Here is a 115,343-nt window from a genome sequence, read left to right as displayed (position 1 = left end):
CGGTGAACGCTGTGCACCTGCTGGACGAGCAATCTCAGTACGTCGCGCACATCATCGCGCAGACCGACGCCAAGAATGCACGCGCCGTCGAGGCCGAACCCCAAGACGTCGAACAATGGGTAAGGATCATCGCCGAATCCCCGAAGAATCACGCGATGTTCCGATTCTTCGCGCAATGCACACCGGGTTACTACAACGCCGAAGGCAAAGCCGAGAGTAGCGCCGACCTGTTCATCGGCGGGCGCTACGGAGACGGTCCACTTGCCTACTACAACGTCCTGCACAACTGGGCGGCCGACGGGCAACTACAGGGGTACACGCTCAAGCAGGAGTGAAGTTCGAGAGCGAAATTCGAACGCGGCCGGCGTGCGAACACCGGTAAGTTCCATCCTCACCAGTGTCCGCACGCCGGCCGCACGTGTTCTCCGAATTCACCAGCTACTCGACCCCGACAGCACATCTCGGATGGATCGATCGTGAACCGGTATCTCAGCGACCAGAACGGTCAGTGGTGTCCACTGGATGAGCCGAACCTGGGACAGACGACACTTTCGGGATCGACGGTGTTCGAACATCTTGCAGCGCCGTAGCCTTGACGATTGGAAGAAAGCGCGGCGCATGGGTGGACGGACCGTCGCGTCACGGGCTCTTGTGCGTCCATCGACAGGTGGAAGCGAGCAGGGGTTCGATGAAATAGCTGCAGATATGTGAGATTCCACTCAAGCCAAGGGGGTCATACCGTCCACGGCAAGGATGTGTCCCGTGACGTAGGAAGAGTTCGGCGACGCCAAGAAGGCAATTGTTCGCGCGACATCTTCGGGCTCACCCAGCCTCCCGAGGGCGCTGTGCGAAGCCTTGTCCGCGAAGCCTCAGCGTCCGCACAAGATCACCTTCGGGATTCGCCAGTCGTGCTGTTATCGAAGCCGCCCCTCGCTGTCTCCCGGCGCGGCATATTTCGTCCGTTCCTGCACGAAATCCTCGGTCGAGGTGTGCGGAGCGCACTCTGCAGAGCCAAAGTGGACCCACCTGGTGTTTAGTCCAGATGCTGCGTAAATGTTTTCTACAGCAGTCACCCCACAGACGGGCAGCGACCTACGCGCTCGTCGCCGTCGGAGGTGGGCAGATCCTCCGGTGCGGACTCTGACGGTGAGACGCTCACTCCACTCCCCCGCCGGCTCTGTGCCCAATAAAAGATCTGGAGCGATCACCACCGTTCGCCGGTAGTGCGCGGACGTGCCCGCAGCACGCGGAATCAGGTGTGATTTGAGGCCCCACTTACGCGTGATTACCGCCCAGTCTGTTCGTGGTGTTGTCCGTCGCTGAACGTGCCGACGATGGCGTCACTGTCGATGCCGTTGATGTCGATATGAGAAGGGCCCTTCCCGCGGTCGCGGGGAGGGCCTTCGTCGGAGTGGTGAGGGAATCGTCGGCGTGGTGACGTCGCGCGATCAGTGACTCAGTCGTGGCCACTTTCGGTGACGGCGACCCGTGCGGACTTCTCGTCGACGATGGACACTTTCGTTGCGAACGCCGCCGTCAACGCCTGCACCGCCAGGTTGTTTACCGCCCGCGGATATCCGCGGGCCGCATTGTGAATCAGGGTGACCGCGTCGTCGGTGAACAACGGATCCGTCCGGCCGGCGATCTTGCAGTGATGGGTGATGTAGTCCGCCGAATCTGTCGGGCTCATCCCGGCCAAGGCGTAGCGCACCGCGATCCGCTGGTCCAACGCGGCGAGTACTCCGAGTCGCAGCCGGTGCCGCAACGTCGGCTGCCCGACCAGCAGTGCCGCGAACGGTGACCCCGAATCCATGTCGTGGTTGGTCAGCATCCGGATGGCTTCCATCTGCGCGTTGTCGAGTAGATGCGCCTCGTCGATCACCACGACCGGGGTGCGGCCTCGCTCGGCGTATTCGGCGGCCAATGCCTCGGCGGCTTGCGGCGCCAAGGTCGCGGTGTAGAAACTCGGCACCCGGCCCAGTGCGGTGACGATGTGATGCAGCATTCCCCGCACTCCCACCGACGGGTTCGGTAGGTAGATGATCACATGCCGGGCTGGGTCCAAGGCCGCTGTCGCGGCGCGGATGGCGACGGTTTTCCCGGCGCCGACCTCGCCGGTGATCACTCCTAACGCGTGTTGGTCCACGCACCAGGAGATCCGGGCGACGGCTTCGGCGTGGCCGGGGTGCCGGTGCAGCATCGACGGTGCCAACCCTCGGCCGAACGGCATTCGGGTGAAGCCGTAGTAGGACTGCAGGCGTTCGATACTCATGCGGGCCGCCCGTCGCGGTGGGTGAATTCATCGGTGAGGTCGTCGATGCTCAACTGCCCGGGAAGCTGCTCACCACCGTTATCGTCGTCGGTGGGTCCGTAGAGGGCGTGATACCCGATCCGCCGATCGCTGCGAACCTGCTCATGATGGGTCTGGGCCGTCAACGCCAGATAGTCGATACCCGTCGCAGCGGGCGTGGGTCGTTCCGGAATCTCGGGCCGGGGCTTTCGGGTGCACGTGCCGGGTGATGTTGTGCGGCACCGCCCGTCCGTGCGGGGCGTCGCGGTAGCGGACCTCGATGGTCTCCATGTCGAATGGGGAGAACACCAACTCGACCTTCCGTCCCACCAGGCGTGATCGACCTGGTAGGTGTTGCCGTGCAACGACACCGTCGCCGTCTTGGTCACCGTCCGATACTCCGACCATAGGAACGCCTCGGTCAGATCGGCGGCCGTCGGCATCGCCGGTGTCCGTCCCAGCCGCGACCACCCGGACTCCCACCGATCGAGTGGGCTCTGCCCGGTTTCCGAATGCACCCGCCGGTGGTATTCGACTTCGATCCATCCCGTCAGCAGCCGGTTGAGCTCCAACAACGCGGTTCGGTGATCGAGACTCGCGGCGGTGAGATCCTCGGCGGTGGTGTCGGCGACCTCGACGAGGAACTGCTCCCGGACGGTGCGGAAGAACCGCTCGATCTTCCCGCGCCCTTGCGGGTGGTGCGGGGTCGAATGCACCAACCGGATACCGAGCTTCGCGCAGGCCCGCAGCAGCCACGCATCGACAAACGCCGAGCCGTTGTCGACGTAGACCGAGCCCGGGACGCCGCGCGCCGCGAGCGCCGGCTCCAACGCGACCCCGAGACGGACGGTGTCCTCAGAGAACCCGAACCGGTAGCCGGTGATCAACCGGGAATGATCATCCAAGAATGCGAACAGATACGTCTTGCGGCCACCGATCCTCGGCCCGTGCAGCGCGTCCCCGGTCCACCGATCGTTCGGGTTCTCCGCTTCGAACCGCCCGAACACAGTCGGGGCGTCCCCGGCGGCGGGGCCGATCAACTCCAGCCGGTGGAAATGGCGCAGCAGCGTCGATTCCGACGGCGCCCATCCCGCCGAGGCCCGCAGAATCCGTTGCACCTGCGCGACGGTGCGGGCCGGGTTCTCCCGTTTCAGCGACGCCGCCAACTCCAAGGTCGCAGTGTCCGTCCGCGGAGTCCCCGCCCGCGTGGGGGGAATCAACTCCTCGAACCCACCGGCCCTGTAGCGGCGGATCCACCGATCGAGCGTGTCCCGCGAATACCTCACCCGGGTTCCGAACGGGTCGGTGTGCTGTCGGCTCGCGATCTCCCGCACCAGCCGGCCCCGGGCCTTCGTCGACAACCCGGCATCGAGCGCCGGGCAGATCAATTGGTAGCGGAACAACCCGACCGCATGGCTTCTCTCACGTCGTTTCTCATCATCGGTAGGCAACACGATCCCCATTCATCGAAGAATGCGCTGCCCGAACCTGTTGCCGGGCAGTCACACCCGCGACGATGACGGATCATCTTTTGTCGGCGGCAGGGTCAACTGGTGTTGCAGGATCCGATGCCGGGACCGGTGGCCAGCCGGGCGAGAGCAGCCGACCAGCACTGGCCGCGACGGCGACCTGCGCGGCCGTCACCGCGCCGAGGACCGCGGACCTTCCGAAGCGAGCGGTGATCGCACCGTGTGCCGCGTGCACCGCGGCGAGGACGTCGCCCCACACCGACTCCGTTGTCCTCGGCACCGCCACATCCACACCCGTCGTGACCGCGACCGCGAGGAACCAACTACGCACCGCATCCGCTCGGGCCGCCGCCACCCGCAACCAGCCGCGGACCGTGGACCTCGGGATGCCCAATCGCTGCGCGATCGGGCGGTGCCCGTGACCGCGGGCCTTCGCCGCCAACGCCGCCCAGATCAACTCCGCGAGATACGCCCTGCGCAGCAACAACGTCACCGGCAGCAGGACGTGCGTCACCGCACACCCCCGGCACCGTGCCCGTCGCGGACGCACCGGCGCAGCCATTCCGGCCACCGGGCGGGGTCGGGCGAAACCCCAGCCCGCCAGCACTCCACCGGTGCAGGACGGGCAGGACATGTCCCCGCGCGACAGGCGGGACTCGACGCGGACAGGATCGACCTCTACCGTGACCATCAGTGCGCCTTTCGCACGACGCACGGTGCCCCCGTGAGCTCCGCCAAGAATTCAGCGGGGGCGCCGTGCACCCATCAGTTCCTCGTCACACTGATGGTGCAGACCACCAAGATCAACCCCACGCCGATCATTCCAATCAGATCGGCAACGTCATTGACGACCGCGGACCCGATCCTCGTCATCGCCATAGACGCTCAACACCACCGCGTCCCGACCGTCTCCCGCGACGCGGCCGGGAACTTGTTCAGCAACCGTACGGTGACCTGCGAAAGCTGGTTCCTGCGCCGGCAGCACCGAAACCACTGGTGAAACACCATTTTCGGCGCATCAGGTTGGTCCCACGGGAAGGACGCTCGGGGCGGGGCGACACTTGCCGCCCCGTCCAGGCCGGTGCAGCACCGCAGCGGGACCGCGGTCGACGCCGTGCTGATTATTCGACGGGCCGGGCGGGCAGTCTGGATCCATGAGCACGGCGCAGCACGAGCGGGAAGACAAATACGACGTCGGTGCCGACTTCGCGGTACCGGACCTGGACGATCTGGTCCCGCCGGGCGGCCGGCTCGACGAAGACACCGTCACCCTCGACAACGAATACTTCGACACCACGGACCGGGACCTACTCCGCCAGCACGTCACGTTGCGACGCCGATCCGGCGACACCGACGCCGGGTGGCAGCTGAAGGTGCCCGACCGCAAGGCGCGCACCGAAATCCGGGTGCCGTTCACCGCGGACGATTCGGTGCCGGGCAGCTGGCCACCCTGATCTCGGGGGTGGCCCTGGGCAAACCGGTGCACCCGGTGGCATCGATCTCGACCGTTCGGCGCCGGCGCCGGCTGCTCGACCCGGAGGGACACCTTCTCACCGAGGTCGCCGACGACACGGTGCACGCCACCGGTGCCGCCGCAGTGTCCGCCGGGGACGGCGCGGTCGCCAGCGACTGGCGCGAGGTGGAGGTCGAACTGGGCGAGAGAGGCGACGGGACACTACTCGAGGCGATCGGCACACGGCTGACCCGGGACGACGCCCGACCGGTCCGGGCCCCGCCCGCGACGGTTCCGGCACAGAGGCGGTCAAACTAAACGACACAGCCGCACTTGTCCGTGCCACCGGCCGACGGGCCCCGCCCGTGGCTACCGACATCGCTGATCCGGATCAGTGCGCCGCTCTGGTCGACGCGGCAATGACCGAGTTCGGCCGCGTCGACGTTCTCGTCAACAACGCCGGCGTCGCCAGCGCCCACCCCGCCACCCGCGAAACCCCCGACCAGTTTCGCTCGGTCACCGTTGATAGGAAGCGAAGCCCGGTCGTGCGAAGGCATCGATTACTGGGCGTTTGCGTCGTCGAGCGGGCTGGGTGACAAATATTTGATCTTTCTTCTGTCGCGTTCGTGAATTAGCCGATAAAGGACCGTTGCCTGTAACCGAGTTACGAACTGAATCAACAACGATGCCGCTTTATTTCAACACCTGCCACACGAATTCGCGCCATTTTTTCTTGTCTGCGGGCGAAAGGCTTTCTTGACCGAAGCTAAACTGCAGAACATTGGGCATCGAGTAGGGAACTCCGCCCGCTACAACCAGTAGCGCTGTTGCCAACTCCGCCGGGACGTCGTCGCGAATCTCCTTGTTTACCTGCTTGCGCCGCACCCACTCGATGGCCGCTCGGTAGTTTTCGGCGCGTTTGATGGCGAGCCTGGTTCCCGACACCTGGCCAGCAATTGCCTCCCACACAATCAACCGGGACATAGAGTAGGTGATGCGTTCCAGTTCTTCATCATCCTCGTCGACCGGTCCACGGCTGTTCCTGTCCTTTGCGTCGTGGACACCCATGTAATCAACGACTGCACCGCCGTCGATCACGCCTTCCGGAGATGCGCCGCGAACTTTGAGTACGAGTTGTTCGAAAGCCTCCTCGTACAGACCCCTTTTGTTACCGAAATGGCGGTAGATAAGCTGCTTGTTAAAACCGGACGCCTTGGCGATCCGGTCGATCCGAGCGCCCGCGAAGCCTGCGGCGACGAACTCGTCGATAGCTGCCTCAAGGATGATTTGTCGCGTCTCGACGGGTGGCGCAATTTTTCCCTCGTCCGAGCGAGGCAGGCGAGTCAAATCAGCACCTCCCGGGTCACAGCTTGACGTTGTGCATCGACCATTAGGTGAGGATATGCCAACGACTTCTACGGACTACACGTACCCACACTTCTGTTCGAGTGCGCAATGCGGCGAATTTGAGCCAGATGCCCAGTCGGGTAAGGATGGCCAACCTCAAGATACCGGGCGCGTCGAGGTCCGATTCGGTTGTAGTCGGCGCAGGGACGCCGAACGAGGGCTTCTCTTCGGCTCGGAGTCTCGCCCTCGACAGAGCTACACGCGTGCAGCGACCTGCCGGACCTCCAACCACCTCTGTAACTGAATGGTTGCAAACCGATCAACCATTCGGTTACCCTCAGGTTGGAAGTGACTGCGGTCACTTGAGGCGCTCGCAAGTGCTGGTGACACAGCGACAGAAAGGATCCCATGTCCTATCCGAAGATCGAACTGAACGAAGAGGGCATGCGGGAGGGCATGCAGATCGAGTCCGTGACGATAGGGCTGGATGACAAGGTTCGACTTCTGAACGCCTTGTCGTTGACCGGACTGAAGAACATCATGGTCGGCTCGTTCGTCAGCCCCCGCTACACCCCGCAGATGAGTGAGATCGACCAGCTGGTGCGCCGGTTCACACCGGTAGAGGGCGTCCACTATCGGGCACTGGCGCTGAATCAGAAGGGACGCGACCGCGCAGCCGAGCACATGCCGCCGCTGACAGGTTCGCGCTTTCCCCCGATGACGATGGTCCACCTCTGCGACACCTTCATCCGTCGGAACGCCAACATCTCGCAGCAGTTCGAGATCGACAGATGGACAGACGTTGTCGAAGGCGCGAAGCGTGACGGTGCTTCCGAGGGCGGGCTCGGTCTGGGAGCGGCGTGGGGGTCGAACTTCACCGGCCATCGGAGCCTGGCTGACCGGATTGAAATGCTCGAGCTACAGAGCGCACTCTGGGAATCCGCGGGAATTCCCGTGACGACTCTGAGCTTGGCCGATCCGATGAGTTGGTGCATGCCGGATCAAGTCGAGGAGACTCTGGCCGCCATGCTGGAACGCTGGCCGGGCATCAATACGTTCCACCTGCACTTACACGACGCTCGCGGAATGGCCCTACCGTCGATATACGCCGCGCTGCGGGTGCTCGATCACCGCCATACGCTCGTCTTGGATACCACCTTCGGTGGTATTGGCGGGTGCCCGTACTGCGGGAACGGCCGCGCTACGGGTATGGCGGCGACGGAGGACGTCGTGCACATGCTCGAGCATATGGGAATCCCTACCGACGTGGATCTCAGTCGCCTGATCGATGCGGTGTGGCTCCTCGAGGAAGTTCTCGGTCGTTCTACACCAGGAAAAGTGTCCACAGCCGGTCCGTTTCCCTCCTCACCGGATGAGCTGTACAGCCCGAACCTACCGCTCGTCGAGACCCACGACGAGGCGAAGCACTTCAAACGCGGAGAAGTGAGCGTCGACCACCAGTCTCGGCCATGGCGTGAGCCCATTCCTGACCCCGAACCCACAGCGATCAAGTTCCGTACAGCCGAAAGGCCGCTCGTATGACACTCTTACTGTCCGACAATGTCAAAGCAATGGAAGGCGTCAAAGGCGACGTCGTCACCTCGCCACAGGCATTGGACGAGAACACTCTTCGCCGTTTCGTGCACGCGACCATGGACACGAACCCGCTTCACCTCGATCCCGCCGCGGCGCGAGCTGCGGGTTTCGACAATCCGGTGGCTCCGCCATTGTGGCCGATGCATTCGATGGTTCGCGGATTGAATTTCCCTGACCCGCTCGACGCACTCGGCTCCGACCCTGATTGGGATGGTGCGGCAGGGATGCTCTTCCCCGGGCTGCCACCGTTGGACCTGCCCGGCACCAGGATGCTCAATGCCGGTACCGAGGCCGAGTTCTATCGTCTCGCGGAAGTCGGCGACGTCGTCAGCGCGCAATCCGAGTATCACCAAGTTTACGAGCGAGAAGGTCGGAGCGGCCCGATGGTCGTAGTCCGAGTCCGCACGACCTACTCCAATCACCGCGGCGCCCGCCTCGCTGTTATCACGATGTCGCTCATCTACCGAAACGAAATGGACTCACCCTCATGATCTCCACGGATTCGCGACGGCTGTTTCGGCAGCTCCGTGTCGGCGAGGAGCTACCACACCACACGGCCGGACCTATCACCGGCGTACACCTCATGCGCTGGTCGTCAGCGATCGAGAACTGGCATCGAATTCATTACGACCTGCCATTCGCTACCGACCACGAAGGTCTGCCCGGCCTCCTCATCAACGGTAGCTGGAAGCAGCATTTTCTCTTGCAGATGCTCAGACGCTGGGCCGGACCAGGGGCGTGGGTGTCCAAGGTCGGTTTCCAGTTTCGTTCCATGGATGTCGCAGGAGCAACGCTCACGGCATGGGGTCGAGTTACAGCCCTGGTGGAGAGAGACGGCCTCGGCTACGCAGATCTCGAGATCGGAATCCGCGATCAGTCCGGTCGCGAAGGAACACTCGGGTCCGCCACCGTCGTCTTTCCCGCCGAACGCGACGTCCCCTACCCGTATGCGGAGGTTGGAGTATGACCGACCAAGCTCTGTCATCCGTGCGGGTACTGGAATTGGCCGGCGGGATCTCCTCGGCTTTCGGGGGACGTTTGTTGAGTGATCTGGGCGCCTCGGTGACCACCGTCGACCGGGCGGATCAATCACTGCGGGTGCCGGCTGACAACTCTGCTGAAAGCTCGTTGCTTCGCGAGTATCTGAACTGGGACAAGACGGTGGTCGAGGTGGACACGTCCATTAAGGGCGGCGCCCTGGACGTCCTTCTCGCTGCGACGGACATTGTCCTGCTCGGTGACGATTTGGCTACCCTCAACACGTGGGGCGTCGATCCGCTGAGTCTGTCGCAACAGCGCCCGGAACTCACCGTCACAGTGGTTACGCCCTTCGGACTCACCGGTCCGATGGCCGAATGGCCGGCGACCGAACTGATTGTTCAAGCACTGAGTGGGCTGCTGACGATCAGCGGTGTTCAGGGACGTGAGCCGCTCATGCGCGGGCTACAACAGTCCGCGTATGCCGCAGGAATCAACGCTGCCTACACGAGCCTTGCGTCGTACTACGCAACGCTCAACGGCCACGAAGGCGCCCTGATCGACATCTCTCGACGCGAGGTCCTCAGCTCGGAACTGGTGCTGAACACGCCCTATTACACATCGATGGGCGCCCTGCAGAGTCGACTTCCGGTCACCAAGGACATCTTCTTCACCGGGGCCCCGATGCCGGTCAGTGACGGCTTGGTCACTATGCAGATCAACAACAGGATCGGCATCGAATCGTTTGCAGAAGTGTTCGACGACCCCCGCTTCGCCGATCCCCGATACGGCAGCGCGGACGGACGACTGCGCCACGCCGACGAACTCGCAGCCATGGTGAACGAACATCTGTCCCGATGGCAGGCTCGACCCTTCTTCGAGCACGTGGCCGAATTGGGAATGCTGGCAGGCTTCGTGCAAACCGCTGAACAGTTACTGGCCTGCCCACAACTCGAGGCACGGGAGGCATGGAGGGAAGTGACCGTCGAGGGAACCACCTACCGTCTCCCAGCCAATCTCATCAGGGCGACCCCCAATTCGACGTTCGCACCGAAGCAAGAGGAGGTCGCATGAGTACCACCGACCGCCCCTCGGCCAATTCGAAGCCGGGCCCGCTGGACGGGCTACGTGTCATCGACCTGTCCACCGTCTTCGCTGTTCCTTATATTGCCGGTCTTCTCGGGGATTTCGGCGCGGACGTGATCAAGGTCGAGTCCCCTGATCGACTGGAACAGACTCGCGGTGTGGTTTTCGGTCCGCTGCTCGACAACGAGGCCGACGACTCGCCGTGGGACCGGTCTGGTTCCTTCGGAGTGCTGAACCGCAACAAGCGGTCCACCGCAGTCGACATGAAGACTCCCGAAGGGCGAGAACTTCTTTGGCGACTTGTCGGTGACGCCGATGTCCTCCTGGATAATTTCACACCACGCGTTCTGCCCAGTTGGGGCTTCACCCACGAGGCTCTCGTGGCCGCCAATCCGTCCCTGATTCATCTGTCCAACACTGGATTTGGATCCACAGGACCATGGTCGTCCTTCAAAGCCCAAGGCACCACGCTCGAGTCCACGATGGGAGTGGGCGCTTACTCCGGCTACGCGGGAGAACCCCCCTCTAAAGTCGGGCAGTCCTACCCCGATTTCTTGGCGGCGTGGACCGGACTCACAGCCTTGATGGCGGCTCTGGTCGAAAGGCGGCGCACGGGCGAAGGCCAATGGATCGATCTGGGTATGTATCAGCTCGGGCCCGCAGTGATTCCAGAGGCACTCGCCCGCGCACAGACTCAAGGCGGCGACTACGGGCGCCGAGGAAACCACGAGATACACGCCGAGTTCAGCCAAGTGTTCGCCAGCGCCCAATCGGAACGCTGGATAGCCGTAAGTATCCGTCCCGGACAATGGGACGCAGTCGCTGCAGCCCTTCCTGGAATCTCCCACGACGCAGAACGCGAAAACGCCCTCGCACTCGTACTCGCGACCTTTGATGCAGAAGATGCCGCCGCGTCACTGCGCCACTGCGGGGTCTCCGCCGCGGTGGTCAGTGATGCCCATGATCTGATGCTCGATCCACAGCTGAGGCATCGCCGGTTCTTCGAGCCGCTGCCTGCGGCCGACGACCGTTCGATGCGGCCCGTGATCGGACGTCCCTACCGGTGGACTGCCGACACTGCTGTCACGACTCGGTACCGAGCCCCCCACTTCGGCGAGCACAACTCCGAAGTGTTGTCCGAGATCGGCGTGGACCAGGCAGCACAAACAGACCTTCGAGACCGGGGAGCGGTCGCCGATACACCGCGCAACCCACCGCCCGTGGTGCCGGTCAACATCGAGCTGAACCTCGCGCGCGGCATCTTCAGCTCTATAGACCCTGACTTCATGTCTGTTCTCGCCACGATGACGTCAGATGACAACACTCAGAAAGCGTGATCCCATGACTAGCGTCAACTACAGCGCTCCGGCAACGATGTTTCAGCTCCCCTCGGAACTGCAGGAACTGCGTGACCACACCCGCAATGTCGTCGAGAAGGAATGCTTTCCCCTCGAAGCGAAGTTTCTCAGCAACCAATGGGCCAGCCCCGACACCGAGTTCTTGGGCTGGGGCGAAGGCCAGGTTGACGGCTCCCTCCCGGCCGAGGACTGGAAGCGACTGCGTGAGGTCTCCGAGCAGGCAGGGCTGTATGCCATCGGGCTGCCAGAAGAGCTCGGCGGCGGAGGTCTGGGCATCCTGGGAGACTTCGTCGTGGCCTGCGAGACGCAGCGCAGCGTGGTCCCACTTCCACGGGCCCATGTGCCCCTACCCCTACTCAAAGGCACAGACGCCCAAAAGGAGCAGTTCCTCGCCCCGGCCCTCGAGGACAAGGTCCTCATGGCGTTCGCCCAGTCGGAGCCGAACGCCGGCTCCGATCCCGCGGCCATGACCACCACCGCGCGTAAAACGGACGACGGATGGCGCATCGACGGCACCAAGATGTGGATCTCCGGCGCCCAACAAGCGACACATCTGCTCGTCCTGGCCGTCACCGACGCGAACAAGCGCGCCCGAGGTGGAATTACCGCCTTCATCGTGGACGCGCAGGCCGAGGGCGTGTCCACAGCGCCCATCGAAACCTGGCTCACCCGGCACGGACATCAATACACGGTGTATCTGGACGGTGTGCATGTCCCTGACGACAGGGTGCTCGGCGAGGTGGGTGGCGGCTTCGGAGTGGGACAGGAATTTCTTCAAATCCAGGATCGGCTCGCCCGCGCCTCACTGGCAGCTGGAATCCTGTCCCGCGGCCTGGACCTAGCGATCGACTGGGCCAAGAACCGCATCACCTTCGGTAAGCCGATCGCGGAGCGCCAGGCGATCCAGTGGATGCTTGTCGACGCGTTCTTGGACCTGAAATCGATCCGGGCCATGGGGTACGAGACGGCCGCCCGCGCCGATACCGGGGAAGACGTACGCTATCTGGCCAGTGCGTCGAAATTCATGGGCGGCAACTACGGCCATCGCTCCATCGACAAACTCATGCAAGTGCTCGGCGGCATGGGCGAAACCCGTGAACAACCGTTCACTACGTGGTACCGGCAGCTACGACACGGTCGCATCGGCGGCGGTACCGATGAAATTCAGCGGATGCTCATCGCCCGAGCGCTACTCGAGGACGGGTCCACCATTTGGCACGCCTGAACGCCGTGGCAAATGGTGGAGCCGTCCCCAACCCACCACCCCACTCTTGGGTCGACACCGCACGAACGTCCCGCACCCACCAACTCGAACACACATAAGTACAGCAATCTGACAAATTTTGGTACTGGAATCTTCCCCGTACCGATCGCGCTGGCTCTCCAGTCCGGCGGCTCGATCGATTCGTAGCTGGCCCCGGGCCTGGTCACAGGCCATCACCTGGAGTTTGCCTCTAACGTCTACCTAGTACAGGAGACCCTCGATGTTCATCCAAGTTCTTGCCCTGGCGATCCTGGGGCTGGTGTTCCTGATCGCCACGTGGAAGCCCGTACATCTAGGGCTCCTGGCCCTCGTGGCGGCCTTCGGCGTTGGCCTCTTCATTGCTGAAGAACCTCTAGCCGATATTCTCGACGCTTTTCCGGTCGGTCTGCTCGTACTGCTGGTGGGCGTTACTTACCTGTTCTCCATTGCCCGCGAGTCCGGGGTTGTGGACTGGGTAATACACCGAGCGATTCGATTGATCGGCGGTAACCTCGCCCTACTTCCCTGGGTATTTTTCGTTTTGTGCGTGGTGATCGCGTCGATGGGTTCCCCATTGGCCTGCGTGGCGGTCGCACCTATCGCGATGTTTTTTGTCACCAAGCACCAGATCAACCCGACGCTCATGGCCCTGCCGGTCGTGGTCGGCGGAGTTGCTGGCGGTTTTGCTCCCATCAGCTTGTTCGGCGTCATCACCAACGGGATCTCGGCGAACTCTGGCCTCGAGGCCAACCCGATTTATCTGTTCGTCGCCGCTATTGTCTTCAACACCGTAGCCATGGCAGTCGCTTTTCTCATCTTCGGAGGTCCGGCGCTGGTTCGACGGGGCCGGGAGAGTCTCGACATCGCACAGGCCTCCCAAATCTCCACTCGCGGTCCGGGGGCAATTTCCCGCGGCCAACAAGCCACAAGGGAGATGTTGCGACCCGGTGGTGGCGCCGCTCGCATCTCCACCGCCGTAGAACCCGACGATCTTGGCGACACGGGTAACGCTCATCTCGAGGCTTCCGACAAGCTCACGGTCTTTCAGGCAATCTCCCTGGCCTCAATCAGTGTGCTGCTCGTCCTGGTCGTCGTGCTCTCTGCTCTGAAAATTCAGACCGACGTCGGTGTCATCGCGCTAACGCTCGCCGTCCTTATCTCCCTGCTGTATCCGGAACGGACGAAGCCGGCAATGAAGGGGATCGATTGGTCTACCGTTCTGCTGGTAGGCGGAGTCATCACATATGCCGGAGTTCTGCAGCGTATCGGAGCAATCGACATGCTGGGCGATGCAGCCGCAGGCGTGCCACACCCGATTCTGGCAGCACTACTGATCTGCGTCATCGGAGCCTTCGTTTCCGCATTCGCCTCCACCACGGGAATCCTCGGCGCGCTTATCCCACTGTCCATTCCACTGATGGCTACCGGCAACTTCACGGGTTACGGCCTCATCGTGGCACTGGCCATCTCCTCGTCATTGGTGGACGCCACCCCGTTCTCCACAGCAGGCGCTGCCTGCGTGGGCGGTGCACCAGAAGATGTGCGTCCCGGACTGACCAGAAACCTCATGCGCTGGGGGCTGTCGATGATCATCATCGGTCCTCTCGCCACCACAGCAGTGCTCGTCCTTCCTGGAATGCTTCTCTGAGCGAGCATGTCTCTCGCGATCCAGAACCTACGGCAACGCACCCACAGATACTGCTCCGCAGATCCGATAGCAAACCGTACCGCTCACGACACCTTGCGACTCGAGATCGACGCCCACCATCAGCCCTACATTTAAGGAACCGCGATGTCGACCGAAATCGACCGCTCCGCGACGACCACAGATACGAGGCACCCGATTACCGGCCCACGTACGCTCGCCGAGAAGGTCTGGCAGGACCATGTGGTCGCCGCCGGCGATGGCCTCGGTGAATCGCAGACACCGGATCTGCTTTACATCGACTTGCATCTCGTCCACGATGGAACCAGCCCGCAGGCCTTCGAGGGTCTACGCCTTCAAGGACGATCCGTGCGTCGACCGGACCTGACGATTGCCACCGAGGACCACAACACTCCCACTGTGAAGATCGACGAACCGATCCCCGATCCAATATCTGCCAGACAGATACAGACACTCCGCGACAATGCGAGTGAGTTCGGAGTTCGGCTGCATTCTCTGGGCGACATCGAGCAAGGCATCGTGCATGTCGTGGGACCACAACTGGGTCTGACTCAACCTGGCATGACCATTGTGTGCGGTGACTCGCACACCTCCACGCACGGGGCTTTCGGCGCACTGGCCTTCGGTATCGGCACCTCCGAGGTCGAGCATGTACTGGCCACCCAAACTCTGCCGTTGAAGCCGTTCAAAACCATGGCAGTGACAGTCGAGGGCACTCTTCGTCAAGGGGTGACGGCGAAGGACATCGTCCTCGCGGTCATAGCCAAGATCGGCACTGGTGGTCAGGGCTACGTGCTCGAGTTCCGCGGGTCAGCTATCAGGTCCCTGTCGATGGAAGCGCGCATGACCGTATGCAACATGGCGATCGAGGCTGGATCTCGGGCTGGAATGATTGCCCCGGACGAGATTACATTCGAATACCTCAAGGGCCGCCCGCATGCCCCGCGGGGGCAGGACTGGGATGCAGCGATCCGGTACTGGAAAAGCCTGCCTTCCGACGAAGACGCCACGTTCGACGCCGAAATCTCACTGGACGCCGGCACTCTCGATCCATTCGTTACCTGGGGAACCAATCCCAGCCAAGGAGTGCCGCTCGATGGATCCGTGCCTTATCCCGATCAGATCCACGACCCCAACGCCAAGCTCACCGCCCAGCGAGCGCTCGAATACATGGACTTGGTGCCTGGGACCCCGATGAAAGACATCCGGGTAGACACCGTGTTCCTGGGTTCCTGTACCAACGGACGAATCGAAGACCTCCGGCTCGCCGCCTCGATCATCCACGGTCACAACAAAGATCGAAACGTTCGCATGATCGTCGTCCCCGGCTCTGCTCGGGTCCGACTGGAGGCCGAGGCCGAAGGCTTGGACCGAATCTTCAGAGACTTCGGTGCCGAATGGCGCTTCGCTGGATGTTCGATGTGTCTGGGAATGAACCCGGACCAGCTGTCATTTGGGGAGCGGTGTGCCTCGACCTCGAACCGTAATTTCGAGGGTCGCCAAGGCAGAGGTGGCCGAACACATCTCGTGTCCCCGGCGGTCGCGGCCGCCACCGCAGTGCGCGGCACCCTCTCATCTCCGTCCGACCTGCCCCTCGGGCGGTTCCACAGTCGAAAGGCATGATCGATGGATTCGTTCGTCCAGCACACCGGAATCGGCGTTCCGCTACAGCATTCCAATGTCGATACCGACCAGATCATCCCGTCCGCATACCTCAAGAGTGTCTCCCGGCACGGCTTCGAGGACGCGCTGTTCGCGGAGTGGCGCAAAGATCCGGACTTCATCCTCAACCGCGAGCCGTACTCGACCGGATCGGTTCTGGTAGCCGGACCGGACTTCGGCACCGGATCCTCCCGTGAGCATGCCGTATGGGCTTTGAAAGACTTCGGCTTCAGGGCAGTGCTGTCCTCACGGTTTGCGGACATCTTCCGCGGCAACGCTGGGAAACAAGGCCTGGTTGCCGCCGAAGTCGATCAGTCGGACATCGAGAAACTCTGGGACCGGCTCGAGAATCATCCGCACACAGAAGTCACCGTAGATCTGAAGGAGCGGACCGTCGTATGTGGAGAGATGACGGTCCTATTTCAATTAGACGACTACACCCGCTGGCGACTCACGGAGGGATTGGACGACATCGATCTGACCCTGCGCACCGAAAAGCAGATCACCGCTTTCGAACACGCGCGTCCGACGCATAAACCCACCACGCTGCCCATCGGCATCTGACCCGGTCCGGCCTGAGCATTCTTCAAACCGTACTGATTCGACAGGGCTACGCACATCGGGTTAGTTCCGATGCAGAACGGGGCCACTCCATGCAATGGAGTGGTCCCCGACCCTGCCTTGCCCATTTTGCGATCCTGTCACGGCTTGCCGGGAGATGCCCCGTTCAAACCGCCATGGTCTTCATCGAAGATGAGCCAGGTGCGCGTCGACCGGACACCGTCGAGGCTCTGTAAACCTTCGAGCACGACGCGTCGAAGCGTCTCGTTGTCCGGGGCGCGTACGAGGACCAGGACGTCGAAATCGCCTCCGAGCAAGCTGAAGTGATCGACGAACTCCATTGTCTTCAGGTCACTGGCTACCGTACGCCACGAATCCTGCCTAATGGACAGTGCAACGAAAGCGGAGGTATCCAATCCGGCCGCCGAGTGACGGACTCGCACGGTGAAGCGCTCGATCACCCCCGTGGCCTTGAGCCGTTCGACACGTGTGTACGCGTGAGCACGCGAAATATGCACTCGGTCGGCCAGTACGCGCATAGACATCCTGCCGTCGAGATTCAACTCCTCGAGAATCCGTCGATCTACGTCATCCAGTTCGGTCTCGACTCGCCTTGCAGCCATTCGTCCACCACACCTTTCGGCACCGCCATTGAATTAGACAATAAAGGTCAATTACGAGTGTTTGTCATCCAATCGTCCACCAAAGCCCATGCATGTTCGGAATGTTGCCGATGTGCGTGCAGAATCACTCTACAAGTCTTTGATCAGGAGAGTTCAGTCATGACCACAATCGAGACCACGGCCAATGCAACTGCGTACCAACGTTTCATGCCCGCCGACGAGCCGGTTCAGTACTTGGATGTCGGCGGCAGGGCCGTCGACAGCGCGGCGCGCTATGCCCGCCCAACGGACGAACGACTGCTCGAGATGTACCGCACCATGGTCAGCGGTCGCCGATTCGACCAGCAAGCAACCGCGTTGACCAAACAGGGCCGACTGGCGGTGTACCCGTCGGCGCGGGGCCAGGAAGCCTGCCAGATCGCCGCGGCCATGTGTCTCAGTGACTCGGACTGGATGTTTCCGACGTACCGCGACTCGATGGCACTAGCAGCGCGTGGCGTCGACCAGGTCGAACTGTTGGGTATGCTCGCCGGCTACTGGCACTGCGGATACGACCCGAAGCAATACAACGTCGCACCCCAATGCACGCCGTTGGCAACACAATTGCTGCACGCAACCGGATTCGCCTACGCCGAACAGAAGCAAGGACGCAGCACCATCGCACTCGCGTTCTGCGGTGACGGCGCCACCAGCGAAGGTGACTTTCACGAAGCGCTGAACTTCGCGGCCGTGTTCAAGGCCCCGGTCATCTTCTTGGTGCAGAACAATGGCTTTGCGATCAGCGTGCCTCTCGCGCGCCAATCGGCAGCACCGTCGCTGTCTCACAAAGGCGTCGGGTACGGAATCGGCAGCGAACAGGTCGACGGCAACGACCCCATCGCTATGATGAGCGTCATGGACGAGGCCGTCACCTACGTACGCGCAGGCAAAGGACCGGTCGTCGTCGAGGCGCACACCTACCGCATAGACGCGCACACCAACGCCGACGATGCCACTCGCTACCGCAAGGCCGACGAAGTCGAGGGCTGGCTCGCCCGCGACCCGTTGGTTCGCCTGGACACCTACCTCGAATCACGCGGAATCCTGAACGACGAATTGCGCACCCAGTTCACCGGCGCTGCTGACACCGATGCGGCTGCTCTCCGCGCCGGCATGAACGTCGAACAGGAGGTCGACCCGGAGGATCTTTTCCGCTTCGTCTACTCCGAACCCACACCCAACTTGATCGAACAGCGCAACCAGGTTGCTGCCGAGCTCGCAGCCGAGGAGAACTGACATGACCACGATTACCATGGCCGGTGCACTGAATGCTGCGCTGCGCGACTCACTCACCGACGACGAGAAGGTCGTCGTCCTCGGCGAAGACGTCGGCACCCTCGGTGGCGTGTTCCGCGTGACCGACGGCCTGACACGCGATTTCGGCGAGGACCGGTGTTTCGACACCCCGCTCGCCGAATCCGGAATCATCGGATTCGCGATCGGTATGGCGATGTCGGGCTACAAGCCGGTCGTCGAAATGCAGTTCGACGCCTTCGCCTATCCTGCCTTCGAGCAGATCGTGTCGCATGTCGCGAAGCTGCGCAACAGAACTCGTGGGTCTTTGACCGCACCGATAGTCATTCGCATTCCGTTTGCCGGCGGCATCGGCGGCGTAGAGCACCACTGCGATTCCAGCGAGGCGTACTACGCACACACCCCGGGGCTCAAGGTCGTGTCACCGTCCACTGTCGCCGACGCCTATTCGATGATGCGCGACGCCATCGCCGACCCCGATCCTGTGGTCTTCCTCGAACCCAAGCGGCTCTACTTCTCCAAGGCCGACATCGACCTCGCCCGCACCGAGCCCATCGGCACCGCGGTCGTACGACGTGAAGGCTCCGACGTGACTCTCCTCGCGTACGGGCCCACGGTGTCGGTCGCGATGCAGGCAGCCGATTACGCCGCCGAGGACGGTCGCAGCGTCGAGGTCGTCGACTTGCGTTCGCTCAACCCGTTCGACGACGAAACCGTCGGTCGCTCGGTTCGAAAGACCGGCCGCTGCGTCGTCCTGCAGGAAGCCCAGTCTTTCGCGGGGGTCGGAGCAGAGATTGCATCGCGCGTACAGGAACGGTGCTTCCACCATCTGCACGCCCCTGTGTTACGCGTCAGTGGACTCGACATCCCCTACCCTGCACCGAAACTCGAACACTACCATCTTCCATCGGCCGACCGCGTCCTCGACGTCGTCGACCGGCTTCAGTGGAACGATTCTCCCGATTTGAGCAAGGCGGTGCCAGCATGACCGCGCAGGTTTTCAAGCTCCCCGACCTCGGTGAAGGTCTGGCCGACGCAGTCATCGTCGAGTGGAAGGTCGCGCCGGGCGACACCGTCGCAATCGATCAAGTGATAGTCGAGGTCGAAACGGCGAAAGCGTCGGTCGAGGTGCCCTGCCCGTTCGAAGGTGTCGTCGCAGAACTGCATGCCGCGGAGAACGATGTTCTCCCCGTGGGCCAACCACTGATCACCATCACCGGAGCGGCAGTGGCCGACACGGACGGTCAAGTCCCCGCAGCGCACGAGCAGTATCGCGAAGAAGAGCGCGCGGGCTCGGGCAACGTCCTGATCGGCTACGGAACGGGCCACGGACCGACAGGACGGCGCCGCCGGGCTGCTCAGACACAGGCTGCCCCCGTTGTCGCTGCCCCAGTGGCCGCAGCCCCGAGACACAAATCGAGCGGCGACGCGGTAAGAGTCCTGTCCCCGATCGTGCGCAAGCTTGCCCTGGACGGCGGACTCGAGATCGAGCGCATCGATCCATCCGGCGGGCACGGCGTCATCACCCGTGCAGACGTCGAACGAGCGCTCTCCGGATCCACCGCAACAGTGACCGCACCGGCCGAGGTTTCCGCTACCGGAGGCGTCACCCGAATTCCGCTAACTGGTATCCGAAAAGTCATCGCGGACAAACTGTCTCGCAGTCGAGCCGAAATCCCTGAGGCCACGGTCTGGGTCGACGTCGACGCCACCGCGCTCCTTCAGGCCCGCCGGGACCTCGACGCGTCGATCGACGGCGTTAAGGTGTCTCTGCTCGCCGTGCTGGCCAAGCTGACGATAATCGCTCTGCAGAAGTACCCGGATCTCAACAGCACGGTCGACACCGCGGCGGAAGAGATCCTGCGTTACGACGACGTCCACCTCGGAATCGCCGCTCAAACCGACCGCGGATTGATGGTTCCCGTTGTTTCCCAGGCAAATCGAGCCGATTTGCGCGAGCTGGCCGAGCGCCTCGCCGAGACCACCGACATGGCGCGCACCGGATCGATTCCGCCTGCCCGCCTGTCCGGCGGTACGTTCACGCTCAACAACTACGGCGTCTTCGGCGTCGACGGTTCCGCGGCGATCATTAACCACCCCGAGGCCGCAATTCTGGGTATCGGACGCATCATCGACCGCCCGTGGGTGGTCAACGGGCAGGTTGCCGTACGCAAAGTCGCTCAGTTGTCGATCGCATTCGACCACCGGGTCTGCGACGGCGGTGTGGCGGGCGGGTTCCTGCGCACCGTCGCCGATTACATCGAGAACCCGCTTCTCGCACTTGGAGGCATCCGATGAGCGATGTCGACCTCGTTGTCCTCGGCGGCGGTTCGGGCGGCTACTCGTGCGCCATCCGTGCCGAACAGCTCGGCCTGTCGGTCGTGCTGATCGAGGAGGACAAACTGGGCGGAACCTGCTTGCACCGCGGATGCATCCCCACCAAGGCACTGCTCCATACTGCCGAGGTCGCCGACACCGTCCGCGGCTCCGAGCACGTCGGCGTCACTGCCTCATTGGGCGGCGTCGACGCAGCAGCGGCCGTGAAGTACCAGCAGAGCGTGGTAGCTGCGTTGTACACCGGACTGCAGGGATTGCTGAAGCGGCACAATATCGAAATCATCAGCGGCAGAGGACGTCTGGTCGACAAGACCACGGTCGAGGTCGACGGTCGCCGGATTACCGGCACGTCCGTCGTGCTGGCCACCGGGTCGTACTCGCGCACGATTCCCGGCATCGAGCTCGGTGAGCGCGTCATGACCAGTGAGCAGGCGCTCGCCCTCGATCGGGTGCCGGAATCGGTCGTCGTTCTCGGCGGCGGGGTGATCGGTGTCGAGTTCGCCAGTATCTGGCAGTCCTTCGGCTCTAAGGTCACTGTCATCGAGGCACTGGACCGTATCCTCCCCGGCGAAGACGAATGGTCATCGAAGCAGATGCTGCGCGCACTGAAGAAGCGCGGCATGGATATTCGCGTCGGCACCAAGGTCGAAGCGGTACGCGCATCCGCGGAGTCCGTTGCGGTCGCACTGTCCACTGGTGAGACCGTGAACACCGACGTCGTCCTTGTTGCGGTCGGCCGCGGGCCACGTACCGACGACACCGGAATCGCCGAGGCAGGCATCGCTACCGATCGCGGCTTCGTCACGGTCGACGACAACCTGATGACCTCGGTCCCCGGAGTCTACGCCGTCGGGGACATCGTTCCGGGATTTCAGTTGGCACACCGAGGTTTTCAACACGGCATGTTCGTCGCCGAATATCTGGCAGGAAAGTCCCCCGCACGGGTCGACGGCGACCGAGTTCCCCGGGTCACCTACTCGCACCCCGAGGTCGCCTCGGTCGGGCTCACAGAGAAGGACGCCCAAGCCAAACACGGCAGCGTCACCTCGCTCGTGTACGACCTGGGCGGCAACGGAAAGAGCCGAATCCTGGGCACCGCAGGCGGAGTTAAAGTGATCCGCGCACAGGACGACGGACCTGTCGTCGGCGTTCACATCGTCGGCGACCGCGCCGGAGAGCTCATCGGTGAAGCGCAACTCGCCGTAGCGTGGGAAGCGCTGCCGTCCGAAGTCGGAGCATTCGTACACGCGCACCCGACGCAGAACGAAGCCCTCGGCGAAGCCATGATGGCCCTCTCGGGCCGCCCACTGCACGCGCACTCCTAAACCTATGTGAGCGGAAATCCATAACCTGCTGAGGGCTGGATTTCCGCTCACATAGGTATAGGTATCGACCGGGACCGGTGATCGCATGGGCCATGGATCGCGTTCTCACACACCCCGTTCAAGTCCCGACAGTGCCGAGAATCGCTCCATATCGGCGAATTTCGCAATTCGCTTCTGAGGCAGTCGATGGCTACCTACTGAGTCTCGGCGAACATCCACCGACAGGCACGACACCGCCCTGCTCAAACGAAGTTTCTGGAGAAACAATGGGGCGGCCCGGCCGGGAACAGTCCGAACACCTTTTGGTGGGCGAAGGCGACAGCAAAGCATTCTGGCGATGCGATTGTGTCGATGACGCGCGGGCCTGAATGCGTTGGATTCGTGTTCGAGCAGAGCCCGCGTCACTCATATCCCTCTGCTGCATCATGGGAAAATATGGCATTGACAGCAGGCATTGATGCAGACGGTGAATGTGTCACTTCGGCCTGCGATTACCTAGGGCTCCGTTCCCACGCATGTCGTCGATTGGCCGACCGGGAACAGAGGAGTAGGCGATGACGTACCCCACAGAGATCCATGACCGACACAGCACTGCCTGTGCTAGTGGTCCGTCTGCGAATTAGTCGAGCGTTTTATATAGTCGACGCATGGTTGCAGCGGCGTTGTCGGTCAGTGACGAACAGCGGGCGGAGTTGAGGCGGATGGCGGCCTCGACGACACTGCCGCACCGGAAGGTGGTCCAGGCGCGGGCCTTGCTGTGGGCAGGCGACGGGGTGGCCAATGCCGAGATAGCCAGACGTTGCCAGGTGACTCCGGAAGCGGTGTGGCGCTGACGCTCTCGCTTCACAGAAGAGGGAACTTCCGGGGTCGGGACGGTCGCGAAGGGGCGAGGCCGCAAACCGAGTTTGCCGGCGGGCACAGTCGAAGAGGTGCTGCGGTTGACCCATCAGGAGCGTCCGGCGGACGGCTCGACACACTGGAGCACCCGGACGATGGCCGCCCGCGTCGGGATCGGGAAGGACTCCGTCGCCAAGATCTGGGCTGATCAAAATCTCAAGCCCTGGCGGGTCGCGACGTTCAAGATCAGCAACGATCCGCGATTCGAGGAGAAACTCGTCGATGTCGTTGGGCTGTACCTGAACCCGCCCGCGCGGGCGGTGGTGTTCTCGTTCGACGAGAAGACGCAATGCCAGGCGTTGGACCGCATCCAGCCGTCGCTGCCCATGAAGCCAGGACGCGCCGGGACGATGACCCACGACTACAAGCGCAACGGCACCATCGATCTGTTCGCGGCGATGAACGTCGGCACCGGGGAGGTCCTCACAGACCTCCGCAAGGGCCACGCCGGAGCCGATGTGCTGCGGTTCTTCAAGCAGATCGACGCCAGCGTCCCGCGCTCGCTCGACGTTCACGTCGTGCTCGACAACCTGTCCGCGCACTCGACCCCGGAAATCAAAGCGTGGTTGGCGCACAAGAACCGTCGCCGGTGGCACCTACATTACACCCCAACGTCGAGTTCCTGGCTGAACCTGATCGAACGCTGGTTCAAAGAACTGACCGACAAGCGGCTGCGCCGCGGCGTCTTCACCAGCGTCACCGACCTTGCCGACGCGATCACCACGTGGGCACAACACTGGAACGAGGAACCCAAACCCTTCGTGTGGAAAGTGACCGCGGAAGACATCATCGCCAAAGTCCAACGCGGCCGCACCGCCCTCCACAAGATCAAATCGCAGACAGACCACTAGACCCTAGCGATCACGGACGAAGCGATCGATACCGCCGGCCCCAACCAGGCAACCCAGCACACCCTGCATCGGGGGTACTTTTCGACGCGGCCGCGCCTCGGCCTCCACCTCACGACGCGCTCCGCACCGAATCAGCTCCCAGGGCTGTCGCGGCGTCGGCGTGCCGCTATCGCCGGCCCGGGCTGGATCAGGGTCCGGGCGCGGCGTTGTGCGGTGTGAGAATCGCACCCAACAAGTAGTGCCCGTCGGCGGAGTCGAGGGCGATCACGCCCCCGACTGCGGTGACAGCGGGGTGAGTGTGTGCGGCCGGGTCATCGGCCAGCATCCAGGCGAGAGTGTTCTCGTCGTGCCGCGGCCGGTATTGCACGCCATCGACATCGGGGTTCGCGGCGAGGATCGCGGCGACCCATCGGCGGGTGTGCAGATAGCCGGAGGGGTCGCACTTGGACAACCAGGCGCCGGCGTTGATCCGGGACGCCCCGGTCCCGGTCAGATCCACGACCTTCACCGTGCGGGTGGTCCGCAGTTCGCTCAGGACCCGGCCGGCGATCGTTGCCCGCGGGATCAGCCGTGGGGACTGGTCGACAGGCAGGTTGCGGCAGAGCGTCTCGGCGACCGCCGCGGCCGGACTGTCACCGAGGTACAGGTAGGCGTAGGAGCCGTCGAGACTGTCGAACCGGCCCCCAACCCTGACGCGGGGCCTGGCGGTGGGGTTCAACTCCGCGGCGCCGCGGGTGGCGCTGTGGATGCGCCACAGCGAGGTATCGGCGGGGATGGTGGTGATCAGGGCAGCGGGTAACGGTGTGGGTGGATCCGGGTAGGTCACTCGGGGTCAGTCCTGCGTTAGGTCGTCGGCCATGTCCCGCAGATCCTGCTCGTGCCCACCGGCGGCGGCCAGCGCGGCCGGGGATCGTGGGTCGTCGGCGAAGTCGGTCGGGCTGAGCCACCAGGACGCCACACCCCACGGGTCGTCCTTCGCGCCGAGGGCCCGGTTGATCTCGGCGACGATCGGGCGGACCTGCCGGCGTTCGGCGTCGAACTGGAAGGCGGGGTAGAGCTTGTGCCCCGAAACCGGTAGGGCGATCACCGTGCCGGCCGTCGACAGGCGGCTGGCGGTGTTGCGGCTGGTGGCCGCCTTCCCCAGGACACGGCTGACGGCGGTGGAGTCGAGCATCTCGTGTTGGTCGACGATCGAGTTCAGCACGGACGCGACAATCCGCGTGCGGGCCACCGCCGCGGCGGCCGGGTTGGCGACCGCACGCTCCTGCTGACGCGCCAGCGCGGGGCTCATCGACAGCAACGCCGTCACGTCGTCACGGACGGGCCGCAGGGCCGGCCGCCGGGAGAACTCCTCAACCAGCAGCTCCACGAGGTCCGGATCCGACAAGGCATGGATCGAGTCGCGGGCCCGATCACGGTCGACGAGCATGTCCACCACCTCCGATTGTGCCAACAGTGTACCGCGTACCATCTGTGTCACGATAGACGGGCCGGACGGACTCGACGCGGATGCCCTCTCGCCGATACTGCGCCCCTCAGTCGGTCCGCAACATGCGCCCGCCCTGCCGCGCCGGCACGGATGGCATTCGCACTCACCGACATCACGGGAAGCCCCGGCTCCCCAGGCAACAACGAGCCTTCGCCTGGCCCTCGGCGAATGCCCACGTGGCGTAACGGAGTCCGGCGGTCGATGCACTTCAGCGGCCGGCATAGGGGCATGAAATTACTTAGCAAAAATAGTTAGCACTCCCACGACACGAGTGCTAAATTTCTTATGTGTCTTCGTCACAAGCGACAGATCCTCGACCGAGTCGCAACCCTCGACCAGCGAAACGGCTTCGACGAACACCATTCCCGTTGCGCCCGAAGAGTTCATGAAGACGCTTCCGGTCTCGTCAGTCCTATGTGCCCCGTCGACCCGACTCGTCAAGCGCGAGAAGGAGGATCATGACCGCCGCCGTCCCCGACAGCTCCGGTGGCGACGACCACATGTGTTCCTCGCTCGACGACACCGGGATACGGAAACAGCGTGGGTCGCGGTTGCCCGCCGTGTCGATTGCCCTCGGGGCGCTGTCGGTGGCGTCGTTCTGGGTGGTCGGGCTCGGCTTCGCCTTGGGGGTGGCCGCGGTGGTCTGCGGCGCCGTCGCCACCTCGCGGTCCGCGGTAGCCGACGATGAGGCGGCATCGTTGCGGGCCCTGCTAGGTGTCGTTGCCGGCGCCGCGGGGATCACCGTCTCTGCGATCGCCCTGTTCCCCATGCTCGCGCAGCTGTGAACCGCGAACACGAGGGCGTCATTGTTGGTCGCCATCCGGGGTCTGCATCGGTTCGGTCGCCCATGCCCCCATCCTGCCCTGACCGGTTACGATCGCGACGCTCGCCGGAATCGAGAAATGTTCCGACAGTGCAGCATTAACGACCCGAACCCACTCTGATCGCCTACGGACGGATCGGTCGGACGGCGACCGGTTGCGGAGCCGAATCCGGTTCGCCGCTGCAACCGGCACCGATGCAGATCCAAGCTGATCCCTCGAACGGTTGCGTCCGAGGCCTCGACCGCGTCAGCGGCGCACTGCGACAACGTCTTCGTCGAGAAATCCCTTCAACCCACCACTGAAGACATCGTTGTCGTCGCCCGCGACCATATGCCCGGCCCCGGTCACGTCGATCAGCTTCGCGGACGGAATCAGCTCGAGCAGCTCCTTGGCGCCTTCCTCGCTGACCACGTGGGATTCCTTGCCACGCACCAGCATGGTGGGCACCGTGACCGCGGCCGCCGCCTTCCGTGCGCGTTCGTAGCGCACGATCGAATCCGCCTGACGAGTCGGTTCGTCGCCCTGACGGAGGAACGCCGGATCCCAATGCCAGAACCAGCGGCCATCACGCAGGCGCAGGTTCTTGCGCAAACCCTGGGGGTTGGGCTTGCGCACCCGGTTCGGGGTATACGCCGCGATCGCCGCCGCAGCCTCGTCGAGGCTCGGGAAGCCCTCGAGGCCGCTACGCATGAACGCCATGATCTCCGCGGTGCCGCTGGTTTCGACCTTCGGTGCGATATCGACCAAGACCAGACCGCGAGCGAGATCCGGGTTCTCCCCCTGCCCGATCAGCGATGTCATCCCGCCCATCGAGGCACCGACGAGTACCGGCTTCTCCCCCAGCTCGGCGACGATCGAGGTCAGGTCGGCGACCAGTGCGTCTATGCCGTAGTCCCCGTCCGGTGCCCACTGACTGTCCCCGTGCCCGCGTGCGTCCACGGCGATGGTGGACCAGCCGTCCGCCGCGAGGCTGCGGCCGGTGTTGCGCCAGGAATGCCGGGTCTGCCCGCCGCCGTGCAGCAACAGAACCACGCCTTTCCTGTCGACACCCGATCCACTGGCACCCGGTGCAGGTGGGTCCCACCGGTCGGCAGCGAGCGTGACTCCGGCACCCCGGAGTTCGGACTGTGTGATTACGGGATCCATCAAGTTCCTCACCAATATTATCGAGTTGAACGTTTCCCTTCATGTTGCACTACGGGGTTGAACAACGAATTCACGCCGCACTCGTTGCATGACGCATCGAGGTAGCTCCGACTGACTTCAGCCGCCCGTCCAGCGCGACGAGCGCATCTCGAAGAACGTGTCGGCTGTGGATGTCACACCACAACTCGGTTCCCACCTACGGGGACTCGTACCTGCAGACCACCAGAGCCATCCGAAAGGGGTTCGGCGCCCGGACGTCGCGCGCTTTGTGGCCGCGGAACCGCACCCAGCGGAGAACAGTCCTGCCGCCCCGCAGATCGTGCGGCCGCGACTTCCCGTAAAAGCTGGTGATCTGTCGTGCAACGTAACGCCGGGCTCAGGGTCTGCGTATCAGTCGACTGAGCCACACCACATCAGGACTCAGCCAGCAGGCCACTCAGTGCGGTGAAAACTGTTCTCAAGTTGTGGTCGAGTCGGTCGAGGATGTCTTCGCGATCGTCGTCCGTGTTGAGCCAATTGCGGAGTTCGGAGAGGAACATGCCCCGGGCCGCGCCGGCGATTGCCATGGGGATGGCATCCTGCGGAGAAAGTCCCGTGCGAGTAGCCACGAAGGTCGCGACCGTGGAGGCCCATCGTTCCCAATGGTCGTAGGCGTCTGCACGGAGTTCGGCGCTGCTGTCGAGCAGTCTGAAACGCTCCAGCCACACGTCGCTGTTGTATATCGCCGAGCGGGTGGAGAAGACGATACTTTCGCGAACGGCATCAAGGACGCCTGGATACTCATGCTTTTCGGTGAGACTTTCGGCCAGCCATGAGATTGTGTCGTCGAACGCCGACCACACGACACCGGGCTTCGACTTGAAGTAGCGAAAGAACGTCGTCCTGCCAATTCTCGCCTCTCGTGCGATGTCATCGACGCTGACCTGTTCATAGCCATCGCGCAGCATCAGGGTGAGAGCTGCGCGCTCGACTGCATCCCGAGTGGCCGCGAACGGTCTTCCTGGGCTCCGGCGGGGCGGCGTCTGCATCCCCACACTGTAACCACCTGCACGCGAGAGGTTCCGCCGGACCATTGCATTGTGGTACTCAATCCCACTAATGTGAGCGGGCCAACAAGATCGCCTCCGAGAAAGCCGCCTCTGGCGTGCCCGGGTGGCGACGAGCTTCCGCATCAAGGAGTACGACGATCATGGGAAAATTGGACGGCAAGGTTGCCATCATCACCGGAGCAGCACAGGGCATGGGTGCTGCGCACGCCAGAAAGTTCATCGAGGAGGGCGCGATGGTCGCGCTGACCGATGTCAACGAAGTTGAAGGCAAGAAGCTTGCCGACGAGCTCGGCGCCAACGCACTGTTCCTCAAGCACGACGTCGCGTCACTCAGCGCATGGGGCGACGTCGTCCGCCAGACCGAGGAAGCCTTCGGGCCCGTCACAGTGCTGGTCAACAATGCGGGAATCCTCGGGCCGATCAAGGATGTCGTCGAGATCAGCGAGGATGACTACCTCAAAGTCATTGCTGTCAATCAGCATTCGCAGTTCTACGGCATGAAGACGGTCATCCCCTCGATGAAGAAGGCAGGAGGCGGCACCATCGTCAACATCTCGTCGACAGCAGGGATGGTGTCGATCGTCGGTGCGCCAAGCCTTGCCTACGTGGGCAGCAAGTTCGCCTCCCGCGGTATGACGAAGCAGGTGGCCGTGCAATTCGGCCCCGACAATATCCGGGTCAACTCGGTCCACCCGGGGTACATCAAGACTCCGATGATGGAGGCTGCCACCGACGAGACGGGCGGCGGCATCGCGGACTCGGTCCCGATCCGCCGCCTGGCCGAACCCGACGAGGTGTCGAAACTGGTTCTGTTCCTCGCCTGCGACGACTCGTCATACATCTCCGGTATGGAGCATGTCATTGATGGCGGCCTGATCGCCTCCTGACCGCCAACTCTCGGTCCCGTCATAGGGACGACATCACTACACCCGTCATGGCTCGCAAGAACGATGCGAAGCGTAGTGCCCGTTCTCGGCAAGTTCAGGTCGTCCAAACCGAAATCAAGGAGACGCAGTCCCATGCTCGACAAGCTTTATGCAGCAATGCTCACGCTGACTGGAATCGGCTTCGGGGGTTACGTGCTGCTCGATGAAGTCACAAACGCTGTTGCGGGTGAACAGCGGAATCACCGGCAGGTACCTCACGCGCCCCTCGGCTGACAAGGTGCGAACTGGTACCTGGAGACGATTCCGAGACGACCGGTATCGCATTCTCCATCAATGGCGAAGAACGACACGACAGACATAGTTCTTTGGACGCTGAAGGCCTCGGTCTCCGTGTCACTCACGATTTGTGCGCACTCGGGCACGATAATTTCAGTTATCGCAGCTAATGTCGGCATTATTGCATCTGATGCATGATTGTCCTTCGATCGGCCATCGCCATCAGTGACGCCATCTGTTTGCGAGATCTGGGCGTTGACCTGGCCATATACATACCAGCGCACCGGACGACCCGCAGCTAATCGCTCATAAGTGCGCCCGAGTGAGACCGTTAGACGATGGATCGGCGTGTCGATGGCCTGCATGCTTGCCACGTTCTTGCATTTGTTGCATGATTCGGGCATCAGATGCTCGCAGCATTCGGAGGTGCTCCGTGGCGGTGGACAACGTTGGTCGGGTGCTCGAGCTTCCCACGATTTCGTACCTGCATCCCGAGGATCAGGTGCTAGCGGAGATGCTGACCGGATGGCGAAATCAGCAGCTCAGCCGCAATCTCCAGCACTCGACGATCGAGCAGCGGGAGCGGCTGGTTCGACGCTTCTTCGAGTACACCAACGAGTATCCGTGGTGCTGGACTCCGGCACATGTCGACGAGTTCTTCGGGGATCTGCACTCGGAGCGGCGGGCGAAGCAGTCCACGATCCGCAACTACCAGGACGCACTGCGGGCCTTCTGTTCCTACGTGAGCACCCCAGAATATGGCTGGGATAGGTTGTGTGAGAAGTTCTTCGGCACCCACCCGGCGCAGGTGTGCTTCGAGTGGAACACCGCCCGTCATGTTCAGGACGCGGAGTCCGATCCGGGAAAGCGGGCGTTCACCCGCCGTGAGTTACAGGACTTGTTCGATCGCGCGGACGACGAGGTCACCCGCATCGCGGCGTCGACCGCAAAGGGTGGCTGCCCGCGTTCCGAGACTCGGTGATGTTCAAAGTTGCCTATGGATGGGGCCTGCGCCGCAACGAAGTCCGGCACCTGCAGACGGTGGACTTCGTGCGCAACCCTCATGCCGGTGAGTTCGGCAAGTACGGGGTACTCCACGTGCGGTTCGGCAAGGCGATGCGCGGATCGCCCCCGAAACGCCGCAGCGTGCTGACCGTCTTCGACTGGTCGGCAGAAATTGTCGCCGAGTGGCTCGAACGCGGCCACCCGCACCTGGGCGCCGGCCTGGACCTGTTCGTCAGCGAGCGGGGCACCCTCGCGTCCGAAACCGCGCTGCTACGCCGGTTTCGCCGCTACTGCGAGGACCTGAACCTCGCCCCGGGCCTCGATTTCCACTCGCTGCGACGCTCCTACGTCACCCACCTGATCGAAGCCGGCATGGACGCGCTGTTCGTGCAGCAACAGGTGGGCCACGAGCATGCCTCGACCACTGCCCTCTACACCTGCGTGTCGAGCGACTACCGCACTCGCACGCTGCGGCGCGCGCTCGATTCGACACTCAACAACGCTCTCGGGGGTAAGGAAAGTGAGAGATCATGACGCGCGACGTGGACTACACCTGGCGGCTGGCGGAGCTCATGGCCAGTCGCGGCTGGCACAACAGCACCGATCTGACCCCACACCTGCGTGAGCGCGGCATCGACCTGTCCGCCTCCCAGGTATACCGGCTGGTGACCCAACGGCCCGAGCGCGTGTCCTTGAAGATGGTGTCCGCCCTGTGTGACATCTTCGCCTGCGGCCCTGAGGATCTCATCACCACTACCGCCGCCGACGCACGCCGCAAGAAGACGGCCGCCGACCCGACCAACGTGACGGATCTGAACAAGTCGATCCGCCCCAAGAGGGCACGCGTGATCGCCGATGACAATTGACGTCAGGCCAGGTACCGCCACCCGCGGCCGGCCCCGCACCATCGGCGAGGTCCCCTGTGATCGATGCGGGCGCCGGGCCACGCGAGCCCAGACCCGCTGGCCCGAGGGCTTGATCTGCGGCATCTGTTACCACCACGCCCTGCGCACCCGAGGTACCTGCCCCCACTGCGGAATTGACCGGCTGCTCCCCGGACGATCCGGCCACAGCAGCCACCCGATTTGCGTCACCTGCGCCGGCATTCCCGCCGACTTTCATTGCGCGCGCTGCGGCACCGAGGCCGAGCACTACCGCAAAGACATCTGCGCCCGATGCGCCCTCAGGGACGACCTGACCAGCCTCCTGCTCGACGACGCATCCGACCGACAGTCGATGCACCAGCTCATCGAGGCACTCTGCACCGCGGACCGAGCCGAGAGCATCCATACGTGGTTGCGCTCGGCCCAAGTGCGGACACTCCTCGGAAGACTCGCCGCCGGCCATATCTCGCTCAGCCACGCAGGCCTGGATACCGAACCGGCGAACAACCGCACCGAACATCTACGGAGCCTGCTCGTCCACCACGGACTTCTCCCGCATCGTGACCCATCGCTCGCGCTCTTCGAACGATGGCTCGACACCAAGCTCGAACAGATCACCACAGACGACGTCCGTCGCCAATTCGCCCGATGGCACCATTTGAGCCGGATCCGCGACCGAGCGCGCTCCGGGCGCCCGACCCGAGGCTCCGTTCTTCACTCCAAACAAGGGATCACCGAAGCCATCAAGTTTCTCACCTGGCTGCACGACACCCACCACCGCGCAATCACCACCTGCAGCCAGGCCGACGTCGACAGCTGGCTCGCTAACGGCCCCACCACCCGACACATCATCCGCGGCTTCATCGTCTGGGCCGGCAAGAGCCGGCTCTGCCAGGACATCGTGGTCGAACACTATCGGGCGAGAACCGTCCCGCTCCTCACCCAGGACCAACGCCTCGACTGGCTCCGCGAACTCCTGACCGGTAACAGCACAACACTCCCCTACCGCATCGCGGGCATCCTGGTCCTTCTCTACGCTCAGCCCCTCGTCAAAGTCGCCGCGCTACGCACCACCGACGTCACCGACTCCGCGGGCGAGCTCATGCTCACGCTGGGAAAAGAACCCGCACCGGTGCCGAATCCGTTTGCCGCGCTGCTGAAAGAACACCTCGCGAACCGACCGAACCTGCGGACCGGCAACCACGGCCAAAGCCCGTGGCTCTTCCCCAGCTACCGCACCGGCCAACACCTCCACCCCACGACTCTGAGTGACCGGCTGCGATCCCACGGCATAAGCCTGATCGGGGCACGCAATGCTGCGCTCCGCGACCTCGTCAGCGACGCGCCACCCCCAGTCGTCGCCGAACTGCTCGGCTACAGCCACTCCGCCACCCACAGACACGCCACCGCAGCCGCAACTCCATACGCCCGATACACCACCACAAGACAACCCGACTAATAGTGCCGAATCGAATATGCGCGGTTACCAGCATTCCGGCAATCATCTTTCGGCGGGCAACCGCTGCAGCTCGGTGCACCCGTCGTCGAGAATGGCGAACAAGTCGGCGAGCAGCTGGTCGGCCTCGTCTTCGATCCCGTCAAGGATGTCGGTGACGTCCTCGAGCTGGCTGTGGGCGGTACGACCGCGCGGATAGCGTCTACGTAGATCTCATACTGTCTGCCACTGGTGTGGCGTGTGTCGGAGATGTACGTGTGTCACGGCTACCCGCATCACCGTGCGGTGGTGCGTGTTTGACCGTGTCCCACACCGACGCTCGAGGTGCAGGAACATGCTGTTTCGGAGTCACCCCCAACCGTCGCGTTGCACGCGGCCCGATCATCACGAAACGATGGTCTACATCGCCATGATCGCGACCACGTCGCGCCGGCTCGCCCGGGCGTCGTAACCCGTACCCGAGTTTCAGATGCACTCTGAGGGATGTTGGCGTCGAATCGAATCCATGCGGGCGAGGTCTAACTCCCCCGTATACGAGTCGAGATCTCGCTCAACTGGGGCGCGGCCCTTCACGTCCGTCCTCGATGGTTCGAGTTGGAGGCCGGCGAGCAGCCGGCGCCGACGGGTCGGGTCCGCCGTCCGGGTGGGGGCCGCAAGGGTGCGGACGCGCTGAATCCATAGCCGACAGGAGGGGGCATTCGGACAATTGTGATATCTGACGTCACCATTTCGGTGACCGAGGACGTGATCGCCGGCCTGCTGGCCTTCCATGCCCGACACGCGATGGCGACCCGGCCGCGCCGCCGGCGGCAGAATACCGCGCCGAGAGTCTGCAGATCCTGTTCGGCAAGGACGAGTCGTGACCAACGCCGACTCCCAGGTGCTGTTGACCGGAGCCACCGATACCGCGCCTGCGGCGACCGGCCCGGCGAATCCGACCGGGGCGCAACTGCTCGCGTCGTTCCCGCCCCGGCCCGTCACCGCGTCGTGGCCGGCAACCGAGGCGAGCCGAGCCGAGGTACTCGGCCGGGTCCTGTCCGCGCCGTGGGCATTGGACAACCCGAACAGTCAGCAGACCCGGCGACTGGGGATCCTGGCGGTGCTGAGCTGGCTGCAGACCCGGTCCGGGGACAGCTGGCAGCAGCGGTGGCGGGCCAGCGGCGCGGAAGACCAGCCGGACTGGCGGGAGCTGGTCACGCCCGACGTCGATCGCGCGAAGCCGCTGCCGCACCTGAGCCCCGGGCTGCTGGTGCTGATCTGCGCCGATGTGATCCGGCCCAGCCAGCAGTGGCTGCTGCGCTTCGCGCCGGCGCGCCGCAACCTCGCCGCCGAAATGGCCCGCACCCGGGACCCGGATGCCTTCGCCGCACTCGCCCAGTCGTGCACGGATGGCCGGGTCGGATTGCAGAGCGGACAGCAGGCACTGACCCGGATCGCGGTCATCCTGGCCGCCAAGGGCGGCCAGATCGACGCGGTGCGCGTCGGCGACTGCGTCGAGCTTCTCGAGGTCGCCGCCCGCATGCGCGCCACCTCCGAGGCCCACGCCCACAGCCCGCTGTTCTACCAGCTGCTGCGCACACACGGTGTCCTGAGCGAAGATGCGCCCGCCGCGATCGAGATGTTCTCCGGCCGCGGGCAGCCGAGCTGTGAGCAGCTGATCGACCGCTACCGGATCGCCTGCCAGCCGGTGCGGGACGTGCTGGTCGACTACCTGCGCGAACGTCAGCCGTCGGTGGACTTCTCCTCGCTGCAACGCCTGGCCTACCTGCTCGGCAAACTGTTCTGGGCCGATCTGCAGGCCCACCACCCGGGCATCGACTCGCTCACGCTGCCTCGCGACGTCGCCGCGGCCTGGAAGCAACGCGTGCTCACCCGCACCCGCACCAGCACCACCCCCGACGGTGACCGGGTCGCCGTCGCCTCGCCGCGACTGGACGGCCGCAGCGTGCTCACCGCCGTGCGCGCCTTCTACCTCGACATCGCCGAGTGGGCCGACGAGGACCCGGCCCGGTGGGGACCATGGGCGGTGCGCTGCCCGATCAGCGCCAGCGACGTCTCCCACAAGAAGGACCGGTCGAGGCGCAAGTCCCGCATGGACGCCCGCACCCGCGAACGGCTCCCGGTGCTGCCGGCGCTGGTCTCCTGGGTGGCGGCCGAACGCGCCGGCACCGCCGAGCTGCTCGCCGTCGCCGAACGCGCCGAGCCCGGTGAGTTGTTCACCGCCGCCGGGGTGACCCTGCGCCGGGCGCAGATGAAGACCGAAACCACCGGGCGAATCTGGGCCGAAGACCCCGACAGCGGACCACGCCGCGACCTCAGTTTCGAAGAACACCGCGGGTTCTGGACCTGGGCCGTGGTGGAAGTAATGCGCCACAACGGAATTCGAATTGAAGAACTGACCGAACTGTCCCACCACAGCCTGATCCAATACCGGCTGCCGGCCACCGGTGAGCTGATTCCGTTGCTGCAGATCACCCCGTCGAAGACCGACACCGAGAGGCTTCTGGTGATCTCACCCGACCTCGCCGACGTGCTGTCCGCGATCATCGCCAGGATCCGCCTCGACCAGCCACACGTGCCGCTGGTGGTCTCCTACGACAAGAACGAACGCGTCTACAACCCACCCATGCCGCTGCTGTTCCAATGGCGCCGACGACTCGAGAACCGTGCGGTGTCGGAGAGGGCGCTACGTCAATACCTCGACCATGCGCTGACCGCGATCGGCGTCAAAGACGCCAGTGACCGCCCGCTGCGCTACACCTTCCACGACTTCCGCCGACTGTTCATCACCGACGCGATCACACACGGGATGCCGCCGCACATCGCCCAACTCGTCGCCGGACACCGCGACATCAACACCACCATGGGATACAAGACCGTCTACCCCGAAGAGGTGATCAACGGTCATCGAGCGTTCATCGCCCGCCGCCGCGCGCTGCGCCCCAGCGAGGAATACCGCACCCCGACCGATGACGAATGGGCGCAGTTCGTCGGCCACTTCGAACGACGCAAGGTCGCCGTCGGCGACTGCGGCCGCTCCTACGACACCCCCTGCATCCACGAACACAGCTGCCTGCGCTGTCCACTCCTGCGCCCGGACCCCGCCGCCAGGCCCCGCCTCGAGCAGATCCGTGACAACCTCCTCGCCCGCATCGCCGAGGCCGAATCCCGCCGCTGGTTCGGCGAGGCCGAGGGCCTGAAGGTCAGCCTCGCCGGCGCCGTCGCCAAGCTCGCCGAGATGGACCAGATCGCCGCCCGCCGCCACAGCGCCGTCACGTTGGGCATCCCCAGCTTCACCGACGCCGCCGGCCGCACCATCACGACCCCACCCAGCCACCAGAACCATCCCTGACCTCGCCGAACCCGCCGACCCACCCTCAGATTGCAAGATCATTTGTTAGTTCGGAGAAGATCGGGCCGACGCGGTCTGGCTGGCGAAGGTGGCCGAACGTGGCATGTGCCGGCCGTCGCTGGTGCAGCCGCCCGAGATCCGCCGGCTACGCGACCTCACCCGCTACCGCCGCGCCCTGGTACTGGACCGCACCCGCGAGCAGCAACGGGTCGAGAAACTGCTCGAGGATGCCCAGTTGACTGAACTACGGAGGGTGTTTTCCGTGTTCGGCGGACTGATCCCAGGGTGTGTGGTTACGGTTCGGCCTCGTGACTGGAGAAACGGGTATGCCGCGGGATCTGGAGTCGTTGATTGTGCCGCGGCTGGGGTCGGTCGTGGCCACTGGCGAGGTGTTCGAGCCGTATCGGCTCCTTGACCCCGGTGGCGGCGTCGTCGGACCGGTCGGCGCATTCCTGCGGGAACTGCAGGCGTGCGGTCGCTCGGAGAGCACGCTGCGGTCCTACGGCCTGGACCTGTTGCGCTGGTTCCGGTTTGTGTGGGCGATCGAGATCGGGTGGGAGCGCGCGACTGCGGTCGAGGCCCGCGATTTCTTCTGCTGGATTCAATTGGTCTATAAGCCATCCGGTGTGTCGTCACGGAGTCGAGGCGACGCTGGGCTGTCGGCGTCGGCCGCGCGGGGACGGATGCCGGTCCCGAACCCGGTGACCGGCAAGCCCGCGCCTGGCGACAGGTACGCGGCGGCGACCGTGGCGCACTGCGAGACGGTGTTGCGCGGTTTCTACGAGTTCCATCTCGAGGCAAGCAGTGGGCCGATGGTCAATCCGTTCCCGCTGGCACGGCACCGCCGGGCCGGGCGGGCGAATGCGCATCACAACCCGATGGAGGTGTTCACGGCCGAACGTCGTGGCCGGTTTCGACCGAGGGTGCCCTCGCGGGTGCCGCGCCAGATCCCGGACGAGATATTTGACGAGCTGTTCGCCCGGCTGGGGTCGCATCGGGATCGGGCGCTGGTGGCGTTCTGGGTCTCGACCGGGGCTCGGGCCTCGGAGCTGTTGGGGGCCACGGTCGCCGACGTCGACCCGGGGCAACAGCTGATCACTGTGATCCGGAAGGGCAGCCGGGCGTTGCAGCAGTTGCCCGCCTCGTCGGACGCGTTCGTGTGGCTGCGGCTGTATCAGGTGCAGCTGACCGGTCTGGTGCCGGCCGGTCGGGATCAGCCGTTGTGGTGGACTTTACGGAAGCCGTTGCGCGCGTTGAACTATCATGCGGCTCGGGCGATGTTCACCCGCGCCAACGAGTCGTTGGGATCGAACTGGACGCTGCACGATCTTCGGCACACGGCAGCCTATCGGATGGCCCGCGACCCACAGATGACGCTGACCGACGTGCAGTGGGTCCTTGGACACGCACACCTGTCCACCACCCAGCTTTACACCAATGCCCCGGTCGAGGACATGATCGCCGAGGTACTGGCCCACCACGACCGGCGTGCGGCCGGGCCCACGGCGCCACCGGACGGCAGCGGCGAGCGGCTGAGCTACCGCCCCGAATCACTGCGGGTGCTGTTCGGGGGACCGGACCGGTGAGCGCCGCCGCGCAGGTGGGCGAAGTCTCGCAGGCAGGGCTGTATCAGGGAGCCCGGCCCGAAGCCCGGACCGAGGCGGGGTCGTCGAGTGTGCTGGCGGCGCTGCGCCGGTTCCCGCCCCGCCCGCTGCCGGAGAGCTGGCCGGAAACCGTGCAACCCCGGCAGCTGATCGTGGCTCGGCTGCTGACCGAGCCGTTCACCACGGTCTCGGCGGGCCTGAAGCCCGGGCGGCGTCGCGGTCTGATCCGGGTGCTCGACTGGCTCGAGCACCAGCCCGGCGACAGCTGGCAGGACCGGTGGCTCGCCTCGGGCGCCGACGCCGAGGGCAACATGGCCTGGCGGCGGCTGCCCGCCACCGACCGGTCCCGGGCGGACACCGAACACGGCCGGCTCGCGGTGGCCCGGGGCATGTCACTGCTGGTCTGCGGCGACGTGATCCGTCCGAGCCTGGGTTGGCTGATGACACCGAGCACCCCCAGGGATCTGGCCGCCGAGTTCGCCCGCAGCCGCGACGCGGCCGGGTTCGAGAAACTGGCCGTCCTGTGCCGAGGCGCGGGCGTCAACACGCACACCGCTCAGCTCGCGATGCGGCGGATCGCGGCCATCCTTGCCGCCAAGGGAGGGCGGGTCGGCGACATCACCGTCGGCGACTGTCTCGAGCTGCTGCGGGTCGCCGAGGACCAGCAGGCCGGAGCGGCGGCCGGCAGCCCGTACTTCTACCAGCTGCTGCGCGCCGCCGGTGTGCTCGGCGATGGCGCGCCGACGGCGAGGGGCCTGAGGACGCAGGGCCAGCTCAGCTGCGAGCAGCTGATCGACCGCTACGGCATCGACTGCGCGCCGGTGCGTGATCTGCTGGTGGACTACCTGCGTGAACGCCAGCCGGCCCTGGACTACGCCAGCTTGCACAAGCTCTCCTACACCCTGGGCCGTCTATTCTGGCGGGACCTGGAGATCCACCACCTCGGCATCGCGTCGCTGCGCCTGCCCGCCGAGGTCGCGACCGCCTGGAAGCAGCGCATCGCGACCAAAACGGTCCGTCGGACGATCGACGGACAGCTCACCGCGTGCACCGAGCCGCGGATCAACGCCGCCGACCATTTGATGACGGTGCGCGCCTTCTACCTCGACCTGAGAGAGTGTTTTGAAAGTGTTCGATTCGGGCGCGGCGGACCGGCCGGTGGCGGCATGATGGGTTTGTGGTTGCTCGCAGGAAACGTCGCAAGCCGACGCCGTATCCGTCCGATCTGACCGACGCCCAATGGGAGTTGATCGCACCGGTGGTGCCCACGGCGCTGCCGGGCGGTCGCCCGGCGATCCACGATCGACGGCGGATCGTGGAGGCGATCCTCTACGTCAACCGCACCGGTTGCTCGTGGCGGCAGCTCCCGCACGACTTCCCGCCCTGGCAGACCGTTTTCCGGTACTTCCAGCGATGGAACGAGTCCGGGGTGACCGACCGCATCCACGACGCACTGCGGGCGAAGCTCCGTGACCGCAGCGGGCGGGATCCGATGGTGTCGGCGGGGATGGTCGACGCGCAGGCGGTCAAGGGCGCCGACACGGTCGGCACGGACACCCGCGGATGGGACGGCGGGAAACGGGTCAACGGCAGGAAGCGACACGTGGTCACGGACTCGCTGGGCCTGTTGGTGGTCGTGCTGGTGACCGCGGCAAGCGTGCAAGACCGCGACGGCGGGCGCCTGGCGTTGTCCCGGGCGAAGACAGTGATGCCGTCGATGGTGTTGGTGTGGGCGGACGGCGGCTACGCCGGACGTCTCGTCGCGTGGGTCGCGGAGCGTTGCCGGATGACGCTCGATATCGTGCGGAAACCCAAGGGGCAGGTCGGATTCAGTGTGCTGCCACACCGTTGGCTGATCGAACGGACCCTGGCGTGGATCGTGCGTTGCCGTCGACTTGACCACGACTACGAACGTCTCCCGGCGCACTCGGAGGCGATGATCAAATGGGCAATGATCGGGTTGATGACCCGACGACTGGCCCCCGCACGCGGACGACGCCCCTGGCAGTCGACCCGCGCGGCGTGACACTTTCAAAACACTTTCTGAGAAAGTGAGACCGCGGGGAATGGGGAGCCGTGATGTACAACCTGCCGATGAGCAACCTGCCGTCTGTGCTGGCGCAGATCGACAAGGCCAACGCCCGCCTGGCCTGCAACAACATCGCCGAACGGTTCACCTATGTCCTCGACCCCCTCCACCCGCGAGGAGGCCAACGCCCTCGGCATCACCACCGCACAGCAGCGGGTGCGCCTGACCCTCTCGGACCCTCGGGCCGCGTGATCGAGACTTGCGGATTCCTATCGATCAGTCCAAAAAGGAATTCGGGTCCGGCGATCAGTGGGCCATTACGATCGCCAATCAACGGCTTCGGTGTGGAAGGTGTATCGGTCTTCGGGGTTGTCGACCGGAATCACGTCAGTTTCGCCGTCGTAATAGATCACCAGCCAGCAGTCGCGGCCTCCCGACCGAATGGTCATCACAATTTGCGCCCATTGGCCGGTCCGGAATCCGTAATTGTTGCTCCGGCGGACGAACTGTCCGATGTGGTTTTGGGCGATGGCGGCAGTCGAGGCAGTCATCGAGTCCTCCGTAGTGGTGGGGTAGACGATTTCGGTTGGTCGCTGTATTGGCAGTATGGGTTGGAAGCACCCGCCGGCGACGCTGCTGCAGTCGCCGGCGGGGCAGTTTCAGTGGGCCGAGTTGGCGGTGCGGAGTTGTTCGGCGGTGGCGTCGAGGAGTTCGTTCCAGGACACCTCGAACTTGGTGACGCCCTCGTCCTCGAGGACCGTGAACACGTCTGTGAGATCGATGCCGACGGCGGTCAACTGGTCGAACACCTTCTGCGATGTGGCGGCGGTGCCGGGGACGGTGTCGCCGGCGACCTCACCGTGATCGGCGACGGCGTCGAGAGTCTTCTCGGGCATCGTGAGTCGGCGGGAAGCGTGCGGTCCTTCAGGCGCGAGAACAGGGTGAAACGTTCCGGCTCCCGCTCAGCCCACGTGTCCATGGCCTGCTGCCACTGCTGACGGGTGTCGGTGCCGCGGTCGACGACCTGGCGGGCGTGGGCCAGGACGGCCGTATCGACGTCGAAGTGCGTGTCCGGGTCGAAACCGAGCGCGGTTTTCACGGCGGCGACCTCGTCGGCGCCCAGGGCGGAGCCGTGCACGCCGCCGGTGTTCATCTTCGTCGGTGCCGGGTAGCCGATGATGGTGCGCAGCAAAATGATCGACGGCCGGTCGGTGACCGCCTTCGCGGCCTCGGCGGCTGCCAGGATCCCGGTCACGTTCTCGCCGCCGTCAACGACTTGCACGTGCCACCCGTACGCCTGGTAGCGGGCGGCGACGTCCTCACCGAATGCGATGGCGGTGTCGTGTTCGATGGAGATCTTGTTGTCGTCGTAGAAGACGATCAGATTGCCCAGCTGCTGCACGCCTGCGATCGACGACGCCTCCGAGGTGACACCTTCCTCGATGTCGCCGTCCGAGGCGATGACGAAGATGTGGTGGTCGAACGGACTCTCACCCGCGGCGGGCTCCGGGTCGAACAGCCCGCGTTCGCGGCGGGCCGCCATCGCCATGCCGACCGCCGCCGCCAGGCCCTGACCCAACGGGCCGGTAGTGATCTCCACACCGCGGGTGTGCCCAACTTCGGGGTGACCGGGCGTCTTGGATCCCCAGGTGCGCAGCGCCTTCAGATCGTCGAGTTCGAGGCCGTACCCGAGATACAGCTGAATGTAGAGCGTGAGGCTGGAATGCCCGCACGAGGGCACGAAGCGGTCCCGTCCCCCCCAGCCCGGATCCGACGGATCGTGCCGCATGACCCGCTGGAACAGCGCGTACGCCAACGGGGCCAGGCTCATCGCCGTCCCGGGGTGGCCGTTGCCGACCTTCTCGACTGCGTCCGCGGCCAGGACACGGGCGGTATCGATGGCCTTGGTGTCCAGTTCGGTCCAGTCGGCGGGATGAGCGAGCTGCGTGAGAACGTGGATGTCGTCTGTGATCGACACGAGCGAAGTATCTCCTGGTGAGTCTGTGAAGTAACGGTCAATCCCGACTCGGCGCCGGGATGGCGTTTTGGCGGCAGTCCGGATCGGGGGGCGAGACGAAATTCAGGAGGATGTCCCCTCCTGATGCGCCAGCGGGGTTGCGAACGACATCGACGCAATCGCGGCATGTCTCTACCATCGGCATCCGAGCGGAGTCACGGGAGTCACGGGAGTCACCGGCGCCATCGGCCCGCGGCACGTGTCGTAGGCGATCACGTACCTCTTACTCGGTGTTGCGGACCGCACGGCCCGTCAGGTTCCCATACCGAGGTGCGCGCCTCCCGCGACGTCGATGGACAGCCCGGTCAAGTATCGATTCTCCACAGCCGTCAGAAAGGCAACAGTTCGTGCTACCTCGTCCGGCTCTGCGAATCGCTGCATCGGCAACTGACGTGCACGGGCATCACGGGCAGCTTGAGCCGAGCCGGATTGCTCGGCGAATTGCGACCACATTTCGGTGTTCACCGGTCCTGGGCTGACAGCGTTGACCGAGATGCCGTTCGGGCCGAGGATCTTGGCGAAGGACCACATGACGTGCAGGACAGCGATCTTGCTGGCGTTGTAAGGTAGATAGTCCACTCGCGCTTCCTTCGCCGCGACGGAGGAGAACAGCACAAGCGTTCCAGCGGTTCCAGCTGCGAGCATCGCGTTTGCAACTTCACGCGCGATGGTGAAGGTACCTGACGCGTTGATCTGCATGATTCGCTCGAACTCGGCGGTGGTCGTCGAGAGGGGATCGACTGTTTCGCCGAGTACCCCGGCGGTGTGGACCAGCGCATCCAGACGGCCGTGACGATCGATCACCGTACGCACCGCATCTCTGGTGTGGCTTTCATCGGTAATATCGAGATCTATGAACGAGGCCAGGTCCTGACCTTCTCGCCCGACTCGGTCGGCCCCGATGACCACATCGCCACGTTCGACGAGAGCATCGACGATAGCAGCGCCAATACCTCCACTCGAACCGGTTACCAGTACTATTTGCTCGGCCACCTTGTTCTCCTTCTCTGATCGGGTGCTCATTGAACTGCCTTGCTCGTCCATGTGCGTCCTGCCTGTTCTTCGGTGGGAAGCCCGGCACTGGCGAGAATGTGGTCGAGTAATTGCTGCGTCCTGACCGCCTCCCGTCCGGACGTGAGCGGCTCTCGTCGGTCCCGAACACAATCCAGGAAATGATGTACGGCAGCGGCGAAGCCGAAAGTGTCCGTCGCTGTGGCCCACCCGAATTTTTCGGGGCTCATCGTTCGGACGGTGCGCACACCATTGTCGGTGACCATGACGGAGTCAGGCGCGATCACCTCGGCGGATTTCATCTGTCCATGGGCGTCGAGCTTTTCTCCCCACGCGCCTGCGGTACGGGCGGCGACGAGGACGCCGGTGTTCCCGGTGGAGAAGCGGATGAGAGCAGCGCTGCCGTCTTCTTCCCACTTGTCTGTTCCCGCCGATGTCGCGGTCACATCGACCACGTCACCTCCGCAGAACCAACGTAGTAGATCGACCATGTGAATAGCGTTTTCGAAGGTCGCTCGATACTCGGATCCGGCCCGGTTCTTCTGGGCGAGACAAAACGTTGCACCGGTTTCGCCGAATACCTCCCGCGCGGCTACGTAGGTGGGAGCGAACCTGCGGTTGAACCCGACCATCAGGACTCGGTTGTGTCGCTGCGCGAGGTCGGCGAGCCGGATCGCGTCCGATGTCGCAGTGGCCAGTGGCTTCTCGCAGAAGACGTCGACGCCGGCGTCGAGTGCTAGTTCAACAGCCTCGACGTGTTCGCTCCGAGGGGTGAGGACGAATATCGCGTCGAGGTCTTCGTGGCTCACCATGTCCCGGACCGTTCGGTGAACACGGGTGAACCCCCACCGGCGTTGCAGCGCGCTCGGGTCCTCACGCCGCGATACGAGAGCTCGCAGTTCCACATCGTCGCGCTGGACCAGTGTCGGAAGCTGCGCAATGGAGGCAATGTTGCCGGCGCCGACCACGCCGACTCTGAGTGGCGTCACAAAGCGGCCCCGGTAGTCCGGTCCTGAAAACCGCTCTGCGCGAGCAATGCACGCAGGTGCTCGGCTCCGCGCCGGAAACCAATTTCCGGTTCGTCGAGATCCTGTGGATGCCAGCGGTATTCGTACTCGAGCGACAGGGTGGCGTCGTAGCCGCAGCTGTGCAGGTGTTCGACGATCCGTCCCCACGGAACGGTCCCATCTCCGACGACCCGTGAGCGCACCGATCGTTCGTCGGCATGCACCCTCGCAGTCTCGGACGACACGAACGGAGCATCCGGATCGACGAACACCAGATCTTTCACGTGGACGTGTCCGATCAGATCACCCTGAATCGCGAACGCTTGGTCGAGATCCTCGTCGTGCGAGAACGTCAGGTTGGCCTGGTCGTAGAGGACGCGTACGGCAGCTGAATCCACTTGCCGTACCAACGCCGCTGTGTCGCGCGCGCTCTGCGTCATCGTGCCGAAGTGGTTCTCGGCGCACAGAAGAACCCCTGCGTCGGCTGCCGGTACTGCGAGCTCACGCAAAGAACGCACCAGTTGCGCCCAATGGTGTTCGTGCCCCTCGGCGCCGGGTTGCCACGAACCCGCGTAAATACGTATCCGTGTCGCGCCGAGGAAGTGCGCTGTGTCGATCGCCGATCGAAGCTCGTCCACAGCCTCGCGGCGGGTCTTGTCGTCGACAGCATTGATGGCGGTGGTGTACGGGGTTAATCCGATGATCGGGATACCCTCGCCGTCTGCGGCCTTCGCCGCTTCTGCGGCCGCGGTTCCGTCACCGATGCCAAGCCCGCTGGTGTAGCCGTCCTGGTAGATCACTTCTGCGGCGTCGAGGCCCGCGCGTGCGAACAGCTTCAGGGCCTCCGGCACCGAGTGGTGTGGTGTACCGAGGGTGTGGCCTGCGATCCTCATGTGGGGTCCTCCGAAATCATTGGGGCTTCGGTGATTCGCCAGTCGTGTGGTCCGACCATGCGCGGGGGGTCGACGACGCGTGACCTGTCGACGAATTCGAGTACCAGTCCCCACGTGGTCTGTGCGTAGATCCAGCGGTTTCCTGCGACGGGGCTGTCACCGTTGACCTCTTTACGTGACCCGAGTATCCGAAGGTTCGAGTGCCGCTTCAGTGCGTCGACGACGTCGTCGACGTCGTCGACTACGAAGCACAGGTGATGGCCACCCGCGTCACTCATCCGCGGAAACGTCGGTGTGCGGTCCGTGCTCCACCACTGAAACAGTTCGATGTTGAGATTCGGTGGCAACCGGAGCATCCGTAGTTCCAGATGTGCGTCCTCGGGCACTCCGAAGTGTTCGGGCATGAAGGATGCGTCCGGTCCCCGGGTGGACCGGTAGAGTTCCTCGGCGCCGAAGAGGTCGATGAAGAGCCGAGTGGCATCGTCCAAGTCGGGCACCGTGAACGCAACGTGATCGACCCATTTCAGGCCGGGCACCGGGCTGCGCCGGGGTGTGCTGGATTGAGTCATCGAGAGGGCTCCTGTGTCGAAGATCGGACGAGCAGAGTTGGCCGGAGCACGACATGTGCGCTCTCCGCTCCGGAGATGAGTTTTTCTCCGAGTTCGATAGCGATCCGGCCCATATCGGCTATGGGTTGACGCACGCTGGTCAGGCGGGGGTTGAATCGGGCGCCGAAGTCGAGGCCGTCGAATCCGATGATCGATACATCTCGAGGCACGGCGACTCCGCGAGATCCCAGTTCGGAGATCAACGCGAAAGCGATGAGATCGTTGGAGGCAATGATGGCTGTAGGCCGCGAGTCGTGCTGCAACCATTGGTCGACGATGCCCGCGCTCACCTCGTGCCCCGGTTCCGGCTGAAGGATGGTGGGCGAGAGGCCGTGAGCCAGGGCAGTTCGCCGGTAGGCGTCCCACCTGTCCTGCGCGGTGTAGGTGCCTACGATTCCCGGTGCATACGCGATGGAGCGGTGGCCGAGGGTCATCAGATGTTCGAGTGCTAATTCGATACCTTCCCCGCTGTCGACGGTAACGGTGGGGATGGCGGGGTCGTCTTCGACGCGATCGAGCACGACGATGCGGTTTGCGACGCCGTATCGCGTAAGTGCACCGAGGTCGACTTTCGTCGACGGTGCAATGACCCCGAAGGGTGAGTACATTGCATGCATCGCAGAGAGATATCCCGCCGTTTGATCACTGTCTCCGTTGGTGATGCACAAAATTACGTGGTAGCCGCGGGTTTCGGCGGCTGCGGCGGTGGTCCGCGCCAGTTCGGAAAAGAACGGGTTGGTGATGTCGGGAACGATGAGCGGCACGAGACTGCTCGATTTGCTGCGTAACGCGCGAGCGACCGGGCTCATCGAGTACCCGAGATCGGCTGCAATACGCAGCACGTGCTCACGCGTTTCGGCGCGTACCGCTTCCGGTCTCGAGAACGCCCTCGAGACCGTGGAGCGGTGAACGCCTGCGGCGTCTGCGACGTCGTCGATGCTGGGGTTATTCATTTCTGCTCCGAGGTTGTGGCGTCTTTGACCAGATGATGGCCATTGACCGCACGAATTCGTCGAGAGTGGGCAAACCGTGGAATTTCGTGTCGAGCGAGTCGGCAACGTTGTCCACGAATTTTTCGTACAACGGATCGCTGTCCACGTCGAGTATCGCCTCGATTGTGTTCCCTGTTGCATCGGTGAATCGAGCTGAGCCGTTGGTGTCGATCGATGCGAAGCCGTTCGTTCCCGCTGCCGAGAAGCTGCAATAGCGCTTGAGCGGTGAACCGGGAAACGCGTACCCCACCTCGACTATCGATTCACGACCTTCATTGGACAGAACCAACGTCGCGTGGTCTTCGACGGTGTCGTGGTGCAATGTCCGCGATAACTGCACCGAGACGTCGACGTCGTTGCCGATGTGCCGAAGTGCGAGGTCCACGAAATGCGGTCCCAGATTCGTGAGGCATCCGCCTCCGGATCGCAGCGGGTCGAGCATCCAGGGATTCCCGTTCTCCCTGTATCGACCGGGCGGGCCCGCGATGAATGAGAGTCGTTCGTAGACGATGTCGCCCACTTGGCGCAGCCACGTCTCGACCGGTGCGTTCCTCTGCACGAGCGCCACGGTGGCGGGTACACCGGCGCGGCGCGCAGCATCTGCGAGCGCAGTGACCTGCGTCAGGTCGACGCCGGCGGGTTTCTCGACGACAAACGCAATGCCGCGGTCGATGAGCTTGCCGGTCACCGCCGCCATCTCGTGATGCGGGCTGAAGACGTAAGCAAGGTCTATCCCGTCGCGGTCGAGCGCTGAATCGACCGATGCGGTGGACGGGGCACCCCAAACCTGTGCCAGCTCTTCTGCCGTGGCCACATTGTCGTCTTGGACCGACAGGACGCGATGACGTCGGCCGATGGCGTCGCGGTACAGGGGCACGTGCCAGTGGGAGGCTCCCAGGACGACAGTGCCGGCTCGGCGATCGCTACCTGCCGCGATTGAACTGCCAGGGTGGGCATCGGACGAATCGCGGTCCCAGATATTCGGGTCCACAGTCATCGACTCCTTGCTGTTGTTGCGGGCCGGTTTCGAGCCACGATGAGATCGGTTGCTGAGATCGGTTGCAGCGAGCCTGCCACAGGGTTTGCCTCAGTGTCAACGATCGGGAAGGTGGGTTGCCACAGCCGAGAAAAATGTATTCACTAGGGGCCGTGCATCAGAAATTTGACTCCTTGCAAATCATCCGAAACTCCGGAAATGTGCTCATCGTCCGGCTCGACACTGCAGACGAAGCGTTTGAAGTGGCATCGGCAGCAGTACGAGGCGGAATCCGAGCCCTGGAGATCACACTGTCCATTCCAGGTGCCCTGTCGGTGATCGAGCGGCTCGCTGAGAAGTTCGCGCACGACGACGTCATCTTCGGCGCCGGAACCGTGCTCGACGGTCACGCGGCGTGGGCCAGCATTCAGGCGGGTGCGCGGTTCCTGGTCAGTCCCAACTTGAGCCCCGAGATGATCCGTGTCGCCAATCGCTATCAGATCGCAACCATCAGCGGTGCCTACACGCCGACCGAGATCCTCGACTCGGCCGAGGCCGGAGCCGACATGGTCAAACTGTTTCCGACCGAGGCAGGCGGCGTTCCCTATGCCAAGTCCGTACTGGCACCCCTCGCCCACATCCCGTTGGTACCCGCCGGCGGTGTCACCACGGCCAACGTGTCCGACTGGTTCGATGCTGGAGTGACCGCTGTCGGGGTCGGAAGCGCGATCACCAAAGCTGGACGCCCCGACGGCGACATGGCACGGGTGACGGCTGCAGCTCGAGAATTTGTCGATGCCATCGACCGTGCCCGCGCATGACCTCGCATCACGCGGAAACTCCCGTCGCCTACATCACTTTGGGAGGGGCCGGTTCGGGGAAATCTACCGTGGCGCGACGAATCAGCTCGATCACCGGGGCGGCGTACCTCGACAAGGACACCATTTCCGGACCCTTCGTCGAGCTGGCATTGGGCGTACTCGGCCACGAGGCAACCGACCGTGAATCCAATGACACCTATGTGAGTCGATTGATGCCGCTCGAATACGACACGCTCTTCGCGGTCGCCGGCCGCAATCTGGATCTGGGCCACCCGGTAGTGCTGGATGCGCCTTTCGTGGCGTACCTGTCCGATCCTGACTACCTCCAACGGGCGATCGACGCGGCCGCGTGGCCCGAAACCCACATTGTTGTCGTTCACGTGACCGCGTCGGCCGACGCGGTCAAGCAGCGTCTGATCGACCGTGGTCTCGCCCGCGATCACGTCAAGCTCGGCGAATGGGAAAACTACTGGTCTCAGTTCGGATCTCTTCGCTGCCAGTGGTCGATCGGACAGCACCATCTGTTCGTCAACGACGATGCGCAATCCCTCCTCGGTATCGAACACTTGGTTCGCCGGACCACGCGAACGCTGCCAGGTGCCGTGACCGGATGGAAAGGGCCGGCGGAAGGGGCGCGGTCCGCGCGAAACGGTGGACAGAAGGAGGGTTGACGACCCGGGCTCGGTGTGGGACTGTCTGTAACAGCGTTACTTTGTAATCCAGTTCACAAGTCGAGTCCGAGGAGTGCCGATCATGGCCATGACTGAAGACGTGTCCAATGCTCTGAAGGTGCTCGAGCTGCTGTCGTCGGACCCGGAGGGCTGCGGCGTAACGCAGGTCTCGACCGAACTTGCGGTCAACAAGGCAATTGCGCACAGGCTTCTCGGCGCGATGGTCAGCGCCGGTTACGTAGCGCAGGACCGCCGAACATCCAATTACGTTGCGACACACAAACTCGGCGCTCTCGGGCTGCGACAGCTGACGTCGTCCGGAATCGATACGTGGGCACAGCGAACACTCGATACGCTTGCAGCGGAATGCGAGGAACTGGTTCGACTCGCAGTCGCGACCGCCGACTCGCTGCAGTGGATCGCCAAGGCGCAGGGTTCCAACTCGTCTCTCAGGCTCGATCCTGTGATGGGGCAAAATGCTGTTCCCCATGCAACAGCGTCCGGAAAGGCCTGGTTGTCGACGCTCGACGATGCGTACGTCACCTCGATCGTGCACCGGCAGATTCCAGGACAACACGCGTCGAGGACTCCACTCGATCCCGACAAGCTCCGCGCCGAGCTCGACGAAACACGTCGCCGTGGTTACGCGACCACATTCGAAGAGATGGACCTCGGCATCAATGCGGTAGCGGTACCCATATTCGGTGCCGGTACAACTGCAGCGGCGACGGGCACGCTCAGCATCGCTGGTCCCTCCGTGCGCATGACTCGATCGAGACTGCTCGAGCTTACGGGGTCTTTGATCGCCGCCGCCAACGACATCGCTGCGACGTGGCCGGCGTTCGCGTATCTGTCGGCGAGCGAGAATCTGTCGGCTTGATTGCCAACGGCCTGAAACCAGCCCCGTCAGGGCCGTTAATGCTGAATCTTCCCCGATCGAACAGGTGCTGCCGGTCTTCGGCAGTCCCTACTTGACGCGCATGAACGGCGCCCCAGTCTACTTCATGAGGAATCGAAACAATGATAACTTCGGATCAGCATCACCCACCCACGGAACCAGCGACTGGTGCCATACCAGCACGCGGTCGGCCCTTCAACCTACTCGCCGGGACAGTGGGGCACTTCGTCGAATGGTACGACTGGTACGTCTACGGCCTACTCGCGGCGGTTTTCTCGAGCCAGATCTTCCCCAGCGAATCGGCTTTCGCTTCTCTGGTCGCTGCACTCCTCACCTATGCTATCGGCTTCGTCGTGCGGCCTCTCAGCGGAATAACTATCTCTCCGCTCGCGGACAGGTACGGCAGACGCCGAGTACTGACCTTGGCGATCAGCGGAATGGCTTTAGGCGCGTTGATCATTGCGCTCACACCCCCATTCTCGATGATCGGGTACGTAGCTCCGGTCTTGTTCGTTGTTGCGCGTGTCATACAAGGCATCTCGGCGGGCAGTGAGGGGCAGAGCGCGATCGCCTACTTGGTCGAGCAGGCACCTGCTAACCGCCGGGGATTGTTCGGCTCGTTCACCAACATGGCGAGTGGGTTGGCAACACTGGCCGCAACGGGTGCTGCCGCCATCGTGACCTCGAGCTTCAGCGATGACGCGCTCGCAACGTGGGGCTGGCGCATTCCGTTCTTGGTGGGAGGACTCTTGGGTGTAGTCGGACTGCTCATGCGGGCACGGGCCGATGAATCACCCGAGTTCGAAGCCAGCACTCTGGCGAAACAGAAGTCCGCACCCGCAGGACTGCGCCAACTGATCCGCGACCATCCCAGGGCTCTACTGCAAACCGCGGCACTGTCCGCCCCCGCCGTTGCCTACTACACCTGGGCGACATTCCTCCCGACCTATGCCAACCTCACCAGCGGTAGAGGTCTTTCCTCCACGCTGACAGGGAGCGTCATCGGTCTGCTCCTGCTGGTGATTGTCGTGCCGGTCTGCGGAGCACTGTCGGACAGGCTCGGGCGCCGCAAGATCTTCCCCATCGTCGGTGCACTTGGAATGATCGTTCTGTTCTATCCGTTGCTCTTGCTGCTGAACCAGCCCGGATTCGTTGTCTACGTGATCGTGGCCGCGTCCGGATGGGTTGTGTTGGGAATTTGGCAGTCGGTCTACCCCACTATCCAAGCGGAACTGTTTCCGGCGTCGGTTCGCGTGTCAGGCATCGGGTTTGCTCACCAGATCGTCATCGCCATCTTCGGGGGTACAGCACCGCTGATCGCCGCGACATTCGTCAGCGCCGGCCACCCCACTTTCGTCGCGTTCTATATGATCGTGATCGTCGCACTATGCCTGGCCGTCTACTTCACACTCCCAGAAACCGGAAGTAGTTCCAACCGAACCACAGTCGCACTGAACGACACCGACATCATCGAGGACGCACTGCCGCGCTGAACTTCACCGGCGGCCGGACAGATCAGCGCCGTCCCGGCCTCCGTGATGTCCGTCCCGGAAACCCCGATTGTGGACTGGTCGAGTCGGAACTGACTTTCCAGTCCACTCAGCCGACGGGTCAAGCAACGCCTCATCGACCGCGGCCTCGATCGTGACCGGGAAAAGCTAGACGACTGGGGACTCGGACTGGCACCGATTCGGCGCCCCCGAAAGCAGATGGCAGTCTGGACAGCACCACTTCGTGGTCAACGACGATGCGCAGGCCTCACTCGCGGTCGACAAGCAAATCACCGCGGAAGATGCACATCACGACGCCTGATGAACCCCGAGGTCACCAACCAGCATGAGCTCATCAAGCGATCGCTGCCCCAACCCGCCAGTTGGTGGCCAGAAAGAAGCAGCAGGTTGACGACATGGGTCACCCATGAGACTGCCTGTAACAGCGTTACTGTTACACAGTTCCCATACGAACCATTTGAAATCAATGAATTTCTACCATGTGAAATGTTATTACAGGAGTGTGCGCAATGAGAGCTTTGGTCAGCGGTGGAAGTAGCGGCATCGGCGCGTCTACATGCTTGAGGCTCGCAGAGGCAGCTCTCGCTCGGGGCGCCCAGCCGATGATTGCGGTGTGTGGACATAAATTGAATGCGAGCCAAGAGCAAGTTGTTCGCTCGATTCAGTCAATGGGAGGTACTGCCATTGCGTTGGTGGGTGACCTCCGAGATCCCAACGTGCCAGGTCAACTGGTAGGAACTGCGGTAGCCGAATTTGGTGGCCTGGATGGGTTGATAGCAAACGCTGGAATCGCTAGCCCTGGCGCAATATGTGACCTATCAATTGAGGACTGGGACGATATGTTCTCCGTCAACCTCCGCGGCGCGTGGCTTCTTGCCAAAGCAAGCTACTCGCATCTGAAGCATAGTCGCGGTTCGGCTTGCTTTACCTCCTCAATGTCCGGTCAGCTACCACATGCCGGATCAGGCGCCTATAGCCCGAGCAAAGCTGCATTGACGATGCTAGCCCAGACGCTCGCGTTGGAGTGGGCGCCTGACGGTATTCGTGTAAATGCGGTATCCCCAGGTATGACTCATACCCCGATGACTGAAAAAATGTACGCCGACCCCCAAATTAAGACAGCAAGGGAAGATATCATCCCGCTCTCAAGAATTGGGGACCCCATGGATATTGCGAACGTGATTGAATTTCTTGTAGGACCGTTGTCAGGTTATGTCACCGGGCAAGACATCTGTGTCGATGGCGGCTTCTCCAAGTCTATCCTCAGCCATATTCCCGGTCGGCCAAGCTCCAACTAGTCATAATTTTTTCAACAGTCACTCAACTGTGAGGATGTTTTGTTATGATTATTAATACGTTTTCGTATCTATGGTCGTCTACGGCGATTGATGCAATTACGGAATTGGTCGACAATGGATATAAAACTTTTGAAGTTCCGATCAGCTCTCCACATTGTTGGCCGGATGAAATTTCCATCTCGGAGCGCTCGGCCATTAGGGAGAGACTCAGTGAATACGGCGCGAATATCAGATCGCTCAATGCCGGTGGTTATGACATCAATCTGTCTAGCCCTGGCGCTAATATGCGTCTCAAAAGTATCGAGCACATTAAGTCGGTGATTGACTTGGCTGTAGCTTGGGATGTCCCCGAAGTTGTGATATCCCCCGGTACAAGACGCCCTATGATTTCACCTTCACTCGAGAAAACCTATGGGTGGATGTACGAGAGTCTGGATATTCTAATTCCACTGGCGAAACAGGCTGGCACACGACTCCTCTTGGAAAATACTCCTTATTGCTTCACTCCTACCATCCCGGACCTGGCGGGTATCGTAAGTACGGTCAACGATGCTGCGCTTAAGATCGTGTACGACGTCGCCAATGCTGCTTACATAGGGGAGGATCCCGTAGCGGGTTTGCTCTCGAATCACAAATCGATTGCACTTGTGCATATTTCTGATACGGGTTTGGAAACTTGGGGTCATGATCCAATCGGTACTGGGGTGGTAGATTTTGAAGGATTAGGCGATGCCGTCGAAGCTACATGCGGAGTAAGTAATGTTGTTCTTGAGGTTATTCGCGAAGAAAACCCATTGGATGAATTCAAAAAAGCGATGCTTGATCTCAGAAATGAAGGCTGGCAATTAGGAAGATAACTTCAGCGTGAGAGGTATTTGGTCCGAAAGTGTTCTGAATTTGAGGGTTTTTGCTGGTTATTGCAGTAACCACGAGATAAATACAACGATCAACCGCAGCCATGACGAGAATTCAAGCGCAGCCTCTGAGACGCATATTAGCCTCGGTTTTTCGTGCGGCTTGGCTGGTTGATGGGAAGTGTGCGCTGGCCAACTTGGTCGGGTGTGTTCGTCCCCGACCTTGTCGAGTGAGGCTCTTTTAGACCGTGCCAGAAGTCTTTTGACGCTACGTCTAATCCAGCTTCCCTCAACAGTAACCTCGTTCGCGACGTATCCGATGCCCGACTCGGACCTCGCCGAATGCATGGAAGGTTCGATAAATGCCCGAACTCATCCTCGACGCTGTGATCGCTGTCGCCAAACTGCTGACACCCCGCTGTGTCACGGCGACGAGCCAACGCATATTCACGAATATCGCGATCGCCCAGGCCACTATGAGACGGTTGGCCATGGTCGCGAGTTGATCAGCAAGGGGACTGCTTCACGGCGTCGACACGTTTGAGCGTCGACAATTTCGACAAAAGCCGGTAGGGCAGGGTCTCGGAAAAGTCATGAGAGATGAGTTTTGAGCTGCGGTTTTGGGGGATGTGACACGCTGTTGAGCCCGTTATCGAGGGCGGGCACGGTCGCTGCGGCGATGATTCAAGTTCCTACGCAAGTACCACCACCAGGAACGAGCCGTGCCCGCAGCCCTATCATCGTCCATGCCCGTCACCGTGCGCGAGAGCGGACCGTTTCTCGGCGCGTCATCGGTCGCCGACACCGGGATCCTCGACCTGCTGACGACGGTGCCCGATCCCCGTCGCCGGCGTGGTGTCCGGAATCGTTTCCCGGTGATCCTCGCGCTCGCTCTGTCCGCAACCTGTGCCGGTGCCCGCTCGTTCACCGCGATCGCCGAATGGGCCCACGACGCACCCTCCGAGGCGCTGGGCAGACTCGGGGTTTCTGCTGTCGTCCCGAGCGAATCGACGATTCGTCGCACCCTGGCAGGTGTCGACGCGACCGCCCTCGACCAGGTGCTCGGTACGTGGATGTGGGTGCGCACCACGGTGGTCGACGGGAGGAGGATCATCGCCGTCGACGGAAAGACCCTGCGCGGAGCGAAAGACACCTCGGGTCATCTCACGCACCTGCTGGCCGCGGTCGATCACGATGCGGGTGTGGTGCTCGGGCAGGTCGAGGTGGGTGCGAAGACCAACGAGATTCCCCTCCTGACCGACCTGCTCGACCCCCTCGCGCTCCCCGACACCGTCGTCACCGCAGACGCCCTGCACTGCCAACGGGGTACCGCCGAATACATCCTCGGCCGGGGCGGCCACTACGCGTTCACCGTGGAAGCGAATCAGCCGAAACTGTTGAAGCGACTGAAGGCACTGCCGTGGAAGAACATTCCGGTGTCGGCGTCGATTGCCGGACGGGGCCACGGCCGGCTCGAACGCCGCACCATCAAGGCCACCGAACACACCGACGGCCTGGGTTTCCCCGGGGCAGTGCAGGCCCTGCAAATTCGGCGGACCATCACCCGCAGTGGGCGCAGAACCGTCGAGGTGGTGTACCTGATCTGTTCGGTGCAGATGACCGAGGTCGCACCAGCGCAGGTCGCCGCTTGGATCCGGGGGCACTGGACGATCGAGAACCGAGTGCACTGGGTCCGCGACGTCAACTTCGATGAGGACCGTTGCACGATCAGAACCGGGTCCGCTCCACAGGTGATGGCACCGCTCCGCAACGTGGTCATCGGGATCCTCCGGTTGGCTGGCCACCTCAACATCGCCTCGACACTGCGCCACTACGGCAGAGACCCGAATCGTCCGATCGACCTGCTTCTGTCCGTCTGAAGTGGGTTTATGCGACTTTGCCGGGGCCCTGGCCGGTAGGGATATCGCAGCAGGGTGTGTGGATGATGACGCGATGAGTCGGCCAGGCTTCTGATCAGGCCAGCAGTCGGTGGGCCAGGTCGGTGCCGGCGACCATGACGACATATCCAAGGCAGGGCACGACCGCGCAGGTGCGGGTCGGCCAATGTGTCTTTCGGGTCAGGCATGGTCACCGACATCGACTCTGACAGACGATCACTTCTCGGTGAACGCCCCATCGCTCATGGCTCGAGCGCTGGACCTTGAGTCTCACAGTGTGTCTTGCCTACTCCCGTTGATAACCGGCGGGCCAATGAGCAGCAGGTTCGTCGCGGTTTCGAGGTAGCGGCAGGTGCCGAGTTCGGCGATCAGCTTCCGGTCGAGGCCCGCGGCGGCGTCGAAGTCGAAGTCGAAGTCCTCGAGCGTCGCCGGTGTCGGCACACCGATGCGGAGTACCGCTGGTGGTGACGGTGCCGGTGGACCGGACCCTGTGGCAGACTGCGGCCGCGGCGCCACAACCGACGGTGCGTGTCGATCCGGCCGCGGTCGACGCGGTGCCCCCGGCACGGGTCGATCCGATCATCGCGTTGCACGATGTGCTCGCCAGCCCGGGCCCGGATGCGGCGGAGGCCGGCGAGCATCTGCGTCGGGCGATCCTGGACGGAACCTGGCGTGGCTGACGTCGTGCGGATCGATGCCGCCTCCAACGCGGCGGACCTGGGTTTGCGGGCGCTGGCGGATCTCGCTGCCGCCGCCGCTGGCAAAGGATTGCCGCATCATCGGCGGTCATATGGTGCACATTCTCAGCCACGTGTATCCCACGGCGGTGGCGCGGGTGACGGCGGACGCGGATGCGGGCATGGACGCCGTCGTCGCTGGTGGCGCGGATCTGCATGCGAACCTTCTCGCGCGCGGCTATCGGAGGGTGCGGGGCAATCACTATCAGGCCCCGTCCGGCGACGACACACGCACACCACGCACAGGCTTGCCCTCGACCACTCCTGCACCCAAGTCACTCCCGCGCGCGGGAATCCTCACGTCAGATGCCGCGGGGATACCTAGACCAGAGCGGCCACGGCTGGCGCCGGACACGCACCCCAGCGCATGGCCTCGGAAGATCGGAATTGCCACAGGCTCATAGCCTTTTGCGCCAGGATGGCTATGCGGGCAGTGTCACAACTCACGCGCCCGGCATCTGTTCCTGAGCGTCGTGGAAGGCCCGCTCGAGTTCAGCCGGAATCCGCCCGCGTAAGGACACCTCCAAGCCCTCCCCGATCGCCCACTGACGAATCTCCCTGGACGTCCTCCTCGCCGACGCCGTACTCACCGACGCACTCTTCACCGAAGCCTTCTCCACAGGCGACTTCGCGGACGCCTTCGTCGCAGGGGCCTTACTCGCCACCGACCTCTTCACCGGACCCGTCGACGCGGACGTCTTGCCAGCCGCTTTCGTCGCGGAAGCCGTCCTGGCCTTCACAGTTCTTGTCCGAACCTTCGCTGCCTGAGCGTCGTGGAAGGCCCGCTCGATCTCAGCGGGAATCCGGCCGCGTGAGGACACTACGTGACCCTCCCCAATCGCCCACTCACGAATCTCCCTGGTCGTCTTCGCCGGGGCCTTACTCACCGGCGCACTCTTCGTCGGAGCCGTCTCCACAGCCTTCTTCTTCACAGCCGTCTTCGTCGCGGAATCCTTCCTTACCGGCTTCTTCTGTTCAGCCGACTTCCTCGCGCCCTTCTTCTCCGCCGGAGCGCTCGCCGCCTGCTTGGCCGGAGTCGCCGCCGTGTTCTTCGCAGCTGTCTTTTCTGCGGCCGTCTTCTTCACCGGCGCCGGTTTAGTCTGAGTCTTCTTCGCGTGAGCGTCGTGGAAGGCTCGTTCGATCTCGGCCGAAATCCGGCCACGTAAGGACACCTTGAAGCCCTCCCCAATCGCCCACTCACGAATCTCCCCCGACGACTTCTTCACCGACGCCTTACTCACGACCGTCCTCGCCACCGGCGACTTCGTCACGGCCGCCTCCTTCACCGGAGCGGTTTTCGTCTGAACCTTCTTCGCGTGAGCGTCATGGAAGGCTTGCGCGATCTCGGCCGGAACCCGGCCACGGGAGGACACTTCGCGTCCCGCTTTGATCGCCCACTGGCGAATCTCCTTGGTCGTGTTCTTCGCCGAACCGTCAGAACTCCTCGGTGATACCGCCATGTGTCTCCTTCTTCGCCCGGGCAACCGTCGAACGCACACAGTAGCGGCAGGGGGGCACTCCCGGTAATCAAAAAGCTCACCCGAACCGCCATTTCACCGTCCCCAGCCCATCGCCGATCTGGGCAGGCCGACACGATTCCTCCTGGAGTCCCGAACCCATTCCGCATCGAGCATCAACCAGAACCAGCGCGAATCAATTTGGCTGTCTGCAACATTGGTGGAACGGAGCGACTACGGGCGACTTCGTGATTCCGCTTATGAGCCGACTGTAGCCAGTGACCCGAGTCGCTCTGATCCGAGTGATGTCGAGCCGTATCGATCAGGGAGAAACGCGTATCTGTGTGCTTCTCGCGAACGGGGCTGAACGGATAGCCATCCAATTGCGAGCCAGGGAAATCGCAAAGCAGTGACCTGTGAGCGATCGTCAGTCGGCATGCACTGGTCGGACCTGGGTGGCCACAAATACGAAGCCCTCTACCGGACCAGTCGCTTCTTCCGCTCGAAGTCGACCTCTTGACCAGGGTCGAGCTTTCTGAATCCATCGATCTCGACCTCTCTGAAGTGCACCCAGCACCCACCGGTGGGCACAGTCGATGGCGCCCCAACCCTTCACTATTCCAGAAGCAGACGACGCCAAGGGAAGTCATCTCCCGATGATGCAGGAAGCTCTCTCTGGTCAGTGATCCTTCGCCGGTAACGATCGGAGCCCGATTACTGCGCTGTGGAGTCTCAGCCGAAGTTAGAGCGTGTCTGCAAAATGTGTCGCCCCGGGGAGTCTTCAGCGCGGCCCTTATGCCGCCGCGGCAGAACCACGTCCTGACGTCCCGGGGCGCGGGACAGTTCGCTGGAACGTCGCGGCGATTGATCCAAGGACCGCCAAGGGAACAGCGAAGAGAAGCAATCCCCAGTAGGAGGTAGACGCCCAATTCACCAGCCCTGCGATCGACAAACCAACGAGTGCCGCGACGGCAAACCAGGAAACCCACTTTCGCATTGCTAGGGCCGCCACCACAGGCGGTACCGCGAGCAACAGTCCCAGACCGACCAGCGGCCATATCCCCAGGACGTGGACGATACGGTCATCGCACCGAAAGAAGGATTGGCTCTCGCCGATCTTCCGACACTCCAACGACACCTCAGCCATTGACGACGAGGTCCCGGCATCCACGGTGATCGCCAACGCGGCCACAGCTAAGGCCCACCACACTGCTCTCGACACGTCCGCAGCCTAACCCCTCGCATGTCCACCGCCCCGGGGTCACAACGGTAATCGACTCTCGGTGCGAGCCAATTCATCGCGCACCAAGTGGACGCGCGCGCCGGCGGACAGATGGTTCCATAAGCGGATCGTCCACCGGGGATACACCGATCGCGTCTGCGACGTTCCGGAGATGAACCCCGGGATCGCGGAGTCAATACTCAAGTTTCGTGCAGGAATGTCCGAAGTCGTTCAAGGACCAACTCAGGTCGCTGATCGACAATCCAGTGACCGACGCCGTCGACCGTCTCGAGCTGAAAACCAGCTGCGTGCTCGGCATACCCGCGTAGCAATGTGGGAGTGATTGCCGGGTCATCCATTCCGTGGAGGAACCGCATCGGAACATCGACGGAGGTCTTCGCGAATTCGCGGGCACGGATCAGTTCTCGTGTCAGAAATGTGCGGTACCAGCGCGAGCCAGCGACCGCATGACCGGGCTCGCCCATGCGACGCACATAGAGCTCGAAGTCGACATCGTCGAGGAAGAACCCGGCGCCGACCCACCGGCCCGTCATCCTGAAGAAGCGCCCCTTCGGGTCACCAAGAAGGCGCGGCCCGATCACCGGAAGAGAAATCGGGATCTGGTACCAGAACCGCCACAAATGGCGAACCACCGCCAGGTCGAACTTGATCCACGGCCCGACGGTGTTCAGTCCGAAGAAGCCGGCCACCTTCTGCGGATGTCGCAGCATCAGAGACGCCGCGATCGGACCACCCCAGTCATGCGCGACCAGTCGAACCGACGGGACGCCGAGCCGGTCGAGCACGACCGCGAGATCATCTGCCATGTCCTTCTTGTAGTAACGATCATCGTGAGCCGAGCTCCAACCGGCACCGCGCAGATCTGGACACAGCACTCGGTAGCCGTCGGCCGCGAGTGGTCCGATCAGCGCATGCCATGCCCACCAGTTCTGCGGGAAACCGTGGACAAGCATGACCGGCGGCCCGTCGGCCGGTCCGGCGTCGGCGACGTGAATCGTGACACCGCCGCCCACGTCGACGAACCGGTGCTCCACGCCGGCGAGCACCGGCAGTGAGGGTGAGTTCATGGGTTACTCGCTCTCTGCTTACACGACGCTGCCGCACCGCGAACACCCAGTAAGCTGCGGTCTGGTTCCGACCGCACATTTACCAGTCCGACCAGGACACTCCTGCCGACTTGTTCGCCAATAGACAGATACGCTGCCACGTTGGCGCAACCTGCGGAAAACAAATGCGCCGATGAGGGATCGATGAGGGGACTGTCAGAACATCGGTGGATCCAGTTCTGGCGCATGAATCTAGATCACGGTTGGGGTGATTCGGCCTTCGAATGTGATAGCAAACGCGTTGAGGGCCGGCTTCCACCTCGTCACCCATCGTGCTCTTCCCTTACCCGTCGGGTCCAGCGACCGGGTGGCGAGGTAGAGGCACTTGAGCGCGGCCTGCTCGCTGGGGAAGTGGCCCCTCGCCCGCACCGCCCGCCGGTAGCGCGCGTTGAGGGACTCGATCGCGTTCGTCGAGCAAATGACCCGGCGGATCTCGGGGTCGTAGTCGAGGAAGGGCACGAACTCGCTCCAGGCGCTTTCCCACAGCCGGACGATCGCCGGATACCTCGGCCCCCATTTGTCGGCGAACTCGGTGAACTGCTCCTTGGCCGCGGCCTCGTTGACAGCGGTGTATATCGGCCGCAGGTCCCGTGACATCTCGTCCCAGTACTGACGCGATGCGTAACGAAAGGTGTTACGCAAGAGGTGAATCAGGCAGGTCTGCACCACCGTGAGTGGCCACACGGTAGTGATCGCGTCGGGCAGTCCCTTGAGTCCGTCGCAGACGGCGATGCACACGTCTGCGACCCCGCGGTTGCGGATTTCCGTCAGGACGGCGAGCCAGAACTTGGCCAAAGCGCACACGTTCGCGCGAACGTGTGCGAGGTGGCGCCTGAACTGTCACGGGTTCGGCAGCCGGGCGAAGTCGACGTGGTCGGAGAGGTAGGCGATGACGGCCTCGTTGGTCATGCCGTAAGCGGCGGCGACGAGTTTCGCGTCGACCGTGCCGACGAGGTCGACCAGCCGGGTGGAGCGCAGGATTCTGGGTTGGATACCGACCTCGCGCAGGGTCTGCTTGACGTAGGAGTCGGAGGCGGGCGCGCGGGTGGCCTTGGTCTGCATAGTGATCAGCACATGGGCGTTGTTGCTGCCCAGGTTCTTACGGTGCTGCAGGCAGCGTTGCAGCGCGGTCCAGGTCCACGGGTCCAACGGAGTAGGCTGCGGTCGACGCCCCAGCCTGATGCGGTGCTGTTCATGGTCGATATCGTCGTCGGTGAGGTGTTGCAGTTCCTGGGTGGTAGCGCCGTGCAGTAGGGCGGCAAGCCCGACGAACGCCTCGTGCGGGTGCACCTCGGGGTCGGTGCTCCATCGCCGGAACAACTCGCGCTGCCGGTCGATGGGAAGCGTCGGTCCCCTGAATGCCATGGTCTGCGGCGCTTGCACCCCGGCGGTGGGGTCGATGAGCAGCAACCGTCGGCGCAGCGCGTAGCGGCAGAATTGGCGCAGTCCGGTCAGGTAGGAGGCCCGTCGGCCGGGATGTGCGTGCAGGAACGCTTCGATGTCGCCGACATCGGCGGTCGCCCAGTCGGTCTTGCAGCGGCGCGCGGTCAGGAATTGCGCGAAGTCACGCACCGCGGTGAGGCGAGCCTCGAGCGTGGTGTGCCCGCGCGGGCGGGTGCCGGCGCGGCGGGCGCGATCGCGGCCGGCGACCAGGTGTTCGGCGAACCCGGTCACCGCCGGTCGCAAGGGGGCGGGCACGGCGTCGATGCGGGACTGGCGGCGGGCGGCGGCGCGGCGTTCCTCCCGGTCCGGCGGCAGTGCCAGCTTGCTCGCGGTGAGGAAGTCTTCCAGGGCCCGCGCGAGCGGCACGTCGGCGGCGACAGCTCCCAGCAGTGCCTGCGGATGCGTCGGGTGCTCGTCGCTCAGGTGCTTGCCGAGTCGGGTGAGCATGGCGCACGCGCGGCTGGGGTGATGACGGCCGACCAGGTAGGCGGCGAATCCGCCCAGCCAGCTGGGCGGATCATCCAGTGCCTCGGCGAGATTGGCGGCACGGACGGTGATCCTGTGCCGCGAGCGTTCCCAACAGGATCGACACCGCCCGGCACCGGTCAGTCGGGTGACCCGGCCGCAGTCGACGCAGGCCGCATCCGGATTCGGTGGCCGGCCCGGATGCGAACACGAACCGCACAGGCCGGTGGCCGGTCGCAGTATCCGGCGTTTGCTGCAGCGCGGGCAGTCGGCTCGATCGGCGTCTCGCCGTTGCCGTCGGAGACATTCCTTGCACAGGTCTCGGTCGACGAACAACACCGGGGCCTGGCACTGTCGGCAGGTGCGCGAGCAGCGCACGCAGCGGCCGGTGTCCGGCTGCAGGACCCGGTCGACGCCGCAGCGCGGGCAGGGGTGGGTGACCGGGGCGTGGGAGGCCGCCCAGTGGCAGCGTGCACACAGGTCACGGTCGGGTTTGCCGACCGCGCGGCCGCAGCGGCGGCAGTCCCGGATCCGGCGGGTCATGCTCAGATCGGCGGCATCGACCGGCCCCGCCGCGACGCCTGTGTGTCGTTCGCCGCGACCTTGGTCGGGTTCGACGAGATCGGTTGTGCGACTGGGGTGGTATCGATGTCGAACAGGTCGTTCGGTGTGCAGTCCAAGGCGGTGCACAGCGCGATCAGGGTGGACAGCTTGAGCTGGCTGGGCTGTTTGGTGAACAACGCCGACACCGACGCCGAGGACAGTTCCAATCCGGCCTTCTCGGCGAGCAGCCGTTGCAGCTGGGTGCCGGTCCAGACCTCGCGGTGGGCGGCGGCCATCCGGAGTTTCCACCTGATCTGCATGCTCACTCCTGTCCGGCCAACTCGGTCAGCGTCGCCGCGATCGCGCGCTGGTAGGCGTCTTCGATGAACGTTTCCGACGAAATGGTGACGTCAGATATCACAACTGTCCGAATGCCCCCTCCTGTCGGCTATGTTGGCGGCGTAGGTGGTCCAATCTCCAGCGGAAATCTGCTGCCAGCGGACGGCGGAGCTGACGCTGATGCCGAGGGTTCGGGCGAGGATGGCTGCGGGGATCTGGGTGGCGAGGCCGAACAGTGCGGTGCTGCGTGCCTGGTTAGGTCGGATGCCGAGCTGGTTCAGTCTCAGCTTCAGTCGTTGGGCGCTGATCGGACGGCCGGGCTGACCGCCGGGGAATAGCCAGCGCGACGGAGTGGTGGCGCCGATGGTGGCGTGGCCTTTGCGTGTGGCGAACACGGTCCGGGCCAGGTCATCGACCGGTTCGGGGAGCCGGATCGGTGTTCGGCCGAAGCTGATGTGGACGTTGTCGTTGGTGATCGAGATCTGATCGACGGTCAGTAGGGCGATCGTGGAAGAACCTTGGGCGTAAAGGAGAACGAGCAGGCCGGCGAGGCGGTCGACGGAGTCGATAGTGTTGTCGTGCAGCAGTGTTCGGGCCGTTGTCCAGCGGTTGTCGTCGTCGATTGGGTTGGCCGGGCCATTCCAGCGCCGGGCCGGCAGGTAGGCGGTGGTGAGTTTGCTGGCATAGGCCCATCGGAGGAAGGTTCCGGTCTCGTAGCGGTAGCCGCCGGCTGGATCGGTGATCCACTGATCGAGGTCGGTCCGGCCGCAGCTGGCCAGGGTGAGTCCGCGGGTGTCGAGCCAGGTGAGAAGCCCGGCGGCGGCGCGGGCGTGGCTGCGGATGCGCAGCATCTGCTGCCGGGTGGTGGGACGTCCGTTGTTTCGGGTGCGCAGCCGCCGCAGCAGATGCCAGACCAGGTAGCGGTGCAGCAGCTTCTTCCATTCCGGATTCTGCTGCGTGGCAAGGAACTCGGAGATTGTTCGTTCCAGCCGCACGAGTTCCTCGTCACGCTCAGGCAGGGCGCCGACGGCGACGAGGGTGTGCCGCAGATACTCGGTGGCGGGACGTCTGGGCAGGGTGTCGAACGCGGCGTGGGTCAGGGGCATGCGGCCCGCGGCGAGGTCGGACAGGACCGTGGTGACGGGTTGTTTGGTGAGCCAGCGTTGTGCGGTGATCGAGTGTTCGGCGGTGGCGATGTCGTGTCGCAGCGCCAGCAGACCGGGTGGCATATCGGCGGTGACCGGACCCATGACCTGGTAGAGGCGTTGATTGGTCAAGCATTTCCCGCAGCGGCCCGGTGTGGGGTGGTCGGGGTCGCTGCAGGTGGGGCAGTCCCGCCAGGCGGGTGGTGGTGCGCAGTTGTCACAGAGCGGCTCGGTGAGGGTGCCGGCGGCGATCGCGGTGTGGCGTCCGCAGCGAGCGCAGTCCGCGGCTCGGCGTTGGCAGGTCGGGCACCATGGTCGGCCGGTGCGCCTGGAGATGCCGCAGGGTGTGGTGTCGCCGCAGATCGAGCAGGTCCTGATCGGGAGGGTATGACAGGTCTGGCAGAGCGGTCCGTCGGTGGTCCGCCGCCCGACCGGACGTCGGCGTCCGCAGCCGAGACAGATCTCCAGATTGGCCGGGTCGGTGCAGAAGCAGTTGGCGCAGATAGGGCGCCGGTGCTCGTCCCTGCTGACCGGCTCGCGGCGGGCGCCGCAGCGAGCGCATTCTTCGATGCGGGAGTGCGCGATGCAGGTGCGGCAGACCCGCTGACCGTCCAGGGGCTTGTCGATGCGGACCTGCCGGCCGCAGCCCGGGCAGGTCGGCAGCACGATTCCGCGGACGCCGCTCGCGTGCAGGTGCTCGACGAGCCGCGGGATCACTCGCAGCGGCGCACGATGCCCCTCGCCGGTCAGCAGGGCAGGGTCGGCTTCCAACGCCCAGGCCACCCGCCGCTGGTAGCCGCGCTGACGACAGCAGCGGTCGAGAACACCAGCGATGGCATCACGCGGGACGGCCGGATCGAGTGCGGCGACGGCGGCGTGGATGACCGCGATCGGGTCACGATCGTCGGGGTCCGGGCACTGGGCGCAGCGTGGATGCCCGTCGCGGTCATGTGACCGAACCTGTTTGAGGTTCCCGCAACCGGCGCAGGCTGCGGTGTTCTGCTCGCAGACACTGCAGTACCAGTGCTGTCCACGACGCATGAGGGTGCGCAGCTGTTTTCCGCAATCGGCGCAGCAGGGCGCCGCGATCGCGGTTGCCCCGGCCTTGCGCAACGCCAACAGCAGATCCCCGATCGCGCGGGGTGCCGGGGACCGCCCGTCGGCCAACACCGCGGGCCGCGCGACCAGCGCCGCGGCGATCCGCCGCGATTTCGCCCGGCCCCCGACGGTGGAGACGACCACCGTTCGGGCCCGGCCGGGGTCCAGGCCCGGGTCGGCTTCCGCGACCAAATCGCTGATCAGCCCGACCGGATCACTGATCACCCGCCTCGGATCCACAGTGCTCACCGGTGACCGGTGTCGCGGACCCGGGCTCGTTTCGGGCGCAGGTCCCCAACTCCGGCGTCGCCGCCAACGACCTTCCTGCTTGGTGGCGGCCGAGGCCGCCGCGACGGGTTCGATGAGGTCGTCCATCCCGCAGTCGAGGATGTCCAGAAGTGCCATCAGCACCTTCAGGCTCAATCGTTCCGGGCGTTCGACGACGAGCCGGTAGACCTGGCTCGACGACAGCACGATCTCTCGTGCCGCGAGCGGCTCGATCAAGTCGGTGGTAGCGAACATCCCGCGCTCGGCCATCACCGCGCGTAGATTCCAGCGGTAGTCCAATTTCGGTGTCACGTGCGGTCCTCGTGTGCGGGGTCGGTAGAACCAAACAACGGTGAAAGGGCTTTTTGTAGAGCGGTATTCATGAAATCGTCGCTGACGTGAGTGTAGATGGCCGTGGAACCGTCGCATTCGTGGCCGACTTGCGATTGGATGAACCGGCGGTCAACCCCATCCTCCGTGAGATGGGTCACGTACGAGTGACGAATAGAGTGGGGTACAAGCGCTTTCGGCAATTTCAAGGCGTCACGATAAGCGACGAAACGGGCGTTGATCTCCACCGGCTTGATCCGGCCACCACGTTCGGTCAACCACAACGCCGGATGGTCGTCGAACCCGAATCGCGGGCGCACGTTCTCCACGTAATCGGCCACCGCCTCCACCGCCCAGTCCATCACCGACAGCACATTGCGCCGCCGCGGGGGCTGCCCCTTCTTCGCCTTGCCGTATCGGACGTTGAGCATGCCGTAACGACCGAACCGCGGTGCGTGCGGATTGCGGCCGAAATCGACCACATCCAGCTTGGACGTCTCCGTCCGGCGCAGTCCCCACCCGTAGACGGCCTTGAACAGGGTCGCATCACGGTAGGCGGCCAGCGCACCCTTGCGCTTCGCCCGCACTGCCCGCTCCACCTGGTCGTCGGCATAATCGAAGAACCGCTGCAGCTCCTCCCGCGTGAACGGGCGCGCCTCCGGCCGGCCCTCGTAGCTGTTCAGGTGCGCGATGGTGTTCCACTCGTGCACGATCGCCACCGGATGCACCTGCGGCCCGAACTCCCGCTGACACGCCGCAATCCACCCGTAGCGGCCATCGCAGAGGTACTCGCTGAACAACCGCAGATCCGTCTGATAACCCCGGATGGTCGACGGCGCCAGCTGCAACTCACCGGTCATCGACAGCGACCACTCGTCCACATGCGCCGGACCCCATCGCCACGGATACTCGTTGGTGAACGAGATGAACCGGCGCACCAACCGTTCCCGCGGCGCGATCGTCCCCTCCTGGAGCCCTCGCGCCGTCTGCTGGGCCCGCCACCCACGCAGCATCGCCTCGAACATCGCATCCTCCGGATGCAGCTGCGCCACTCCAGAAACCAACTCCAGATGTGCCGCACCTGCCAGATCACCACGCCTCAACGCCGCCTCCTGACCACGATCCACCCGCGACCCTCCAGCGCATGAATCATGCATCTAACGGAGTCGCTGGGCAAGCGTCCCAGCTCAAGCGGCGTGTCCGGCCTACCCGCGAAACTGTTACCGTCGGGCGGTCAGCAGGTGACCTGTGGAAACGCACCCATCTGATGCAATTCCCGAGGGTTGGCGCACATACCGCATGGTCGACGCGACCGTCCAGTGGCCTAGAAGTTGTTGTATAGCAACCAGATCCACGCCGCGCTCGTAGTTGTGGGTCGCGCACGCGCGCCGCATCCCGTGCGGGCTGAACCACTCCGCTTCGGGCCGACCCTCCACGCTCATCAGGTGCCGCAACCGGTTGCGGATCGTGGCCGCGGCCATCCGTCCGCCGGACTCGTCGCACAGCAGCGCCGCGCTGTCCGGGAACCGGCCGCGCACGTCATCGAGATACCAGCGCAACACCAGATCCAGCCCGTCCAACATCGGCACCCAGCGCGGCCGCGGCCCGGATCCTTTGGCGCCCTTTCCGAAGCGCACATGCAGTTTGCCGAACGTGCCTCGCCCGAAGTGGACGTCGCCGCGGTCGAGCATCACGACCTCCTCGGATCGTAGGCCGGCGTGGTACAGCGTGCGGAACAACGCGTAGTCCCGCGCGGCCGGGCCGTACTTGCGGGCGGTCGCGATCCGTTGCTTGAGGACCTCGAAGAACGCCGCCACCCGCTCCGGTGTCGGCGGTGCCTCCGCAGCCGGCGAGTCGTCGCTGACGTGGCGGGTGGCGTTGAACTCGTCCAGCGGACAGGCCAGCCGCACCCCGAATGCTGCCTCGATCTCCGCGGTCTTGCGGACCTCGAGGAACCGGTGAAACCCCTTGAACACCTGCAGGTAGTTACGCCGCGTCGATACCGCTCGACCCGAGTTGGCCAGCTCGCCCACCACCCGGTCGACGTCGGCGGCGGTCACCTCCCACACCGGCCGACCCAGCCCCGCGAGCATCCGCTCCAGGACACCGATGTCGTTGGCGATCGTCGATGCCGCGAATCCACGCGCGGTCCACGACGCGACGAACGCCTCCACGCATTCGGCCTGGAACCGCTGCGGATCTCGCATCGCCACGATCGGTGCGACGTCGCCCGAGATCACCCGCAATCGCTCGTCGCCCACCGCACGCCTTCCTCGCACCTAGCATTTCGCGGTAACACCTTAACTCGCGGGCTTCCACCTCGAAGATCAACGACACGCCAATCAGTGGGAAACCCTCAGGCAGCAGCACAAAACTCCGGAAACGAACCTGTGCGCGTTCCATATCCCTCCCCGCCGTCACCTGCCCACAGCCCGAGGATCTCGCGTTCCCCGGCGGTGGTGACGCCGATGGCGACATAGACGGGCCGGTTGGCGACCTGACCGTCGCGGATCTTGACGTGGATGGCATCGATGAACAGCACCGGATACACCGGGTCGAGGGGACGGACGGACCATTCGGCCATCTCCGTGAGGACCTTGTCGGTGATCTTGCCGATCGTCTCCCTCGACACCGAGGCGCCGTAGACGTCGTCGAAGTGTGCTGCGATTTCGCCTGTGGTCAGGCCTTTCGCCGAGAGGGACAAAATGATTTCGTCGACCCCGGTCAGGCGTCGCTGCCGTTTCTTGACGATCTGCGGATCGAACGAGGCATCGGTGTCTCGTGGCACCTGGATCTGTACCGGTCCGATTTCGGTGAGCACGGTCTTCGTCCGCCTCCCGTTCCGGGAGTTTTCTCTGTTTCGTCCCGTGACGTGGTGTTTCTCGTAGCCGAGGTGCTCGTCCATTTCGGCTTCGAGTGCGGTTTCGAGGACGTTCGCGGTGAGCTGGTTGAGTAGTCCGTTCGGTCCGACCAGCTCGACGCCCTCGGCTTTGGCCTGGGCCAACAGTTGTTGGGCCAGCTTCTGGTGGTCAATCTTCGACTGATCCATGTGATCAAGTGTTTCGGTCATCGTCTTGCCTTCTCGCCAAGAGAACTCGGCGTGTCGGCCAGATCCAGTTCAACCGTTATCCCGACAGTCCCTCGATGAGCGAGACGGGCGCATGGATGCCATCTGCGTTAGTACTACAGTCGCGTTTATTTTGATCTTGTCGGTGTGTCGGCGCAGGTTCCGAGAGTCGCAGGATGCATGGTCCGTGTGTGGGCGATGATGTGTGCGTGGCTGAGGTGCGGGTGTGGGCGGAGGGGCTGGCGGAGATCGATGCCTTGATCGGGCATCGTTTCGCCAGGTCCGAGCCCCGCAAGCATGCGGTGGAATATGTGCAGGGGTTGCTTTCGGGTGAGGAGCGGAAGAATTCGTGGACCCTGTCCGAGCGCGCGGGTGATCGGTTGCCGGACGGGATGCAGCGACTGCTCTCGACGGCGGATTGGGATCCCGACGCGGTCCGCGACGATGTCCGCGATTACGCGGTCGGGCACCTCGCGGATCGGTCCGGTGTGTTGATTCTCGACCTATGCCGAGTCGGTAACTATGCCGAGGTGCGGCTGGGGTGATGTGATCCGCCGTGCCGGGAGTGGCGGTCTGGATGATGAACGCTCGAACGGGTCGGCATAGTCTCGTCGGCGGGTTGACGCTTCTTTTGTCGGAGCACGGCGCTCCGGGAATGGAGGCGGGTCATGACCCGCACGAGCACGAGAAGGAAGCCTGGCCGGATGGGGCCCTTTATCGAGGGCTATCGGACGTGGCTGTTGGGGCTGGGATACACGCGGGGCTCGGTTGTGAACATGCTGGCCATCGCGGGCGATCTCGGCAGGTGGATGGATGTGCGAGACCTCGCTCCAGATGGCCTCGACCGGGTCGTGGTGGCACAGTTCCGCAGTGCGTGCCGCGACGCCGGAATGCATTGCGCGCCGGGGCCGCGTGGGTTGGATCCCCTACTGAATTATCTGGAACACGTGGGTGTGCTGGTCGGGGCCGCCGCGACGGCCACACCGGTCGAGGAGCTGGTGGAGCACTATCGTAGTTGGCTCGTCGCCGATCGGAGATTGGCGGATGCGACGGTTGTGCGTTACGCGAAGTTGGCGCGCTCGTTCTTGTCGCAGCGGGTGACCGAGGACAGTGGCTGGGTCGGAAGTCTCACCGGGGCAGACGTTGTGGCGTTCCTGTTGCGGGAAAGCGGCCGCCTCAGCGTCGGCTCGACCAAGGGGCGTGTGGCGGAGCTGCGGTCGCTGCTGAAGTTTCTGTATCTGGCCGGCCTGACGCCACAGCCGCTTGCCACGGCCTTGCCGCCGGTCGCCGGCTGGCACGACACGGGCGTTCCCAAGGCAATCGCTGCTGCGGATGTGCAGCGGCTACTCGACACCTGCGACCGGACCGACCCCACGGGCATCCGAGACTTCGCAATACTCACGCTGGTCGCCCGACTGGGCCTGCGGTCGGTGGAAGTGGCGCGACTGGAGCTGAGCGACATCAACTGGCGAACCGGGCAAATCATACTGAGGGGAAAGGTATCTCGCGAGGACGGCATGCCTTTGCCACGAGACGTCGGCGAGGCGTTGGCCGCGTACTTGGCGCAGGCGCGTCCGGAGGTGAGGCTCCACCAGATCTTCGTGACATGCAAGGCGCCGAGGCGTGCCATCACACCGGGCCTGGTCAGCGACGTCACCCATCGAGCCTGTGATCGCGCCGGCCTACCCCGTGTGGGCGCGCACCGGCTACGGCATTCGCTGGCAACGGAGATGTTGCGGCGGGGAGCCACACTCGTCGAGGTGAGCCAGGTGTTGCGGCATCGCGACCTTGCCACGACGGCCATCTACGCGAAGGTCGACTTCGACACCTTGCGGACGATCGCCGCACCTTGGCCCGGAGGTGCGCGATGAGCGCCCTCGCCGACGCTGCCGAAGACTACCTACGGCTGCGTAACAGTCTGGGCTGAGTTTCGTCAAGTGATCTGGCCCCAGTGATCGGCAGGCAGAATCTAGCGAACGTCGCAACAGTTGGGCCTGTCGTGGTTTGACGGTATCTCAGTGAGGAGCGAAGCCGGAGTTGCCCACTCCAGGGTCTTGCGGGGTCGACTATTCAACTGGGAGGCAACCTCGACCAGACGCTCCGGCGTATAGATGCCGAGGTCGCTGCTCTTGGGAAAGTATTGACGCAGAAGCCCGTTGAGGTTCTCATTGCTGCCGCGCTGCCACGGCGAGTGGGCGTCACAGAAGAACACGTCCAGGCCGGTCTCGGCGGAGATCTGCTGGTGCAATGCCATCTCCTTGCCCTGATCCCAGGTCAGGGTCTTCCGAAGCTGCGGCGGCAGTGCTGCCATCGCCGCCGCGATGCCGTCACGAAGTTCCTGGGCACGGTTTCGGCCGGGAAGGTGAATCAGCATGCAGTACCGGCTTCGTCGTTCGACCAGCGTGCCGATCGCCGTCTTGTTCCCCGCTCCCATGATGCAATCACCTTCCCAATGCCCGGGCACGCTGCGGTCGGCTGCCTCGTCGGGTCGTTGGTCGATCATCGTCATATTCGTCAACCGGCCGCGACGTTCCAAGCCCGACAGGCGGCGGCGACGCCGGTATCGGCCGGTCCGCAAGGATCGTTTCGCGGGCCGTGTCAGGCCGCACCGTTGGTCATAAATCGCCTGGTAGATACTCTCCGGGCACAGATGCCGGTTTCGTTGGCCGGGGAAATCGACGCGGAGCTGGTGCGCGACTTGTTCCGGGCTGAACTTCAGGTCGCTGAGCAACTGTGCGACGTGCGCGCCCAGGACGGCGTCGGTATCGAGGCGGGCGCGAGGGCGCCCGATCCGGTGCACGGCCAGCCGCTGGGCAGCGTGCGGACGGTACTCATTGTCGGTGGCGTTGTTGCGTAGCTCCCGGCTGATCGTCGACGGTGATCGGTTCAGCTCGGATGCGATCGCGCGGACACCGCAGCCGGCCCGGCGGAGATCTGCGATCATGATCCGCTCGTCCAGGGACAGGTAGCGGGGCGAGCGAGGCCGCGTGCGAACGTCAGAAGTCACTGGCGGATAGTGCACCGGCTCGCCGGCCGTATTGGTGATTGTGCGCCCGAACCGCCATCGTGTCCCGGTCCGGCGGTTGATTCCGACGCGGCGGCACGCCTCGGAGTTACCAACCCCTTGCCGGATCAGCCGAGCGAACTGTTCCCGCTTCTCCGTCAGAGCAACGCCGGGGTGTCCTCCGTCACGCTGTGTCGAGTCGTGCATCGCAACCTCCGATTAGCGTCGGGTGTTGCGACGTTCACTGGAATCCGCCTGACGATCAGTGGCCGTACTGGGGCCTACTCAGGTGACCACACCCACTGGGCCACGACCTGGCCGCATACCACCGCCAGCTGCCCCGGTTCGTCGCCTACCTCGATGCCACTGGCACCCCCACGGTCACCGTCGCAGCGGCCCTCGCCTGGGCGCAGGGGCCCGACGTCGACCCAAACACCACTGTCGGGCCAAGGCGGATGACCGTCGCCCGCAGCTTCGCCCGCTACATGGCCGGAATCGACACCCGCACCGAGGTGCCGCCACCGGGGCTCCTCCCGAATCGGCGACGGTGGCGGCCGCCGTACATTTACAGCCCGACCGACATCGACACTTTGATGGCCGGGGCGCGGCGTTTGCACTGGCCGCTGCCCGCGGCCACCCACGAAACGTTGATCGGGCTGCTGGTGGCAACCGGAATGCGGGTAGGGGAAGCGATCCGGCTCGATCGCGGCGATATCGACTGGGCCGATGCGGTATTGACGATCCGCCAGTCGAAGTTCGGAAAAACCAGACTGGTTCCCGTGCACGCGTCCACCCTCACCGCACTCGACCGATACACCCGGACCCGCGATTGGATCTGCCCGCAGACCACCGCCCAGAGCTTCTTCGTCTCGATGGCAGGCACCAGAATGATCTACCAGCACGTCCAGCAGACCTTCCGGCGGCTCTGCGACGATGCCGGAATCGGCACCGGAGCCGAACATCCACCACGAATTCACGACCTACGCCACACATTCGCGGTGCGCACCCTACTCGAGTGGTATCGAGCGGGCGTGGACGTCGAAGCCCAATTGCAGACCCTGTCGACCTACCTGGGGCATCGAGATCCGCGGTCGACCTACTGGTATTTCTCCGCACAGCCTGAACTACTCGCATTGGCCGCCGCTCGGCTCGAGCTGTCGCGGGAGGTGATGGGCCGATGAGTCCAATCGCCCCCACCCTGCAGAGCTTCTTCACCGACCGCCTGGCCAAACAACGCCGGGTCAGCCCGCGCACGATCGCCTCCTATCGGGATTCGCTCAAGCTGCTGTTCGTGTTCGTGCAAGAGACATCCGGCACGAAGCCCAGCGACCTGTGTTGGGACGACCTCGACGCCGAGACGATCGGCGCGTTTCTCGACCACCTCGAAACCGACCGTAACAACAGCCCGAGAACGCGCAACCTGCGACTGACCGCGATCCGATCGCTGTTCACCTACGCGGCACTGCGACACCCTGAGCACGCCGAGCTGATCCAGCGAGTCCTTGCCATCCCCGCCAAGCGGTTCGACAAGCAGCTCGTATCGTTCCTCACCGCTGCAGAGATCGACGCCTTGGTCGCCGCACCCGACCGGACCCGATGGGAAGGTCGCCGCGATCGCGCGCTGCTGCTGGTGGCACTCCAGACTGGTCTTCGTCTCTCCGAGCTGACCGCCCTGGTCTGCGCAGATATCACTCTCGGTGCCGGCGCGAATGTCCGATGCGTCGGCAAAGGCCGCAAGCACCGGGCCGTTCCGTTGACCACCGCTACCCAATCCGTTGTTCGCGTGTGGATGGCCGAGCGCGCCGGCCAACCCGACCAGCCGCTATTTCCTACCCGCACGGGACGGCGCCTGAGCGCCGACGCCGTTCAACGCCTCGTCCACGAACACGCCGTCACCGCCGCCCAACAATGCCCATCGATCCGCGCGGACAAGCTGCACCCCCACGTTCTGCGCCACAGCTGCGCCATGTCGCTACTCCACGCCGGCGTGGATACTGCGGTCATCGCGCTCTGGCTGGGCCACAACGATATCCGCTCGACGAACGTATATCTCCACGCCGACATGACCATCAAACAGCGGGCGCTAGAACTCACCGCCCCAACAGCCACGCCCCCTGGGCGCTACCGCCCCAACGACGCCCTGCTGGCATTCCTGGAAGGCCTGCAATAATGCCGACCCACAGACCTCGCACATCAGCCAGAAGCCACCACGGGACGGTAGTTCACATCACCCCAGCCGCACCTCGGCATAGTTACCGACTCGGCATAGGTCGACCTATGCCGACGTCGGCATAGGTCGATGAGACCGGGTTCTTGAAGAAGGGCACCCGCTCGGCCGGGGTGGCCCGGCAGTACTCGGGGACCGCGGGCCGGGTCGAGAATTGCCAGATCGGGGTGTTCTTGACCTATGCCACTGCGGCGGGTCGAACGCTGATCGACCGAGAGTTGTACCTGCCCAAAGCCTGGACCGACGACCGTGACCGGTGCGTGCAGGCCGGGATCCCCGCCGAGCGCGAGTTCGCGACCAAACCCGAGCTGGCGATCGCGATGCTCGACCGCGCCGTCGCCGCGGGCGTGCCGGCACGATGGGTCACCGGAGATGCCGTATATGGGCAGGTGCACCGGCTCCGTGCCCGTTGCGAGGAACTCGGATTGTCCTACGTGCTGGCTACTTCGGTGAACCAACGCGTCATCACCGTCGACGGCGCCGAGCTCCGGGTCGACGAGGCGATCGCGGCGGTGCCTGCCCAGGCGTGGCGGACCCGCTCGGCCGGTGACGGCGCGAAAGGTGAGCGACTCTACGACTGGGCGCGCACACCGGTGCGCGGGGTGAACTGGCCGACGGCGGTGTACTGGCCCCTGGCCCGTCGCAGTCGCACCGATCCGGAGGATCTGGCGTACTACCTGTGCCACTGCCCGGCGCGCACTACCTTAACCGAATTGGTCACCGTCGCCGGAACACGTTGGGCGATAGAGGAAACCTTCCAGACCGCGAAGGGCCAGACGGGCCTCGACCACTACCAGGTTCGGCAGTACGCGGGCTGGTACCGGCACATCACCCTCTCGATGCTCGCGCATACCTTCCTCACCGTCACTCGGTCAAAAAGGGGGCCCGAGAACCCGGCGACGACAGCGAGTTGATCGCACTGAGCGTCCCGGAGATCCGACGGCTGCTCTGCCTTCTGATCTGGACGTATCTACCCGACCCCCGCCACGTCCTCGCACGCTCCCACTGGCGCCGCCGCCATCAACACCGGGCCCGACAATGCCACTACCGAGCCCGAGGACACCTGCCCTAAACGCGACTGTAGTACTAGTCGCGGTCGAGAAGCTCGTCACCGCGGAGGGGCACATCACGACACCTGAGGAACCCCGAGGTGACCAGCCAGCGTGAGCTCGTGGGGATCGCTGCCCAACCCGCCTGTTGGTGGCGGGAAAGAAGCAGAGGGGTTGACGACATGGGTCGTCCGTGAGACTGTTTGTAACAGCGTTACTGTTACGCAGTTCACATGCGACCCTCACGAGGAGACGAGCCCATGGCCTTGGCCGCGGATGTTTCGAACACGATACGAGTGCTCGAGATGCTGTCGTCAGAATCGGAAGGACTTGGCGTGACACAAGTTTCAGCCGGACTGGGAGTGAACAAAGCAATCGCCCACAGGTTGCTCGGTGCGCTCGTCGAGGTCGGCTACGTCGCACAAGACAAGCGGACGTCCACCTACGTCGCCACGCACCGACTTGGGGCCCTCGGTCTCCGGCAGCTCTCGTCGTCCGGCATCGACACGTGGGCGCAGCGGACGCTCGACGCCCTCGCATCGGAATGCGAAGAACTGGTCCGGCTGGCCGTCGCGACCACTGACTCGCTGCAGTGGATAGCCAAGGCGCAAGGTTGCAACTCCTCTCTGCGACTCGATCCCGTCATGGGGCGAAGCGCTGTCCCGTACGCCACAGCCTCCGGGAAGGCGTGGCTGTCAACGCTCGAACCCGAGCACGTCCAGGCCATTCTGAGCAAACAGAACCCGAGCCACCACACGCCCAGGACTGCCCTCGACGCCGACAGATTGAACGCCGACCTCGACGAAGCACGTCACCGCGGCTACGCAACGACTTTCGAGGAAATGGACCTCGGCATCAACGCAGTCGCCGCGCCCATTTACGGAGCCGGCAAGACCACCGCAGCGACAGGCACGCTCAGCATCGCCGGGCCCTCTGTTCGGATGACCAGAGCAAGGCTGGCCGAGCTCTCGGCACCCCTGATCGCCGCCGCCACCGACATCGCAGCAACGTGGCCGGCCTTCGACTACTTGTCCACGAACGAGGAAATCTCGGCCTGAGTGGTCGAGTCTCCACCGTCGTCACCCACGCAATGCGGGAGGCACGACATTCCGTCCCGACTCTTTCGACATCAATCGCAGCCGGAAGTACAGGCGTCGCACATCGGTGTCTCGACTTGCCGCGCCTTCAACAGCGCGGCAAGTCCCACCCTCAAAGGAAACCCAATGACAACCTCGGATCAGCCTAATCCACCCAACCATCCAGTTACTACATCGACGCCGGAACGGCGACGACCGGTCAATCTGCTTGCCGGGACGGTCGGTCACTTCGTCGAATGGTACGACTGGTACGTGTACGGGCTCCTCGCAGCCGTCTTTTCAAGTCAGATCTTCCCCAGCCACTCCGCCTTCGCATCGCTGGTCGCGGCCTTGCTCACCTATGCCATCGGCTTCGTCGTACGCCCGCTCAGCGGAATCATCATCTCGCCGCTTGCCGATAGGTATGGTCGGCGCCGCATTCTTACTCTCGCGATTTCTGGAATGGCCTTGGGCGCACTCATCATCGCATTTACGCCCCCGTTCGCGGTCATCGGGTACGGAGCGCCCGTCCTGTTCGTCATTGCCCGGATTCTGCAGGGTATATCGGCCGGCAGCGAGCAGCAGAGCGCGATCGCTTACATGGTCGAACATGCTCCCGCCAATCGTCGAGGGCTTTTCGGATCGTTCACCAACATGGCCAGCGGTTTGGCCACACTCGCCGCGACCGGTGCCGCCGCCATCGTCACATCAAGCTTCAGTCCAGACGCTTTGGCGACCTGGGGTTGGCGGATACCGTTCCTCGTCGGAGGCATTTTGGGAGTGGTCGGTTTGCTCATGCGGGCCCGGGCAGATGAATCCCCCGAATATGAAGCAAGCGTCCTCGCCAAACAGAAGTCCGCGCCTGCGGGCCTGCGGGAACTGCTCCGTAACCATCCCAAAGCGCTGCTCCAGGCTGCTGCACTCTCGGCTCCAGCCGTCGCCTACTACACCTGGGCGACGTTCCTCCCGACCTATGCGAACCTCACCAGTGGCAGGGATCTTTCCTCGACACTGGCCGGCAGTGTCATCGGACTTCTCTTGCTCGTTATTGTGGTGCCAGTCTGCGGTTCATTGTCAGACCGTCTAGGACGCCGCAAAATCTTCCCGATTGTCGGTGCGATCGGCATGATCGTCCTGTTCTATCCCCTGCTCCTGCTGCTTAACCAGCCCGGGTTCGGTGTGTATGTGATCGTGTCTGCGTCGGGATGGATCGTGCTCGGGATATGGCAGTCGGTTTATCCGACCATTCAGGCGGAATTGTTTCCGGCATCGGTCCGAGTGTCGGGCATCGGATTCGCCCACCAGATTGTCATCGCCGTCTTCGGAGGAACCGCGCCCCTGATCGCGGCAGCATTCGTGAGCGCTGGCCATCCGATGTTCGTCGCACTCTATATGATATTCGTCGTCGCTCTCTGCCTGGCGGTCTACTTCACACTACCCGAGACGGGAAGCCGCTCCAACCGAACGACGGTCGCGCCGAACGACTCCGCCGCAGCCGACGCACAACTCCTCCACCATTGATCGTGGCACGACGGTCGGATCCATCAAGGAGTGGGGCATCACGTTATTGAGCTCGCGGCAACTGTGGCGTCGATTCGTAGCCAGGTTTGGCGGGTGATGCGGGCCGCGACGTGCAGAATTCGGTAGCGGAAGGTGTCGATCTCGCAGCGTGCCAGGTCGGGGTCGTCGGTGAACCCGATCAGTTTCGCCCATGCCGCTAGATCTGTTGCCGCGAGGATGATTTCGGGCCAAGCGGCGTTCTCCTTGGCGGCGTTGAAGGGGAGGTTGCGTAGCCCGGTGGCCTTGGCCTCACGGATGCGGTCTTCGACGCGGGCGTGTTGACGGTGGCGCAGTTCCAGGCCCAGCAGGCGAGGGCGACCCTCGAGGCCGTCACCGCGGCCGGCGTGGCGTACGACGACGTCACCAACGCGCTCGAACGCGAAGGCGTCGCCAAGTTCATCGCCTCCTGGAACGAGCTCCTCAACGCAGTTGGTGCCGCGCTCGACGCAGCCCGCTGACCGTGCTCGACCTGCCACTGGTTGCCCCCCTCGCCAACCAGACGATGTAGGACCCCAGAAACTCGTCAACCGCCTGCCACCGGATGTCCTACCGGAAGGGCGGTCGACGCGGTGGGGACCTGCAGCACGACCGGAACCAGGGCGGACACATCCTCATCAATTGAGCCTGAGGACGATGTGTCTTCCCCCGCCTCCGTGCTGTGGGTCCCCACCATTCCACAAGGATCCCGAGACAACGGAGGCGTTCACGACCATTCCAAGTCGACACGCCGCCTCCACGACGTCACGGACGGCCCGGGTGGGGATGAAGAGGGTAAGTCCCACGGCGTGGTGTGAATTCGGTGGGAAAGCGTAGCCGCAGCTCGGGCGTGTCGCTCCGAGTGTGTGGGTGGGCCATCGCGTAGTGATGAACGAGTTACCGACCAAAGTGACTCGACCAAAGGACCACGCGATGACCCACGACCATTCTGCCCTGATCACCCAGCTCGATGCACTCAGGGGCGCCGACCCGGCGAGCGTGTTCGCCGAACTGATCCGAACCGGACTGCAAGCATTGATCGACGCCGAAGCCACCGAAGCCCTCGGTGCCGGCCGCTACGAGCGCACCGCTGAGCGCACCAACTATCGCAACGGCACCCGATCCAAGACCGTCGCCACCACCAGCGGAGACGTCGAAGTGCAGATCCCGAAACTGCGGTCCGGCTCGTTCTTCCCCAGCCTGCTCGAACGCCGCCGGCGGATCGATCAGGCGTTGTACGCGGTGATCATGGAGGCCTACGTCCACGGCGTCTCGACCCGCAACGTCGACGATCTCGTCACCGCACTCGGAGTCGAATCGGGAATCTCCAAGTCGCAGGTCTCACGGATCTGCGCCGGACTGGACACCGAGATCGCCCGGTTCCGGGACCGCACATTGACGCATACGACCTTTCCGTACATCTTCCTCGACGCGACCTACTGCAAGGTGCGGATCGGCGCTCATGTGGTCTCTCATGCCCTCGTCGTGGCGACCGGTGTGTCGATCGACGGGACCCGGGAAGTGTTGGGGACCGCGGTGGGCGACAGTGAGTCGTTCGATTTCTGGCGCGAGTTCCTCGTCGGGTTGAAGGCACGGGGGTTGTCGGGGGTGCATCTGGTGATCTCCGATGCGCATTCCGGGTTGAAAGCTGCTGTGGTGCAGCAGTTCACCGGAGCGTCGTGGCAGCGGTGCCGGGTGCATTTCATGCGCAACGTCGGGTCTGCGGTGACGTCGAAGCAGGTGCCGCCGGTGATGGCGGCGATCAAGACGATCTTCGCTCACACCGATCCCGAGGCTGTGGCCGCGCAATGGGATCAGGTCGCGGACACGTTGGCGAAGTCCTTTCCGAAAGTCGCGTCGATGATGCGCGACGCCAAGCACGACGTGCTCGCGTTCCGGGCGTTCCCGAAAGCGCACTGGCAGAAGATCTGGTCGAACAACCCGATCGAACGATTGAACAAGGAGATCAAACGCCGCGCCGATGTCGTCGAGATCTTCCCGAACCCGGCAGCGTTCCTCCGGTTGGCGACGGCGGTGGTGATCGAAGCGCACGACGAGTGGCAGGTCACCCGCCGCTACGTCTCAGACGTCAGCATGGACGAGCTCAAAGTCATCATCGCCGCCAAACAACGCGCCTCGACAGACGACACGACGCCGCAATCGTTGACACCCGAACTCGAAACCGCATAACCTACAAAATGACTCGTTGATCACGAACCAGATGGTTCACCGATCCGAAGTACACCACCCCATGGGACGCTGTCGATGAAGATTAGACACTCTTCGAGCGGCATCGTCAACCTGGCTCTGCGGGTGACCGCTGGGAGGATGGGCGACCGTGACCAGCGCAGATTCGTCGTACAAGGGCTTCCGCTACCCGAAGGAGATCATCAGCCACGCCGTGTGGCTGTATCACCGCTTCGCGTTGAGTCTGCGTGACGTGCGGGAACTGATGTTCGAACGCGGCGTCATGGTCTCGCACGAGACGATCCGGCCGTTTCGAGCATCTCGGCCCGCAGTGGTGCGCGAAGTTCGGCCAGTCCTATGCCAACCAGCTGAGCCGCCGCCGGCCGCGCCCTGGCGACAAGTGGCACCTCGATGAAGTGTGCATCCCGATCAACGGCGAGCGGATGTACTTGTGGCGTGCGGTCGACCAGGACGGTGTGGTGCTCGGCATCCTCGTCCAGTCGCGCCGAAACGCCAAGGCTGCCAAGCAGTTCTTCCGTAAGCTGCTCAAGGGTCTGCGGTACGTGCCGCGGGTGCTCGTGACAGACAAGCTGGCCAGCTACCAGGTGGCGCACCGCGAGATGCTGGCCTCGGTCGAACATCGCCGGTCGAAGTATCTGAACAATCGGGCCGAGAACTCGCATCAGCCGACTCGGCAACGGGAGCGCCGGATGAAGCGGTTCGCCTCACCCGGACAGGCGCAACGGTTCCTGTCCGCGTTCTCCGGCATCACGGGGCACTTCCAGCTGCGGCGGCACATGTTGTCGGCATCCGACTGGCGTCGCGAGATGACTGACCGCTTCGCGGTGTGGCGCGAAATCACCGCGGCCGCCACCGCGGCCTGAACAACGCACCCAGCCAATAATTTCCGGGCTGAGAAAATCCCAAACCTCCTGCACCGCTACGACTATCACTCAAGTTGACGATGCCGAGTGGGTTGCCCGTACCCGAACTCGAGCATCCCGGCCGAGGCCAGGTAGGCGGCGCGTTGGTCGATGGAGACCAACCGGCTCGTCCCATCGAGGTCCTGCGCGTCGGGGACCCGGGTCCACCCCACCGCGGGTTCGAGGTCCCCGCGCGGGGCGCCGTCCAGCGGGGGGACCGGGCCCGCGGTCGCCACCACCAGGCCCTTGCCCGACCGGGTGCGTTCCCGCTTGATCTTGTCGATGATCGCCGCGCCGGTGCGTGCCGGTGTCGGCCCCGGGAGCACGCCGAGGTGTTTCGCGGACCACGCCAACCGGCGACCCAATTCCCGCGCGGCCGGCAGGTCCTCGTCGGGGAGATACGTTCCGGCCGTCGGTGAGCCGAGGATCCCCATCTCGCCGACCCGGTTGTTCCAACCGAAGTCCTTGTTCCAGTACGTCCACACGTACGGCTCGATCACCACATCCACCATCGAGGTGAACTTGCCGATCGACCGGGACAGGTGCACCACGTGCCCCGGATCGGCCAGTGTTCTCTGGATCGCGGGCTTCATGCTCGAATCGATACGAGATCTCCACGGTTACCTGGATTGCGCCGGACGTTTGCGCGCCGTGAAGAAGTGAAGAAGCAGCCCCAACCGCGTATGTGCCAGCGGAACGACGACATCGACCAGTCGAGATCTCAGGTGGCCGATCTCAGGTGGCGAACTGTGTCGACTGCGCTTCCGATCGCTGGGATTGTCGCAGTTCTCCGAACAGTCGCAGTTCTCGGAACAAAGGGGGAGCGCGCGACTGGCTTGCCGCCGTGGTGGTGCACCGCAGGGCTGCCACTGAACGATCACGAGGCAACCGATGCACGCGTACGCAGAGCACGAGGAACGTACAGCCACCGACCACGACACCCCGTGTCACCGCTCCGACGAGTCGCCTAACGGCCGAAGACGACGCCAGCAGGGTTCGACGATCCGTGCAAAGTGAACCAGAAATATACCAAATTTAGACAAGAAACTGCCTTCAATCTGCATATTTGTAAATCATTATTCTGGTCATGCTACCGTGAGGACGGTCACATGCGGATGGTATCGGCAAACGCCGATGGTTCCCGCAGGACTTGTCCAAATAGCCAGTCGCCCGTCAGAGGAGTTGTCATGTCAGCAGCAGGACGAATGCAGGGGAAGGTCGCCTTCATCACAGGGGTTGCCCGTGGCCAGGGTCGCGCGCATGCGGTGCGCCTGGCTAGTAGTACTTTGTTAGGTGGGGAAGGTGTGGTCACAGAGTGGGCAGGTACCGATCCAACGGGCAAGTGCGCGTTGGAGTTCGCGGAGAACGGCGTAGAGGCTCAGTCCTGCCCAGCTGCTTTTGGGTCGGTGAGCCGGAGGGTGGTGAGGAATAGGTGAGCGGCGGTGACCAGGGTGGCGTGGTGATGCCAGCCCAGCCAGGAACGACCCTCGAAATGATCCAGCCCGAGACCGGTTTTCAGCTCCCGGTAATCGTGCTCGACGCGCCAGCGGAGTTTCGCCAGGCGCACGAGTTCTTTCAGTGGGGTCTCGGCGGGCAGGGTGGAGAGCCAGTAGTCGGTCGGCTCGTCGGCGCCGGCGGGCCACTCGGCGAGCAACCAGAGGCTCGGGCAGGGTGCCGTCGTCGGCGCGGGGAATGTCGCGGTTCGCCGGGCGGATGCGCAGCGCGGCGAACCGCGAGCGCATCGCCGCGGTCGGATTGGTCAGGTCGGCCTTGCTGCCGCGGCGCCAGGTCACCGTCCGCAGGGCCTTCCGTCCGGCGGCCAGGACCAGGTCCTTGCAGCTGGCGGCCGGTCCCGGGTAGCGCGGGGCCGGTTGCCGTCCGCGCCCGCTGTAGGGAGGTGTCTCGGGGACTGCGTCGCCGGGAAAGGCGCTGGTGGACCCCTTGACGGCGACGACGTAGTCGATGCCCCGCTCGGTCAGCGATTCCCGGAAGGCGGTGGTGTCGCCGTAGCCGGCGTCCGCGACCACGACCGGCGGGATCCGGCCCCACTCGATCAGCTCGTCGATCATCTCGATCGCCATTTCCCACTTTGTGCGGTGATGCTCCGCGTCGGGGATCGCGGACCGGCGCCTGCGGGCGGTGATCGCCGCGACCGCATCGGGATCGGTGGTGGACCGATCGTCCCAGCTCTGCGGCAGGAACAGTCGCCAGTCCAACGGGGCCGACGCGTCATCGGTGGCGGCGTGCACGCTGACCGCGATCTGGCAGTTGCCGACCTTGCCGAGGGTGCCCGAGTACTGACGGGCCACACCCGGCGAGCGGTCGCCGTCCTTGACGAACCCGGTGTCGTCGACGACCCACGCATCCGGGGCGATCAGACCGCACGCTTTGCGGGAGAGGGTTTTCCGTACCGGAACCACGTCCCACGGCGAGGTCGTCACGAACTGCTGCAACTGTTGATGGTCGACCTGCAACCGCTCCGCCATCGGCTGCATCGACTTCCGACGCCCGTCGAGCATCAACCCGCGCGCATACAGCCCGGCCTTCGCCCGCTGATCCTTCCGTGCCAGCGACGAGAACACCTCACCGACAAACGTATCCAACTGTTCCCCGACCCGGGCGAGAGCGGCTGTATCCATGCCCGCATGCTCTCGAGAAAACCACGAAAACTCGAGCCGACACGCCGAGCTAACAAAGTACTACTAGTGAGGGTGCCGCGATCATCGGTATCGATCTGGCCGGTCCGATCCCCAGCGTGCCGTACGATTCGGCCACCCCGGCCGATCTCAAGGAGACCGTGCGACTGGTCGAGGGGGTTGGTGGTCGGATTGTCGCCGAGCAGGGCGACGTGCGCGACGCAACCCGGCTCAAGGAGGTCGTAGATGCTGGTGTTGCCGAGTTCGACGGGCTGGACGTCGTCGTCGCCAACGCAGGTGTCTGCATCCCCTCCACCTGGGATGAGACCCCACCAGAGGTCTTCGCCGCGCACATGGACACCAACGTCACCGGAGTCTGGAACACCGTCATCGCCGGTGCACCGCACCTGGTCACCCGTGGCGGCGGCTCGGTGATCCTGATCAGCTCATACGCCGGCAAGAAGGTCCAGCCGTTCATGGTCGGATACACCGCCAGTAAACACGCCGTCACCGGTATGGCCAGGGCCTTCGCCGCTGAGCTCGGCAAGCACAACATCCGAGTCAACAGCGTGCACCCCGGCAACGTAAACACCCCTATGGGCTCCGGCGACATGATCGGCGCGTTGGAGCGGGCGGCCGGCACTAACCCGACATTGATGAACATGGGCACACCGTTTCTGCCCAGATTCTCCGCGGAGGCCGACGAGATCTCCAGCACCGTACTATTTTTGGCCTCCGACGACGCCAACTTCATCACCTCCGAGCACATCAGCGTCGACGGTGGAGCCCAGTATTTCTGACCCTTCCACCCTCCTGCCCCGAGCCTGATTCCAGGAGGAGACCCGCAAGGTCCTCGACACCACCTCGGACGCCGAAGCGACCGGGGTGGTGAGGACCTACCTCGCCGAGTTGGCGACGACGAAGGTGGAAGATTCGGGCGACAACCTGCTCAGCCTTCCGGTGCATCACACCGCGGCGGCACGATCACTGTGCCCTCCAGGGTGGTGACCAGCACGCCGCATGACGCTGCACCTTCCAGCGGCCTCGTCCCTGGGGAGATTGCGTGAACCGCGCCGTTCGCACGAGTCTGCTGCCCACCACAAGCCTTAGCGTCCTGACCAATCCGCGAGAGCAGCGCGCGCAGCCGAGAGACGGGAAAGTCGCCATGACTCCAGGGTTTGCAGCGTCAGCCGGCCCTTCAGGAGGAGGTCACCGATGTTGAGACGGTCAGCCCATCCCGTTCATCGCATGCGGTTGTGCTCCATCGATGGTCGGACTGGTGGCGCCGACATGGATGAGGCAGCAGTCACGGACGGCGGGCTGTGGGTATCGGAACCGATGCTCTTTGCGCGGGGGCGAGCGCCTGACTCTTTTCGGTCGTCATGGTGAGGGTGAGATTCCAGAACGTCTGCGCAATCTGAGTCTTCGCGTCGATCGGGCCGCGGTTCCCGCCAACGGGGATGCAGCTGGCCGGGTGTGGCGTGATAGTGCGAGTTCATCGCCTCCTGCTGATGTAGCCGGAAGACACTGCTGCCCCTTGCCGTGACCCCTCAGAGGACGTCAGGCGGTGTTGAGATGTTCGCAAGCCACCGGTGCCGCCTCCCGAGCCGGGCGGCACCGGCGACAAGTCGTTGCTACACCTTGGCGAGGTCCGAGGCGATCGCCTCGGCAACGTTGTCCAGGTACTGGTCATCGGCGTTGTCCACGGCGTTACCGGCGAGGTCGTTGTTGGTCTGGAACCGCGCGTTGGCGTCACCGACGAACTTGGTAGTCCGGCTGAAGCGCGTGCCACGCTCGTGGGGCTCGAACTCGTAGTGGATCTCGATCGTCTCCATGTCCCACGGAGATTCGCCGAGCTCGACCGCCCAGTGCTTGTTCGTCTCGTCGACGATCACGATCCACTCGAGATCGAGGTCCGGGCCGCTGTCACCGAGACGAGCGTGCTCGATGAAACTCACGCCCAGCGGGACGTGTTTCTCCCCCGGACCGGTGATCCCCGTGTTTCCGGGATGGCACCTAGTCCAATTGTTTACGGCAGTGACGAAGTCGAAGACCACCTTGACCGGCGCTTCGACTATGACCGACCTCGAGCGGGTCGTGGTAACCAGAGGCTCCATTGTTGTGTTCCTTTCTCAGCTCTACTTCTTCAGGACATGCAGTTGGTTTCTGTGGGTGGATCTCACTCGAGGAACGACGCCACCACTCGGTCGCGGTCGTTCAGCAGGTCGGCCGCCGGCCGATGATCGATGATGCGCCCTTGTCGCAGCACCACGCCCTCATCGGCCACGGTCAGGACCGCGTCGACGGCCTGCTCGACCACGATCACCGTCGTGCCACCGGACGCCGCCGTTCGGAGCTGGCCGAGCAGCCGATCTCGAATGATCGGCGCAAGGCCCTGCGACAGCTCGTCCACCACGACGATCGAGGTGTGGGCCGCCAGGGCACGCGCAAGCGCGACCATCTGCTGCTCCCCTCCGGACAGCAGGCCCACCCGGCGCTGCCAGAGCAGCTCGAGCTCAGGGAAGAGCTCGCGCGGCTCCTCCCGGCAATCGACCAGCCGCATCGACTGCTCCACTGTGAGTTTCGGGAAGATCTGGCGGTCGTCACCAATGAAGGCCAGACCCCGTCGATAACGCCGGTGCGCCTCCCGCGGCGCGGCCTCGCCACCCAGCCGGACCGCGCCGGCACTCGGCCGCACCAGTCCAGCCAGCACCGAGAGCAACGTGGTCTTACCGGCGCCGTTGGCCCCCAGCACTGCGAGGAACTGGGACTTCGGTACTACCAGGTCGATCTCCGAGAGCACGGTCGCCGCTCCGTACGCGACGGACACCCCCTTGAGTGCAACGGCCTCAGCGATGGCAGCCGCCGGATGATCCGTCTCGAGCTCCGCGGTCATCGGGGCACCTCCTCTTCCTCACGCGGCGACGAGTGGTCGCCGTCCGTACCCAGGTAGGCCGCTCGGACCCGTTCGTTTGCCAGCACCTCGTTCGGCGGACCGGATGCGATCACACGACCACCGACCAGCACGTGCACGACGTCGCACACGTTGCGGATCAGCGCCATGTCGTGGTCCACGAGCACGACCGTACGACCCTGGCCTCGGGACAGATCGCGGATGCAGTCGACAAGGGCCGCACGCTCGTTCGGACCCATGCCCGCGCCCGGCTCGTCGAGCAGAACGACAGCCGGATCGGCCATCAGCGCCCTGACGACGCCGACGTGCTTGCGCGATCCAAGCCCCAGGGTGGTGGGAGGAGCGTCGAGCCCGGAGGTGAGGCCCGCCCGGTCCGCCCAAGCGGCAGCACAGGAGGGAGTGCCGGAGCCACCCAGCCCCGCTGCTCGGGGAAGCGAGACGTTCTGCGCGACGCTCAGCTCGTCGATCAGCTCGACTCCCTGGAACACCCGCGCGACGCCTGCGTGCGCACGCCGGTGGGGGCTGGCGCCGATGAGCTCCTGGCCCCCGACCCGCGCGCTTCCGGACGCCGGGACGAAGCCGCACACGGCGTCGAGAAGCGTGGTCTTGCCAGCACCGTTCGGGCCAACCAGACCCGTCACGGTCCCCTGTTCGAACGAGAGCCGGACGTCCGAGACTGCCGTGACCCCACCAAACTCGACACGCACATCCACCAACTCCAGGCCACTCGGCGAGCGCGTCTCCGACGCCGCATCGGGCAGCTCGGCGCCGCCGACCCGGCGCGGGCGCGCATAGGTGAAGCCGTGCGGATGCAAGAGGATGGTGAGAACCAGCGCCACGCCTGAGATCAGCCCGTAGTTGCTACTGACCCAACCGAAGTCGCTGACCGCGACGTACGCGATCCCCGCGAGCCCCGCGACACCGGCGACCAGGCCACCGCGCAGTGAAGTGGCACCGGCGAGGATCAGCACCGCCAGCAGGTTGATCGAATCCAGATAGCCGAAGCCGGCCGTCATCGTGAACACCGAGCTGGAGAACGCCATGAGCACGCCGCCGACGCCCGCGATCGCCGCCGACAGCGCGAAGGTCAGGATCTTCGTCCGCGTGACGTTGATACCCGACGCCGCCGCGATCCGGGCATTGCTCCGCACGGCGAGCATGGCAGAACCGAAGCGCGATCGCCGTATCAGGTGGAGCAGACCCACGACCGCAGCGAGCCACGCCAGGACCACCCAGCCGTAGTTCTGCGGGTTCAGCAGGGGCGTGATGTCCTGGCCGAAGACCGAGATGCTGGGGATGAAGAGACCCGAGTTGCCACCGCTCAGCCACGTCGCCGAGCTGGCGAAGACCACTCGCTCGACCGCCACGCTGGCGACGATCGTCACCACAGCCAGGTTGAGGCCGGACAGACGCAACGCGGGGATGCCGATCACGATGCCTACCACTCCACCCACCACCGCACCCACCAAGGGCAGGACGATGAACGGCACGGAGAGCGCGAGGAAGACGTGCACGGACACGAGCCCGGCCAATCCGGCAATCATCAGCTGCGCGAGGCTGATCTGGTTCGCCCAGCCGGTGATCAGAACGAGGGAGAGGGCGACGATGCCGAGTGTCATCGACACGATCGCGGCATTGGCCCACACGATGTCACCCGAGGCGACAAAGAGTCCGACCACAACCAGAAGGACGACGTCGACCGGCCACATCGGCCGCGACAGGCGCAGCGTCTCCGTGGCGACCGGGCGGTTGGAACCTTCATTGCGCCGCACCAGGAGCGCGACCAGCACCATTACCAGTGGGACGATACTGTCGAGTCCGCCGCCCGGTCCGTACCGCGTGATCAGTGCCTGGACAACCCCGAGGAACAGTCCGCCCGCGACAGCCCATCCGTAGCTCTCGAACCGGCCGATCACGGCCGCGGCGAGCGCCGGGACGAGGAGCATGCTCAGGCTGGCCGGAGCGAGTCCCAGCACCGGGGCGAGGAGGATGCCGGACATACCCGCAAGCACGCCGCCGAGAGCCCAGTTCATAGCGCCCAGTAGGTGCGGCGAGTACCCGAGCGCCTGGACGCCCGCCTCGTTCTCGCTGAGAGCGCGGGTGGCCAGGGGCAGACGGCCCCACGCCGACCACAACCCGAGCGCGCCGGCGAGGACGAGGGTCACGCCGAGCATCAGCAGGTTCGACACTGCGATGTTGGAGCCCAGCAGCGAGACGGTGCCTGTGCCGATGATCGGGCCGACGGACCGGATCTGGTGGCCGAAGGCCAGCCCCAACAGGCCCGTCAGCACGGTCATGACGCCGAGCGTCATGATCAGCTTTTGCATGTCGGGGGCCCGGCGAATCGGCCGGATGAACAGCAGGTAGACGACCGCGCCTGCTACCGCCTCGAGTACGAGTGTGAGAAGGATGGCCAGGAAGGTGGGAACGCCGCGGTCGTCCCTGAGGTGAGCGAATAGGTAACCGCCCCAGGCCGCGAACGCACCCATGGCGAGGTTCAGGACACCCGAGCCCCGGTAGATGCTGACGAGGCTCAGCGCGCTGAGGGCGTAGACGCCCCCGGCGACCAGCCCGATGAGTATTACTCCGGTCATCGCGTACGGGGAAATCCCTCACGGGATTTCCCCGCCTCCTTTCTGCGAGAAGGTGGCTACCTACTGGGCAGGGGTCGCTTCGCCACCGCCGAGCGCGGGGTAGAAGACTTTGTCCCAGGTCAACTCGCCACCAGCGAGCGAAGTGATGACGATGTGGTTGTTGTGCACTGCGGAGTGGGCCGGGTACGGCGCCTCGGCCGTATACCAGCCGGGCACATCGGGGGTGAGTCCGAAGGTGTCGAGCGTGGACGTCGAGCGCACCGCGTCCGAGACTGACTTGCGGGTGATCGGGCCGTCGATGCTTTCGGCGATCTGGGCGAACGCGTGTACGCCGTACCACGTCGAGACCGCGAGTTCGTTGCGCGGAGAATCCGGCTCGTGCTCGTCCATGGCGTCGTTGAACTGTTTGATGCCCGAGACCGAGTTGTCGGTGAACGGCGGCATGCCTTGGAAGCCGACCAGCTTGTCGAATCCGCCCATAGCGTCCAGGCTCGCTTGATCCGAGAGCGAGGTCTGCACGTAGATCGGCGCGCCGAACCCCTTCTGGCGCATCTGCTCAATGGACGACGTCGTCTGCAGCGGCGAGAGTGCCAGGATCACGGCGTCGGGCTTGGCTGCGACGACCTTGTCGGCCGCGGCAGCGGTGTTCGCCTCGGCAGCGGAGATCAGCACCGGATCGAGGTACTCCCCGCCGCCCTCGCTGACCGCCTCTTCGAGCGCCTGACCGAGACCGATCGTGCCCGGGAGGTCGACGGCCAGGAGCAGGATCTTCTTCGCGCCTTTACGCAGGGCGTCGGCCGCAGCTCCGTAGTACTGGTTCGGGGTGCCGGGGTTCTGCGGGAACATGTTCGGGTTGGCCATCGCGGCCTCACCGGATCCCGTTCCACCCACAACGACCAGCCCGGACTGCTGGAGGTAGGGCGCGATCACCTCGGGGAAGACGTTGTAGCCGCCGACTACCGCGACGACGCCCTTGTCCGCAGCGGCCTTCTGAAAACACGATTGCGCGACGTCGGGATTGAGTTGGTCGTCGCAGGTGACGAGCTCGATGTCGCGGCCGTCTACCCCTCCGGCCGCGTTGACCTCCGCGGTCCCGGCCTCCGCGGCTGCACGCAGCTCGTCGAAAGCCGCAGTCGCACCGGAGGTGAACGGACCGACGGTCATGATCTTGATCGGACCGCTCTCGCCGTCACCGGCGTTGTCGGACCCGCAGCTGGCGAGCACCGTACTGACCAGCAACGCACTGCCGAGGACTGCGATGGTTGCGCGAGGACTGCGCCGTGTTCGAAGCACTTCATTCTCCTTCTGGATGACACGAGTGAAGGCGCCAGACCCTGGGACGCACCCGCTGAATATGTGACGACGCTAACAGAATCATGACTAACTAGAAACCCCCAAATCGAAATCTTCGACATAACCATCCCTCACATATGGTCCCACCAAGGTGTGCGACGTCCCATTTGTTGCCTAATCAAAGCGAAATAGTCGACATCAAACAGCCGTCATGGACATCTATAGAGGAGAATTTCGACTCACTCGAACTCGATTTCGGGCGCAAGACACCCGATGGACATCTGGTGGAATGACCGGTGATGGTTAACTTCAGCCGATCGACGACGGCCGTTGGCGACTGAGTCCGCGACGCCGCCACCCGCGCTCCAAGTCCGCACCGACACGCCCAGAACTGGCCTGTTGTCGGTCTTGCCACGCGGAAGCACCTCTACACTGAGCTCATGAAGCGATCGAGAAGCCTGTGAAGAGCACATCCGCACCGCGTCAGGTGTCGCGGGAGAACGTTGTAGTGAAGATTAACTTCGTAAGCTCGAGGGGGGCTGCGGCCAGCCGGGGCTGGGGCACTGGGTGCGCGGGACAGGCCTGGTCCCGCCACGCCCGGAGCAGGCCCGTCGACCACGCTGACACCCGTGGGCACCTCTACACTGGGCTCGTGAAGCGGTGGAGAAGCGCATGAAGAGCACATCCGCGCCGCGTCAGATACCGCGTGGCCAAGCGCGCTCGCGCCAGATCCTCGACGCCTGCGTGCGCCTCTTCGAGCAGGCCGGCTACCAGAACGTCAGTATCGACGACATCGGCTCAGCCGTGGGACTCACGGGCCCTGCCGTCTACCGCCACTACAAGGGCAAGTACGACATCCTCGTCCAAGCCCTCGTGGGTCAGGTCACGATCGTCGAGGAACTCGTCGCGCTCGCCGTCGCCGAGCCGCCCGCCGACCAGCTCGACAGGTTGATCCGCGAACTCGCGCAGCTGACCGTCGAACGTGACGAAGCGATGCTCTGGCGGCGGGAGAACCGGCACCTGGAGCAGGAGGACCGCACGACATTCCGCCGCGCGTTCAGCCGCGTGTTGGCAGGAATGCGCCAGGTCGTGCTCAACCGGCGCCCCGAGCTCGGCGAGCAGGGCGCTGGGTTCATCGCAGTGGCGCTCCTGTCGTTGTTCAGCAGCACGCGGGACATCCGGGGCAAGCTCACCGACGAGCAGGCGATCGAGGTGCTGACGGCCATCGCGCACAGCATCGTCGACCTCGACTACGACGAGCAGGACGAGACGACACCACCGAGCCCTCCGGCGAGCGTCCGGCGGGCGCCCGCAGGACGACGCGAGCGGATCATCGACGCCGCGGCAGACCTCTTCGACCAGCACGGGTTCTACAGCGTGCGGATCGATGACATCGCGCGCCAGGCCAACAGCTCGGTCGCCACTCTCTACCAGCACTTCGAGGGTAAGGGTCAGATCCTTCAGGCAATCCTGTTCCGCGGCACAGAAGGTCTCCTGTACCTGACTGCCGAGGCGATCCAGTTCGCCACGTCCCCCGACGAGGTCCTCGAACAGCTCATCGGCACCTATGTCCGGCAGTCCCTGGGGCTGCACGGACGGATGATGCGCATCCAGGCGACGGACCTCATCTATCTGCCGCAGGCGCAACGGGATCAATTCCTCGCCGGCGAGCGTGAGTACATCGCCGAGTGGACGAAGGCCATCTCGGACCAGAGTCCGGCCAGAGACGGCGCCACTGTCCGGGCCCTGGCCCACGCGGCGATCGACGTGCTGACCGACCTGTCGCAGACGCGGATGCTCCGGGGCCAGCCCCGCCTGCAGTCGAACCTCGTGCGCCTGGCCCGAGCGATCGTCTCGCCGACCGACCTCGCGGATTAGCGGTGCCGGCCGGCGGTTCGGATCAGGCCGAGGTGGCCGCTGCCGCGATGTAGCGCTCGCGGAGGACGCCCTTCTGCATCTTCCCGCTGGCCAGCCGGGGCAGCTCCTCGGAGAAATCGAGCGAGCGCGGGCACTTGAATGTGGCGAGCCTGCTGCGACAGAACGCGATCAGCTCAGTCGCGAGGTCGTGGCTCGGCTCGCGGTCCGCGACGAGTTCGACCACGGCTTTGACGGCCTCGCCGAGATCCTCGTCGGGCACTCCGATCACTGCGACGTCGGCCACGGCGGGATGGTCGACGAGGACATCTTCGATCTCTTGCGGGTAGATGTTCACGCCGCCGGAGATGATCGTGAAGGCGACACGGTCCGTGAGGTAGAGGTAGCCCTCCTCGTCGACATACCCGATGTCGCCGCACGTGCTGACCTGACCACCGTCGATCATGACGGCCCGGGTCTTCTCCTCGTCGCCCATGTACTGGAAGTTGGTCGCACCCTTGAACCAGATCTCACCGATCTGGCCCGCGGCCAGCGGTCGGTGCTCCGGGTCGAGGATGAGCACCTCGCCGAAGGCTGGCTTGCCGACCGTGCCGGGGTGGGCCAGCCACTCGTGAGAATCGCACATCGCCGATCCGTTGGACTCGGTTGTCCCGTAGAACTCGTAGACGATCGGACCGAGCCAGTCGATCATCTTCCGTTTCAGGGACGCTGGGCACGGCGCGGCGCCGTGCAGGACGGCCTCCAGTGACGACACGTCGTAGTGGGATCGAACCTCTTCGGGCAGCTGAAGCGCGCGGGAGAACATCGTCGGAACTCCGGCGATGTGCGTGACGCCCAGTTCGTCGATCAGTGCCAGCATCTGCTCCGCGTCGAAGCGCTCCATGATCACGGTCGTGCCACCGATCCGCAGGGCACACGTCACCTGGTTGTGCGGGCCGGAGTGGTACAGCGGCGCCGGCACGAGCAAGGTCATTCCCTCACGGAACTGATAGACCTTCGGCGCCACCTTCATGATCGGCAGTTCCGCGTCGGGCGCGGTGTCGAGCATGGGTCGCAGGATGCCCTTGGGTCGTCCGGTCGTGCCGGAGCTGTAGTTGAGCGGCATCCCGAGCTTCTCGTCCTTGACGTATGTCGTGGGCTGGGCGGCCATCGTCTCCCCGTACGGGAGGTAGGGGTGCGGCGCATCGTTACCGACCATGACCCAACTCTCGACCTGCGGGCAGAGGTCGGGAAGCCTCGCCACTATGTGCGCAAGGTCCCCGGAGACGACCACGACGCGTGCTCCGGAGTTGTCGATGATCCATGCGGCCTCGTCGGCGGTCAGGTGCGAATTCACCAGGGTGTAGTAGAGACCGGTGCGCTCGGCGCCGCCTTGGACCTCCACCATCTCCAGGGAGTTCTTCATCACGAAGGCCACCCGGTCACCCACTCGCATGCCCTGCGCGCGAAGGAAGTGAGCGAATCTGTTTGCTGCGTCCTCGAACTCGCGGAACGTCCGGGTCTCCCGGCTTCCGCTCATGACCAGGGCCACCCGGTCGGGGTGGGTGCGTGCAATCTCAGCCGCGTACATCGTCGACCTCTTTCTCCGACCATCGGATCACTTGTCCAATGAGACGAACATAACAGAATCTAGACTAACTTCTACGCCTCGATCGCGGCAGGCGAGGTGCGTTCGCCCTGGCGGTACGACAGTCCCCGCGGTCAACCGGCACGTCCGGCGGCGCGATCACGGCCCTGGGCACCCCCAGGCGGCGGTCAGCGACACGCCAGTCGCCAAAAGTGAATAGTAAATCTGATGGTCGTCTTTGTCAGTACCCTGTTTCGATCGAATCGACCGCAGAAAACTTGACCACTTTCACGACCGGAGTTAATCTCGAATTCAGTGTTGTTCGTCGGCGGGGTCTGTGTGCGCCAAGATTGAACGACAGAACGTCCGTGTCACCCCCGGCCGGGACATCAGCTGTCCTCGCCCCACGAGAAGGAGATCTCGCCGATGAGCTCATCCGCACCTCAGCGGCAGTTCGACCTGGCCGAGCTGGACACTTACATGGCCGCATTCCTGACCGGTGACGCCGCCGGCGCGGTCCATCGCTCACTCCTGAGTGGCGGGTTGTCCCAGATGACGGTCGTGTACCGCACCGGGGAGCGCGACGCCGACCGCACCGTCGTCGTCAGGGTTCCTCCGGAGGTCGGACCCCTCGAGCCCTACGAGCCCGTCGTGGAGGCGACACTCCTCGAAGCGATGGCCGAGCTCGGAGTCCCTGTGCCGCGAGTCGTCCTCGTCGAGGCCGACCGCGAGCACGTTGGCCGTGCCTTCTACGCGACCGACTTCATCTCCGCGACAATGACCGCCGAAGCCGACCTATCTGACCCGGAAGAGGCCCGCACGGTCGCCGGCGCATTCCTCGACCTCCTCGTCTCCGTACACGAGGCGCCCGTCGACGCGATGACTGTCCGCGGGACCCTGCACGACATCCTGGGCCACATCCCGGCGAAGACCCCGCTGGGAGTGCTGGACCGGTGGGACGCCGTCCTGGAGCGGACCGACATCGCCGTGCCCGCCTACCACGCCTTCCTCAGCCGTTGGCTGCGGGCGCGGTGCCCCGACGCCGCTGGGCAGGAGGTCGTCGTCCACGGCGACTTCCGCCTCGCGAATGTTCTGTGGAACGACCAGCCCGGCTCTGTCGCGGCCATGATGGACTGGGAAGAGGCCGGGCTCGGTGATCCGATGTACGACCTCGCCTGGTTACTCATGGGCTCCTTCGCCGACGACGACAAGGTCTTCGGCCTCGCCACCCGGCGTGAATTCATCGATGGCTACGCCGAGCGCACCGGGCGGCCCGTCGATCCGCTGCGTCTGCTCTGGTGGGAGGTCGCGACCGGGTGGTCCCTCCTCGCGATGAACGGCCGGGCGACCGGATTGGTTGCCGAGGGCAGCTACCACGACCTGCGCCCGATGCTCTACGGCTACATGAACCGGCGGATTGCGCACACCCTGCTCCGCAAGGTCACGGCCCACGAAGACCTGCTCGCCTCGGCCCCTCTCATGAGCTGACGGGTCGACGGAGCATGTTCGCCGTATACGCCGACCGATTCTCAGCCGACGACCCGGTCTCCGCGCTCCAGATCGGAGAACGGCCCGCGCCGGTTGCGCCAGTCGGGTGGAGCACCGTCACGGTCCGGGCGGCCGGGCTCAACCACCACGACCTCTGGGCACTGCGCGGCGCCGCCCTCCACGCCTCCCGGGTCCCGATGATCCTCGGCTGCGACGCCGCGGGGACCGACGAGGACGGCAACGACGTGATCGTCCACGCCGTCATCAGCGATCCGGACTGGGTGGGTGACGAGACGATGGATCCGGGCCGCACGCTGCTCTCCGAGTTCCATCAGGGCACATTCGCGGATCAGGTCGTCGTCCCGCGGCGCAACCTCGTCCCCAAGCCCGCATCGCTGTCGTTCGAGGAGGCGGCCTGTCTCCCCACGGCGTATCTGACCGCCTACCGGATGCTTTTCGTCCGAGGCGGCCTGCACCCCGGCGACACGGTGCTCGTGCAGGGCGCCGGCGGTGGGGTCGCCACCGCCCTGATCATTCTTGCGCGTGCTGGTGGTCTGCGCGTGCTCGCCACGAGTCGCGACGCAGCGAAACGTCGGCGAGCCCTGGAGATCGGTGCCCACGAGGTCTACGAGACGGGCACGCGGCTGCCAAGCAGGGTGGATGCCGTCATGGAGACGGTCGGGAAGGCCACCTGGTCCCATTCCGTACGCTCGCTCCGTCCCGGCGGCGTCCTGGTGACGTCGGGCACCACATCGGGGGCAGACCTCACCGACGCCGAGCTGAACAAGATCTTCTTCCTCCAGTTGAGCGTCATCGGCTCCACGATGGGCAACCGCGACGATCTCTCGTCACTGGTCTCGTTCCTCGACGCGACCGGCGTCCGACCGCTCGTCGACCGAGTGCTCCCGATGACCGAGGCGCGCGCAGGGTTCCAGGCGATGTACAACGGTGAGCTGTTCGGCAAGGTCGTCCTCACAAGGCAGTGAGGTTCGTCCGATCCGGGCGGTTCCGTGTCCGAGCAAGCAAGACAGCGGCTCGAGTATCTCGGGCCGCTGTCCGTGTGCCTCCCGCTCAGTCGCTCGGCGCGAAGCCGGCGACTGCCCGCCGGTAGTGCAGGGACCGATGCTTGGCGATGACCTCCTCGAGCGCAGTGCTCAGCGACTCTGCAGCACCGGACCAGTCGAGCTCCTCCCCCGGGACGAGCCCGAGCGCGGCATCGACGTCGTCGCCGACCACACCCGACCGGTCGGCCTCGATCGGCAACCGGTCGAGCTCGGCGGCGATGTTGGCCAGCAGTCCGGTCGCCGCCCAGAGCTGGCCGGCTGCGTGGCCGTCCGTGACGGCCGGGATGACGTCACTCTCGATGGTGTGGACGATCGCTCTCAGGGCGCTGGCGTTGCTGACGAAATCCATCGTGTTCTCCGCTCATTCGAGTCTGACTAGAAGATGCTGACATCCGGCCCGCCGCCGTCGACGACGACCCGCTGACCCGTTAGGTACGACGCGTCCTGGGACACCAGGAACGCGACCACACCGGCCACGTCGTCGGGCGTGCAGACGCGTCCGAAGGGTGAGGCTTCATGGAGATCGGTCATCGAGCCACCAGCGGTTGCCGCGCTCACCAGCCTCCGGCCCATCTCGGTTTCCACCAGGCCAGGAGCGACGATGTTGGCCCGGACGCCATTCGCCCGCTCCTCGCGTGCGATGGTCAGCATGCAGGTCTCCATTGCGGCCTTGGCCATCGTGTAGGGCGCCGAGCGGGCCGGCGTCGAGGTCACGGTGGCGCTCGAGATCATGACGACGTCGCTTCGATCGGCAGAGCGCAGGTCGGGCATCAGCTCCTGCACCAGCGCGATCGGTCCCAGCGCGTGTACGTCGAGCAACGACCGGTATTCGTCGAGTCCCGTATCGGTCACCGTCCGGCCGCGACTCGCCGAGCCTGCATTGCTGACCACGATCGAGACGCTCCCGAGGTCGGCACGAATCTGCGAGACCATACGCCGCACCGCTTCGTCGTCCCCGATCGTAGCCCCGTAGGCCCGCGCGGTCCCTCCGCGCGTCTGGATCTCGCGGACGACGTCGGCGGCGGCGTCGGCGTCGCGCCGGTAGTTGACCGCGACGGCGGCACCGTCGCTCGCGAGGCGCAGGACGACCCCCCGTCCGACTCCACGCGAGCCTCCGGTCACCAGCGCTACGCGACCCTGGAGCGGGCCTTCCGACCGGGTGCTCATGATCCGACCAGGGTGCGGCCGACGAGGTCCTTCATGACCTCGTTGGCGCCGCCGTAGATGCGCTGGATCCGGGCATCGCGCCACATCCGGGCGATGGGGTATTCCTCCATGTAGCCGTAGCCGCCGAACAGCTGCAGCACTCGGTCGAGCACCGTCCACTGCAGCTCGGTGGCCTGGTATTTGGCGCCCGCTGCCTCATCCGCTCTGAGGTCGCCCTGGTTGAGCGCTTCGACGCACCGGTCGACGTACGACTGGAGGACGAGGGTGTCGGTGTGCATCTCGGCCAGCGCGATCCGCACGGCCTGCAGGTCGGCGAGTCGCGCACCGAACGCCTCCCGGTCGCGGGTGTGTTGGAGGGCGAGATCGATCGCATGACGGGCCGACGCGACCCCGGAGACCGCGATCGACAGGCGCTCGCGAGGGAGATTGCGGATCGCCGTGGACAGACCGCGGCCCGGTTCGCCGACGATGTTGGCCACTGGGATACGGCAGTCGGTGAAGAAGAGCTCGGCGGTGTCCTGGGCCTTGCGGCCGATCTTGTGCATCGCGCGACCCCGCTCGAAACCCGGTGTCCCGTGCTCGGCGACGACGAAAGTAGTACCGCGCCCGTCTCGTTCGCCGGTGCGGACGAGCACGATCGCGAGGTCGCACGTGGCCCCGCTCGTGATGAAGGTCTTCTGACCGTTGACGACCAGGTGGTCGCCGTCGAGGCGGCCTGACGTCGTGATTCCGGCGAGGTCCGAGCCGGCGCCCGGCTCGGTCATCCCCAGCGCGGTCACGGCGCGGCCCGACGTGAAGTCGGGCAGCCACCGGTCACGCTGCTCGTCCGTGGCGAAGTCGCGGAAGTACGGCACGATGATATCGTTCTGCATCGAGAACGTGTCACCCGCCATGCCGGACGCGACGACCTCCTCGGTCATGACCGCGTTGTACCGGAAGTCGTCGATCCCGAGACCGCCGTGCCGCGGGTCGAATTCGAACCCGACGTAGCCGTTCTCCGCCGCCTTGACGATGAAGTCGCGGTCGGGGGTTCCCGCCTGCTCCCACTTCTCCACGTTCGGGACGGCCTCGCGATCCAGGAAGGCACGGAACGCTTCCCGGAACGACTCGTGCTCAGCCGTGTAGATGGTCCTACGCATGAGCTTTCTCCTGTGGGGACGTCACCAGCGATGCCGGGGGATCGAAGCGCGAACCGTGGATGACAGCCAGCTCACGCGCACGGTCGACGAAGGCCGAGACCCCACCGGGATAGCCGGCGACGAACTGCGCTGCACCACCGGTCCACCGCGGGAACCCGATCCCGAGGATCGACCCGACGTTGGCGTCAGCAGTCGAGCGCAGCAGACCGCTCTCGAGGCAGCGCGCCGTGTCGAGAGCCTCGGAGAACATCAGCCTGTCCACCAGCACGCCCAGGTCGGCGACCGGCTCGGACGGTGTGAACCGCTCAGCCAATCCCGGCCACAGCCGGGTCCGCCGACCGTCGACGTACTCGTAGAAGCCGCCGCCTGCAGCGCGGCTGGGACGACCGGCGTCCTCGATCATCTCGGTGAGGATCGCTGCACCGGGATGATCGACCCAGTCGGCGCCGCCTTCGGCCCGGAACTGCTCGTAGATCTTCGCCGGCAGCGTGAGCGTCAGGTCGTCGAGCAGCGCCAGGGTGCCCGTCGGGTAGCCCGCTTGGAGCGACGCCTGCTCGATCGAGGCGGGGCTGACACCTTCGCCAAGCATCGCAGCGGCCTCGAGCAGACGGCTGAGAATGACCCGGCTGGTGAAGAAGCCGCGTCCGTCGCCGACGACGATCGGGGTCTTCCCCAGTTGACGCACGACGTCGAAGGCCTTGGCGAGCGTGGCGTCGGAGGTCTCGGCTCCGACGATGATCTCGACAAGATCCATCCGCTCCACGGGTGAGAAGAAGTGCAGACCGATGAAGTCCTCGGGCCGGTTCACTCCCTGCGCGAGCTCGCTGATGGGCAGCGTCGAGGTGTTGGATGTCAGCAAGGCGTCCGGAGCTACCACGTCGAGGATCTCGCCGAAGACCTTGGCCTTGAGCGTCGGGTCCTCGAACACGGCTTCGATGACGAGGTCAGCCCCGGCGAGGTCGGCGACGTCGGCGGTAGGGTGGATCCGGGCCAGGACGGCGTCGGCATCCTCCTGGGAGCGACGCCCCTTGACGACGTCCTTGGCGAGTGCCTTCTCCGCGTACGACTTACCGCGCTGCGCTGCCGTCAGGTCGATGTCCTTGAGGAGGACCTTCATTCCACTGGCCGCCGAGCTGAGCGCGATGCCTGCGCCCATGAGGCCGGCCCCGAGCACGGCCACCGTCTGGGCACGATGCGGTGCAAATCCGTCGGGACGGCTCGCTCCGGAGCGTACGGTCTGCAGGTCGAAGAACGTTCCCTGCACGATGTTGGAGGAGACCAGGCCGGTCGCGACGTCGACGAAGTACCTCGTCTCGACGGCGAGCGCGGAGTCGACGTCGACCTGCGTGGACTCGACCGCGGCGGAGAGGATCGCCGCGGATGCCGGCATCGGCGCACCGCGGTACTTCGCTCGCAGCGCCCCGGTGCGGATGGCGAGCGACGCCTCCACCACCGGGTCGTACGCGGTCCCGCCGGGGATCGCCGTGCCGCTGTCCCAGGGCTGCTTGGCCTCGGGGTTGGCCGCAACCCACTCCAGGGCGGCGGGAAGAAGTGCTGCTTCGTCGTCGACGACGCGGTCGACGAGCCCGAGCTCGAGCGCCGCCGCCGGCCGGTAGGCGGTACCGGCGAGAAGGAGCTTGTCCAGGGCCTTGTCGAGACCGAGCAGGCGAACAGCGCGCACCACGCCTCCGCCGCCGGGCAGCAGCCCCAGTGTGACCTCGGGCAGGCCGACGCGCACCGAGCCGGAGTCCAGGAGAACCCGATGGTGGCAGGCGAGCGCGATCTCGTAGCCACCACCGAGAGCGCTGCCGTTGATGGCGGCCACGACCGGGATCCCCAGCCGCTCGAGGCGACGCAGCTGTGCCTTGGCCGACGTGACGAACTCGGTCAGGTGCTGGGCGTCCTCGGGGCGAGCCGCCACCAGGTCATTCAGGTCGCCGCCGGCGAAGAATGTGGCCTTGCCCGAGGTCAGGATTACGCCGCGGACGGCCTGTTCGGCGACGAGGATCTCCAGCCGGGCCACCGCCGCCTCCATCGAGGCGAGGTAGCTGGCGTTCATGGTGTTGACCGCCTGCGTCGGGTCGTCGAGGGTCAGGACGACGACGCCATCATCGTCCGCCCAGCGAATGGTGTTCACGTGGTTATCGGTGTTGTCGGTCATTGTGTCTCAGATCCTCTCGACGATTGTCGCGATTCCCATGCCGCCGCCGACGCACAGCGTGACCAGACCACGACGCAGGTTGCGTCGTTCCAGCTCGTCCACCATGGTGCCGATGAGCATCGCGCCGGTGGCACCCAGCGGGTGGCCCATGGCGATCGCCCCACCGTTGACGTTGACTTTCTCGTGTGGCAGGTCGAGGTCCTTCATGAACCTCAGGGCCACCGACGAGAAGGCTTCGTTGATCTCGAACAGGTCGATGTCCTCGACGCCGAGGCCGGCGACAGCGAGGGCCTTGCGGCTCGCCGGCGCAGGTCCGGTCAGCATGATCGTCGGGTCGGACCCGCTGACGGCTCCGGCTACGATCCGCGCACGCGGCTCGAGCCCGAGGTCGCTACCGATCTCCTCGCTGCCGAGGACCACCAGTGCCGCTCCGTCCACGATCCCGGAGGAGTTTCCTCCGTGGTGGACGTGGTCGATCTTCTCGACCCAGTGGTACTTTTCGAGCGCGACGGCGTCGAAGCCCGCCCTGCCCATCGCCTCAAAGGACGGCCGGAGGCCCGAGAGGGACTCGACCGTCGTATCGGGTCGAATGTGCTCGTCGCGGTCGAGGACGACGATGCCGTTGCGGTCGCGGACCGGGACGACGGACTTGTCGAACCAGCCGTTGGCCCAGGCCTTGGCAGCGCGGCTCTGTGAGTCGGCGGCGAAGGAGTCGACCCGCTCACGGTCGAAGCCCTCGATGGTCGCAATCAGGTCTGCCCCGATGCCCTGGGGTACGAAGCCCGTGGTCAGGTTGGTCTCCGGGTCGTTGGCCCACGCACCGCCGTCCGAGGCCATCGGTACGCGCGACATGCTCTCGACGCCCCCGGCGAGGACCAGGTTCTCCCAACCCGACGCGATCTTCTGGGAAGCGGTGTTGACGGCCTCGAGACCGGAGGCACAGAACCGGTTGAGCTGCACTCCCGCGACCGTGTCGGGGAGACCGGCTGCGATCGCGGCCGTCCGGGCGATATCGGCGCCCTGGTCGCTCAACGGGCTGACGCAGCCGAGGACCAAGTCGTCGATGCGATCGGGGTCGAGGGACGGGTTGCGCTCTGTCAGGGCGGCCAGCAGGCCGGTGACCAGCGTGATGGGCTTGACGCCGTGCAGCGCGCCGCCGCGCCCGCGTCCGCGCGGGGTGCGGAACGCGTCGTACACAAGGACATCCTTCGGCATGACTCTCCAGTGGTGGTGGTTCGGTTGGTGAAGCGTGGTCAGAACCGGTTCTCGGGCCGCTCGTCGAGAGGTCCGAAGCGCGCCGGGCGGCGTTCGAGGAAGGACGCGATTCCCTCGCGTGCGTCGGCCGAGTCGACCAGCCCTGCGTAGGTGCGCGACTCCTCCTCGCATGCTGTCCTGGGGTGCGAGTGCTGCCAGCTCTGAGCCAGCAGGCGCTTGGCATGGGCGCACGAGGTCGGCGAGGTCTGCGATGCGATCATCTCGGCGTAGGCCATGGCCTCCGAAAGCACGTCCTCTGGAGCGACCAGGCGGGTGACCAGACCGGCGGAGTACGCCTCCTGCGCGTCGATCAGTCGGCCCGAGAGCACCCAGTCGACGGCCCGCCCCCACCCGACGAGGCGCGGCAGGAACCAGGAGGAGCCGGATTCGGGGACGACCCCACGGCGAGTGAAGACGAATCCGAAGCGCGCCTTGTCGGAGGCGATCCGCACGTCGGTGGCCGCCATGATCGAGGCACCGCCGCCCACCGCGTCTCCGTTCACGGCGGCGATCACCGGGGTGCGCATGTCGAAGAGTCGCTCGCTGACGCGACCGCCGGGCTCCCGGTAGCCCGTCGGCGTGTGGCCCTGGACGTCCTCCTCGAGGCAGCGGATCAGCGTGTCGGGACCGGTGAGCTCGGCACCCACGCAGAAGGACTCGCCGGCACCGGTGAGGACGACGGCACGCACCTCCGGATCCCGGTCGGCGATGTCCAGCGCCTCCCACAGGTCGCGCAGGAGCTGGTTGCGCAGTGCGTTGCGTCGCTCGGGAGCGTCGAGGGTGATGACCGCGACCTGCCCCTCGGCGGTGTACGAGATCTCGTCCCACGCAGCCACGACCGGGGCTGCCATCAGAGGCCGCCGCCGCACACGAGTGTCTCGCCGGTGACGTAGTTGGAGTCGGGGCCGCAGAGCAGGTAGACCGCTCCGGCGGCCTCCTCGACGGTTCCCGCCCGGCCGAGCGCGATCTGCGCGGTGGAGGCCTCGTGGACTGCCGGGTTGACGCCGACCTTGATCTCGCGGCCCTGGATGTCGATGGTCTGCTGCTCGGTCGTGACCGTCGTAAGCCGCGTCGAGATCACGCCGTACGCGATCGCGTTGACGGTCACGTTGTAGCGGCCCCACTCCTTGGCCAGGGTGCGCGTCATCCCGAGGAGACCCGCCTTCGCCGACGAGTAGTTGACCTGGCCGGGGTTGCCCTGGAGGCCGGAGATCGAGGAGGTGTTGACGACCTTGCGCACTGGTACCTCGATGCCCGCGGCCCGCTCCTTCTTGACCTGCGCGGAGATGATCGGCTGGGCAGCCCGCAGGATCCGGAACGGCGCAGTCAAGTGCACGTCGATGATGTCGTTCCACTGCTGGTCGGTCATCTTCTGGATGACGCTGTCCCAGGTGTAGCCCGCATTGTTGACCACGATGTCGAGACCGCCGAAGTGGTCGACTGCGGTGGCGACGAAGCGCTCGGCAAAGTCGGGCTCGGTGACACTGCCGACGCATGCGGCTGCCTGCCCGCCTGCGCTCTCGATACTGGCCACGACCTCCTTGGCCGGCTCGGCGTCGAGGTCGTTGACGACGACCTTCGCGCCCTCACGGGCCAACCGCTCGGCCACGGCGCGACCGATGCCGCGACCCGACCCCGACACCAGGGCCACCTTGCCCTCAAGTCTGCGCTCCACCATGTTCTCCTCCTTGGAAGTTGCGATAAGTGAATGTTAACTTCGATATTGGACTTCGGTCAAACCCCATTTTTCAGGCAATGATTGCAACAGCAGTTAACGTCGAATATGTTGAAATAGTCAGGGCGGTTTCCCGATCGCCCAGTTGAGAGGTGAATCGATGAACGTGTGCATCACCGGCGTTGGCATGGTGCCGTTCGCCAAACCCGGGCAGAGCGAGAGCTACGACGTGATGGGGGCGGCTGCGGCCGTGAAGGCCCTGGACGACGCGGGCTTGACGTTCGCCGACGTCCAGCAGGCCTACGTGGGCTATGTCTACGGCGACTCGACTGCCGGTCAGGCAGCCCTCTACGGGATCGGACTGACCGGCATCCCGATCGTCAACGTCAACAACAATTGCTCGACCGGATCCACCGCGTTGTGGATGGCACGGCAAGCCGTTTCCTCCGGCGCCGCCGACTGCGTCCTCGCCCTCGGTTTCGAACAGATGCGGCCCGGCGCGCTGGTCAACGTGTGGGACGATCGCGTGAGCCCGACCGCTCGCGGGGAGGGGATCGCGCTGGCCCAGCCCGGTGGAGACCTACCCGGTCCGATGGCGGCCAAGACCTTCGGCGGCGCAGGGGTCGAGTACATGAACCGCTACGACGTCGGCCCCGAGCTGTTCGGCCGAGTCTCCGTCAAGGCCCGCTCCCATGCCGGGCGCAACCCGCTCGCGGTGTTCCGCGACCCGATCGATCTCGACAAGGTGATGGGCTCGAAACCGATCTGGGGTCCGCTCACGCTGCTGATGTGCTGCCCTCCGACCAATGGTGCCGCGGCCGCCATCGTGTGCAGCGAGGAATTCGCCCGCTCCCGCGGGCTGGACGCATCGATCCGGGTCCGAGCACAGTCCCTGGTGACGGACCTCCCCGGCGCCTTCGACCAGGACATGATGAAGGTCGTCGGCTACGACATGACCGCGAAGGCGGCGCGCGAGGTATACGAAGCCTCCGGCGTCGACCCGACCGACATCCCGGTCGTCGAACTGCACGACTGCTTCGCTACCAACGAGGTCATCACCTACGAGGGCCTGGGTCTCACCCCGGAGGGCAGCGCGGAGAAGTTCGTGCTTGCCGGCGACAACACCTATGGCGGACAGGTCGTGACCAACCCGTCGGGCGGATTGCTCTCGAAAGGACACCCCCTGGGTGCCACCGGCCTTGCGCAGTGTGCCGAGCTGGTCTGGCAGCTTCGCGGGCAGGCAGGTGACCGTCAGGTCGACGGCGCCAAGCTCGCCCTCCAGCACAACCTCGGCCTCGGTGGGGCCTGTGTGGTGACCCTCTACGAAAAGGTGGCCTCCTGATGAGTGTCGACGCAACCCTTCTGGACATCGTCGGAACGCCGTACGAGGCCACGATCGAGCGCGGTCGGATCCGTCAGTTCGCGAACGCGATCGGCGAACACGATCCCGTCCACCACGACGTCGCCGCTGCCCGCGCCGCCGGTCATCCCGATCTGGTCGCCCCGTTGACATTCCTGTTCGGTCTCGAGCTCGAACAGTCCGACGTGTTCGACGTGCTGGCAGGCTACGGGGTCCAGATCTCGCAGATCCTGCACGGCGAGCAGCGGTTCCGCTGCTACGCAATGGTTCACGCCGGTGACGAAGTGACCTTCACGTCGTCGTACCAGGACGTCTACAGCAAGGCCGGGGGCAAACTCGACTTCGTCGTCCGGCGCACCGACGTGCGCCGTGGGGACGAGCTCGTGGCGCAACTCGAGAGCACCACTGTGATCAAGAACGGAGCATCCGCATGACCGACACCGCCGCGGTCCAGGAACTGCCCGACCTGAAGGTCGGGCAGATCACCCGGACGACCCTCGCGCTGTTCGCCGGTGCGTCGGGTGACCACAATCCGATGCACATCGACGTCGATGCCGCCCGCGCCGCAGGTCTGGACGACGTCTTCGGCCACGGGATGCTGACGATGGCGCACCTGGGCAGGATGGTCACTGCCTGGGTTCCGCAGGAGCGGGTCCGGGAGATCTCCGGTCGCTTCACGGCGATCACTCCGGTTCTGGCGTCCCCGACGGTCTCGGGCCGGGTCGTGGAGGTCTTCACCGAGGACGGCGAGCAGCGTGCCCGGGTCGAACTGACTGTTCGTCTCGAGGACGGCACCGAAACGATGCGCGGAAGTGCGGTCGTGTCGTGGCCGTGACCGAGAGCCCGACCAGGAGCGCGGTCGTCGTCGGTGGCGCTTCGGGCATCGGTGCGGAGATCTCACGCTCTCTTGCTGCACACGGGTACGCCATTACCATCGCAGATCGCGATCTCGCAGGTTCGGAAGGTCTCGCCGACGAGATCGGCGGCGATGCCCGCGCCGCTCGCGTCGACGTGACCGACGAGGCATCGGTTGCGGCCGCACTGACCGACGCCCGGGACCGGGCGGACCGTCTCGACCTGGTCGTCAACTGCGCCGGCGTCAACGTTCTCGGCTTGGTGACCGACCTGCCGGTGGAGAAGTTCCGCCGGGTGCTGGACGTTTGTCTCACCGGCGCGTTCGTCGTGATCAAGCACGCCGGGCGCACACTCTCGCCGGGAGGCTCGGTCATCTCGCTCACCTCGCTCAACGCACGCCAACCCGGCGTCGGGATGAGCGCCTACTGCTCGGCAAAGGCGGGCCTGTCGATGTTGACGGGTGTCGCCGCGCTCGAATTGGGCGCGAGCGACATCCGGGTGAACGCGATCGCCCCGGGCCTCGTACGCACACCTCTCACGTCGGCCGCGCTCGACGTGCCGGGAGTGGAGCGGGAGTACCTGGACAACATCCCGCTCGGGCGCCCCGGCACGACCGACGAGATCGCCGAGGCCGTGCTGTACCTCGCGGGCGCGCGCTGGCTCACCGGCGAGGTCCTCGATCTCAACGGGGGGGCTCACCTGATGCGCGGGGCGAACGTCCACGCCCAGTTCGAGAAGGCCGGCAACTCGGTCTGACGTGTCCGGCAGGCTCCGGCCGACGGTTCGGACCGGGACTACCGGTCCGCGGCGGATCCTGCCGGCGCGCGCCCGCAAGCTCTTCCTGTAACGGCGAATCAGCAATTTGATCCTTGCCGTCGGTCGCGACCGGGCTCCCGGGTTCATGTGCAGCGGAATCACCTTCTCCCGGACTATCTGCCGTCGCCCTGCCACCGGTTCGTCCTCCCCCGCCCGAAGCAGAAACTGTTATCGACGGCGAGGTGTCGAAATTTTACCGTAAGCGAGACTCACCAAAACCTTACAACTCCCTTGACGGCACGGGATATTTGTGACAAGAATTCAGAATGAACGTTAACTTGGTGGTGATTCGATGATGCGGCTAGGCACCATCGTGGGACATGGTCGGTCGATGGCAGAGATCGCGGACGAGGTCGTCGAGTGGGAGAAGGCCGGCCTGCAGTCGGTCACGCTCGGCGAGGCCTATTCGTTCGACTGCGTGAGCCAGCTCGGGTACCTCGCGGCGAAAACCACGAGCGTCGAGATCGCCACGGGCATCCTCCCTTTGGACACCCGCACCCCAACGGTGCTCGGGATGACGGCCGCGGGCCTGGACTTCGTCTCCGAGGGCAGGTTCCGACTCGGGATCGGCGCGTCCGGCCCGCAAGTCATCGAAGGCTTCCACGGGCTGCCCTTCGAAGGCGCGCTGGGAAAGACCCGCGAGACAATCGCCATCTGCCGCTCCGTCGTACGACGCGAGGCCGTCACCCACCAGGGACGGTGGTACGAGGTACCACTCGCATCGGGTCGGGGAACCGGCCAAGGACGTCCACTGAAACTGATCAACCGGCCGGTCCGCGATTCCGTCGCGATCTCGGTGGCCGCCCTGGGACCCCAGACCGTCGAAGCGACCGTCGAGCTCGCCGACGGCTGGGAGCCGATCTTCTACTACCCCGAGCGCGCCGAAAGCGTGTGGGGAGAATCGATCACCCGAGGCAGTGCCCGTCGGGACAGCTCATTGGCGCCGCTCGAAATCATCGTGCGCCTGCCTGCGATCGTTCTCGAACCGGGCGAGGACCCGGCCCCGTGGATCGAGGCGGCGCGCCCCCAGCTCGCGCTCTACGTGGGCGGGATGGGATCGCGGAAGCAGAACTTCTACCACCGCCTGGCCAGGCAGTACGGCTTCGGTGACGCCGCCGACCGGATCCAAGACCTCTTCCTCGCGGGTCGACATGCCGAAGCGGCACTTGCCGTGCCCGACGAACTCGTGCTCGGCACGTCGTTGATCGGGGACACCGCTCAGGTCCGTGACCGTCTTGACATCCTCGCCGCGGGCGGCGTCACCGTCGTCAACGCCATACCGATGCGCCCCGACCCATCCGGGCGCCTGCGCACCATCGCGTCGCTGCGTTCACTGCTCGACAACTGACACCAGGAGAGTCATGACCCACCCCACCCCCCACGCGTCCCTCGGACGCGACACCGTGGCGGCCGCCCTCGGCCGCGCCAACCTCCCGACCCTGATCCCGGTCCTCTTCCAGCTGACCGGCGACGGGAGATGGTTGGCCGAGCCCTACCGGGTCACGGCGACGCCCGGCTTCGCGCTGCACGACGACGGCGGGCTTCCCCCCGAGGTCCAGGCCGAGGTTCGCGAAGCCGCCATCGACGCGATCGTCGCCTGGCACGCGGGGCAGGCCCCGGCGGTTGCCGAGCCGGAGGGCGACCTCCTGGTACGCCTCATGGCTTCCGCCATCGGCGAGCCCGTTCCCGATAGCCTCGAACCCCTGATCGCGGAGCAACTCGGATTCCGCCCGTTCGCAGCCGAGGACGTCTCTGCACTGGCTGCGGAGCGACCGGACTTCAACGTCGTCGTCATCGGCGCCGGCTTCTCCGGTCTCGCGGCCGCCGTCAAGCTCAAGCAGGCCGGGGTCCCGTTCGTGGTCATCGAGCGCAATCCCGCCGCCGGCGGCACATGGTTCGAGAACTGCTACCCAGGCGCGCGCGTAGACGTTCCCAGCGATCTCTACTCGTACTCGTTCTTCCCACGCAACTGGACCGAGACCTTCTCCCAGCGCGACGAGATCCACGGCTACGTGCAGGCTGTGGTCGACCACTACGGCCTCGACGAGCACCTACGGACCGGGACCGCAGTGGAGTCGGTTCACTGGGACGAATCGACAGGTCGGTGGACCGTCACCACCAGGGAGGCCGACGGCACGGGCGTCGTGATCGACGCAGCTGTCGTGGTGACCGCCGCAGGTCTTCACAGCACGCCGCGCATCCCCGGCTTCGAAGGTCTGGAGGCTTTCACCGGTGAGGTCGTCCACTCCGCCCGATGGCCCGCGGGGACCGACCTACGCGGCAAGCGCGTCGCTGTCGTGGGCACGGGCGCGAGCGCGATGCAGCTCGCCGTGGCGGTCGCCGACGAAGTGTCCGAGATGACGATCCTGCAGCGCGCGCCGCACTGGGTGGCACCGAACGAGCACTACTTCAGCGCCTCGGATGACACCACTCACTGGCTGTTCGACCACGTTCCGTTCTACCGCGGGTGGCACCGCTTCCGCCTCTACTGGCTCTACACCGAGCGGACCGCTGCAGCGTTGCCGGTCGACCCGGATGCCGCGAGCAAGGGCAAGGTCGTCAGCTCACTGAACGACGCGTTCCGCCGCTTTTTCACGAAGTACCTCGTCAGTCAGCTCGACGGCGACCAGGAGCTGATCGATAAGACGCTGCCGACATACCCTCCGTTCGGGAAGCGGCTGCTCCTCGACAACGGCTGGTTCACGATGCTCAAGAAGCCTCACGTCGACCTGCTCTGCGCCGGTGTCGAGCGCCTCGACGGGAACCGGCTCGTCGCCACCGACGGAACCTCACGCGAGATCGACGTGCTGATCCTCTGCACCGGATTCGAGCAACAGCGCTTCCTCTTCCCCCTGGAAGTCAAGGGCCGCAACGGCACCGATCTCCGCGCTGCCTGGGAGGACGACGACGGGCGTGCCTATCTCGGCATCACCGCGCCCGGCTTTCCCAACCTCTTCTTCCTCTACGGACCGAACACGAACCCACCGGGTGGGAGCTACCTGACAATCGCGGAGGCGCAGATAAAATACGTCGTCTCGATGATCTCGACGATGCTGAGCGAGGACCTCGCCACAGTCGAGTGCCGGTCCGAGCCCTTCGAGCAGTACAACAAGGAACTGGACCTGGAGAACGACCGGATGGTCTACGCCCAAGACGGTGTCGAGAACTACTACCGGAACACACGCGGCCGGGTGGTCACCAACTCCCCGTGGCCGGTTGCCCGGTACGCCGAACTGACGCGCTCTCCCGACCTGCACGACTTCGACGTCTCCAAGCGCAACTGAACCCTGCAACATCCGACACCATCGGCCGCTCCCCGCATGCGGGGAGCGGCCGATGGTGTCAGGTGCTGCAGGCACGGGCAGTGTCCACGGCGAGATAGGCAAAACGAAAACGTCAATGCCGCCGGGGGTCAGGAGGACGAGCGTGCCATCCGCTCAGCCATATCCGTAGGGATACCGAACGGGAAGGTGCGTTCGCGCAGCAGCGCCGCGTCACGCGGCATGGTGCGCGCGGAGGCGAGCAGGTACTTGTCGATGCGGTTGGTCCCCCACGAGTTGGCGACGATCTCGGCCGCGAGAGCGGCAACGGTGGCGTCGAGGTCCTCGTCGGCCACCATCTCGTCGACCAGGCCGATGCTCAGCGCGACGTCGCTGGTGATCCGTCGACTGGTGAACATCAGCTTTTTCGCCGTGGAGTACCCGACCCGTTCCGGGAGCCGGACGGACATCCCCCACGCGGGAACCAGTCCCCACTGGCCGTGCGTGTCGCCCATCCGGGCCGAAGCGCCCGCAACCAGGAGGTCGCACGCCAACGCGAGTTCGAGACCACCGGTGTAGCAGTGCCCCGTGATGCGGGCGATCGTCGGCTTCGGGAGGCTCTCGAGGAGGTCGAGGGTGGCGGGCTCGAAGTCCTCGGTCGGGGTCGAGCCGTCGGCGTCCACGGAGCTGTCGATCGAGCTGAGGTCGTGGCCGGCGCAGAACGACCGACCTGCCCCGGTGAGGACGACGCACCCCACTCCGTCGTCCCCGGCAATGGCCTCCAGGTGTGCGCGCAGCTCGACGAACACCGCGTGGTTGAGGGCGTTGAGTTTGTCGGGCCGGTTGATCGTGAGCGTCGCCACGTGGTCCGAGTCGGCGCGGACGACCAGTGCCTCGCTCATCGACGCGCGGCCCGCCGCTCGCGCTGGAGCTTCATGACCTCGTGGTGCCACTGGGTCTCCCCGACGCCTTCGCGACCCTCCCACTGGAATCGGAGCTGGTCGAACACGACGTAGATGTTCGGGCCCATGTCGATCTCCATGGACGCGTACTGCTCACCGACGAGTTCGTAGCGCTCACCCGTCTCGTCGGTGACGTCGTACTCGACGCGTCGGGTCTTGAAGCCCTCGCGGTGGTAGCGCACCGAGATTTCTCGGACGCGCCGCGGCTTGTTGTCCCGGAGGACGTAGGCGTGGGTGGGATCCGGGGAGCCGTCCGCACGCTGGGTCACCATCGTCAGCAGGGTCAGGTCCTCGCCGAAGTGAACCTGGTCGAAGTTGCCGGGCGTGTGCCGGAACTCGGCGCGGGGGCTCCACGAGTGGTCACGCTGCGCAACACAGTCGACGGCCTGGGTTTCGCCGTCGATGACGACCTGACCGACCACCCTCACCGTTTGATCCACGTGCCCGGTGGGCTCCTGCCCGGCACGGCTGTCCGGAAGTGACGATCCCGCGCTCTTGTGGAAGCCGACGAAGCCCTCCCCTGCGCCGGCCACCTCACTCCACGAGATCTCGACCGGTGCCATCAGCGCGGAGATCTCGAGGTCGGCGGTCAGCCGTCCGTCGGGCGAGCGGTAGGCGAGGTCCCACTTCTTCGGGGCGGGACGACCCTTGACACTGATGCCGGACCACAGCGAGTAGTCCGACAGCCGGGTGTCGTCGCCATATGGAATGTGGTACTGCTGGTCGCAGTAGTCCATATCGAGCAGGGTATCGGCGACCGTTGAGACAGCGAAGACCTTCGTCGTGGCGACGCCGAGGTTCGTGCGGAAGCCTGTCCAGAAGTGCAGGCGCATGCCTGTCTCGGTCCAGGCGGAGAACCATGAGGTCTCCAACCAGCGGTACTCGCGGAAGGTCGGCCGGGCGAAGTCGACATAGCTTCTGGGCATGGGGACGTCCTCGTCTCTCGAAGGTAGTGGTTGGTGGCGTCGAGTCGGGTGTCAGGTGAGCAGTGAGATGGTGTCGAGGTCGACGGTCGCGTGGGCGAGTCGGGCCACGTTGATCTCGCTGATGTCGCGCGGCTGCATCGATGGCTGCGTGATTCCGCGGCCGATGGTGTAGAGCCACAGGCACAGGCCGTGCAGCGTCTGTCGACGGTACTCGTCCCACATCTCGCGCGGGTCGTGGACGACGCCGCTGACCTCGCTGACTATGGCGGTGTACATGTCGACGAGCTCCCGTTCCCACTCGCGCCTGTCCTCGGTCTTCAGTGCGGAGGCGATGGCGTAGGCGAGGTCGCGGCAACCCTGTCCCCGGCCGATTGCCGACCAGTCGTACAGACCCATCTTTTCGTCGCGGCTGACGAACCAGTTGCCTGCGTGCACGTCGGAGTGGACAGGCCCCAGCGGGCGGTGCGCGTCGCGCTCGAGCGAAGTCATCAGGAGCGAGTGCAGGCGAGGCCCGGCCTTGACGAGCGCGGCCGGCACCAGATCACGCGAGCGACTCAGCCCGACCTGCGTGCGATGCTCGTAGTCGACGAAGGCGTTGAGTCGGGTCTGCACGTCGTACACGCTGCGCAGCCAGCTCAGGTTCGTCGACATCCTGGCGCGGGCGTCGGCCGAGCCGTGCAGGTGGGCCAGGGTCGACACGAGCGACTCGGCGCGCGTGCGGTCGATGTGCAGCGACCGGACGTCACCGAAAACCGCGCCGTGCGATCGTGAGATGTCCTCGAGGAGGATGATCGAGCGGCCTGTGCGACGGTCCTCGGCTCCGTGATAGCCCTGTGGCGAGAGCACCTGGACGGTCGGCTGGATCTCCTTGTAGAACCGGATCTCTCCCTTCGCCCCACCGGTGACTCCCACCTGGAGCCTCGTGCGCAGGGTCGGGGTGGACTTCGCGAAGACGGTCGGCGGAAGGGATCTGTCGGCGTCAGCGGAGTACGTGACGTGCAGCAGCGACCTGACCGAGGTCCCGGAGCTGAGGTGCTCCGTCCGTACCGCGGTGACCCGGCCGGGACCATTGGGCAGCAGCGCCTCGGTCAACCATTCGGGGGTGATGGCGTCGACGCTCGGCGGCACCTCTGCCAGGGAGACCGGCCGCGGGCGAGTCACGATGTCGCGCAGGAACAGCGCGGCGACCCGGGCCCTGGTGGCTCGGACCTGTCGGGGTCGGCGCACGCCGGTCGTGGTGAGAACGCTCCCCGTCTTCGACGGGTGCTGACCTGGATTTTCTGTGGACATGGTATTTCTCGTCTCTCTCATGAGTGGCGTGACCGGTCAGTCGCTCTCGACTGTGGCTCTCAGGAAGCCCGCGATCTCGCTCACCGCTTCCTTGGCCTGGGCCATGGTGTCGGGGAACAGGTTCCAGGCGTGGCAGGTGTCGTCGTGCAGGGAGACCTGCACCGGACTCCCCTGCGCCGTTGCCTCCTCGTGGAATCGGACGGTGTCCCCTAACAGGGCCTCGCCGCTGCTCGCCATCGCAAGGGTCGGCGGCAACCCGCCGAGGTTTCCGTACATGGGTGAGACCCGACTGTCCCGGGGGTCGGTACTCCCGAGATAGGCGCGACGCATGATCGCCAGCGACAGCGGTGTGATCAGACGGTCGTCAGGGACCGGGCTCACGCAGACGGAGCTCGTCTTGCCTACGTCGAGGAGCGGGGATACGAGGATCAGGGCAAGTGGCGAGTCACCGCCCCCCGCACGGTGGGCGATGGTCGTCGCGAGTGCGAGACCGCCACCCGCCGAGTCGCCGCCGACGATGCTGGAGCCGGGCCCGTACCGATCAACAGCCCATTCGACCGCCGATCGAGCGTCGTCGAACGCTGCAGGGAAGGGGTGTTCGGGGGCCAGTCGATAGTCGGGCACGAGAACGTCGATTCCTGTCGCCTCGGCCAGTGCACCGGCGAAAGGCAGGTATGACCGTGGGTTGCCGAGGATGTAGCCGCCTCCGTGGAACCACACGATCACAGCCGGTCGTCGATCGTCGGGCGCCGCGTGGACGAGCAGGGCCGGCACGGACCCGGCAGTCACGGAGGAGGTCGTGAGTCGGGATGGGTCCACATCGCGCAACATCAGCTCTTCGAAGCGGGCGCGTGTCTCTTCGATGGAGACGGCGTCGCCGTTCAGCACCACGTTCAGGGATTCTTCCACCGACCGGAGCACTTCCCGCCGAGCGGCCGAGTCCGCTTCGCCCGCGCCTACGTCGGGCGTCGTCGCGGTCACAGGTGCCCCCGGGCGGAGTGTGCGAGCTCGCCCACCAGGCGGGTGCTCGCGTCGATGTCGAAGCCGTCGGTTTCCATCGCCCCGCTCCGGTATCGGTGGACGACGCCGACGAGCAGGCACGCGAGCTTCCACTCGGCGAATGCCTGATACCAGCCAAGATGCGTCAGGTCGCGGCCCGAGGCCTCGGCATAGCGCTCGACCACGTCGGCTCGGGTGAGGAAGCCGCTCGTGCTGGTGGGCGACTCGATCCGCGTGTCCTCGCCCGGGTCGGGCCACATCACGAGGAGGTTGGCGAGGTCGCTGAGCGGGTCACCCACCGTCGCGAGCTCCCAGTCGAGGATGGCCCGCACGGCGCCGGTCGTCGGGTCGAGCATCACGTTGGCGAACTTGTAGTCACCGTGGATCAGCGACGTTCCCGACTCCTCCGGCACTGCGGCGGCGAGCAGGCGCTGCGTCTCGGCGATGGCCGGCGCGTTGACCGGGTCCGCCGCTCGGACCCGCTCGACCCACCGGTCCAGCTGCCGTCCCAGGTAGCCCTTGCCCGGCCCGAGCCCGGCCAGGCCGAGCTTGGCGGGGTCCAGGCCGTGAAGCTCGGCGAGTCGGTCCACGACATCCCGTGACGCGGCGGCGCGGCCCTCGGGGGCCAGTTTCGCGCCGTCCTCCGGGGAGGCGGCGACGAAGCCGTCCACGAACGAGGAGACGTAGAAGGGGGCTCCCACGACGCTCGGGTCCGTGCAGAGCGCGATCGCGTCGGGAACCGGCAGGTTCGAGTCGGCGACGGCCCGCAGCGTCGAGAATTCGCGCTCGAGCGCGCGTCCCCGGCCTTCGCCGTCGCCCTTGGGTGGCATCCGGAGGACCATCCGCATGCCGTTGTCGTTGCGCAGCTCGTAGGTCAGGTTGGACCGGCCGCCGGTGATGAGGCTCAGGGTGCAGTCGTCGCCTTCCCAGCCGGCGTGCACGCGGAGCCACGCGGTCAGCCGCGTCCGCTCATCGCTCGTCACGGCGGTCACAGGACGCTCGCGTCGAGGTTCATGAACTCCGACCCGATCTGCTCGACCGCGATACGGTCGGCGGTCAGACGCGGCAACACCGAGCGGGCGAAGAACCGGGCGGCCTCGATCTTTCCGCGGTAGAAGTCGCCCTCGGACGTCCCCTCCTCCACCCTGGCCAGCGCCACCCGGGCACCGCGCAGCAGGAGCCAGCCGACGGCCAGATCACCGAGTGCGAGAAGGAGTCGGCTCGCGTTCATTCCGATCGCGTAGACGTCGCTCCCGAGCTCGCGGTATCCCTCGGCCGAGGCGATGCCCCAGTGCTCGACCATGGCCGCGACGAT

89 protein-coding genes and 21 pseudogenes (2 of these 110 only partly in view) are annotated in these 115,343 nt (G+C 64.7%); 57 read left to right on the top strand and 53 right to left on the bottom strand.

The features are described 5' to 3' along the window. Positions 1-335, top strand: partial view of an NAD(P)/FAD-dependent oxidoreductase gene (locus I1A62_RS04795; RefSeq protein ID WP_219454464.1) — the final stretch only. It extends 1,519 nt beyond the left edge of the window; only the last 335 of its 1,854 coding nucleotides appear in the window; its start codon lies off the left edge, out of view; it ends in the stop codon at positions 333-335. A 384-nt stretch (positions 336-719) separates the two neighbouring features. Here the strand turns inward: I1A62_RS04795 and I1A62_RS04790 are convergent. From I1A62_RS04790 to I1A62_RS04775, 4 genes and pseudogenes are all read right to left on the bottom strand, one after another. Beyond that, positions 720-842, bottom strand: a pseudogene (locus I1A62_RS04790) (SDR family oxidoreductase); the annotation flags it as partial. A gap of 614 nt (positions 843-1,456) precedes the next feature. Further along, a complete protein-coding gene (locus I1A62_RS04785; RefSeq protein ID WP_011600389.1) occupies positions 1,457-2,272 on the bottom strand; it encodes an ExeA family protein in 816 nt (271 codons plus the stop codon). Beyond that, positions 2,269-3,753: pseudogene (locus tag I1A62_RS04780) on the bottom strand (DDE-type integrase/transposase/recombinase). The gene I1A62_RS04785 and the pseudogene I1A62_RS04780 overlap by 4 nt, the downstream one beginning before the upstream one ends. A gap of 61 nt (positions 3,754-3,814) precedes the next feature. Then, positions 3,815-4,450 (bottom strand): helix-turn-helix domain-containing protein, encoded by a 636-nt coding sequence (locus I1A62_RS04775; protein ID WP_219454462.1) that lies wholly within the window; start codon positions 4,448-4,450, stop codon positions 3,815-3,817. Between the two features lie 33 nt (positions 4,451-4,483). On the opposite strand from I1A62_RS04775, the gene I1A62_RS04770 reads away from it, so the two are divergent. From I1A62_RS04770 to I1A62_RS04760, 3 genes and pseudogenes are all read left to right on the top strand, one after another. After that, positions 4,484-4,759: a hypothetical protein gene (locus I1A62_RS04770; protein WP_219454461.1), complete on the top strand. Its 276-nt coding sequence runs from the start codon at positions 4,484-4,486 to the stop codon at positions 4,757-4,759. A 154-nt stretch (positions 4,760-4,913) separates the two neighbouring features. Next, positions 4,914-5,494: pseudogene (locus I1A62_RS46820) on the top strand (CYTH domain-containing protein); the annotation flags it as partial. A 29-nt stretch (positions 5,495-5,523) separates the two neighbouring features. Continuing rightward, a pseudogene (locus I1A62_RS04760) lies at positions 5,524-5,730 on the top strand (SDR family NAD(P)-dependent oxidoreductase); the annotation flags it as partial. Positions 5,731-5,905: 175 nt separating this feature from the next. On the opposite strand, the gene I1A62_RS04755 reads toward I1A62_RS04760, so the two are convergent. Then, the gene (locus I1A62_RS04755; protein ID WP_257890446.1) at positions 5,906-6,559 is read right to left on the bottom strand and encodes a TetR/AcrR family transcriptional regulator; all 654 of its coding nucleotides are present in this window, start codon (positions 6,557-6,559) and stop codon (positions 5,906-5,908) included. Positions 6,560-6,967: 408 nt separating this feature from the next. Here I1A62_RS04755 and I1A62_RS04750 point away from each other — a divergent pair, with 408 nt between their 5' ends. The 9 genes from I1A62_RS04750 (at position 6,968) to leuD (ending at position 16,712) form a co-directional block, all read left to right on the top strand. Next, positions 6,968-8,101 (top strand): citramalate synthase, encoded by a 1,134-nt coding sequence (locus I1A62_RS04750; protein ID WP_219454459.1) that lies wholly within the window; start codon positions 6,968-6,970, stop codon positions 8,099-8,101. Further along, entirely contained in the window at positions 8,098-8,646 is a 549-nt protein-coding gene (locus I1A62_RS04745; RefSeq protein WP_219454457.1) for a MaoC family dehydratase N-terminal domain-containing protein, read from the top strand. Before I1A62_RS04750 ends, I1A62_RS04745 begins: the two co-directional genes overlap by 4 nt. After that, positions 8,643-9,122, top strand: coding sequence for a hypothetical protein (locus I1A62_RS04740; RefSeq protein WP_219454455.1), 480 nt, complete (start codon positions 8,643-8,645; stop codon positions 9,120-9,122). Before I1A62_RS04745 ends, I1A62_RS04740 begins: the two co-directional genes overlap by 4 nt. Further along, a complete protein-coding gene (locus tag I1A62_RS04735) occupies positions 9,119-10,207 on the top strand; it encodes a CoA transferase (RefSeq protein WP_219454454.1) in 1,089 nt (362 codons plus the stop codon). Before I1A62_RS04740 ends, I1A62_RS04735 begins: the two co-directional genes overlap by 4 nt. Beyond that, positions 10,204-11,556: a CaiB/BaiF CoA-transferase family protein gene (locus tag I1A62_RS04730; RefSeq protein WP_219454452.1), complete on the top strand. Its 1,353-nt coding sequence runs from the start codon at positions 10,204-10,206 to the stop codon at positions 11,554-11,556. The genes I1A62_RS04735 and I1A62_RS04730 overlap by 4 nt, the downstream gene beginning before the upstream one ends. A gap of 4 nt (positions 11,557-11,560) precedes the next feature. Beyond that, on the top strand, positions 11,561-12,802 hold the full coding sequence (locus I1A62_RS04725) for an acyl-CoA dehydrogenase family protein (protein WP_219454450.1): 1,242 nt from the start codon (positions 11,561-11,563) through the stop codon (positions 12,800-12,802). A gap of 259 nt (positions 12,803-13,061) precedes the next feature. Next, positions 13,062-14,468 carry an SLC13 family permease gene (locus I1A62_RS04720; RefSeq protein ID WP_219454448.1) on the top strand — a complete coding sequence of 469 codons (1,407 nt, stop codon included), beginning with the start codon at positions 13,062-13,064 and terminating at the stop codon, positions 14,466-14,468. A 144-nt stretch (positions 14,469-14,612) separates the two neighbouring features. Next, positions 14,613-16,109 (top strand): 3-isopropylmalate dehydratase large subunit, encoded by a 1,497-nt coding sequence (leuC, locus tag I1A62_RS04715; protein WP_219454446.1) that lies wholly within the window; start codon positions 14,613-14,615, stop codon positions 16,107-16,109. Positions 16,110-16,112: 3 nt separating this feature from the next. Beyond that, complete coding sequence (leuD, locus tag I1A62_RS04710; protein ID WP_219454444.1) at positions 16,113-16,712, top strand: 3-isopropylmalate dehydratase small subunit; 600 nt, start codon at positions 16,113-16,115, stop codon at positions 16,710-16,712. 137 nt (positions 16,713-16,849) lie between these two features. Here the strand turns inward: leuD and I1A62_RS04705 are convergent, their stop codons facing one another. Further along, complete coding sequence (locus I1A62_RS04705; RefSeq protein WP_219454442.1) at positions 16,850-17,332, bottom strand: Lrp/AsnC family transcriptional regulator; 483 nt, start codon at positions 17,330-17,332, stop codon at positions 16,850-16,852. A 159-nt stretch (positions 17,333-17,491) separates the two neighbouring features. On the opposite strand from I1A62_RS04705, the gene pdhA reads away from it, so the two are divergent. The 5 genes and pseudogenes from pdhA to I1A62_RS04680 all read left to right on the top strand — a co-directional run bounded on the left by pdhA (position 17,492) and on the right by I1A62_RS04680 (position 24,035). Continuing rightward, positions 17,492-18,607, top strand: a complete 1,116-nt coding sequence (gene pdhA, locus I1A62_RS04700) for a pyruvate dehydrogenase (acetyl-transferring) E1 component subunit alpha (protein WP_219455107.1) — start codon at positions 17,492-17,494, stop codon at positions 18,605-18,607. Position 18,608: 1 nt separating this feature from the next. After that, complete coding sequence (locus I1A62_RS04695; RefSeq protein WP_219454441.1) at positions 18,609-19,613, top strand: alpha-ketoacid dehydrogenase subunit beta; 1,005 nt, start codon at positions 18,609-18,611, stop codon at positions 19,611-19,613. Beyond that, positions 19,610-20,923: a dihydrolipoamide acetyltransferase family protein gene (locus I1A62_RS04690; protein WP_219454439.1), complete on the top strand. Its 1,314-nt coding sequence runs from the start codon at positions 19,610-19,612 to the stop codon at positions 20,921-20,923. The genes I1A62_RS04695 and I1A62_RS04690 overlap by 4 nt, the downstream gene beginning before the upstream one ends. Further along, on the top strand, positions 20,920-22,287 hold the full coding sequence (gene lpdA / locus I1A62_RS04685; protein WP_219454437.1) for a dihydrolipoyl dehydrogenase: 1,368 nt from the start codon (positions 20,920-20,922) through the stop codon (positions 22,285-22,287). The genes I1A62_RS04690 and lpdA overlap by 4 nt, the downstream gene beginning before the upstream one ends. A gap of 647 nt (positions 22,288-22,934) precedes the next feature. Further along, positions 22,935-24,035 (top strand): annotated as a pseudogene (locus tag I1A62_RS04680) (IS630 family transposase). A gap of 187 nt (positions 24,036-24,222) precedes the next feature. Here I1A62_RS04680 and I1A62_RS04675 read toward each other — a convergent pair. After that, entirely contained in the window at positions 24,223-24,861 is a 639-nt protein-coding gene (locus tag I1A62_RS04675; protein WP_219454435.1) for an RES family NAD+ phosphorylase, read from the bottom strand. A 6-nt stretch (positions 24,862-24,867) separates the two neighbouring features. Next, positions 24,868-25,464: a hypothetical protein gene (locus I1A62_RS04670; protein WP_219454433.1), complete on the bottom strand. Its 597-nt coding sequence runs from the start codon at positions 25,462-25,464 to the stop codon at positions 24,868-24,870. A gap of 518 nt (positions 25,465-25,982) precedes the next feature. On the opposite strand from I1A62_RS04670, the gene I1A62_RS04665 reads away from it, so the two are divergent. Continuing rightward, positions 25,983-26,309, top strand: a complete 327-nt coding sequence (locus I1A62_RS04665; protein ID WP_257890445.1) for a hypothetical protein — start codon at positions 25,983-25,985, stop codon at positions 26,307-26,309. Between the two features lie 285 nt (positions 26,310-26,594). On the opposite strand, the gene I1A62_RS04660 is transcribed toward I1A62_RS04665, so the two are convergent. Then, positions 26,595-27,494, bottom strand: a complete 900-nt coding sequence (locus I1A62_RS04660; RefSeq protein ID WP_219454432.1) for an alpha/beta fold hydrolase — start codon at positions 27,492-27,494, stop codon at positions 26,595-26,597. 413 nt (positions 27,495-27,907) lie between these two features. Then, entirely contained in the window at positions 27,908-28,522 is a 615-nt protein-coding gene (locus I1A62_RS04655; RefSeq protein ID WP_219454430.1) for a TetR family transcriptional regulator, read from the bottom strand. A gap of 161 nt (positions 28,523-28,683) precedes the next feature. Here I1A62_RS04655 and I1A62_RS04650 point away from each other — a divergent pair, with 161 nt between their 5' ends. Further along, complete coding sequence (locus I1A62_RS04650; protein ID WP_219454428.1) at positions 28,684-29,430, top strand: glucose 1-dehydrogenase; 747 nt, start codon at positions 28,684-28,686, stop codon at positions 29,428-29,430. A gap of 132 nt (positions 29,431-29,562) precedes the next feature. Next, on the top strand, positions 29,563-29,703 hold the full coding sequence (locus I1A62_RS04645; RefSeq protein ID WP_219454427.1) for a hypothetical protein: 141 nt from the start codon (positions 29,563-29,565) through the stop codon (positions 29,701-29,703). Here the strand turns inward: I1A62_RS04645 and I1A62_RS04640 are convergent. Next, the gene (locus tag I1A62_RS04640) at positions 29,685-30,071 is read right to left on the bottom strand and encodes a hypothetical protein (protein ID WP_219454425.1); all 387 of its coding nucleotides are present in this window, start codon (positions 30,069-30,071) and stop codon (positions 29,685-29,687) included. The genes I1A62_RS04645 and I1A62_RS04640 overlap by 19 nt on opposite strands. Positions 30,072-30,139: 68 nt before the next feature. Between I1A62_RS04640 and I1A62_RS04635 the strand changes: the two are divergent. From I1A62_RS04635 to I1A62_RS04625, 3 genes and pseudogenes are all read left to right on the top strand, one after another. Beyond that, a pseudogene (locus I1A62_RS04635) lies at positions 30,140-31,245 on the top strand (tyrosine-type recombinase/integrase). Continuing rightward, positions 31,242-31,577, top strand: a complete 336-nt coding sequence (locus I1A62_RS04630) for a helix-turn-helix transcriptional regulator (RefSeq protein WP_219454423.1) — start codon at positions 31,242-31,244, stop codon at positions 31,575-31,577. Before I1A62_RS04635 ends, I1A62_RS04630 begins: the two are co-directional and overlap by 4 nt. After that, a complete protein-coding gene (locus I1A62_RS04625) occupies positions 31,567-33,054 on the top strand; it encodes a recombinase XerD (protein ID WP_257890444.1) in 1,488 nt (495 codons plus the stop codon). Before I1A62_RS04630 ends, I1A62_RS04625 begins: the two co-directional genes overlap by 11 nt. 199 nt (positions 33,055-33,253) lie before the next feature. On the opposite strand, the pseudogene I1A62_RS45920 reads toward I1A62_RS04625, so the two are convergent. Then, positions 33,254-33,499, bottom strand: a pseudogene (locus I1A62_RS45920) (transposase); the annotation flags it as partial. A 411-nt stretch (positions 33,500-33,910) separates the two neighbouring features. On the opposite strand from I1A62_RS45920, the gene I1A62_RS04620 reads away from it, so the two are divergent. The 5 genes and pseudogenes from I1A62_RS04620 to I1A62_RS04600 all read left to right on the top strand — a co-directional run bounded on the left by I1A62_RS04620 (position 33,911) and on the right by I1A62_RS04600 (position 40,033). Beyond that, the gene (locus I1A62_RS04620) at positions 33,911-36,403 is read left to right on the top strand and encodes a site-specific integrase (RefSeq protein ID WP_257890443.1); all 2,493 of its coding nucleotides are present in this window, start codon (positions 33,911-33,913) and stop codon (positions 36,401-36,403) included. Between the two features lie 58 nt (positions 36,404-36,461). After that, positions 36,462-36,641, top strand: a pseudogene (locus I1A62_RS04615) (transposase); the annotation flags it as partial. A gap of 70 nt (positions 36,642-36,711) precedes the next feature. Then, the gene (locus I1A62_RS04610; RefSeq protein ID WP_374710677.1) at positions 36,712-37,989 is read left to right on the top strand and encodes a tyrosine-type recombinase/integrase; all 1,278 of its coding nucleotides are present in this window, start codon (positions 36,712-36,714) and stop codon (positions 37,987-37,989) included. After that, a complete protein-coding gene (locus I1A62_RS04605) occupies positions 37,986-39,236 on the top strand; it encodes a hypothetical protein (RefSeq protein WP_219454422.1) in 1,251 nt (416 codons plus the stop codon). Before I1A62_RS04610 ends, I1A62_RS04605 begins: the two co-directional genes overlap by 4 nt. After that, positions 39,185-40,033: an IS5 family transposase gene (locus I1A62_RS04600; protein WP_257890442.1), complete on the top strand. Its 849-nt coding sequence runs from the start codon at positions 39,185-39,187 to the stop codon at positions 40,031-40,033. The genes I1A62_RS04605 and I1A62_RS04600 overlap by 52 nt, the downstream gene beginning before the upstream one ends. A 320-nt stretch (positions 40,034-40,353) precedes the next feature. Here the strand turns inward: I1A62_RS04600 and I1A62_RS04590 are convergent, their stop codons facing one another. The 9 genes and pseudogenes from I1A62_RS04590 to I1A62_RS04550 form a co-directional block, all read right to left on the bottom strand. Then, positions 40,354-40,587: a hypothetical protein gene (locus I1A62_RS04590; RefSeq protein ID WP_219454420.1), complete on the bottom strand. Its 234-nt coding sequence runs from the start codon at positions 40,585-40,587 to the stop codon at positions 40,354-40,356. Between the two features lie 108 nt (positions 40,588-40,695). Beyond that, positions 40,696-40,935, bottom strand: a pseudogene (locus I1A62_RS04585) (transaldolase family protein); the annotation flags it as partial. A gap of 5 nt (positions 40,936-40,940) precedes the next feature. Beyond that, a pseudogene (locus I1A62_RS04580) lies at positions 40,941-42,014 on the bottom strand (transketolase); the annotation flags it as partial. Between the two features lie 291 nt (positions 42,015-42,305). Continuing rightward, positions 42,306-43,097, bottom strand: coding sequence for an SDR family NAD(P)-dependent oxidoreductase (locus tag I1A62_RS04575; protein ID WP_257890441.1), 792 nt, complete (start codon positions 43,095-43,097; stop codon positions 42,306-42,308). Next, complete coding sequence (locus I1A62_RS04570) at positions 43,073-44,032, bottom strand: Gfo/Idh/MocA family protein (RefSeq protein ID WP_257890440.1); 960 nt, start codon at positions 44,030-44,032, stop codon at positions 43,073-43,075. Before I1A62_RS04570 ends, I1A62_RS04575 begins: the two co-directional genes overlap by 25 nt. Before the next feature lie 17 nt (positions 44,033-44,049). Further along, positions 44,050-44,964, bottom strand: coding sequence for a sugar phosphate isomerase/epimerase (locus I1A62_RS04565; protein ID WP_219454416.1), 915 nt, complete (start codon positions 44,962-44,964; stop codon positions 44,050-44,052). After that, positions 44,961-45,533, bottom strand: a complete 573-nt coding sequence (locus I1A62_RS04560; protein ID WP_219454414.1) for a VOC family protein — start codon at positions 45,531-45,533, stop codon at positions 44,961-44,963. Before I1A62_RS04560 ends, I1A62_RS04565 begins: the two co-directional genes overlap by 4 nt. Continuing rightward, positions 45,530-46,525 carry a LacI family DNA-binding transcriptional regulator gene (locus I1A62_RS04555; RefSeq protein WP_219455094.1) on the bottom strand — a complete coding sequence of 332 codons (996 nt, stop codon included), beginning with the start codon at positions 46,523-46,525 and terminating at the stop codon, positions 45,530-45,532. The genes I1A62_RS04560 and I1A62_RS04555 overlap by 4 nt, the downstream gene beginning before the upstream one ends. Further along, on the bottom strand, positions 46,518-47,561 hold the full coding sequence (locus I1A62_RS04550; RefSeq protein WP_219454412.1) for a Gfo/Idh/MocA family protein: 1,044 nt from the start codon (positions 47,559-47,561) through the stop codon (positions 46,518-46,520). The genes I1A62_RS04555 and I1A62_RS04550 overlap by 8 nt, the downstream gene beginning before the upstream one ends. 152 nt (positions 47,562-47,713) lie before the next feature. On the opposite strand from I1A62_RS04550, the gene I1A62_RS04545 reads away from it, so the two are divergent. The 7 genes from I1A62_RS04545 to I1A62_RS04515 all read left to right on the top strand — a co-directional run bounded on the left by I1A62_RS04545 (position 47,714) and on the right by I1A62_RS04515 (position 55,473). Further along, positions 47,714-48,361, top strand: coding sequence for a bifunctional 4-hydroxy-2-oxoglutarate aldolase/2-dehydro-3-deoxy-phosphogluconate aldolase (locus I1A62_RS04545; RefSeq protein ID WP_219455092.1), 648 nt, complete (start codon positions 47,714-47,716; stop codon positions 48,359-48,361). Then, entirely contained in the window at positions 48,358-49,032 is a 675-nt protein-coding gene (locus I1A62_RS04540) for an AAA family ATPase (protein WP_219454410.1), read from the top strand. Before I1A62_RS04545 ends, I1A62_RS04540 begins: the two co-directional genes overlap by 4 nt. Before the next feature lie 88 nt (positions 49,033-49,120). Then, positions 49,121-49,912, top strand: coding sequence for an IclR family transcriptional regulator (locus I1A62_RS04535; RefSeq protein WP_219454408.1), 792 nt, complete (start codon positions 49,121-49,123; stop codon positions 49,910-49,912). 233 nt (positions 49,913-50,145) lie between these two features. After that, positions 50,146-51,423: an MFS transporter gene (locus I1A62_RS04530; protein ID WP_257890439.1), complete on the top strand. Its 1,278-nt coding sequence runs from the start codon at positions 50,146-50,148 to the stop codon at positions 51,421-51,423. Between the two features lie 527 nt (positions 51,424-51,950). Next, a complete protein-coding gene (locus I1A62_RS04525) occupies positions 51,951-52,739 on the top strand; it encodes an SDR family NAD(P)-dependent oxidoreductase (RefSeq protein ID WP_219454404.1) in 789 nt (262 codons plus the stop codon). A gap of 44 nt (positions 52,740-52,783) precedes the next feature. After that, on the top strand, positions 52,784-53,596 hold the full coding sequence (locus I1A62_RS04520) for a sugar phosphate isomerase/epimerase (RefSeq protein ID WP_219454402.1): 813 nt from the start codon (positions 52,784-52,786) through the stop codon (positions 53,594-53,596). 743 nt (positions 53,597-54,339) lie between these two features. Then, a complete protein-coding gene (locus I1A62_RS04515; RefSeq protein ID WP_257890438.1) occupies positions 54,340-55,473 on the top strand; it encodes an ISAs1 family transposase in 1,134 nt (377 codons plus the stop codon). A 321-nt stretch (positions 55,474-55,794) separates the two neighbouring features. Here the strand turns inward: I1A62_RS04515 and I1A62_RS04510 are convergent. Further along, positions 55,795-55,932: pseudogene (locus tag I1A62_RS04510) on the bottom strand (ATP-binding protein); the annotation flags it as partial. A 20-nt stretch (positions 55,933-55,952) separates the two neighbouring features. Between I1A62_RS04510 and I1A62_RS04505 the strand changes: the two are divergent. After that, on the top strand, positions 55,953-56,171 hold the full coding sequence (locus I1A62_RS04505; RefSeq protein ID WP_257890437.1) for a hypothetical protein: 219 nt from the start codon (positions 55,953-55,955) through the stop codon (positions 56,169-56,171). Positions 56,172-56,671: 500 nt separating this feature from the next. Here I1A62_RS04505 and I1A62_RS04500 read toward each other — a convergent pair whose 3' ends face one another. The 9 genes and pseudogenes from I1A62_RS04500 to I1A62_RS04455 all read right to left on the bottom strand — a co-directional run. Next, on the bottom strand, positions 56,672-57,688 hold the full coding sequence (locus I1A62_RS04500; RefSeq protein ID WP_257890436.1) for a histone-like nucleoid-structuring protein Lsr2: 1,017 nt from the start codon (positions 57,686-57,688) through the stop codon (positions 56,672-56,674). A 1,419-nt stretch (positions 57,689-59,107) separates the two neighbouring features. Continuing rightward, the gene (locus I1A62_RS04490) at positions 59,108-59,995 is read right to left on the bottom strand and encodes an alpha/beta fold hydrolase (RefSeq protein WP_219454396.1); all 888 of its coding nucleotides are present in this window, start codon (positions 59,993-59,995) and stop codon (positions 59,108-59,110) included. A gap of 231 nt (positions 59,996-60,226) precedes the next feature. Beyond that, positions 60,227-60,826, bottom strand: a pseudogene (locus tag I1A62_RS04485) (IS256 family transposase); the annotation flags it as partial. Between the two features lie 48 nt (positions 60,827-60,874). Continuing rightward, the gene (locus tag I1A62_RS04480; RefSeq protein ID WP_219454394.1) at positions 60,875-62,485 is read right to left on the bottom strand and encodes a hypothetical protein; all 1,611 of its coding nucleotides are present in this window, start codon (positions 62,483-62,485) and stop codon (positions 60,875-60,877) included. A 2-nt stretch (positions 62,486-62,487) separates the two neighbouring features. Next, positions 62,488-62,805: a helix-turn-helix transcriptional regulator gene (locus I1A62_RS04475; RefSeq protein ID WP_007296740.1), complete on the bottom strand. Its 318-nt coding sequence runs from the start codon at positions 62,803-62,805 to the stop codon at positions 62,488-62,490. A gap of 90 nt (positions 62,806-62,895) precedes the next feature. Then, on the bottom strand, positions 62,896-65,646 hold the full coding sequence (locus I1A62_RS04470) for a helix-turn-helix transcriptional regulator (protein ID WP_219454393.1): 2,751 nt from the start codon (positions 65,644-65,646) through the stop codon (positions 62,896-62,898). Further along, positions 65,643-66,689: a tyrosine-type recombinase/integrase gene (locus tag I1A62_RS04465; protein WP_219455065.1), complete on the bottom strand. Its 1,047-nt coding sequence runs from the start codon at positions 66,687-66,689 to the stop codon at positions 65,643-65,645. The genes I1A62_RS04470 and I1A62_RS04465 overlap by 4 nt, the downstream gene beginning before the upstream one ends. Before the next feature lie 195 nt (positions 66,690-66,884). Continuing rightward, positions 66,885-67,925: a site-specific integrase gene (locus tag I1A62_RS04460; RefSeq protein ID WP_257890434.1), complete on the bottom strand. Its 1,041-nt coding sequence runs from the start codon at positions 67,923-67,925 to the stop codon at positions 66,885-66,887. A gap of 143 nt (positions 67,926-68,068) precedes the next feature. Continuing rightward, positions 68,069-68,734: pseudogene (locus I1A62_RS04455) on the bottom strand (transposase); the annotation flags it as partial. A gap of 188 nt (positions 68,735-68,922) precedes the next feature. Between I1A62_RS04455 and I1A62_RS04450 the strand changes: the two are divergent. Continuing rightward, positions 68,923-69,234: pseudogene (locus I1A62_RS04450) on the top strand (transposase); the annotation flags it as partial. A 165-nt stretch (positions 69,235-69,399) separates the two neighbouring features. Continuing rightward, the gene (locus I1A62_RS04445) at positions 69,400-70,602 is read left to right on the top strand and encodes a site-specific integrase (RefSeq protein ID WP_219454391.1); all 1,203 of its coding nucleotides are present in this window, start codon (positions 69,400-69,402) and stop codon (positions 70,600-70,602) included. A gap of 98 nt (positions 70,603-70,700) precedes the next feature. Here the strand turns inward: I1A62_RS04445 and I1A62_RS04440 are convergent, their stop codons facing one another. After that, a complete protein-coding gene (locus tag I1A62_RS04440) occupies positions 70,701-71,942 on the bottom strand; it encodes an IS30 family transposase (RefSeq protein ID WP_219454389.1) in 1,242 nt (413 codons plus the stop codon). Between the two features lie 248 nt (positions 71,943-72,190). On the opposite strand from I1A62_RS04440, the gene I1A62_RS04435 reads away from it, so the two are divergent. The 5 genes and pseudogenes from I1A62_RS04435 to I1A62_RS04415 all read left to right on the top strand — a co-directional run bounded on the left by I1A62_RS04435 (position 72,191) and on the right by I1A62_RS04415 (position 77,608). Continuing rightward, positions 72,191-72,916 (top strand): tyrosine-type recombinase/integrase, encoded by a 726-nt coding sequence (locus I1A62_RS04435; protein ID WP_257890433.1) that lies wholly within the window; start codon positions 72,191-72,193, stop codon positions 72,914-72,916. After that, positions 72,913-73,905, top strand: coding sequence for a tyrosine-type recombinase/integrase (locus tag I1A62_RS04430; protein WP_219454387.1), 993 nt, complete (start codon positions 72,913-72,915; stop codon positions 73,903-73,905). The genes I1A62_RS04435 and I1A62_RS04430 overlap by 4 nt, the downstream gene beginning before the upstream one ends. A gap of 125 nt (positions 73,906-74,030) precedes the next feature. Continuing rightward, positions 74,031-74,876, top strand: a pseudogene (locus tag I1A62_RS04425) (IS701 family transposase); the annotation flags it as partial. Between the two features lie 368 nt (positions 74,877-75,244). Next, positions 75,245-76,069: an IclR family transcriptional regulator gene (locus I1A62_RS04420; protein WP_308340741.1), complete on the top strand. Its 825-nt coding sequence runs from the start codon at positions 75,245-75,247 to the stop codon at positions 76,067-76,069. 165 nt (positions 76,070-76,234) lie between these two features. Next, positions 76,235-77,608 carry an MFS transporter gene (locus I1A62_RS04415; protein WP_219454382.1) on the top strand — a complete coding sequence of 458 codons (1,374 nt, stop codon included), beginning with the start codon at positions 76,235-76,237 and terminating at the stop codon, positions 77,606-77,608. A gap of 38 nt (positions 77,609-77,646) precedes the next feature. On the opposite strand, the pseudogene I1A62_RS04410 reads toward I1A62_RS04415, so the two are convergent. Continuing rightward, positions 77,647-77,958: pseudogene (locus I1A62_RS04410) on the bottom strand (transposase); the annotation flags it as partial. Positions 77,959-78,556: 598 nt separating this feature from the next. On the opposite strand from I1A62_RS04410, the gene I1A62_RS04400 reads away from it, so the two are divergent. Beyond that, positions 78,557-79,813 carry an IS256 family transposase gene (locus I1A62_RS04400; protein ID WP_124395220.1) on the top strand — a complete coding sequence of 419 codons (1,257 nt, stop codon included), beginning with the start codon at positions 78,557-78,559 and terminating at the stop codon, positions 79,811-79,813. Between the two features lie 148 nt (positions 79,814-79,961). After that, positions 79,962-80,694 (top strand): annotated as a pseudogene (locus I1A62_RS04395) (IS6 family transposase). Positions 80,695-80,780: 86 nt separating this feature from the next. Here the strand turns inward: I1A62_RS04395 and I1A62_RS04390 are convergent. Beyond that, positions 80,781-81,296: pseudogene (locus I1A62_RS04390) on the bottom strand (hypothetical protein); the annotation flags it as partial. A gap of 624 nt (positions 81,297-81,920) precedes the next feature. Between I1A62_RS04390 and I1A62_RS04385 the strand changes: the two are divergent. Beyond that, positions 81,921-82,010 (top strand): annotated as a pseudogene (locus tag I1A62_RS04385) (SDR family mycofactocin-dependent oxidoreductase); the annotation flags it as partial. A gap of 31 nt (positions 82,011-82,041) precedes the next feature. Here I1A62_RS04385 and I1A62_RS04380 read toward each other — a convergent pair. Further along, positions 82,042-83,372, bottom strand: a pseudogene (locus tag I1A62_RS04380) (IS701 family transposase). 68 nt (positions 83,373-83,440) lie between these two features. Here I1A62_RS04380 and I1A62_RS04375 point away from each other — a divergent pair. Next, positions 83,441-84,169, top strand: a pseudogene (locus I1A62_RS04375) (SDR family oxidoreductase); the annotation flags it as partial. 834 nt (positions 84,170-85,003) lie between these two features. On the opposite strand, the gene I1A62_RS04370 reads toward I1A62_RS04375, so the two are convergent. The 4 genes from I1A62_RS04370 to I1A62_RS04355 all read right to left on the bottom strand — a co-directional run bounded on the left by I1A62_RS04370 (position 85,004) and on the right by I1A62_RS04355 (position 90,170). Next, positions 85,004-85,486 carry an SRPBCC family protein gene (locus I1A62_RS04370; protein WP_219454381.1) on the bottom strand — a complete coding sequence of 161 codons (483 nt, stop codon included), beginning with the start codon at positions 85,484-85,486 and terminating at the stop codon, positions 85,004-85,006. A 62-nt stretch (positions 85,487-85,548) separates the two neighbouring features. After that, on the bottom strand, positions 85,549-86,265 hold the full coding sequence (locus I1A62_RS04365; protein WP_219454379.1) for an ABC transporter ATP-binding protein: 717 nt from the start codon (positions 86,263-86,265) through the stop codon (positions 85,549-85,551). Beyond that, positions 86,262-88,877 carry an ATP-binding cassette domain-containing protein gene (locus I1A62_RS04360; protein ID WP_219454377.1) on the bottom strand — a complete coding sequence of 872 codons (2,616 nt, stop codon included), beginning with the start codon at positions 88,875-88,877 and terminating at the stop codon, positions 86,262-86,264. Before I1A62_RS04360 ends, I1A62_RS04365 begins: the two co-directional genes overlap by 4 nt. A gap of 60 nt (positions 88,878-88,937) precedes the next feature. Then, entirely contained in the window at positions 88,938-90,170 is a 1,233-nt protein-coding gene (locus I1A62_RS04355) for an ABC transporter substrate-binding protein (RefSeq protein ID WP_219454375.1), read from the bottom strand. A gap of 672 nt (positions 90,171-90,842) precedes the next feature. Between I1A62_RS04355 and I1A62_RS04350 the strand changes: the two genes are divergently transcribed. Then, positions 90,843-92,048: a TetR/AcrR family transcriptional regulator gene (locus I1A62_RS04350; protein WP_219454373.1), complete on the top strand. Its 1,206-nt coding sequence runs from the start codon at positions 90,843-90,845 to the stop codon at positions 92,046-92,048. Positions 92,049-92,070: 22 nt separating this feature from the next. On the opposite strand, the gene I1A62_RS04345 is transcribed toward I1A62_RS04350, so the two are convergent. Beyond that, positions 92,071-93,615: an AMP-binding protein gene (locus I1A62_RS04345; RefSeq protein ID WP_219454371.1), complete on the bottom strand. Its 1,545-nt coding sequence runs from the start codon at positions 93,613-93,615 to the stop codon at positions 92,071-92,073. Between the two features lie 423 nt (positions 93,616-94,038). Between I1A62_RS04345 and I1A62_RS04340 the strand changes: the two genes are divergently transcribed. Continuing rightward, positions 94,039-95,100 carry a phosphotransferase family protein gene (locus I1A62_RS04340; protein WP_219454369.1) on the top strand — a complete coding sequence of 354 codons (1,062 nt, stop codon included), beginning with the start codon at positions 94,039-94,041 and terminating at the stop codon, positions 95,098-95,100. Between the two features lie 14 nt (positions 95,101-95,114). Next, positions 95,115-96,086 (top strand): zinc-binding dehydrogenase, encoded by a 972-nt coding sequence (locus I1A62_RS04335; RefSeq protein WP_219454367.1) that lies wholly within the window; start codon positions 95,115-95,117, stop codon positions 96,084-96,086. An 85-nt stretch (positions 96,087-96,171) separates the two neighbouring features. Here I1A62_RS04335 and I1A62_RS04330 read toward each other — a convergent pair whose 3' ends face one another. From I1A62_RS04330 to I1A62_RS04300, 7 genes are read right to left on the bottom strand one after another with little or no spacing between them, the layout of a single operon-like run. Continuing rightward, entirely contained in the window at positions 96,172-96,513 is a 342-nt protein-coding gene (locus tag I1A62_RS04330; protein ID WP_219454365.1) for a hypothetical protein, read from the bottom strand. A gap of 26 nt (positions 96,514-96,539) precedes the next feature. After that, positions 96,540-97,331: an SDR family NAD(P)-dependent oxidoreductase gene (locus tag I1A62_RS04325; protein WP_219454363.1), complete on the bottom strand. Its 792-nt coding sequence runs from the start codon at positions 97,329-97,331 to the stop codon at positions 96,540-96,542. Next, entirely contained in the window at positions 97,328-98,470 is a 1,143-nt protein-coding gene (locus I1A62_RS04320) for an acyl-CoA dehydrogenase family protein (protein ID WP_219454361.1), read from the bottom strand. The genes I1A62_RS04325 and I1A62_RS04320 overlap by 4 nt, the downstream gene beginning before the upstream one ends. After that, positions 98,463-100,631: a 3-hydroxyacyl-CoA dehydrogenase NAD-binding domain-containing protein gene (locus tag I1A62_RS04315; protein WP_219454359.1), complete on the bottom strand. Its 2,169-nt coding sequence runs from the start codon at positions 100,629-100,631 to the stop codon at positions 98,463-98,465. Before I1A62_RS04315 ends, I1A62_RS04320 begins: the two co-directional genes overlap by 8 nt. Positions 100,632-100,637: 6 nt before the next feature. Then, entirely contained in the window at positions 100,638-101,846 is a 1,209-nt protein-coding gene (locus tag I1A62_RS04310) for an acetyl-CoA C-acetyltransferase (protein WP_219454357.1), read from the bottom strand. Between the two features lie 38 nt (positions 101,847-101,884). Next, positions 101,885-102,736 (bottom strand): enoyl-CoA hydratase-related protein, encoded by an 852-nt coding sequence (locus tag I1A62_RS04305; RefSeq protein WP_219454355.1) that lies wholly within the window; start codon positions 102,734-102,736, stop codon positions 101,885-101,887. Further along, the gene (locus I1A62_RS04300) at positions 102,736-103,563 is read right to left on the bottom strand and encodes an SDR family NAD(P)-dependent oxidoreductase (protein ID WP_219454353.1); all 828 of its coding nucleotides are present in this window, start codon (positions 103,561-103,563) and stop codon (positions 102,736-102,738) included. The genes I1A62_RS04305 and I1A62_RS04300 overlap by 1 nt, the downstream gene beginning before the upstream one ends. A gap of 157 nt (positions 103,564-103,720) precedes the next feature. Here I1A62_RS04300 and I1A62_RS04295 point away from each other — a divergent pair, with 157 nt between their 5' ends. From I1A62_RS04295 to I1A62_RS04270, 6 genes are all read left to right on the top strand, one after another. Then, complete coding sequence (locus I1A62_RS04295) at positions 103,721-104,902, top strand: lipid-transfer protein (protein WP_219454351.1); 1,182 nt, start codon at positions 103,721-103,723, stop codon at positions 104,900-104,902. After that, a complete protein-coding gene (locus tag I1A62_RS04290) occupies positions 104,902-105,354 on the top strand; it encodes a MaoC family dehydratase N-terminal domain-containing protein (RefSeq protein WP_219454349.1) in 453 nt (150 codons plus the stop codon). Before I1A62_RS04295 ends, I1A62_RS04290 begins: the two co-directional genes overlap by 1 nt. Continuing rightward, positions 105,351-105,755 (top strand): MaoC/PaaZ C-terminal domain-containing protein, encoded by a 405-nt coding sequence (locus I1A62_RS04285; protein WP_219454347.1) that lies wholly within the window; start codon positions 105,351-105,353, stop codon positions 105,753-105,755. The genes I1A62_RS04290 and I1A62_RS04285 overlap by 4 nt, the downstream gene beginning before the upstream one ends. Further along, entirely contained in the window at positions 105,752-106,531 is a 780-nt protein-coding gene (locus I1A62_RS04280; protein ID WP_219454345.1) for an SDR family NAD(P)-dependent oxidoreductase, read from the top strand. Before I1A62_RS04285 ends, I1A62_RS04280 begins: the two co-directional genes overlap by 4 nt. Before the next feature lie 355 nt (positions 106,532-106,886). Further along, positions 106,887-107,939: an LLM class F420-dependent oxidoreductase gene (locus I1A62_RS04275; RefSeq protein ID WP_219455083.1), complete on the top strand. Its 1,053-nt coding sequence runs from the start codon at positions 106,887-106,889 to the stop codon at positions 107,937-107,939. A 13-nt stretch (positions 107,940-107,952) separates the two neighbouring features. Next, complete coding sequence (locus tag I1A62_RS04270) at positions 107,953-109,875, top strand: NAD(P)/FAD-dependent oxidoreductase (protein WP_219454343.1); 1,923 nt, start codon at positions 107,953-107,955, stop codon at positions 109,873-109,875. A gap of 128 nt (positions 109,876-110,003) precedes the next feature. Here I1A62_RS04270 and I1A62_RS04265 read toward each other — a convergent pair whose 3' ends face one another. The 6 genes in view from I1A62_RS04265 to I1A62_RS04240 are tightly spaced (at most 51 nt apart) and all read right to left on the bottom strand, a layout consistent with a single transcriptional unit that may run on beyond the window. Continuing rightward, on the bottom strand, positions 110,004-110,753 hold the full coding sequence (locus I1A62_RS04265; RefSeq protein WP_219454341.1) for an enoyl-CoA hydratase/isomerase family protein: 750 nt from the start codon (positions 110,751-110,753) through the stop codon (positions 110,004-110,006). Further along, positions 110,750-111,739, bottom strand: coding sequence for a hypothetical protein (locus tag I1A62_RS04260; RefSeq protein ID WP_219454339.1), 990 nt, complete (start codon positions 111,737-111,739; stop codon positions 110,750-110,752). The genes I1A62_RS04265 and I1A62_RS04260 overlap by 4 nt, the downstream gene beginning before the upstream one ends. Before the next feature lie 51 nt (positions 111,740-111,790). Beyond that, a complete protein-coding gene (locus I1A62_RS04255; protein WP_219454337.1) occupies positions 111,791-113,029 on the bottom strand; it encodes a phosphotransferase in 1,239 nt (412 codons plus the stop codon). Positions 113,030-113,065: 36 nt separating this feature from the next. Further along, positions 113,066-114,010: an alpha/beta hydrolase gene (locus tag I1A62_RS04250; RefSeq protein ID WP_219454336.1), complete on the bottom strand. Its 945-nt coding sequence runs from the start codon at positions 114,008-114,010 to the stop codon at positions 113,066-113,068. Next, on the bottom strand, positions 114,007-115,011 hold the full coding sequence (locus I1A62_RS04245) for a phosphotransferase family protein (RefSeq protein ID WP_219454334.1): 1,005 nt from the start codon (positions 115,009-115,011) through the stop codon (positions 114,007-114,009). The genes I1A62_RS04250 and I1A62_RS04245 overlap by 4 nt, the downstream gene beginning before the upstream one ends. A 5-nt stretch (positions 115,012-115,016) precedes the next feature. Next, positions 115,017-115,343 carry the 3' end of an acyl-CoA dehydrogenase gene (locus tag I1A62_RS04240; RefSeq protein ID WP_219454333.1) on the bottom strand. The gene runs 1,536 nt beyond the window's last position, so 327 of the gene's 1,863 nt are visible here — the last part of the coding sequence; the start codon falls outside the window, past its right edge; the stop codon is at positions 115,017-115,019.

It is taken from the genome of Rhodococcus sp. USK10 (assembly GCF_019378875.1).
Classification (GTDB): domain Bacteria; phylum Actinomycetota; class Actinomycetes; order Mycobacteriales; family Mycobacteriaceae; genus Rhodococcus_F; species Rhodococcus_F pseudokoreensis.
This window is presented reverse-complemented; position numbering and strand designations above follow the sequence as displayed.

Coding starts and splice junctions, on each gene's coding strand:
- I1A62_RS04785 (WP_011600389.1), bottom strand. CDS start 2,272: ATGAGTATCGAACGCCTGCAGTCCTACTACGGCTTCACCCGAATGCCG.
- I1A62_RS04775 (WP_219454462.1), bottom strand. CDS start 4,450: ATGGTCACGGTAGAGGTCGATCCTGTCCGCGTCGAGTCCCGCCTGTCG.
- I1A62_RS04750 (WP_219454459.1), top strand. CDS start 6,968: ATGTCCTATCCGAAGATCGAACTGAACGAAGAGGGCATGCGGGAGGGC.
- I1A62_RS04745 (WP_219454457.1), top strand. CDS start 8,098: ATGACACTCTTACTGTCCGACAATGTCAAAGCAATGGAAGGCGTCAAA.
- I1A62_RS04740 (WP_219454455.1), top strand. CDS start 8,643: ATGATCTCCACGGATTCGCGACGGCTGTTTCGGCAGCTCCGTGTCGGC.
- I1A62_RS04735 (WP_219454454.1), top strand. CDS start 9,119: ATGACCGACCAAGCTCTGTCATCCGTGCGGGTACTGGAATTGGCCGGC.
- I1A62_RS04730 (WP_219454452.1), top strand. CDS start 10,204: ATGAGTACCACCGACCGCCCCTCGGCCAATTCGAAGCCGGGCCCGCTG.
- I1A62_RS04725 (WP_219454450.1), top strand. CDS start 11,561: ATGACTAGCGTCAACTACAGCGCTCCGGCAACGATGTTTCAGCTCCCC.
- I1A62_RS04720 (WP_219454448.1), top strand. CDS start 13,062: ATGTTCATCCAAGTTCTTGCCCTGGCGATCCTGGGGCTGGTGTTCCTG.
- leuC (WP_219454446.1), top strand. CDS start 14,613: ATGTCGACCGAAATCGACCGCTCCGCGACGACCACAGATACGAGGCAC.
- leuD (WP_219454444.1), top strand. CDS start 16,113: ATGGATTCGTTCGTCCAGCACACCGGAATCGGCGTTCCGCTACAGCAT.
- I1A62_RS04705 (WP_219454442.1), bottom strand. CDS start 17,332: ATGGCTGCAAGGCGAGTCGAGACCGAACTGGATGACGTAGATCGACGG.
- pdhA (WP_219455107.1), top strand. CDS start 17,492: ATGACCACAATCGAGACCACGGCCAATGCAACTGCGTACCAACGTTTC.
- I1A62_RS04695 (WP_219454441.1), top strand. CDS start 18,609: ATGACCACGATTACCATGGCCGGTGCACTGAATGCTGCGCTGCGCGAC.
- I1A62_RS04690 (WP_219454439.1), top strand. CDS start 19,610: ATGACCGCGCAGGTTTTCAAGCTCCCCGACCTCGGTGAAGGTCTGGCC.
- lpdA (WP_219454437.1), top strand. CDS start 20,920: ATGAGCGATGTCGACCTCGTTGTCCTCGGCGGCGGTTCGGGCGGCTAC.
- I1A62_RS04670 (WP_219454433.1), bottom strand. CDS start 25,464: ATGCTCGTCGACCGTGATCGGGCCCGCGACTCGATCCATGCCTTGTCG.
- I1A62_RS04665 (WP_257890445.1), top strand. CDS start 25,983: ATGACCGCCGCCGTCCCCGACAGCTCCGGTGGCGACGACCACATGTGT.
- I1A62_RS04660 (WP_219454432.1), bottom strand. CDS start 27,494: ATGGATCCCGTAATCACACAGTCCGAACTCCGGGGTGCCGGAGTCACG.
- I1A62_RS04655 (WP_219454430.1), bottom strand. CDS start 28,522: ATGCAGACGCCGCCCCGCCGGAGCCCAGGAAGACCGTTCGCGGCCACT.
- I1A62_RS04650 (WP_219454428.1), top strand. CDS start 28,684: ATGGGAAAATTGGACGGCAAGGTTGCCATCATCACCGGAGCAGCACAG.
- I1A62_RS04645 (WP_219454427.1), top strand. CDS start 29,563: ATGCTCGACAAGCTTTATGCAGCAATGCTCACGCTGACTGGAATCGGC.
- I1A62_RS04640 (WP_219454425.1), bottom strand. CDS start 30,071: ATGCAGGCCATCGACACGCCGATCCATCGTCTAACGGTCTCACTCGGG.
- I1A62_RS04630 (WP_219454423.1), top strand. CDS start 31,242: ATGACGCGCGACGTGGACTACACCTGGCGGCTGGCGGAGCTCATGGCC.
- I1A62_RS04625 (WP_257890444.1), top strand. CDS start 31,567: ATGACAATTGACGTCAGGCCAGGTACCGCCACCCGCGGCCGGCCCCGC.
- I1A62_RS04590 (WP_219454420.1), bottom strand. CDS start 40,587: ATGACTGCCTCGACTGCCGCCATCGCCCAAAACCACATCGGACAGTTC.
- I1A62_RS04575 (WP_257890441.1), bottom strand. CDS start 43,097: ATGGACGAGCAAGGCAGTTCAATGAGCACCCGATCAGAGAAGGAGAAC.
- I1A62_RS04565 (WP_219454416.1), bottom strand. CDS start 44,964: ATGAGGATCGCAGGCCACACCCTCGGTACACCACACCACTCGGTGCCG.
- I1A62_RS04560 (WP_219454414.1), bottom strand. CDS start 45,533: ATGACTCAATCCAGCACACCCCGGCGCAGCCCGGTGCCCGGCCTGAAA.
- I1A62_RS04555 (WP_219455094.1), bottom strand. CDS start 46,525: ATGAATAACCCCAGCATCGACGACGTCGCAGACGCCGCAGGCGTTCAC.
- I1A62_RS04550 (WP_219454412.1), bottom strand. CDS start 47,561: ATGACTGTGGACCCGAATATCTGGGACCGCGATTCGTCCGATGCCCAC.
- I1A62_RS04540 (WP_219454410.1), top strand. CDS start 48,358: ATGACCTCGCATCACGCGGAAACTCCCGTCGCCTACATCACTTTGGGA.
- I1A62_RS04535 (WP_219454408.1), top strand. CDS start 49,121: ATGACTGAAGACGTGTCCAATGCTCTGAAGGTGCTCGAGCTGCTGTCG.
- I1A62_RS04525 (WP_219454404.1), top strand. CDS start 51,951: ATGAGAGCTTTGGTCAGCGGTGGAAGTAGCGGCATCGGCGCGTCTACA.
- I1A62_RS04520 (WP_219454402.1), top strand. CDS start 52,784: ATGATTATTAATACGTTTTCGTATCTATGGTCGTCTACGGCGATTGAT.
- I1A62_RS04515 (WP_257890438.1), top strand. CDS start 54,340: ATGCCCGTCACCGTGCGCGAGAGCGGACCGTTTCTCGGCGCGTCATCG.
- I1A62_RS04500 (WP_257890436.1), bottom strand. CDS start 57,688: ATGGCGGTATCACCGAGGAGTTCTGACGGTTCGGCGAAGAACACGACC.
- I1A62_RS04490 (WP_219454396.1), bottom strand. CDS start 59,995: ATGAACTCACCCTCACTGCCGGTGCTCGCCGGCGTGGAGCACCGGTTC.
- I1A62_RS04480 (WP_219454394.1), bottom strand. CDS start 62,485: ATGACCCGCCGGATCCGGGACTGCCGCCGCTGCGGCCGCGCGGTCGGC.
- I1A62_RS04475 (WP_007296740.1), bottom strand. CDS start 62,805: ATGCAGATCAGGTGGAAACTCCGGATGGCCGCCGCCCACCGCGAGGTC.
- I1A62_RS04465 (WP_219455065.1), bottom strand. CDS start 66,689: ATGTTCGAGGCGATGCTGCGTGGGTGGCGGGCCCAGCAGACGGCGCGA.
- I1A62_RS04445 (WP_219454391.1), top strand. CDS start 69,400: ATGACCCGCACGAGCACGAGAAGGAAGCCTGGCCGGATGGGGCCCTTT.
- I1A62_RS04440 (WP_219454389.1), bottom strand. CDS start 71,942: ATGCACGACTCGACACAGCGTGACGGAGGACACCCCGGCGTTGCTCTG.
- I1A62_RS04435 (WP_257890433.1), top strand. CDS start 72,191: ATGACCGTCGCCCGCAGCTTCGCCCGCTACATGGCCGGAATCGACACC.
- I1A62_RS04430 (WP_219454387.1), top strand. CDS start 72,913: ATGAGTCCAATCGCCCCCACCCTGCAGAGCTTCTTCACCGACCGCCTG.
- I1A62_RS04420 (WP_308340741.1), top strand. CDS start 75,245: ATGCGACCCTCACGAGGAGACGAGCCCATGGCCTTGGCCGCGGATGTT.
- I1A62_RS04415 (WP_219454382.1), top strand. CDS start 76,235: ATGACAACCTCGGATCAGCCTAATCCACCCAACCATCCAGTTACTACA.
- I1A62_RS04400 (WP_124395220.1), top strand. CDS start 78,557: ATGACCCACGACCATTCTGCCCTGATCACCCAGCTCGATGCACTCAGG.
- I1A62_RS04370 (WP_219454381.1), bottom strand. CDS start 85,486: ATGGAGCCTCTGGTTACCACGACCCGCTCGAGGTCGGTCATAGTCGAA.
- I1A62_RS04365 (WP_219454379.1), bottom strand. CDS start 86,265: ATGACCGCGGAGCTCGAGACGGATCATCCGGCGGCTGCCATCGCTGAG.
- I1A62_RS04360 (WP_219454377.1), bottom strand. CDS start 88,877: ATGACCGGAGTAATACTCATCGGGCTGGTCGCCGGGGGCGTCTACGCC.
- I1A62_RS04350 (WP_219454373.1), top strand. CDS start 90,843: ATGAAGAGCACATCCGCGCCGCGTCAGATACCGCGTGGCCAAGCGCGC.
- I1A62_RS04345 (WP_219454371.1), bottom strand. CDS start 93,615: ATGTACGCGGCTGAGATTGCACGCACCCACCCCGACCGGGTGGCCCTG.
- I1A62_RS04340 (WP_219454369.1), top strand. CDS start 94,039: ATGAGCTCATCCGCACCTCAGCGGCAGTTCGACCTGGCCGAGCTGGAC.
- I1A62_RS04335 (WP_219454367.1), top strand. CDS start 95,115: ATGTTCGCCGTATACGCCGACCGATTCTCAGCCGACGACCCGGTCTCC.
- I1A62_RS04330 (WP_219454365.1), bottom strand. CDS start 96,513: ATGGATTTCGTCAGCAACGCCAGCGCCCTGAGAGCGATCGTCCACACC.
- I1A62_RS04325 (WP_219454363.1), bottom strand. CDS start 97,331: ATGAGCACCCGGTCGGAAGGCCCGCTCCAGGGTCGCGTAGCGCTGGTG.
- I1A62_RS04320 (WP_219454361.1), bottom strand. CDS start 98,470: ATGCGTAGGACCATCTACACGGCTGAGCACGAGTCGTTCCGGGAAGCG.
- I1A62_RS04315 (WP_219454359.1), bottom strand. CDS start 100,631: ATGACCGACAACACCGATAACCACGTGAACACCATTCGCTGGGCGGAC.
- I1A62_RS04310 (WP_219454357.1), bottom strand. CDS start 101,846: ATGCCGAAGGATGTCCTTGTGTACGACGCGTTCCGCACCCCGCGCGGA.
- I1A62_RS04305 (WP_219454355.1), bottom strand. CDS start 102,736: ATGGCAGCCCCGGTCGTGGCTGCGTGGGACGAGATCTCGTACACCGCC.
- I1A62_RS04300 (WP_219454353.1), bottom strand. CDS start 103,563: ATGGTGGAGCGCAGACTTGAGGGCAAGGTGGCCCTGGTGTCGGGGTCG.
- I1A62_RS04295 (WP_219454351.1), top strand. CDS start 103,721: ATGAACGTGTGCATCACCGGCGTTGGCATGGTGCCGTTCGCCAAACCC.
- I1A62_RS04290 (WP_219454349.1), top strand. CDS start 104,902: ATGAGTGTCGACGCAACCCTTCTGGACATCGTCGGAACGCCGTACGAG.
- I1A62_RS04285 (WP_219454347.1), top strand. CDS start 105,351: ATGACCGACACCGCCGCGGTCCAGGAACTGCCCGACCTGAAGGTCGGG.
- I1A62_RS04275 (WP_219455083.1), top strand. CDS start 106,887: ATGCGGCTAGGCACCATCGTGGGACATGGTCGGTCGATGGCAGAGATC.
- I1A62_RS04270 (WP_219454343.1), top strand. CDS start 107,953: ATGACCCACCCCACCCCCCACGCGTCCCTCGGACGCGACACCGTGGCG.
- I1A62_RS04265 (WP_219454341.1), bottom strand. CDS start 110,753: ATGAGCGAGGCACTGGTCGTCCGCGCCGACTCGGACCACGTGGCGACG.
- I1A62_RS04260 (WP_219454339.1), bottom strand. CDS start 111,739: ATGCCCAGAAGCTATGTCGACTTCGCCCGGCCGACCTTCCGCGAGTAC.
- I1A62_RS04255 (WP_219454337.1), bottom strand. CDS start 113,029: ATGTCCACAGAAAATCCAGGTCAGCACCCGTCGAAGACGGGGAGCGTT.